98 protein-coding genes, 1 other RNA gene, 4 pseudogenes and 1 riboswitch are annotated in these 103,875 nt (G+C 72.7%); of the genes and pseudogenes, 52 read left to right on the forward strand and 51 right to left on the reverse strand.

Annotated elements, in window-relative coordinates:
- Positions 1–331: 331 nt before the first annotated feature.
- A complete protein-coding gene (locus tag PV343_RS27360) occupies positions 332–787 on the reverse strand; it encodes a hypothetical protein (RefSeq protein WP_319149643.1) in 456 nt (151 codons plus the stop codon).
- A 224-nt stretch (positions 788–1,011) separates the two neighbouring features.
- On the opposite strand from PV343_RS27360, the pseudogene PV343_RS27365 reads away from it, so the two are divergent.
- Positions 1,012–1,257 (forward strand): annotated as a pseudogene (locus PV343_RS27365) (DNA primase); the annotation flags it as partial.
- Between the two features lie 325 nt (positions 1,258–1,582).
- Positions 1,583–1,765, forward strand: coding sequence for a hypothetical protein (locus tag PV343_RS27370; protein ID WP_319149744.1), 183 nt, complete (start codon positions 1,583–1,585; stop codon positions 1,763–1,765).
- A gap of 182 nt (positions 1,766–1,947) precedes the next feature.
- Here the strand turns inward: PV343_RS27370 and glnA are convergent, their stop codons facing one another.
- A complete protein-coding gene (glnA, locus tag PV343_RS27375) occupies positions 1,948–3,309 on the reverse strand; it encodes a type I glutamate--ammonia ligase (RefSeq protein ID WP_020939652.1) in 1,362 nt (453 codons plus the stop codon).
- 341 nt (positions 3,310–3,650) lie between these two features.
- Between glnA and PV343_RS27380 the strand changes: the two genes are divergently transcribed.
- Entirely contained in the window at positions 3,651–4,835 is a 1,185-nt protein-coding gene (locus PV343_RS27380) for a globin domain-containing protein (protein ID WP_319149644.1), read from the forward strand.
- Between the two features lie 95 nt (positions 4,836–4,930).
- Here the strand turns inward: PV343_RS27380 and PV343_RS27385 are convergent, their stop codons facing one another.
- Positions 4,931–5,380, reverse strand: a complete 450-nt coding sequence (locus PV343_RS27385; protein ID WP_319149645.1) for an RrF2 family transcriptional regulator — start codon at positions 5,378–5,380, stop codon at positions 4,931–4,933.
- A 137-nt stretch (positions 5,381–5,517) separates the two neighbouring features.
- Between PV343_RS27385 and PV343_RS27390 the strand changes: the two genes are divergently transcribed.
- The 4 genes from PV343_RS27390 to PV343_RS27405 all read left to right on the forward strand — a co-directional run bounded on the left by PV343_RS27390 (position 5,518) and on the right by PV343_RS27405 (position 11,145).
- On the forward strand, positions 5,518–6,201 hold the full coding sequence (locus PV343_RS27390; RefSeq protein ID WP_319149646.1) for a DUF3105 domain-containing protein: 684 nt from the start codon (positions 5,518–5,520) through the stop codon (positions 6,199–6,201).
- On the forward strand, positions 6,198–6,827 hold the full coding sequence (locus tag PV343_RS27395) for a DUF305 domain-containing protein (protein WP_319149647.1): 630 nt from the start codon (positions 6,198–6,200) through the stop codon (positions 6,825–6,827). The genes PV343_RS27390 and PV343_RS27395 overlap by 4 nt, the downstream gene beginning before the upstream one ends.
- 225 nt (positions 6,828–7,052) lie before the next feature.
- Positions 7,053–8,996: a S53 family peptidase gene (locus tag PV343_RS27400; RefSeq protein WP_319149648.1), complete on the forward strand. Its 1,944-nt coding sequence runs from the start codon at positions 7,053–7,055 to the stop codon at positions 8,994–8,996.
- A 100-nt stretch (positions 8,997–9,096) separates the two neighbouring features.
- The gene (locus PV343_RS27405) at positions 9,097–11,145 is read left to right on the forward strand and encodes an NAD(+) synthase (RefSeq protein WP_319149649.1); all 2,049 of its coding nucleotides are present in this window, start codon (positions 9,097–9,099) and stop codon (positions 11,143–11,145) included.
- Here the strand turns inward: PV343_RS27405 and PV343_RS27410 are convergent.
- Positions 11,135–11,335: a DUF397 domain-containing protein gene (locus tag PV343_RS27410; RefSeq protein WP_319149650.1), complete on the reverse strand. Its 201-nt coding sequence runs from the start codon at positions 11,333–11,335 to the stop codon at positions 11,135–11,137. The two genes, PV343_RS27405 and PV343_RS27410, sit on opposite strands and share 11 nt — an antisense overlap.
- Positions 11,307–12,170, reverse strand: a complete 864-nt coding sequence (locus PV343_RS27415; protein WP_319149651.1) for a helix-turn-helix domain-containing protein — start codon at positions 12,168–12,170, stop codon at positions 11,307–11,309. Before PV343_RS27415 ends, PV343_RS27410 begins: the two co-directional genes overlap by 29 nt.
- Before the next feature lie 133 nt (positions 12,171–12,303).
- Between PV343_RS27415 and PV343_RS27420 the strand changes: the two genes are divergently transcribed.
- Positions 12,304–12,738, forward strand: a complete 435-nt coding sequence (locus PV343_RS27420) for an ATP-binding protein (protein WP_319149652.1) — start codon at positions 12,304–12,306, stop codon at positions 12,736–12,738.
- 9 nt (positions 12,739–12,747) lie between these two features.
- Positions 12,748–13,824: a DUF6215 domain-containing protein gene (locus PV343_RS27425; protein WP_319149653.1), complete on the forward strand. Its 1,077-nt coding sequence runs from the start codon at positions 12,748–12,750 to the stop codon at positions 13,822–13,824.
- Between the two features lie 34 nt (positions 13,825–13,858).
- Here the strand turns inward: PV343_RS27425 and PV343_RS27430 are convergent, their stop codons facing one another.
- The 4 genes from PV343_RS27430 to PV343_RS27445 form a co-directional block, all read right to left on the reverse strand.
- Positions 13,859–15,073: an MFS transporter gene (locus PV343_RS27430; protein ID WP_319149654.1), complete on the reverse strand. Its 1,215-nt coding sequence runs from the start codon at positions 15,071–15,073 to the stop codon at positions 13,859–13,861.
- A gap of 92 nt (positions 15,074–15,165) precedes the next feature.
- Positions 15,166–16,215 (reverse strand): endonuclease/exonuclease/phosphatase family protein, encoded by a 1,050-nt coding sequence (locus PV343_RS27435; RefSeq protein ID WP_319149655.1) that lies wholly within the window; start codon positions 16,213–16,215, stop codon positions 15,166–15,168.
- Positions 16,216–16,404: 189 nt separating this feature from the next.
- Positions 16,405–17,034: a TetR/AcrR family transcriptional regulator gene (locus tag PV343_RS27440; protein ID WP_319149656.1), complete on the reverse strand. Its 630-nt coding sequence runs from the start codon at positions 17,032–17,034 to the stop codon at positions 16,405–16,407.
- Between the two features lie 75 nt (positions 17,035–17,109).
- Positions 17,110–18,696, reverse strand: coding sequence for an MFS transporter (locus tag PV343_RS27445; RefSeq protein WP_319149657.1), 1,587 nt, complete (start codon positions 18,694–18,696; stop codon positions 17,110–17,112).
- Between the two features lie 200 nt (positions 18,697–18,896).
- Between PV343_RS27445 and panB the strand changes: the two genes are divergently transcribed.
- The 3 genes from panB (at position 18,897) to PV343_RS27460 (ending at position 21,785) form a co-directional block, all read left to right on the forward strand.
- On the forward strand, positions 18,897–19,763 hold the full coding sequence (gene panB / locus PV343_RS27450; RefSeq protein WP_319149658.1) for a 3-methyl-2-oxobutanoate hydroxymethyltransferase: 867 nt from the start codon (positions 18,897–18,899) through the stop codon (positions 19,761–19,763).
- 178 nt (positions 19,764–19,941) lie between these two features.
- Positions 19,942–20,967, forward strand: coding sequence for an ATP-binding cassette domain-containing protein (locus PV343_RS27455; protein ID WP_319149660.1), 1,026 nt, complete (start codon positions 19,942–19,944; stop codon positions 20,965–20,967).
- The gene (locus tag PV343_RS27460; RefSeq protein WP_319149661.1) at positions 20,964–21,785 is read left to right on the forward strand and encodes an ABC transporter permease; all 822 of its coding nucleotides are present in this window, start codon (positions 20,964–20,966) and stop codon (positions 21,783–21,785) included. Before PV343_RS27455 ends, PV343_RS27460 begins: the two co-directional genes overlap by 4 nt.
- A gap of 13 nt (positions 21,786–21,798) precedes the next feature.
- On the opposite strand, the gene PV343_RS27465 is transcribed toward PV343_RS27460, so the two are convergent.
- Together PV343_RS27465 and PV343_RS27470 are read right to left on the reverse strand one after the other, a co-directional pair.
- Positions 21,799–25,062 (reverse strand): BTAD domain-containing putative transcriptional regulator, encoded by a 3,264-nt coding sequence (locus PV343_RS27465; protein WP_319149663.1) that lies wholly within the window; start codon positions 25,060–25,062, stop codon positions 21,799–21,801.
- Positions 25,063–25,076: 14 nt separating this feature from the next.
- Complete coding sequence (locus tag PV343_RS27470) at positions 25,077–25,574, reverse strand: DUF6578 domain-containing protein (RefSeq protein ID WP_319149664.1); 498 nt, start codon at positions 25,572–25,574, stop codon at positions 25,077–25,079.
- Positions 25,575–25,682: 108 nt separating this feature from the next.
- On the opposite strand from PV343_RS27470, the gene PV343_RS27475 reads away from it, so the two are divergent.
- A complete protein-coding gene (locus tag PV343_RS27475) occupies positions 25,683–26,483 on the forward strand; it encodes a site-2 protease family protein (RefSeq protein WP_319149665.1) in 801 nt (266 codons plus the stop codon).
- Here PV343_RS27475 and PV343_RS27480 read toward each other — a convergent pair.
- The 3 genes from PV343_RS27480 to PV343_RS27490 form a co-directional block, all read right to left on the reverse strand.
- Positions 26,473–26,715, reverse strand: coding sequence for a hypothetical protein (locus PV343_RS27480; RefSeq protein WP_387949418.1), 243 nt, complete (start codon positions 26,713–26,715; stop codon positions 26,473–26,475). The genes PV343_RS27475 and PV343_RS27480 overlap by 11 nt on opposite strands.
- A gap of 4 nt (positions 26,716–26,719) precedes the next feature.
- Positions 26,720–27,433, reverse strand: a complete 714-nt coding sequence (gene npdG / locus PV343_RS27485) for an NADPH-dependent F420 reductase (protein WP_319149667.1) — start codon at positions 27,431–27,433, stop codon at positions 26,720–26,722.
- 63 nt (positions 27,434–27,496) lie between these two features.
- On the reverse strand, positions 27,497–28,570 hold the full coding sequence (locus PV343_RS27490; protein WP_319149668.1) for a sialidase family protein: 1,074 nt from the start codon (positions 28,568–28,570) through the stop codon (positions 27,497–27,499).
- 108 nt (positions 28,571–28,678) lie between these two features.
- On the opposite strand from PV343_RS27490, the gene PV343_RS27495 reads away from it, so the two are divergent.
- On the forward strand, positions 28,679–29,281 hold the full coding sequence (locus tag PV343_RS27495) for a hypothetical protein (RefSeq protein WP_319149669.1): 603 nt from the start codon (positions 28,679–28,681) through the stop codon (positions 29,279–29,281).
- A gap of 74 nt (positions 29,282–29,355) precedes the next feature.
- The gene (locus tag PV343_RS27500; protein WP_319149670.1) at positions 29,356–30,630 is read left to right on the forward strand and encodes an MFS transporter; all 1,275 of its coding nucleotides are present in this window, start codon (positions 29,356–29,358) and stop codon (positions 30,628–30,630) included.
- On the opposite strand, the gene PV343_RS27505 is transcribed toward PV343_RS27500, so the two are convergent.
- Positions 30,631–30,867: a hypothetical protein gene (locus PV343_RS27505; RefSeq protein WP_319149671.1), complete on the reverse strand. Its 237-nt coding sequence runs from the start codon at positions 30,865–30,867 to the stop codon at positions 30,631–30,633.
- Positions 30,868–30,925: 58 nt separating this feature from the next.
- Here PV343_RS27505 and map point away from each other — a divergent pair, with 58 nt between their 5' ends.
- On the forward strand, positions 30,926–31,783 hold the full coding sequence (gene map, locus PV343_RS27510; protein WP_319149672.1) for a type I methionyl aminopeptidase: 858 nt from the start codon (positions 30,926–30,928) through the stop codon (positions 31,781–31,783).
- Positions 31,784–31,934: 151 nt separating this feature from the next.
- On the forward strand, positions 31,935–32,582 hold the full coding sequence (locus PV343_RS27515; RefSeq protein ID WP_319149673.1) for a heme oxygenase (biliverdin-producing): 648 nt from the start codon (positions 31,935–31,937) through the stop codon (positions 32,580–32,582).
- Positions 32,583–32,799: 217 nt separating this feature from the next.
- Here PV343_RS27515 and PV343_RS27520 read toward each other — a convergent pair whose 3' ends face one another.
- On the reverse strand, positions 32,800–33,444 hold the full coding sequence (locus tag PV343_RS27520) for a PhzF family phenazine biosynthesis protein (RefSeq protein WP_319149674.1): 645 nt from the start codon (positions 33,442–33,444) through the stop codon (positions 32,800–32,802).
- A 118-nt stretch (positions 33,445–33,562) separates the two neighbouring features.
- Here PV343_RS27520 and efeO point away from each other — a divergent pair, with 118 nt between their 5' ends.
- From efeO to PV343_RS27540, 4 genes are all read left to right on the forward strand, one after another.
- Positions 33,563–34,699, forward strand: coding sequence for an iron uptake system protein EfeO (efeO, locus tag PV343_RS27525; protein ID WP_319149675.1), 1,137 nt, complete (start codon positions 33,563–33,565; stop codon positions 34,697–34,699).
- An 11-nt stretch (positions 34,700–34,710) separates the two neighbouring features.
- On the forward strand, positions 34,711–35,976 hold the full coding sequence (gene efeB, locus PV343_RS27530) for an iron uptake transporter deferrochelatase/peroxidase subunit (RefSeq protein WP_319149676.1): 1,266 nt from the start codon (positions 34,711–34,713) through the stop codon (positions 35,974–35,976).
- 3 nt (positions 35,977–35,979) lie between these two features.
- The gene (efeU, locus tag PV343_RS27535) at positions 35,980–36,855 is read left to right on the forward strand and encodes an iron uptake transporter permease EfeU (RefSeq protein WP_319149677.1); all 876 of its coding nucleotides are present in this window, start codon (positions 35,980–35,982) and stop codon (positions 36,853–36,855) included.
- A 99-nt stretch (positions 36,856–36,954) separates the two neighbouring features.
- Positions 36,955–37,947, forward strand: coding sequence for a hypothetical protein (locus PV343_RS27540; RefSeq protein ID WP_319149678.1), 993 nt, complete (start codon positions 36,955–36,957; stop codon positions 37,945–37,947).
- Between the two features lie 48 nt (positions 37,948–37,995).
- Here the strand turns inward: PV343_RS27540 and PV343_RS27545 are convergent, their stop codons facing one another.
- The 5 genes from PV343_RS27545 to PV343_RS27565 form a co-directional block, all read right to left on the reverse strand.
- Positions 37,996–38,733 (reverse strand): bifunctional DNA primase/polymerase, encoded by a 738-nt coding sequence (locus tag PV343_RS27545; protein WP_319149679.1) that lies wholly within the window; start codon positions 38,731–38,733, stop codon positions 37,996–37,998.
- 159 nt (positions 38,734–38,892) lie between these two features.
- The gene (locus tag PV343_RS27550; protein WP_319149680.1) at positions 38,893–39,507 is read right to left on the reverse strand and encodes a TetR/AcrR family transcriptional regulator; all 615 of its coding nucleotides are present in this window, start codon (positions 39,505–39,507) and stop codon (positions 38,893–38,895) included.
- Positions 39,508–39,533: 26 nt separating this feature from the next.
- A complete protein-coding gene (locus tag PV343_RS27555) occupies positions 39,534–40,529 on the reverse strand; it encodes a small ribosomal subunit Rsm22 family protein (RefSeq protein WP_319149681.1) in 996 nt (331 codons plus the stop codon).
- Positions 40,530–40,717: 188 nt separating this feature from the next.
- Complete coding sequence (locus PV343_RS27560; protein WP_319149682.1) at positions 40,718–41,887, reverse strand: serine hydrolase domain-containing protein; 1,170 nt, start codon at positions 41,885–41,887, stop codon at positions 40,718–40,720.
- Entirely contained in the window at positions 41,839–43,131 is a 1,293-nt protein-coding gene (locus PV343_RS27565; protein ID WP_319149683.1) for a multidrug effflux MFS transporter, read from the reverse strand. Before PV343_RS27565 ends, PV343_RS27560 begins: the two co-directional genes overlap by 49 nt.
- Before the next feature lie 85 nt (positions 43,132–43,216).
- On the opposite strand from PV343_RS27565, the gene PV343_RS27570 reads away from it, so the two are divergent.
- The 3 genes from PV343_RS27570 to PV343_RS27580 all read left to right on the forward strand — a co-directional run bounded on the left by PV343_RS27570 (position 43,217) and on the right by PV343_RS27580 (position 49,426).
- The gene (locus PV343_RS27570; protein ID WP_319149684.1) at positions 43,217–44,239 is read left to right on the forward strand and encodes a Gfo/Idh/MocA family protein; all 1,023 of its coding nucleotides are present in this window, start codon (positions 43,217–43,219) and stop codon (positions 44,237–44,239) included.
- Positions 44,240–44,421: 182 nt separating this feature from the next.
- Complete coding sequence (locus PV343_RS27575; RefSeq protein WP_319149685.1) at positions 44,422–48,594, forward strand: trypsin-like peptidase domain-containing protein; 4,173 nt, start codon at positions 44,422–44,424, stop codon at positions 48,592–48,594.
- A gap of 73 nt (positions 48,595–48,667) precedes the next feature.
- Positions 48,668–49,426, forward strand: coding sequence for an SDR family oxidoreductase (locus tag PV343_RS27580; protein WP_319149686.1), 759 nt, complete (start codon positions 48,668–48,670; stop codon positions 49,424–49,426).
- A 278-nt stretch (positions 49,427–49,704) separates the two neighbouring features.
- On the opposite strand, the gene PV343_RS27585 is transcribed toward PV343_RS27580, so the two are convergent.
- Complete coding sequence (locus tag PV343_RS27585) at positions 49,705–50,934, reverse strand: D-alanyl-D-alanine carboxypeptidase family protein (RefSeq protein ID WP_319149687.1); 1,230 nt, start codon at positions 50,932–50,934, stop codon at positions 49,705–49,707.
- 200 nt (positions 50,935–51,134) lie between these two features.
- Here PV343_RS27585 and PV343_RS27590 point away from each other — a divergent pair.
- Positions 51,135–51,338 (forward strand): annotated as a pseudogene (locus tag PV343_RS27590) (ABC transporter permease); the annotation flags it as partial.
- Between the two features lie 23 nt (positions 51,339–51,361).
- Positions 51,362–51,598 (forward strand): annotated as a pseudogene (locus tag PV343_RS27595) (ATP-binding cassette domain-containing protein); the annotation flags it as partial.
- Between the two features lie 83 nt (positions 51,599–51,681).
- On the opposite strand, the gene PV343_RS27600 reads toward PV343_RS27595, so the two are convergent.
- Positions 51,682–52,008 carry a nuclear transport factor 2 family protein gene (locus PV343_RS27600; RefSeq protein ID WP_319149689.1) on the reverse strand — a complete coding sequence of 109 codons (327 nt, stop codon included), beginning with the start codon at positions 52,006–52,008 and terminating at the stop codon, positions 51,682–51,684.
- A 128-nt stretch (positions 52,009–52,136) separates the two neighbouring features.
- On the opposite strand from PV343_RS27600, the gene PV343_RS27605 reads away from it, so the two are divergent.
- The 3 genes from PV343_RS27605 (at position 52,137) to PV343_RS27615 (ending at position 53,658) form a co-directional block, all read left to right on the forward strand.
- Positions 52,137–52,682 (forward strand): DoxX family membrane protein, encoded by a 546-nt coding sequence (locus PV343_RS27605; protein WP_319149690.1) that lies wholly within the window; start codon positions 52,137–52,139, stop codon positions 52,680–52,682.
- 76 nt (positions 52,683–52,758) lie between these two features.
- Positions 52,759–53,094: a MazG-like family protein gene (locus tag PV343_RS27610; RefSeq protein WP_319149691.1), complete on the forward strand. Its 336-nt coding sequence runs from the start codon at positions 52,759–52,761 to the stop codon at positions 53,092–53,094.
- Between the two features lie 54 nt (positions 53,095–53,148).
- Complete coding sequence (locus tag PV343_RS27615; protein ID WP_319149692.1) at positions 53,149–53,658, forward strand: hypothetical protein; 510 nt, start codon at positions 53,149–53,151, stop codon at positions 53,656–53,658.
- 58 nt (positions 53,659–53,716) lie between these two features.
- Here the strand turns inward: PV343_RS27615 and rnpB are convergent.
- The 6 genes and pseudogenes from rnpB to PV343_RS27640 all read right to left on the reverse strand — a co-directional run bounded on the left by rnpB (position 53,717) and on the right by PV343_RS27640 (position 58,434).
- Positions 53,717–54,118: RNase P RNA component class A (gene rnpB, locus PV343_RS27620), an RNA gene on the reverse strand.
- Between the two features lie 70 nt (positions 54,119–54,188).
- Positions 54,189–55,016 (reverse strand): annotated as a pseudogene (locus tag PV343_RS40455) (DMT family transporter); the annotation flags it as partial.
- 19 nt (positions 55,017–55,035) lie between these two features.
- Positions 55,036–55,860 carry an AraC family transcriptional regulator gene (locus PV343_RS27625; RefSeq protein WP_319149693.1) on the reverse strand — a complete coding sequence of 275 codons (825 nt, stop codon included), beginning with the start codon at positions 55,858–55,860 and terminating at the stop codon, positions 55,036–55,038.
- Positions 55,861–55,912: 52 nt separating this feature from the next.
- Positions 55,913–56,446, reverse strand: coding sequence for a TetR/AcrR family transcriptional regulator (locus PV343_RS27630; RefSeq protein WP_319149694.1), 534 nt, complete (start codon positions 56,444–56,446; stop codon positions 55,913–55,915).
- Positions 56,439–56,849: a DUF4260 family protein gene (locus tag PV343_RS27635; RefSeq protein WP_319149695.1), complete on the reverse strand. Its 411-nt coding sequence runs from the start codon at positions 56,847–56,849 to the stop codon at positions 56,439–56,441. Before PV343_RS27635 ends, PV343_RS27630 begins: the two co-directional genes overlap by 8 nt.
- A 148-nt stretch (positions 56,850–56,997) precedes the next feature.
- Positions 56,998–58,434 (reverse strand): RNB domain-containing ribonuclease, encoded by a 1,437-nt coding sequence (locus PV343_RS27640; RefSeq protein WP_319149697.1) that lies wholly within the window; start codon positions 58,432–58,434, stop codon positions 56,998–57,000.
- 74 nt (positions 58,435–58,508) lie between these two features.
- On the opposite strand from PV343_RS27640, the gene yaaA reads away from it, so the two are divergent.
- Positions 58,509–59,291 carry a peroxide stress protein YaaA gene (gene yaaA, locus PV343_RS27645; protein WP_319149698.1) on the forward strand — a complete coding sequence of 261 codons (783 nt, stop codon included), beginning with the start codon at positions 58,509–58,511 and terminating at the stop codon, positions 59,289–59,291.
- Between the two features lie 83 nt (positions 59,292–59,374).
- Positions 59,375–60,037, forward strand: a complete 663-nt coding sequence (locus tag PV343_RS27650; RefSeq protein WP_319149699.1) for a bifunctional 4-hydroxy-2-oxoglutarate aldolase/2-dehydro-3-deoxy-phosphogluconate aldolase — start codon at positions 59,375–59,377, stop codon at positions 60,035–60,037.
- On the opposite strand, the gene PV343_RS27655 is transcribed toward PV343_RS27650, so the two are convergent.
- Genes PV343_RS27655 through PV343_RS27665 form a run of 3 tightly spaced genes read right to left on the reverse strand, consistent with a single transcriptional unit; the run spans position 60,009 to position 63,150 of the window.
- Positions 60,009–61,541 carry a bifunctional RNase H/acid phosphatase gene (locus tag PV343_RS27655; RefSeq protein WP_319149700.1) on the reverse strand — a complete coding sequence of 511 codons (1,533 nt, stop codon included), beginning with the start codon at positions 61,539–61,541 and terminating at the stop codon, positions 60,009–60,011. The genes PV343_RS27650 and PV343_RS27655 overlap by 29 nt on opposite strands.
- A gap of 12 nt (positions 61,542–61,553) precedes the next feature.
- Complete coding sequence (locus tag PV343_RS27660; RefSeq protein WP_319149742.1) at positions 61,554–62,297, reverse strand: zinc ribbon domain-containing protein; 744 nt, start codon at positions 62,295–62,297, stop codon at positions 61,554–61,556.
- A 13-nt stretch (positions 62,298–62,310) separates the two neighbouring features.
- The gene (locus tag PV343_RS27665; RefSeq protein ID WP_319149701.1) at positions 62,311–63,150 is read right to left on the reverse strand and encodes a Nif3-like dinuclear metal center hexameric protein; all 840 of its coding nucleotides are present in this window, start codon (positions 63,148–63,150) and stop codon (positions 62,311–62,313) included.
- Between the two features lie 188 nt (positions 63,151–63,338).
- On the opposite strand from PV343_RS27665, the gene PV343_RS27670 reads away from it, so the two are divergent.
- The gene (locus PV343_RS27670) at positions 63,339–64,541 is read left to right on the forward strand and encodes a hypothetical protein (protein ID WP_319149702.1); all 1,203 of its coding nucleotides are present in this window, start codon (positions 63,339–63,341) and stop codon (positions 64,539–64,541) included.
- Between the two features lie 96 nt (positions 64,542–64,637).
- On the forward strand, positions 64,638–64,793 hold the full coding sequence (locus PV343_RS27675; protein WP_319149703.1) for a hypothetical protein: 156 nt from the start codon (positions 64,638–64,640) through the stop codon (positions 64,791–64,793).
- An 81-nt stretch (positions 64,794–64,874) separates the two neighbouring features.
- Here PV343_RS27675 and PV343_RS27680 read toward each other — a convergent pair whose 3' ends face one another.
- Genes PV343_RS27680 through PV343_RS27690 form a run of 3 tightly spaced genes read right to left on the reverse strand, consistent with a single transcriptional unit; the run spans position 64,875 to position 67,803 of the window.
- Positions 64,875–65,813 (reverse strand): 3-oxoacyl-ACP reductase, encoded by a 939-nt coding sequence (locus tag PV343_RS27680; RefSeq protein ID WP_319149704.1) that lies wholly within the window; start codon positions 65,811–65,813, stop codon positions 64,875–64,877.
- Between the two features lie 8 nt (positions 65,814–65,821).
- On the reverse strand, positions 65,822–66,898 hold the full coding sequence (locus PV343_RS27685) for a Zn-dependent alcohol dehydrogenase (protein WP_319149706.1): 1,077 nt from the start codon (positions 66,896–66,898) through the stop codon (positions 65,822–65,824).
- Between the two features lie 29 nt (positions 66,899–66,927).
- Positions 66,928–67,803: a MaoC/PaaZ C-terminal domain-containing protein gene (locus PV343_RS27690; protein WP_319149707.1), complete on the reverse strand. Its 876-nt coding sequence runs from the start codon at positions 67,801–67,803 to the stop codon at positions 66,928–66,930.
- A 311-nt stretch (positions 67,804–68,114) separates the two neighbouring features.
- Between PV343_RS27690 and PV343_RS27695 the strand changes: the two genes are divergently transcribed.
- Positions 68,115–69,413 (forward strand): sensor histidine kinase, encoded by a 1,299-nt coding sequence (locus PV343_RS27695; protein WP_319149708.1) that lies wholly within the window; start codon positions 68,115–68,117, stop codon positions 69,411–69,413.
- On the opposite strand, the gene PV343_RS27700 is transcribed toward PV343_RS27695, so the two are convergent.
- Complete coding sequence (locus PV343_RS27700) at positions 69,391–70,959, reverse strand: alpha-L-arabinofuranosidase B (RefSeq protein WP_415923517.1); 1,569 nt, start codon at positions 70,957–70,959, stop codon at positions 69,391–69,393. The genes PV343_RS27695 and PV343_RS27700 overlap by 23 nt on opposite strands.
- 221 nt (positions 70,960–71,180) lie before the next feature.
- On the opposite strand from PV343_RS27700, the gene PV343_RS27705 reads away from it, so the two are divergent.
- A complete protein-coding gene (locus PV343_RS27705) occupies positions 71,181–71,792 on the forward strand; it encodes a response regulator transcription factor (protein WP_319149710.1) in 612 nt (203 codons plus the stop codon).
- A gap of 16 nt (positions 71,793–71,808) precedes the next feature.
- On the opposite strand, the gene PV343_RS27710 is transcribed toward PV343_RS27705, so the two are convergent.
- The 4 genes from PV343_RS27710 to PV343_RS27725 form a co-directional block, all read right to left on the reverse strand.
- Positions 71,809–72,630, reverse strand: coding sequence for a hypothetical protein (locus PV343_RS27710; RefSeq protein ID WP_319149711.1), 822 nt, complete (start codon positions 72,628–72,630; stop codon positions 71,809–71,811).
- Positions 72,630–73,169 carry a SigE family RNA polymerase sigma factor gene (locus tag PV343_RS27715; RefSeq protein ID WP_319149712.1) on the reverse strand — a complete coding sequence of 180 codons (540 nt, stop codon included), beginning with the start codon at positions 73,167–73,169 and terminating at the stop codon, positions 72,630–72,632. Before PV343_RS27715 ends, PV343_RS27710 begins: the two co-directional genes overlap by 1 nt.
- Before the next feature lie 51 nt (positions 73,170–73,220).
- Positions 73,221–74,654: an MFS transporter gene (locus tag PV343_RS27720; protein WP_319149713.1), complete on the reverse strand. Its 1,434-nt coding sequence runs from the start codon at positions 74,652–74,654 to the stop codon at positions 73,221–73,223.
- A 93-nt stretch (positions 74,655–74,747) separates the two neighbouring features.
- Positions 74,748–75,935 carry a lipid-transfer protein gene (locus PV343_RS27725; protein WP_319149714.1) on the reverse strand — a complete coding sequence of 396 codons (1,188 nt, stop codon included), beginning with the start codon at positions 75,933–75,935 and terminating at the stop codon, positions 74,748–74,750.
- A 162-nt stretch (positions 75,936–76,097) separates the two neighbouring features.
- On the opposite strand from PV343_RS27725, the gene PV343_RS27730 reads away from it, so the two are divergent.
- From PV343_RS27730 to PV343_RS27750, 5 genes are all read left to right on the forward strand, one after another.
- A complete protein-coding gene (locus PV343_RS27730) occupies positions 76,098–77,840 on the forward strand; it encodes an MFS transporter (protein ID WP_319149715.1) in 1,743 nt (580 codons plus the stop codon).
- 119 nt (positions 77,841–77,959) lie between these two features.
- A complete protein-coding gene (locus PV343_RS27735; RefSeq protein WP_319149716.1) occupies positions 77,960–78,610 on the forward strand; it encodes a class I SAM-dependent methyltransferase in 651 nt (216 codons plus the stop codon).
- Positions 78,611–78,797: 187 nt separating this feature from the next.
- Positions 78,798–79,775, forward strand: a complete 978-nt coding sequence (locus PV343_RS27740; protein WP_319149717.1) for an N-acetylmuramoyl-L-alanine amidase — start codon at positions 78,798–78,800, stop codon at positions 79,773–79,775.
- 82 nt (positions 79,776–79,857) lie between these two features.
- Positions 79,858–80,688 (forward strand): DUF5336 domain-containing protein, encoded by an 831-nt coding sequence (locus PV343_RS27745; protein ID WP_319149718.1) that lies wholly within the window; start codon positions 79,858–79,860, stop codon positions 80,686–80,688.
- Positions 80,689–80,805: 117 nt separating this feature from the next.
- Positions 80,806–81,816: an LLM class F420-dependent oxidoreductase gene (locus PV343_RS27750; protein WP_319149719.1), complete on the forward strand. Its 1,011-nt coding sequence runs from the start codon at positions 80,806–80,808 to the stop codon at positions 81,814–81,816.
- On the opposite strand, the gene PV343_RS27755 is transcribed toward PV343_RS27750, so the two are convergent.
- Entirely contained in the window at positions 81,813–82,379 is a 567-nt protein-coding gene (locus PV343_RS27755) for a hypothetical protein (RefSeq protein ID WP_319149720.1), read from the reverse strand. The two genes, PV343_RS27750 and PV343_RS27755, sit on opposite strands and share 4 nt — an antisense overlap.
- A 149-nt stretch (positions 82,380–82,528) precedes the next feature.
- Between PV343_RS27755 and PV343_RS27760 the strand changes: the two genes are divergently transcribed.
- Positions 82,529–82,819, forward strand: a complete 291-nt coding sequence (locus PV343_RS27760; RefSeq protein WP_319149721.1) for a hypothetical protein — start codon at positions 82,529–82,531, stop codon at positions 82,817–82,819.
- 31 nt (positions 82,820–82,850) lie between these two features.
- Here the strand turns inward: PV343_RS27760 and PV343_RS27765 are convergent, their stop codons facing one another.
- The 3 genes from PV343_RS27765 to PV343_RS27775 are packed head-to-tail and all read right to left on the reverse strand — an operon-like array spanning position 82,851 to position 86,091.
- Entirely contained in the window at positions 82,851–83,936 is a 1,086-nt protein-coding gene (locus PV343_RS27765; protein WP_319149722.1) for a prenyltransferase/squalene oxidase repeat-containing protein, read from the reverse strand.
- Positions 83,933–84,685: a class I SAM-dependent methyltransferase gene (locus PV343_RS27770; RefSeq protein ID WP_319149723.1), complete on the reverse strand. Its 753-nt coding sequence runs from the start codon at positions 84,683–84,685 to the stop codon at positions 83,933–83,935. Before PV343_RS27770 ends, PV343_RS27765 begins: the two co-directional genes overlap by 4 nt.
- Positions 84,679–86,091 (reverse strand): glycosyltransferase family 4 protein, encoded by a 1,413-nt coding sequence (locus PV343_RS27775; RefSeq protein WP_319149724.1) that lies wholly within the window; start codon positions 86,089–86,091, stop codon positions 84,679–84,681. Before PV343_RS27775 ends, PV343_RS27770 begins: the two co-directional genes overlap by 7 nt.
- Before the next feature lie 220 nt (positions 86,092–86,311).
- On the opposite strand from PV343_RS27775, the gene PV343_RS27780 reads away from it, so the two are divergent.
- From PV343_RS27780 to PV343_RS27805, 6 genes are all read left to right on the forward strand, one after another.
- Positions 86,312–86,944: a TetR family transcriptional regulator gene (locus PV343_RS27780; RefSeq protein WP_319149725.1), complete on the forward strand. Its 633-nt coding sequence runs from the start codon at positions 86,312–86,314 to the stop codon at positions 86,942–86,944.
- A 70-nt stretch (positions 86,945–87,014) separates the two neighbouring features.
- The gene (locus tag PV343_RS27785; protein WP_319149726.1) at positions 87,015–87,620 is read left to right on the forward strand and encodes a hypothetical protein; all 606 of its coding nucleotides are present in this window, start codon (positions 87,015–87,017) and stop codon (positions 87,618–87,620) included.
- A complete protein-coding gene (locus PV343_RS27790; protein ID WP_319149727.1) occupies positions 87,617–88,270 on the forward strand; it encodes a hypothetical protein in 654 nt (217 codons plus the stop codon). The genes PV343_RS27785 and PV343_RS27790 overlap by 4 nt, the downstream gene beginning before the upstream one ends.
- Positions 88,270–89,961, forward strand: coding sequence for a WXG100 family type VII secretion target (locus PV343_RS27795; RefSeq protein ID WP_319149728.1), 1,692 nt, complete (start codon positions 88,270–88,272; stop codon positions 89,959–89,961). Before PV343_RS27790 ends, PV343_RS27795 begins: the two co-directional genes overlap by 1 nt.
- Positions 89,962–89,971: 10 nt before the next feature.
- Positions 89,972–90,385, forward strand: a complete 414-nt coding sequence (locus PV343_RS27800; protein WP_319149729.1) for a DUF4279 domain-containing protein — start codon at positions 89,972–89,974, stop codon at positions 90,383–90,385.
- Positions 90,386–90,395: 10 nt separating this feature from the next.
- Complete coding sequence (locus PV343_RS27805) at positions 90,396–90,845, forward strand: hypothetical protein (RefSeq protein WP_319149730.1); 450 nt, start codon at positions 90,396–90,398, stop codon at positions 90,843–90,845.
- 321 nt (positions 90,846–91,166) lie between these two features.
- On the opposite strand, the gene PV343_RS27810 is transcribed toward PV343_RS27805, so the two are convergent.
- From PV343_RS27810 to PV343_RS27820, 3 genes are all read right to left on the reverse strand, one after another.
- Positions 91,167–91,400, reverse strand: a complete 234-nt coding sequence (locus tag PV343_RS27810) for a ferredoxin (protein WP_319149731.1) — start codon at positions 91,398–91,400, stop codon at positions 91,167–91,169.
- Between the two features lie 2 nt (positions 91,401–91,402).
- A complete protein-coding gene (locus PV343_RS27815; RefSeq protein WP_319149732.1) occupies positions 91,403–92,854 on the reverse strand; it encodes an aldehyde dehydrogenase in 1,452 nt (483 codons plus the stop codon).
- 82 nt (positions 92,855–92,936) lie between these two features.
- A complete protein-coding gene (locus PV343_RS27820; protein WP_319149733.1) occupies positions 92,937–93,818 on the reverse strand; it encodes a GNAT family N-acetyltransferase in 882 nt (293 codons plus the stop codon).
- Between the two features lie 156 nt (positions 93,819–93,974).
- On the opposite strand from PV343_RS27820, the gene PV343_RS27825 reads away from it, so the two are divergent.
- Complete coding sequence (locus tag PV343_RS27825) at positions 93,975–95,003, forward strand: MBL fold metallo-hydrolase (protein WP_319149734.1); 1,029 nt, start codon at positions 93,975–93,977, stop codon at positions 95,001–95,003.
- A gap of 40 nt (positions 95,004–95,043) precedes the next feature.
- A complete protein-coding gene (locus tag PV343_RS27830; RefSeq protein WP_319149735.1) occupies positions 95,044–95,487 on the forward strand; it encodes a nuclear transport factor 2 family protein in 444 nt (147 codons plus the stop codon).
- Here PV343_RS27830 and PV343_RS27835 read toward each other — a convergent pair.
- From PV343_RS27835 to PV343_RS27850, 4 genes are all read right to left on the reverse strand, one after another.
- On the reverse strand, positions 95,480–96,904 hold the full coding sequence (locus tag PV343_RS27835; RefSeq protein ID WP_319149736.1) for an FAD-dependent oxidoreductase: 1,425 nt from the start codon (positions 96,902–96,904) through the stop codon (positions 95,480–95,482). The genes PV343_RS27830 and PV343_RS27835 overlap by 8 nt on opposite strands.
- Entirely contained in the window at positions 96,897–98,741 is a 1,845-nt protein-coding gene (locus PV343_RS27840; RefSeq protein WP_319149743.1) for an MAB_1171c family putative transporter, read from the reverse strand. Before PV343_RS27840 ends, PV343_RS27835 begins: the two co-directional genes overlap by 8 nt.
- Positions 98,741–99,304, reverse strand: a complete 564-nt coding sequence (locus PV343_RS27845) for a hypothetical protein (RefSeq protein WP_319149737.1) — start codon at positions 99,302–99,304, stop codon at positions 98,741–98,743. The genes PV343_RS27840 and PV343_RS27845 overlap by 1 nt, the downstream gene beginning before the upstream one ends.
- Before the next feature lie 191 nt (positions 99,305–99,495).
- Positions 99,496–100,125 (reverse strand): XRE family transcriptional regulator, encoded by a 630-nt coding sequence (locus PV343_RS27850; protein ID WP_319149738.1) that lies wholly within the window; start codon positions 100,123–100,125, stop codon positions 99,496–99,498.
- Positions 100,126–100,374: 249 nt separating this feature from the next.
- Here PV343_RS27850 and PV343_RS27855 point away from each other — a divergent pair, with 249 nt between their 5' ends.
- The 3 genes from PV343_RS27855 to PV343_RS27865 all read left to right on the forward strand — a co-directional run bounded on the left by PV343_RS27855 (position 100,375) and on the right by PV343_RS27865 (position 103,821).
- The gene (locus PV343_RS27855; RefSeq protein WP_319149739.1) at positions 100,375–101,418 is read left to right on the forward strand and encodes a hypothetical protein; all 1,044 of its coding nucleotides are present in this window, start codon (positions 100,375–100,377) and stop codon (positions 101,416–101,418) included.
- 304 nt (positions 101,419–101,722) lie between these two features.
- A riboswitch (cobalamin riboswitch) is annotated at positions 101,723–101,794 on the forward strand.
- A 129-nt stretch (positions 101,795–101,923) separates the two neighbouring features.
- Positions 101,924–103,156 carry a prenyltransferase/squalene oxidase repeat-containing protein gene (locus PV343_RS27860; protein ID WP_319149740.1) on the forward strand — a complete coding sequence of 411 codons (1,233 nt, stop codon included), beginning with the start codon at positions 101,924–101,926 and terminating at the stop codon, positions 103,154–103,156.
- Positions 103,153–103,821: an SCO2322 family protein gene (locus PV343_RS27865; RefSeq protein ID WP_319149741.1), complete on the forward strand. Its 669-nt coding sequence runs from the start codon at positions 103,153–103,155 to the stop codon at positions 103,819–103,821. The genes PV343_RS27860 and PV343_RS27865 overlap by 4 nt, the downstream gene beginning before the upstream one ends.
- Positions 103,822–103,875 lie beyond the last annotated feature (54 nt).

The raw sequence follows: 103,875 nt of genomic DNA on the forward strand, positions 1-103,875 counted from the left end.
TTTCCATGGACGCCGGCGTGCTCCGCCCGGGAGTGCGCACCGTGCGGAGCACCGGGTACCGCTACCGGCCGGGCAGTTCGCCAAACAGCTGTCGCGTCGTGCGTCGCGTGCCGGACGCCTGACGGATCACCAGCTTCACCAGCAATTTTACCGCCGCCGACGCCGATCGGCACTTTCTCGCGGGGCGCACTCGGCGCGGGGTGCGGTGCCGTTCAGACCGGTACGGCCTGGCGGGCCCGGTGGATGACCGGGGCGTCGGCCTCGCGGCCGTTGTAGCCGAGCGCGAACATTACGCCCGCTGGATCAGGCACCACTAGCTACGTCGGACACGTCACCTGGAGGCGCGGCGGTTCAGGCGGAGCTTGTAGGCGACACGGAGCGTCACGACGCCGAAGACCAGTTGCGTGGCGAAGAGCAGGATGTACCAGCGTGGGGCGTCGAATAGGGCGCCCCACACGGCCCAAGCCAGGGCGCTCATACCGATGATGACGGTGGCGACGAATTTCCAGGACCCGGCGACCGATGGCCACTGGCCCGTTCCTTCGGCCTGTACGGTGCCGTCCTTCTTGGCAACAATGCCCTGACTTATCTGACTTCTCAGCTCTCTGACCGCTTGGACCTTTGCGTCGCCGGTGAGCTCGGGGTACTCGCGCTCGATCTGTTCCTTGGCGTCCTTGAGAGTGATCGTTCGCTTCGCCTTCAGCGCCCTGACCGCTTGGATCTTTGCGTCGCCGGTGAGCTCGGGGTGCTCGCGCTCGATCTGTTCCTTGGCGTCCTTGAGTTTCATCGTTTCCTTCCTTGGGGCGGCTGTGAATCGCCGATCGCCAGACCCATGCCGGATGCCCGCGTGATCATGGCAGCCCTCGCGTCACGCGTCCACGCATTCCCTAGTCCGCAGCTATCCCGTTCAGCCGCAAGCTCCCAGCTATGCCAAGGGCGACCCCCGTCTCGCCAAAGCCTGGGGTCGCCCTTGTCAGCCAGTACCCACCTGAGGAACTGGAGACATCCAGCATGAACCAACCGACCAACATCTGGCGAGAACGCGCCTTATGGCCGCGAGCTGAGCATCTTCGAACCGCTCTCCGTCTCACGGCCGACGGCGTGCCCGTGCTGCCGCTTCGCAAGGGCAAGGTCCCGTTCGGGAACTGTCCGGCCTGCGCTGATAGCGCCTGCGGTGGCCGGCCGAACATGAAAGCCGCGGGCCTCTGCACCTGCCCGGCCCCCTGCCACGCGTGGGCCGCCGCCGTCCAACCCCCTCGCCGTCGCCCGCCGGCTCCTACCGGACTGGGAGAACGAAGACGGACAACTCGTATGCCGCCACTGGCGCGCCTCCTGGATGTGCTGGACCGGAACCCACTGGCGCCGAGACCGATGAAGCACAGGTACGCATGGCCATGTACGAGCGCCTGGAACACGCCGCCTGCCTGGTGCCCGTCAAGGACGGCCAGACCGAGCAACGCGACTGGGCACCGACCAAGCAGAAAATCAGCAACCTGCTCGACGCGCTCGGCTCCATCACCCTCCTGCCGTCCGACGTGGACGCCCCCGCATGGGTGGACAGCGGCGGCGCGGACACCACCCGGTGGGACCCATCGTGGCCTGCGCGAACGGACTGCTGCGCATCCGCGACCGTGCCGTACGGGCGCACACCCCCGGATTCTTCAACCAGGTCTCCGTGCCGTTCGCCTACGACCCAAACGCCGCCGCCCTCCGCCGCACCAGCCGCGACTACCACCGACCCCTACGAGCCCTCGGTCTCACGTGACGAACCCAAACAGTCGATCATGCAATGACCCTGGGCTGGGTCATGCCTGCGACTACGGCGCAGTGAGCATCCGCCCCGACGGCCCAGAGACGGCCCAGAGCCAGTGAGACGGACAGGGGCCGACGGTCCACGACCGCCGACCCCTAGGGAGCATTTGGGCGGTAACCCGCCCCGGCCTGCGCCTACAGCACAGGAAGGTTCTTGCGCAGCTCGAAGGCCGTCACCTCGGACCGGTACTCCTCCCACTCCGACTTCTTGTTGCGCAGGAAGAAGTCGAAGACGTGTTCGCCCAGGGTTTCGGCGAGGAGGTCGCTGTTCTCCATGAGGGTCAGGGCCTCGCCGAGGTTCTGCGGGAGGGGCTCGATGCCCATCGCGCGGCGTTCGGCGTTGGAGAGGGCCCAGACGTCGTCCTCGGCGCCCGGCGGGAGCTCGTAGCCCTCCTCGATGCCCTTGAGGCCGGCGGCCAGCAGGACGGCGTACGCCAGGTACGGGTTGGCTCCGGTGTCCAGGGAGCGGACCTCCACGCGCGCGGAGCCGGTCTTGCCGGGCTTGTACATGGGGACGCGGACGAGGGCGCTGCGGTTGTTGTGGCCCCAGCAGATGTACGAGGGCGCCTCGCCGCCGGCGCCCGCGGTGCGCTCGGAGCCGCCCCAGATGCGCTTGTAGGAGTTGACCCACTGATTGGTGACCGCGGAGATCTCCGCCGCGTGCTTGAGCAGGCCCGCGATGAAGGAGCGGCCGACCTTGGAGAGCTGGTACTCGGCGCCGGACTCGTAGAACGCGTTCCGGTCGCCCTCGAACAGGGAGAGGTGGGTGTGCATGCCCGAGCCCGGGTGCTCGGAGAACGGCTTCGGCATGAAGGTCGCGTGCACCCCCTGCTCCAGCGCCACCTGCTTCATGACCAGGCGGAACGTCATGATGTTGTCGGCGGTCGAGAGGGCGTCGGCGTAGCGCAGGTCGATCTCCTGCTGGCCCGGGGCGCCCTCGTGGTGGGAGAACTCGACCGAGATGCCCATCGACTCCAGCATGGTGATCGCCTGGCGGCGGAAGTCCATGCCGACGTTGGTGGGGGTGTGGTCGAAGTAACCCGAGTTGTCCGCCGGGATGGGGCGGGAGCCGTCGAGGGGGCGGTCCTTCAGCAGGAAGAACTCGATCTCCGGGTGGGTGTAGAAGGTGAAGCCCAGGTCGGAGGTGCGGGCGAGGGCGCGCTTGAGGACGTAGCGCGGGTCGGCGAAGGACGGGGAGCCGTCCGGCATGAGGATGTCGCAGAACATGCGGGCGGTGCCGGGGGTCTCCGCGCGCCAGGGCAGGACCTGGAAGGTGGAGGGGTCCGGCTTGGCGATCATGTCGGACTCGTAGACGCGGGCGAAGCCCTCGATGGCGGAGCCGTCGAAGCCGATGCCCTCGTCGAAGGCCTGCTCCAGCTCGGCGGGGGCGACGGCCACGGACTTCAGGAAGCCCAGCACGTCGGTGAACCACAGGCGCACGAACCGGATGTCGCGCTCCTCCAACGTCCGGAGCACGAACTCCTGCTGCTTGTCCATCTTCCGCTTCCCCATCCTTGCTGGTCAGGCCGCCTTTGCCCGCGTGGGGCGGAACCGGGCGGTCGGGCACCCGAGCATCACACCACAACACCGTTTCACGCGCGTTGCGGACCTTGATCGCCCGGGCGTCCCCGACCTGAACGCCTCTCGTACGGCAGGTGTACTGCTCTGCCGCCCATCTTGCCTGCTGGCGGCGACATCCGTAATGGCCGCAGGGCCGCGGGAGTGCTCAGGGAGTGCTCCGGGAGTGAGGGACGACACGTCCATTTAATTTGCACCTCAGATGCAAGTTTCAATACCGTCTCGATCAGTTGAGCGATCGAACCCCTCCAGGAGCCCTCATGCTGTCCGAGCAGTCAGCAGCCACCGTCCGCGCCACCCTGCCCGCCGTCGGCGCGGCCATCGGCGAGATCACCGAGCGCTTCTACGCCCGGCTCTTCGAGGCCCACCCCGCGCTGCTGCGCGACCTGTTCAACCGCGGCAACCAGGCCGCCGGCACCCAGAAGCAGGCCCTCGCCGGCTCCATCGCGGCCTTCGCGACCTACCTGGTGAACAACCCCGAGCAGCGCCCCGACCTGATGCTGGAGCGCATCGCCCACAAGCACGCCTCGCTGGGCATCACGCCGGAGCAGTACCCGATCGTCCACGAACACCTGTTCGCCGCGATCGCCGAGATCCTCGGTGACGCGGTCACCGCCGAGGTCGCCGCCGCCTGGACCGAGGTCTACTGGCTGATGGCCAACGCCCTCATCGCCATCGAGAAGCGGCTGTACGCGCAGAGCGAGCAGCAGGGCTGGCGGGAGTGGAAGGTGGTCGAGCGGATCGACGAGACCGCCGACCTGGTCACCTTCAAGCTGCGCCCGGTGGACGAGGGCCCGGTGCCCGGCCACCGCGCCGGCCAGTACGTCTCGGTCGGTGTCACGCTCCCGGACGGCGCCCGCCAGATCCGCCAGTACAGCCTGACCGCGGCGCCCGGCTCGCCGGAGCGGCGGTTCGCCGTCAAGCGGGTGACCGGCGCCGGCGCGGTCCCCGGCGGCGAGGTCTCCGGCCACCTGCACGCACACGTGCGCGAGGGTGACGTGCTGCAGCTCTCCGCCCCCTACGGCGACCTGGTCCTGGAGGACACCGAGGCGCCGCTGCTGCTCGCCTCCGCGGGCATCGGCGTGACCCCGATGATCGCCATGCTGGAGCAGCTCGCCCTCACCGGCCACCGGGCCCCGGTGACCGTGGTGCACGCCGACCGCTCCCCCGCCGTGCACGCCCTGCGCGCCGACCACGAGGCCTACGCGGCGAAGCTGCCCGAGGGCCGGTCGGTCTTCTTCTACGAGCAGGACGCCGAGGGCGCCGGGCGGCCCGGCCTGGTCGACCTCACCGACGTCGACGTCCCGGCCGGCGCGCGCGCCTACCTGTGCGGTCCGCTGCCCTTCATGCGCGCGGTGCGCACCCAGCTGATCGACAAGGGTGTGGCTCCCGCCGACATCCACTACGAGGTCTTCGGCCCGGACCTCTGGCTGGCCAAGGGCTGACCCTGACGGACCCCGGCCCCGACGACACACGCGAGCGCCCCGCGGGACCACACCGGTCCCGCGGGGCGCCTCGCCGTCGTCCGGGTGCCCCCGGGCTAGACGGCCGCCCTGCCGATGCTCAGCAGCAGCGGCCCCGTCGGTTCCACGACGATGTCCTGGACGGTCACCGGGTCCAGGGCCGCGTAGAACGCCTCCTGGGCCTGGCGCAGGGCGCCCCGCAGGCGGCAGCCCGCGCTGAGCGGGCAGGCCGTGGCGCCCTGTCCGGTGCCCTCGCAGTCCACGACGTCGCCCTCGCCCTCGAAGGCGCGCACCACGGCGCCCACGGACGCCGTGCGGCCCTTTTCGGTCAGACTCAGGCCGCCGCCCCGGCCGCGGCGGGCGTCGACCAGACCCATGTGCTGGAGTTCGGCGACGACCTTGGCGGCGTGCGTGTAGGGCACGTCCATGTCCCCCGCGACCTGGCGTGTCGTGGGGTTGGTGTCGTCGACGACGGTGAGGCGCATCAGGATGCGCAGGGCCAGGTCGGTGGAGCGCAGCAGACGCATACCACGAGGGTAGGTAATCGGCATCCGCGGTTCAAATTATTGGGCTTCCCGCGCCCTCACTACGGGAGGGCCCGCCGCGCGCACTACGATCGACACGCCCCTTCGTCCCCTTCCCTTTCGCCAGAAGGACACGCCTCATGGGTTCCGCCAAGAACAACAGCGCGGCCGCGCGCAAGGCCCGCATCGACGAGATGCGGCGCGCCGAGCGCAGCCGCGAGCGCCGCAACCGGGTGCTCACCATCGCCGCGAGCGTGGTGGTCGTCGCCGGTCTCGTCGTCGGTGGTGTGGTGCTGGTGAACTCGCAGTCGGGCAAGAGCGACTCGGCCGCGGGCAGCGACGGCAAGGGCGGCTCGTCCGGGGACTCAGGGCACTTCACCACCGGCTCCGACGGCGTGCGGACCTGGTCGGGCAAGCTGTCGCGGACGCACGTGACGACCAAGGTGTCGTACCCGATGCACCCGCCGGTCGGCGGCAACCACAACCCGGTCTGGCTGAACTGCAACGGCGACGTCTACCCCAAGCCGGTGCAGGACGAGAACGCCGTGCACGCGCTGGAGCACGGCGCGGTCTGGGTGACGTACACCGCCAAGGCGCCGAAGGCGGACGTGGACGCGCTCGCGGCGAAGGTCAAGAAGACGCCGTACTCGCTGATGAGCCCCTACGAGAACCAGGCCGCCCCGCTGATCCTGTCGGCCTGGGGCCACCAGGTGGCCGTGAAGAGCGCGAGCGACCCGGAGGTCGACAAGTTCTTCGCCACCTACGTGCAGGGCAAGCAGACGCCCGAGCCGGGCGCCTCGTGCACGGGCGGGATGATGAAGTGAGGCGGCAGCACATCGGCTGGGTGGCCGGCGCCGCGGCCGCGGTGCTGGTCGCCGCCGGCGCGATCACGTACGCGGTCGCCGAGGAGGGCGGCTCGGGCACGCGGACGCCGGGCGCGGAGTCCGCCGACGCCGGGTTCGCCCGGGACATGGCCGTGCACCACCAGCAGGCCGTGGAGATGTCGTACATCGTGCGCGACCGCACCAAGAACGTGGAGGTGCGGCGGCTCGCCTACGACATCGCGCAGACGCAGGCCAACCAGCGCGGGATGCTGCTGGGCTGGCTCGACCTGTGGGAGCTGCCGAAGGTGTCGGCCGAGCCGCCGATGACCTGGATGGGCATGGGCGACATGGCCTCCGGCAAGGACGGCGCGCTGATGCCGGGCATGGCGACCAACACCGAGCTGAAGAAGCTGCAGTCCCTCAGCGGCAAGCAGGCCGAGATCCTCTACCTCCGGCTGATGACGGCCCATCACAAGGGCGGCATCCACATGGCCGAGGGCTGTGTCGCCAAGTGCACGGTGGGCGTGGAGAAGAGGCTCGCGCAGGGCATGGTCGACGCGCAGCAGTCGGAGATCCAGCTGATGGCCGACATGCTCAAGGAGCGGGGCGCACAACCCCGTTCGTAACCACCCCGCACGTCACCACGCCACAAGGACGAAAAGCCCAAAGCGTCACAACTGACGGTTCCTTGGGTTTCTCTTGACCTTTGCGTTCCCCTGGCATGAACGGTTCATCGCAAGAGTGGCCCCCATCGTGTGATCCATTCGCGGGCCTACGCCGCCGCGGGCCGGTGCGCGGATCCACGACGTACCAGCCACTACATGCATGCGAATCGCATCGCAGGGGGTTCTATGAGATCCAACCGCGCCACCGTGCGCGCCGGCGTGAGCATGGCAGCGGCGCTGCCCATGATCGCCGGAGCGCTCGCGCTCGGCATACCCGCGGCGCACGCCGCGGACACCCCGGCCCGTGACGCGCTGGCGGGCACCAAGCCCGCGTGGGCCACGGCCAAGGCGGACAAGGGTGCCACTGCCGACAGCGCGCGCGTCAACGCCAGGGTCTACCTGGCCGGCCGGGACAGGGCCGGACTCGCCGCCTACGCCAAGGCCGTGTCCGACCCCAGCTCGCCGCTGTACGGGAAGTACCTGAGCGCCAAGAAGGCGCAGGCCCGCTTCGGGGCCACCAAGGCGCAGGTCTCCGCGGTCAAGTCCTGGCTGAAGTCGGCCGGACTCCAGGTCACCGGGGTCACCTCGCACTACGTCGCCGTCTCCGGTGACGTCGCCGCCGTCGAGAAGGCGTTCGGCACCCAGATGCACAACTTCGCCAAGGGTTCGAAGACCTACCGCGCCCCGGCGAAGACCGCCTCGGTGCCGGCCGGTCTGCAGGGCGCCGTCCTGACCGTCACCGGCCTGGACAGCGCGCCGCACAAGTCGACCCACGACGACCAGCTGCCGCCCCCGGACGCCGTGTTCAAGAACTCCGGGCCGTTCTCCTCGTACTACGGCTCGAACATCGCGAGCACGCTGCCGGACGCGTACGGCCAGAAGATCCCGTACGCGATCAAGGGCTACACCGGCAAGCAGCTGCGCGCCGCCTACGGCGCGGGCACCTACACCGGCAAGCACGTCCGTGTCGCGATCACCGACGCGTACGCCTCGCCGACCATCGCCTTCGACGCCGGCAAGTACGCGGTGAAGAACGGTGACGCGGCCTGGAAGACCAGCCAGTTGCACCAGGTGCTGCCGAAGAACTACACGAAGACCGAGGAGTGCGGCGCGGCCGGCTGGTACGGCGAGGAGACCCTCGACGTCGAGGCCGTGCACGCCGTCGCGCCGAACGCCGACGTCACCTACGTGGGCGCCGCGTCCTGCTACGACGACGACCTGCTCGACTCGCTCAGCAAGATCGTCGACAAGCACCTGGCCGACATCGTCTCCAACTCGTGGGGCGACATCGAGGCCAACCAGACGCCGGACCTCGCGGCCGCCTACGACCAGGTCTTCCAGCTCGGCGCGGTCCAGGGCATCGGCTTCTACTTCTCCTCCGGTGACAACGGCGACGAGGTCGCCAACACCGGTACGAAGCAGGTCGACACCCCGGCCAACTCGGCGTGGGTGACCGCGGTCGGCGGCACCTCGCTGGCCGTCGGCAAGGGCGACAAGTACCAGTGGGAGACCGGCTGGGGCACCGAGAAGGCGACCCTGTCGGCCGACGGCAAGAGCTGGACGAACTTCCCCGGCGCGTACACCTCGGGCGCGGGCGGTGGCACCAGCAAGACGGTGCCGCAGCCGTACTACCAGAAGAACATCGTCCCGAAGGCGCTGGCCACGGCCAACAACGCCGCCGGCAACCGCGTCGTCCCGGACATCGCGGCCATCGCCGACCCGAACACCGGCTTCCTGGTCGGCCAGACCCAGACCTTCCCCGACGGCACCGAGCAGTACAGCGAGTACCGCATCGGCGGCACCTCGCTGGCCGCCCCGGTGATCGCGGCGGTCCAGGCCCTGGCCCAGGAGGCGGGCGGCGGCAAGGCGATCGGCTTCGCCAACCCGTCGATCTACGCCAAGTACGGCAAGAAGGGCGTCTTCCACGACGTCACGGACCAGCCGACCGGCACCGACCTGGCCGTGGCCCGGATCGACTTCGTGAACGGCTTCGACGCCGCCGACGGGCTCGCGACCTCGGTCCGCAGCCTGGGCAAGGACAGCTCGCTGTCCGCGGTGAAGGGCTACGACGACGTCACCGGCGTGGGTTCGCCCGCGAACGGCTACGTCCAGTCCTACCGCCGGCACTGATCCGCCGGACCGGTAGCCGGCTGACCCGGTAGAGGGGGGGCGTGGGGTGCTCAGCACCCCACGCCCCCTATCGCGTCTCTCTGACGATTACACTGGGCGCGTGCCTGCCTTGAACTTCTGGTCGATCTATCAGCATGGCTTCGCGCGCGTCGCCGCGTGCACGGGTCACACGGTCATCGCGGACCCGCGCGGCAACGCCGAAGCGGTCCTGCGCCACGGCCGCCGGTGCGCCGGGGAGGGAGTGGCCGTCGCCGTCTTCCCGGAGATGGGACTGTGCGGCTACTCGATCGAGGACCTGCTGCTCCAGGACGCGCTGCTCGACGAGGTCGAGCAGGCGCTCCTCGACGTGGTGACCGGCTCGGCCGACCTGCTGCCGGTCCTGGTCGTCGGGGCGCCGCTGCGCCACCGCAACCGGGTCTACAACTGCGCGGTGATCGTGCACCGCGGCCGGATCCTCGGCGTCGTGCCCAAGTCGTACCCGCCGAACTACCGCGAGTTCTACGAGCGCCGGCAGATCGGCGACGGCGCCGACGAGCGCGGCGGGTCGATCCGGGTCGGCGGCGAGTCCGTGCCGTTCGGCGTGGACCTGCTGTTCGCGGCCGAGGACGTGCCCGGGCTCGTGCTGCACGCGGAGATCTGCGAGGACATGTGGGTGCCGGTGCCGCCCAGCGCCGAGGCCGCCCTCGCCGGCGCGACCGTCCTGGTCAACCTCTCGGGCAGTCCGATCACCGTCGGGCGGGCCGAGGACCGCAAGCTGCTGTGCCGCTCGGCGTCCTCCCGCTGCCTGGCCGCGTACGTCTACGCGGCGGCCGGCCTCGGCGAGTCGACCACCGACCTGTCCTGGGACGGCCAGGCCATGATCTACGAGAACGGCGTGCTGCTCGCCGAGACCGAGCGCTTCCCGCTCGGCGACGAGTACGCGGTGGCCGACGTCGACCTCGACCTGCTGCGCCAGGAGCGGCAGCGGATGGGCACGTTCGACGACAACCGCCGTACGCACGACGCCCGGACCCGTGACTTCCGCACGGTCGCCTTCGAGCTCGACCCGCCGCTCACCGACCTGGGGCTGCGCCGCCGCCTGGAGCGCTTCCCGTTCGTGCCGGCCGACGCCGACCGGCTCGCCCTCGACTGCTACGAGGCGTACAACATCCAGGTGGCGGGCCTCCAGCAGCGTCTGGCGGCCATCGGCGGCCCCAAGGTGGTCATCGGTGTCTCCGGCGGCCTGGACTCCACCCACGCGCTGATCGTCGCCGCCCGGGCGATGGACCGCGCGGGCCGCCCGCGCAGTGACATCCTCGCCTGGACGCTGCCCGGCTTCGCCACCAGCGACCACACCAAGGACAACGCGCACAAGCTGATGCGCTCGCTCGGCGTCACCGCGGCCGAGCTGGACATCACGCCGACGGCACGGCTGATGCTGAAGGAGATGGACCACCCCTTCGCCTCCGGCGAGCCGGTGTACGACGTCACCTTCGAGAACGTGCAGGCGGGTCTGCGCACCGACTACCTCTTCCGGCTGGCCAACCAGCGCGGCGGCATCGTGCTCGGCACCGGCGACCTCTCCGAGCTGGCGCTCGGCTGGTCCACGTACGGCGTGGGCGACCAGATGAGCCACTACAACGTCAACTCGGGCGTGCCGAAGACTCTGATGCAGCACCTGATCCGCTGGGTCATCAGCAGCGGCCAGTTCGACGAGGAGACCGGCCGGACGCTCGCCGCCATCCTCGACACCGAGATCAGCCCCGAGCTGGTCCCGGGCGAGGAGATGCAGTCGACGGAGTCGAAGATCGGCCCGTACGCGCTGCACGACTTCACGCTCTTCCACGTGCTGCGCTACGGCTTCCGGCCCTCGAAGATCGCCTTCCTTGCCTGGCACGCCTGGCACGACGCGGAGGCCGGCGACTGGCCGCCGAACTTCCCCGAGGCCAAGCGGATGGCGTACGACCTCCCGGACATCCGGCGCTGGCTTGAGGTCTTCTGCCGCCGCTTCTTCGCCTTCGCGCAGTTCAAGCGCTCGGCCATGCCGAACGGGCCGAAGGTCTCGGCGGGCGGCTCCCTCTCCCCGCGCGGCGACTGGCGCGCCCCGTCCGACGGCAACGCCCGGGCCTGGCTGCGCGACCTGGCCCGCTTCGACGCGCCTACGCCCTGAGCGCGTCCACGAAGGGGGCCCAGGCGGCGGCACCGATCAGCAGGGCGGGCCCGTCCGGGACCTTGGAGTCCCGGACGGGGACGAGGCCGGGGATGTCGCGGGCGACTTCCAGGCAGTTGCCGCCGCTTTCGTTGCTGTAGCTGCTCTTGAACCAGAGAGCATCACTCAAGTCGGTCCGGGTGCATGCCATTTCGGTAATCCTCTGCCGCTGCCTTGATCATGGCGAGGGACGTGTCCGGTGACAGCGCCACGGCCCTCAGGTGATCGTAGGCCGTGCGGTACTGCTCCACGAGGGCCGGATCGTCGATGGTGTCTCCGCTGTAGGACGCTTCCGTGTAGACCAGCGGCGGGGCATCCGGGAACGTCATGGTCATGATGGAGGCGGCCATCAGGGGGTACGCCCGTTGCTTCCGCGGAACGATCTGCGGAGTGATCCTGCGCCGGTCCGCCAGGCCCACGACACGGTCGAGCTGCGCCGCCATGTCCTCGGCTTCCAGGAGCGGTTGGGTGAGCAGCGCCTCGTGCAGGATGACCCAGTACTCAGGTGTGCGGTGGTCGGCCTCGAAGAGTTCGGCACGTGCCATGCGGGCATCGACCTTCTGCTTCACCTCGCCATCGAGGGAGAGGGGAAGGCCCGCCAGGATGATGGCCCGTGCGTACGCCGGGGTCTGCAGCAGCCCGGGGAACACGGTGGGGCACCACTCCCCGATGGTCCTGGCGTGCTTCTCCGCCTCCAGGACCTTTTCGAAGTACTCGGCGTGCCCCGCGCGGCGCGCCCTGCGCACATCCTCACAGTGCCGCTCGAAGTAGCCGTCGGTGCCGAGCACCCGGTCCACGTGCCGGGCCAGGTCCATCGGCATGCGCCGCTTGCCGTGCTCGATGTCGCTGAGGTGGGACTTGCCGTAGAAGCTGCCCTCGACCAGCCGTTCCAGCGAGAGTCCCGCGGCCTCCCGCTGCCACCTCAACTCCTTGCCGTAGAAGTCGGGGACGCTGATCGAACCGTCGATGTCCTTGCGTCGGACCACGTGCTCACCGCCGTAACTCACCGTGCCGTTTCCGCCGCTCGCGTCGCGGACGCGAGGCGGCTTCCACGGTAGCGAGCGTGGCGACACTCTGTGAGGTGTCCGTAACCCACCGCGCAGAAGGCCACGGATCCCCATGCCCGACCACTCCCCCACGGCGCCCTTCGAGCTCGCGCTGCTCGCCACCCCCGAGGCGGTACCGGAACTGCGCCGCCGCCTGGGCGCGTTCGACTTCGACGTCCTGCTGTGCGTGACCGAGTTACTCACCAACGTCCTGGACCATCTCGGCGCGGGCACCCCGGTGACGGTCCGGGTCACCGGCACACCGTACGGCCGTACCCGCGTCGAGGTCACCGACCCGGACGCCCGCGCCCTCCCCGTCCTGCTGGCGGCCACCGACACCGCCGAGTCGGGCCGGGGCCTGACCCTGGTCGACGCCCTGGCCCGGCGGTGGGGCGTCGACCAGGGGCCGGACCACAAGACGGTGTGGTGCGAGCTGCCCGTCCAGGAAGTCATGAACATGCCCGGAACTGTGGCCTCCACCACGGCGGAAGCGGTCCCGACCTGGTGAGATCGCCGGGTGCTCGGTCTACTCCTCCGCTTCCTGCCCTTCTGGGTCCGTGAGCCCCTGTTCATCGTGATCGGGTCCGTCTTCGGCGTGCGCATCATGTATCTCGCCTTCCAGGACCACGACTGGAAGGCGGCCGGGATCGGCACGCTGTTCCTCGTGTTCACCGGGATACGGGTCCATACGGTGGTCAAGGCGCTCCGCGCGCGCCGAAACCCGGGCCCGCACCCGGCTCCGGCTCCCGCTTCGGCTGCCGCTGCCGCTCCGGCTCCGGCTCCGGCTCCGGCTCCGGCCCAACTCCAAGCGCAGGCCCCGGCTCCGGCCGTCGCCGGACCGCCGCCCGCCGTTGCCCCCGCTCCCGCCACACCGGAGAAGGACCACAACGCATGGGGTCAGGCCCTCGCCGCCTTCGGTGTGTTCGGCGCGCTCGCGGCCACCGTATGGCTGGGCCCGCACATGCTGCCGGCCGACGACGACACGGCGCACCCCGCCTCGTGTTCGGACTCGAAGGACTCGGAGCACGAGAAGCTGCCGAAGGCGTACGCGAGGACGCCGGGGGCCGTGACCGGTGACGAGCTGTGCGAGGCGCTGAACCGACCGGATCTCGCCCGGCTCCTCGGGACGCCCGGGGAGACCGCGACCACGGCCTACGGCAACAGCGGCACGGCTGCCCTGACCGACGGGAAGGTCGCCGAGCCGGAGGCGCAGATCGCGTTCGACACGTACACCGTGAATCTCTCGGCCAGTTACAACCACTTGTCGACCGCCCAGTACGTGCGGCTGTTCGACATCGCGGGCGACCGGGTCGAGAAGGACGTCAAGACGCTCAAGGTCCTCGGCAGGCCCGCGTTCTTCTCCTCGGACCACACGATGAAGTTCGAGATCGACTTCAGCCAGGAGCACAAGAGCGCGCCGGTCCAGCAGGGCCCCCTGGCCAGGTCGCTGTCCATCGCCCTCGACCGCAAGGACCGGGGCGGCTCCTACGACATCACCGTGTGGAGCGAGTCCGGCGCCCTCCCGCCCGACGCCGCCCTCGTCGACATCGCCGAGAAGGTCCTCCCGACGGTCGTCGAACGCGGCGCCCGCTGAGGCGTCCCGCGCGGCGGGCGAGCCCTCCCCCAGCTCAGGGGCGCAGCGCGCTCGCCTGCTCCGGCACGTGGGTGGCGATGACACGGCTCGTGTGGGCGACCTCGTGACGGCGGTCCACCGCATAGGCCGCCCCCGCCACCCCGAGCCCCAGTACCGCCAGCCCCGCCCCCGCCAGCGCGGGCGACGTCGCTCCGAAGCCCGCCGCCAGGGCGAGGCCGCCGATCCAGGCGCCGCCGGCGTTCGCCAGGTTGAAGGCCGCCTGATTGGCGGAGGAGGCGAGGGAGGGGGCCGCCGCGGCCTTCTCCATGACCATGAGCTGGAGCGGGGAGCCGGTGACGAACGCCGCCATGCCGAGGAGGGCGACGGACAGGGCCGCGCTCCACTCCGCCCGCATCAGGAGCGGGAAGAGGAGCAGGACGGCCACCAGGGAGGCGAGGCCGCCGAACAGGGTGCCGCGCAGGGAGTGGTCCGCGAGGCGGCCGCCGAGGAGGTTGCCGGCCGTCGCTCCGACGCCGAACAGCGCCAGCAGCGGCGTCACGTTCGTCTCGGCGAAGCCCGCCGCGTCCGTGAGCATCGGGGTGATGTAGCTGTAGGCGGCGAAGAGCGCGCCGAAACCGGCCACCGTGGTGCCCAGGGCCAGCCACACCGGCACCGACCGCAGCGCGGCCAGTTCGCCGCGCAGGCCGGTCGTCGGGGCGGCGACGCGGTCGTGCGGGATCAGCAGGGCGAGGGACGCTATCGCGGCCAGGCCGATCGCGCTCACGCCGAGGAAGGTCGCCCGCCAGCCCAGGTGCTGGCCCATCAGCGTGGCGACCGGGACGCCCGCGATGTTGGCGACGGTCAGGCCGAGGAACATCAGGGACACCGAGCGCGCCTTGCGCTCCGGCGCGACCATGCCGGTGGCCACCACCGCGCCCACGCCGAAGAACGCGCCGTGCGGCAGCCCGCTGAGGAAGCGGGCGGCCAGCAGGGAGTCGTAGCCCGGGGCGAACGCCGAGAGCGCGTTGCCCACGACGAACAGGGCCATCAGCCCGATCAGGACGTGGCGGCGCGACAGGCGCGCGGTGAGCGCCGCCAGCAGCGGGGCGCCGATGACGACGCCCAGCGCGTAGGCCGAGACCAGGTGTCCCGCGGTGGGGATGGAGATGTGCAGGTCGTCCGCGACGTCGGGGAGCAGCCCCATCATCACGAACTCGGTGGTACCGATGCCGAAGGCGCCGACGGCCAGGGCGAGCAGGGCCAGGGGCATGGAGTGCCTGTGCCTTTCGAGGGAGAGCGGAGTTCCGTCCAGTGTATGTTCACTGGCGGAACAAAGTCTCCCGGGCGCAGTATTCCGGCGGGTTACGAGGACGTGTCGAGCCGCACACGCGCGGCCACCGGCAGGTGGTCGCTGCCCGTGCGCGGCAGCGTCCAGGAGCTCTCCGGCTCGACGCCCCTGACCATGATCTGGTCGATGCGCGCCATCGGGAAGGACGCCGGCCAGCTGAACCCGAAGCCGCTGCCCGCCGCGCCCTGCGTGGAACGCAGCTGGGAGGTCACGGCGTTGAGCGAGCGGTCGTTCATCGTGCCGTTCAGGTCACCGAGCAGCACGACCCGCCGCAGCGTCTCGTCGGCGATCGCCTCGCCGAGCGCGTCGGCGCTCTTGTCGCGCTGCCGGGCGGTGAACCCGGCCTCCATCTTCACGCGGACCGAGGGCATGTGGGCGACGTACACCGCGAGCGGGCCCTCGGGGGTGGCGACGGTCGCGCGCATGGCGCGCTTCCAGCCGAGCTTGATGTCGACCGCCTCGACGCCGGTCATCGGGTACTTGCTCCACAGCCCGACCGTGCCGACGACCGCGTGGTACCGGTACGTCGACGCGAGCGTCCTCTCGTACACCGGGACGGCGGACGCGGGCAGTTCCTCCAGCGCCAGCAGTTCGGCCCCGGAGGAGGCGACGTCCTGGGCGGTCGTGGCCGGATCGGGGTTGTCCGCGTTCACGTTGTGGGTGGCCACCATCAGGTCGCCGCCGGTGCCCTGCTTGTCGGTGAGCAGACCGCCGAAGAGGTTCAGCCACACGATGCCGGGGAGCAGGACCGCGATCAGCGCGGTCGCCGACCTGCGCAGCACGCCGAGGACCAGCAGCACCGGGATGGCCAGCCCCAGCCAGGGCAGGAACGTCTCACTGAGACTGCCCAGGTTGCCCACCCGGTTGGGGATGTGCGAGTGCAGCAGCATCACCAGGGCGAGCAGCAGCGCGAGGACGGCCAGGACGACACCTCTGCGCCAGACGCGCGGATCGCCGCGCCAGCCGTGCAGCAGGCGCCGCACCAGGCGTCGGAGCCGCGATCCCGGTCGCTCGGGCCCCGAGCCTCCGTGGTCCGTCTCCGTCATGTACGCCTGCCGCGCCATACCGTCTGCCTCACTGCCTGCCGTGCCCACCGTCGTTCCCCCCGCGCTCTTCCGACCCTAGGGGATGATCGGCTCCGATCCCGCCGTCCCGCGACGGCCGTACGGAAGACGAGGACGAACGGGGCGGCGCCGGGGGTTCCGGTTACCCCCGACACCGCCCTGGTCTGTGACGAAACGCGCACATACGCGCTACGAGGCTGTCGAGCTGACGGGCCGTAGGCCGGCCAGGACCGTGTCGACGATCTCCTCCGCGAGGCCCTCGGGCAGGTCGGCGTCCGGGCGCATGACGGAGCGCACCAGCATGGGGCCGACGAACATGTCGTTGACCAGTTCCAGGTCGACGTCCGGCCGCAGTTCGCCGTCGCGCAGACCCCGGCGCAGCACGTCCATGCCGAGCGCGCGCCGGGGCGCTATCACGCTGGCGTGGTAGGCGGCCCAGATCCGGGGGCTGGACTTCATCTGGGCGTAGACGTTGTGCAGGATCACCGAGGAGCGGGTGGCGAGACCGCGCCGGCGCAGGGTCTCCAGCAGGACGACGAGGTCGTCGCGCATGGAGGTGCCGGGGAGTTCGGGGTCGGGGGGTTCGGCGGCGCGCACGACGTCGACGAACAGTTCCTCCTTGCCGCTCCAGCGGCGGTAGATGGTGGCCTTGCCGACGCCTGCCGTGCGGGCGACGCGCTCGATGGAGAGCTCGGCGAGGGGCACGCCCTCCTCCAGGAGCCGCATCACGCCCTCGATGATGGCTCGTTCCACGGCCTCACTGCGGGGTCGTCCCCGCACGGGCCCGTCCGGCCGCGGCCGGCTTTCGGCAAGGCTCACTCGTCCGTCCTTTCGATGCGCTGCGGGAATTGTCCCGCAGCCGCCTCCTTCCCCCGTGGAGCGGTGCCGGAGCGGTCAGTCCTTGGCGGTGACCAACTCCGGTTCCTTCTTGCCCTGCCGGTCGGCCGGCGGCTTGCCCGGCAGCCACAGGGCGGTGACCACGGCGCCGACGAGCGCGACACCCGTGCCGCACAGGGCGGTGACGTGCATGGCGTGCAGGAAGGCGTCGTTGGCGGGCGTGATCAGGCCCTGACCGCGCGCGCCGAGCTTCTCGGCGATGCCGAGGGTGGCCTCGATGGACTCGCCGGCGGTGTCGCGCAGGCCGGGCGGCAGCAGGCCGAGCTTGCCCTCGATACCGTTGCGGTAGGCGGTGGAGAGCACCGAGCCGAGCACGGCGATGCCGAGGGCGCCGCCGACCTGGCGGAAGGTGTTGCTGAGCGCGGAGGCGGAACCGGCCTTCTCCCGGGGCAGGGCCTGCATGATGACGACGGAGGTCGGCGTCATGATGTGCGCCATGCCGGTGCCCATGAGGAAGAAGATGATCTCCAGCAGCCAGATCGGCGTGTCTGCCTCGAAGGTGGCGAAGGAGGCCAGCATCGCGGCGATCAGCACCAGGCCCGCCGTGGTGGTGGCCTTGTTGCCGAACCGCTCGACCACCAGCCGGGCCCTCGGCGCGAAGATCATCTGGGCGGCGGCCAGCGGCAGCATCAGCACGCCGGACTCCAGTGGCGAGTAGCCGCGCACGCTCTGGGTGTAGAAGACGGAGAAGAAGGTGACGCCCATGAGCGCGAAGAAGACCAGCGCGATGGCCGCCATGGCCGCCGAGAAGACCTTGTTCTTGAAGTACGTGACGTCTAGCGACGGGTGGTCGCTGCGCTTCTCGTAGATGACGAACGCGGCGAGGACGGCGAGGCCCGCGATGATGGTCGCCAGCACCTTGGCGTCGGTGAAGTCGGCCAGTTCACCGCCCTTGATGATGCCGTAGACCAGCAGGACCAGGCCGACGACGGACAGCACCACGCCGACGGGGTCGAGCCGGCCCGGGTTCGGGTCGCGGGAGTCGGGCACCAGCCACACCATCAGGGCGAGCGCCACGATCACGATCGGCACGTTGACGAGGAAGACCGAGCCCCACCAGAAGTGGTCGAGCAGGGCGCCGCCGGTGATCGGGCCGATGGCGATGGCGAGGCCCACGCCGCCCGCCCAGATGCCGATGGCCTTGGGCTGCTCCTCGCGCTCGAAGACGTTCATCAGCACCGCGAGGGTGGCGGGCATCACGAAGGCGGCACCGAGGGCCATCAGGGCCCGGAAGGCGATGAGCTGGGCCGGGGAGCCGGACTCGGCGGCCAGGGCGGAGCCGAGGCCGAACACGACGAGGCCGCCGAGCAGGACCTTCTTGCGGCCGAGGCGGTCGCCGATGAGTCCGGCGGTGAACAGCAGGCCGGCGAAGACGAGCGTGTAGGAGTTGATCGCCCACTCGATCTGGCTCTGGGTGGCGCCGAGGCCGGTGGGGGCCGGGGTGGAGATGGTCTTGATGGCGACGTTCAGGATCGAGTTGTCGAGCACCACGATGAGCAGGCTCAGCATCAGCACGCCGAGGATCGCCCAGCGGCGCCGGTGCACCGCTTCCGGTATCCGGGAGGCAGGGACGGAGGTTGTCATGCGTCCGAGCCTACGGCCATTCCGATACGGAACCGTCTCGTATCTTATTTTCTTTACTCGCGCCTTACGCAACGAGGGTTTGATCGACGCGGAAGGGATCACAGGGGCTCCCCCTGGCCCCGGACGGCACGAGGTGCCACCATGGAGGCGATCCGGGGACGCCGTGAGGGCGCCTCGAGATGACTGAAGGAGCCGTTGCCATGACGCAGCTTTCGGCTGCCCAGAACAAGCCCTCCGACGGCAGCAAGGCGCTGTACGGGGGGAAGGGCACACGCCGCATCACCGTCCGCGACATCGCCCTCGCCAAGGAGCGGGGCGAGAAGTGGCCCATGCTCACCGCCTACGACGCGATGACCGCGTCCGTCTTCGACGAGGCCGGCATCCCGGTCATGCTGGTCGGCGACTCGGCGGGCAACTGCCACCTGGGGTACGAGACCACCGTGCCCGTCACGCTCGACCAGATGACCATGCTGTCGGCGGCCGTCGTCCGCGGCACCAGCCGCGCCCTGATCGTCGGCGACCTGCCCTTCGGCTCCTACCAGGAGGGGCCGGTGCAGGCGCTGCGCTCGGCGACCCGGCTGGTGAAGGAGGCCGGGGTCGGCGCGGTCAAGCTGGAGGGCGGCGAGCGGTCGCACGAGCAGATCCGGCTGCTGGTGGAGTCCGGCATCCCCGTCATGGCGCACATCGGGCTGACCCCGCAGTCGGTCAACGCGATGGGCTACCGCGTGCAGGGGCGCGGCGAGGAGGCCGCCCAGCAGCTGCTTCGCGACGCCAAGGCCGTGCAGGACGCGGGCGCCTTCGCGGTCGTGCTCGAGCTGGTGCCGGCGGAGCTGGCCGCCGAGGTGACGCGGGTGCTGCACATCCCGACGGTGGGCATCGGCGCGGGTCCCGAGACGGACGCGCAGGTCCTCGTGTGGACCGACATGCTCGGGCTGACCTCCGGCCGGGTCCCGAAGTTCGTCAAGAAGTACGCGAACCTGCGCGAGGTCATGACCGACGCGGTCAAGGAGTTCGCGCAGGACGTCGTCGGCGGGACCTTCCCGCTGGAGGAGCACTCCGTCCACTAGACCACCGCGGCAACACCCCGGCAGCCCCGCTGATCGTCCCCCGTCGGCGGGGCTGCCCCCTTTGCCCCCTTTGCCGTGCGCGCGGCCGCCGGTGCGGCGTGACCGCTGTCGGCCGGCTGTCGGTGGCTGTCGGCGGGCTGTCGGTGGTTTGTCGGCGGACCCTGGCACCGTCTTCGGCATGACGCGAATCGACGACAACCCCGCCGGCGGGCGCCCCGCCGTGACCGTACGGGGACTGGTCAAGCACTACGGCGAGACCAAGGCGCTGGACGGGGTCGACCTGGACGTGCGCGAGGGCACCGTGATGGGTGTGCTCGGGCCCAACGGGGCCGGCAAGACCACCCTCGTGCGGATCCTGTCCACCCTCATCACCCCGGACGCCGGGCAGGCCACCGTGGCCGGCTACGACGTCGTGCGCCAGCCCCGGCAGCTGCGCCGGGTGATAGGGCTGACCGGCCAGTACGCCTCCGTGGACGAGAAGCTCCCCGGCTGGGAGAACCTGTACATGATCGGCCGGCTGCTGGACCTGTCCCGCAAGGACGCCCGCACCCGCGCCGACGAGCTGCTGGAGCGGTTCTCCCTGACGGAGGCCGCCAAGCGCCCGGCGGGCACCTACTCCGGCGGTATGCGCAGGCGGCTCGACCTCGCCGCCTCGATGATCGGCCGGCCGGCCGTGCTGTACCTGGACGAGCCGACGACCGGACTCGACCCGCGGACCCGCAACGAGGTCTGGGACGAGGTCAAGGCGATGGTCGGGGACGGCGTCACCGTGCTGCTCACCACCCAGTACATGGAGGAGGCCGAGCAGCTCGCCACCGAGCTGACCGTCGTGGACCGCGGCAAGGTGATCGCCAACGGCGGCATCGAGGAGCTGAAGGCCAGGGTCGGCGGGCGCACCCTGCGCGTCCGGCCGGTGGACGCGCTCCAGCTGCGGCCGCTCGCCGCGATGCTGGACGACCTGGGCATCACCGGGCTCGCCACCACCACCGTGGACACCGAGACCGGGACCCTGCTGGTGCCGATCCTCAGCGACGAGCAGCTCACCGCCGTGGTCGGCGCCGTCACCGCGCGCGGCATCACCATCTCCTCCATCACCACCGAACTGCCCAGCCTGGACGAGGTGTTCCTGTCCCTCACCGGCCACCGTGCCAGTGCCCCGCAGGACGTCACGCCCGCCGACGACCGCCAGGAGGTCGCCGTATGAGTACCGCCACCCTGACCCCGGCCGCCGCGCAGGCGGACACGCCCATCACCCTGCGGGCCCATCTGCGGCACACCGGCGCGCTGATCCGCCGCAACCTGCTGTGGATCCGGCAGGACCCCGAGTCGATGTTCGACGCGATCCTCTTCCCGGTCATCTTCACCCTGCTGTTCGTGTACGTCTTCGGCGGCTCCATCGGGCAGTCGCTGGGCGGCGGCCAGGACCGGTACGTGCAGTACGTGATCCCGGGACTCATGGCCATGATGGGCATGAACATGGCCCAGGGCGTGGGCACCGGCTTCAACCAGGACTTCAACTCCGGTGTCATGGACCGCTTCCGCTCGCTGCCCATCGGGCGCGGCTCCGTCCTCTTCGCGAAGATCGCGGTGGAGCTGCTGCGGATGCTGTTCGCGACCTGCGTGCTGATGGTGGTCGCCGTCCTCGTGGGCTACGACGTCCACAGCTGGAGCGGGCTGCTGGCCTCCGTCGGCCTGTCGGTGGTGTTCGGCTCGGCCCTGATGTGGGTGTTCCTGACCCTCGGCGTGGTGATGAAGAACGCCCAGTCGGTGCAGGCGATGGGCTTCCTCGTGCTGATGCCGCTGCAGTTCGGCTCGTCGATCTTCGCGCCGACCGCGTCGATGCCGGGCTGGCTGCAGTCGTTCACCGACTACAACCCGCTGTCCGCGCTGGCCGACACCGCGCGCGGCCTGATGGAGGGCGGCCCGGTGGCGCACGACCTGTGGGTGACCCTGATCTGGTCGGTGGGGCTCACGGCGGTCATGGCGCCGGTCGCCATCCACAAGTTCCGTACCAAGGCCTGACACGTCGGGACGGTCAGACCAGGGCGGTGGCCTCCGCGAGGGAGAGGCCACCGCCCTCGGCGTACGCGGCGTCGAACGCCGCCCGCCCTAGCACGGCGAGGACGGCCCCCTCCGCGTGGGCGCGGGTCGCCCGCTCGACCCTCGTGTCGACATGGCCCGGGGGCAGCAGCGCGTGGGCGGTGCCCAGCAGGCGGGCGGCGTCGGCGGCGTGGCTGCCGCCGTCGGCCTCGGCGAGGGCGGCCGAGGCGATGGTCAGGTACAGGGGCTGCAGCTGCGGGGCGATGGCCAGGGACAGCGGGTCGCGGGCGCGCGCCAGCGCCTGCCGGATCTTGTCCAGGGCGTCCCCGGCACGGCCGTCGACGATGTCCACCCATGCCTCCTGGCCGAGGATGAGGGCGTCGAAGACGACGAAGTGCGCGATGCCGAACCCCTCGCGCAGCAGCCGCAGTTGCTCGCGTGCCTCCTCGACCTGGCCGGCCAGGCAGAGCTGGGCGGACAGGAAGAGGCGGGCCATCGGCAGCGCCTCGCTGTTGGTGCCGTCCGTGCGCGCGATGATCTCGCGCAGCAGGCGCTCGCCCTGCTCCGGCTCGCCCGTCTCCAGCAGCACGGCGCCCAGGCGGATGCCCAGCACCGCGGTCTGGGCGCGGGCGCCGAGGCGCTCGGCGTGCGCGACGGCCGCCCGGAAGTCGGCGGCGGCCGCCTCGTAGTCGCCCTTGCGCTCGTACGACTCGCCGCGGGCGGAGAGCGCCTCGGCGGCGCCCCAGGCGTCCCCGAGCCGCTCGAAGATCTCCAGCGCCTCGTCGGCGTCGCGGGTGGCGTCGCCCGCCCACTCGGTGCGGTTGGCGAGGATGTTGGCGCGCATCTGCAGGGTGCAGGCCAGCTCCCACTCGAACCCGGGGGTGTCCCGGCAGGTGCGGACGCAGGAGTCGAGGATGACGCGCAGCCGGTCGACGCCGCCGGTCAGCAGCTCGGCGAAGAACCAGAGCATGCCCGGGGCGCGGCAGGTCTGCGGCATGCCCGGTTCGTAGACCCGGGTGATGGCGCGCATCTTGGCCTGGGCCGGCGGGGTCTGCCAGGTCTCCAGTTCGGTGTCCATGCAGGCCAGATGGGCCAGGTGCAGTCCGCGCCGGGCCTCGTCGAGCAGTTCACCGGTGTAGGGGGGCGGGGTGTCGGTGAGGCGCTGCCACACCGGCGCGGCCCGGCGCACCGGCTCCTCGAACGGGTCGGGGCCCAGCTCCATGACTTCTCGGCACAGGTTGCGGGCCTCGACGCGCAGGTCGCGCATCTGCCAGTACCAGATCAGGCCGTGGATGATGCAGAGCGCCTCCTGCTCGTCCCGGCCCGCTATGGCGTGCCGCAGGGCGGTACGCACGTTCTCGTACTCGAGCTGGAGCCGGTCGACGGCGGCGCGCTGTCCGGGACCGCGCAGCAACGGGTCGGTGGTACGGGTGAGTTCGCGGTAGTACGTCAGGTGGGCGCGTTCGGCCTCGGTCCGGCGCCCGGTCTCGTCCAGCCGCTCGGTCGCGTACTCGGCGACGGTCTCCAGCAGGCGGTAGCGCATCTGGCCGTCGGCCGAGGGGGCGGCCACCACGAGGGACTTGTCGACCAGGGAGCCGAGCGCGTCCAGCGCGACCGGGCCGCAGACGGCCTCGGCGGCGGCCAGGTCGCAGCCGCCCGCGAACACCGAGAGCCGGCTGAGGACGTCGCGCTCGTCGGTGTCGAGCAGGTCCCAGGACCAGTCCACGACGGCGCGCAGGGTCTGCTGGCGGGGCAGCACGGTGCGGCTGCCGCTGGTGAGCAGCCGGAAGCGGTCGTCCAGCCGGTCGGCTATCTGGCGGGGCGTGAGCATGCGCAGCCGGGCGGCCGCCAGCTCGATGGCGAGGGGCAGTCCGTCGAGCCGCCGGCAGATCTCGGCGCACGCCTCGGGGTCGTCCCCGACCCGGAACCCTGGCCGGGCGGCCGCGCCCCGGTCGGCGAGCAGCCGCAGCGCGACCGGCTCGGGCAGCGGTTCCACGGGCCGCACCAGCTCGCCGGGCACACCGAGCGGTTCCCGACTGGTGGCGAGCAGGGTCAGCCCCGGACAGTGCGCCAGCAGGCGTTCGGCGAGCTGGGCGGCGGCCTCGACGACGTGCTCGCAGTTGTCCAGGATCAGCAGCATCCGGCGCCGGGCGCAGTGCTCCACCAGCCGCTCGGCCGGGTCGTCGTGCCGGTCGGCGACGGCGCGCATGCTCTCGGCGCCGGCACCGTGCAGCACGGTCTCGCGGGCACCGATCGCGGTGAGCACGGCCTGCGGCACGGCGTCCGGGTCGTCCACGGGCGCCAGCTCGGCCAGCCACACCCCGTCCCGGGCGTCGTGCCGTACGGCCTCGGCGGCCTCCTGCGAGAGCCGGGTCTTCCCGGCGCCGCCGGGACCGAGCAGGGTGACGAGGCGTGCCGTCGCGAGGTCGGCGCCGATGGCCTCGATGTCGGACTCCCGGCCGACGAAGGAGGTGAGCCGGGCGGGCAGGTTGCCCGGCCGGGGCGCGGGCTCCGGTGCCGCACGCGGCGGCTCCTCGCTGAGCAGTTCGGCGTGCAGGGCGCGCAGTTCGGGGCCGGGGTCGGAGCCGAGCCGGTCCGCGAGCAGCCGCCGCACGTCCTCGTAGCCGGCGAGCGCCTGGGCGGGCCGGCCGGCGTCGCGCAGCGCCCGCAGCCGCAGCGCCTGGAGCGGCTCGTCCAGGGGGTGGCTGTCGCAGAGCGCGGCCAGCTCGGGCAGGGTCTGCTCGGCGTGGCCGAGGGCGAGGGCGGCGGTGTGCCGGGCGCGCACGGCGTCCAGGCGGCGGGTCTCCCAGCGGGCCGCCTCGGCGGCGCGGTCGGGCAGGTCGGCCAGGGCGGGCCCGTGCCACAGGGCGAGCGCGTCGTCCAGGACGGCGGCGGCCTTGGCCGGGTCGCCGTCGGCGAGGGCGCCCAGGCCCTCGCCGGTCAGCCGGTCGAACCGGTTGAGGTCGATGTCGTCGGGCTCGGCGGCGAGCCGGTAGCCGCCGTCGGCGGAGGCGACGGCGTCCGTGCCGAGCGTCCGGCGCAGCCGGCCGACCAGCGCCTGGAGCGCGCCGGTGGCGTCGGCGGGCGTGTCGGCGCCCCAGACCTCGTCCACCAGCACGCCCGCCGGCACGGTGCGGCCGGTGCGCAGGGCGAGCACGCTCAGCAGGGCGCGCAGCCGCGCACCGCCGATCGGGACGGGCGAGCCGTCGGGGCGGAGTGCCTGGGTGGGACCGAGGAGGCGATAGCGCACGGGACCCATTCTCTCCGGTGGCGTCAGGGGCGGGCACCGGGTTCGTGCGGTGTGGCGTCGGGGACCTCCAGAGCGACGAGGACGCCGACGGCACGGCGGACCCGGAACGGGACGCGGCGCGGCGGCTGCTCCTCCTCCTCGAACGCGTTGAACCACCGGGGGCAGCTGTGGACGGGTTCCAGGGTGGGCGGGCCCGGCACCGGCTTCAGCCTGCGCCCGGTCGACCGGAAGACCAGCGTGCCGGGCGGCACGTCGGCGAGTTCCGCGGCCTCGGCGGCGCGGGGGTCGTGGTGGGCCAGGAACTCCTGGTGCACCAGGTCGATGGCCCGGACGCGGCCCACGGTCTCCCGGTCGGGGCCGCCGTGGTTCTCCACCCACGCCTCGGCGCCGTGTCCGGCGCCGCGCCGCCGGTCCTTGCCGTCGTAGGCGACCAGCTTCCAGGCCACCTCCTCGCCCACGCCGAACGGGCTGCCGCAGCATTCCATCTGCCAGTCCTCGTAGAACACCCTCATCAGTGCCATCTCCCCAGCCTCCAGGAACCGAAGGGCGGTCGCGAGACGTTTTCCCCGCGAGTCCGGTGCGGGTACGGTCGGGCTTTCCGCCCGCCACGCCCCTCAGGAGCCCGGACCATGACCACCGTCACCACCAGCCGAGGCGATCAAAGGATCAGTCCCGTCTTCCTCGGGATCCTGGCCGTCGCCGCCGTGACCGGCTGGGCCACCTGGACGGGGTTCGCCGAGCGGCCGGGGATCGCGGTGTTCCTGTTCGTGACGGCGGCCTGGATCGTCTCCCTGTGCCTGCACGAGTACGCGCACGCGCGCACCGCGCTGCACAGCGGGGACATCTCGGTCGGCGCGAAGGGCTACCTGACGCTGAACCCGCTGAAGTACACGCACGCGCTGCTGAGCATCGTGCTCCCGGTGGTGTTCATGATCATGGGCGGGATCGGCCTGCCGGGCGGCGCGGTCTTCATCGAGCGCGGCCGCATCCGGGGCCGGTGGCGGCACAGCCTGATCTCGGCGGCGGGCCCGCTGACCAACGTGGTGTTCGCGGTGGTGTGCACCGCGCCGTTCTGGCTGCACGCCCTGGACGGGGTGCCCCGCGACTTCCGGTACGCGCTGGCGTTCCTCGCGCTGCTCCAGGTGACGGCGGCGATCCTGAACTTCCTGCCGGTGCCCGGTCTCGACGGCTACGGGGTGATCGAGCCGTGGCTGTCGCACCAGGTGAAGCGGCAGGTGGAGCCGTTCGCGCCGTTCGGGCTGATGATCGTCTTCGCGCTGCTGTGGCTGCCGGCGGTGAACGGCGTGTTCTTCGACGCGATCCACTCGATCCTGCGCGGTCTGGGGATCGACGAGGTCCAGACGTACTGCGGGTACGACCTGTTCCGGTTCTGGCGGGAGAACGACCCGGGCTGCTCGATCATCCCGTGACGGACTTGCCGCCCGCGGCGGCGTCCCGGGCGCGCTTGACGTAGTACCAGGTCATGTTGGACGTCAGCCCCGCGAGCAGCACCCAGACGATGCCCAGCAAGCTGCCCTGCACGAACGAGACGACGGCCGCGGCGGTGGCCAGGAGGCAGACGATCAGGGTGTAGAGGGCGATGCGGGGCATGACGGGGGGCTCCTGTCGGGGGACACTGCTGAGGTCACCAGTGTCCCCCATGGACTCACACGTCGGTGACCCGGAGCCCGGCGTGTGCCTTGTAGCGGCGGTTCACGGAGATCAGGTTCGCGACCAGCGACTCGACCTGGTGGGCGTTGCGCAACCGGCCGGCGAAGATGCCGCGCATGCCGGGGATGCGCCCGGCCAGCGCCTGGACGATCTCAACGTCGGCGCGGGCCTCGCCCAGCACCATGACGTCGGTGTCGATCTCCTCGATCTCCGGGTCCTGCAGCAGCACGGCCGACAGGTGGTGGAAGGCGGCGGTGACCCGGGAGTCCGGCAGCAGGGCGGCGGCCTGCTCGGCGGCGCTGCCCTCCTCCGGCTTGAGCGCGTAGGCGCCCTGCTTGTCGAAGCCGAGCGGGTTCACGCAGTCGACGACGAGCTTCCCGGCCAGTTCCTCGCGCAGCGACTCGAGGGTCTTGCCGTGGCCCTCCCACGGCACGGCGACGATCACGATGTCGCTGCGGCGCGCGGTCTCCGCGTTGTCGGCGCCCTCGACGCCGTCCCCCAGCTCCTCGGCGGTGGCCCGGGCACGCTCCGCGGCCCGCGAGCCGATGATCACCTTCTGGCCGGCCCGGGCGAGCCGGTGGGCGAGGCCCTTGCCCTGCGGCCCTGTGCCGCCGAGCACGCCGACGACCAGCCCGGAGACGTCGGGCAGGTCCCAGGGGTCCTTGGCGGGGGCCTTCGCGGGAGTCTGTGCGCTGTCGGTAGAGGTCATGGGCCGACTCTACGTCCGCGGGGCGGGCGGCACCGGGCGTCCGCGGGGGCGGACGGCCGCGGTTCAGGTGAGCCGCGTCACGGGGAGGCGACGGAAGGTGATGGTCTCGTAGGCGCTGAAGTCCCCTGTCTCATAGAGGAGTCCGACCGTGTCCCGGTCGACGCGGACCAGGTCGGAGTAGGCGGCGGGCAGTCCGTCGACGGTGTGGGCGGTGCGCCAGGTGGTGCCGCCGTCGATGGAGGCGCGGACGGTCATCAGGGCGCGCGCCGCGGGGTCTCCCGGGCCGGAGAAGAGCAGCAGGTCGGGGTCGCGGAGCTGCAGCACGGCAGCCTCGCAGACCGGGGCGGCGAGGCCGGCCTGCGGGCGGAACGGTTTCACGAGGGTCCTGCCGCCGTCCCGGGAGTGGGCGTCGGCGCGGTTGCCGGGGGACGGGGAGTCGTTGCGGGTGTTGAGGTAGACGCGGCCGTCGGGGAGTTCGGCGGCGGTGGTCTCGTTGACGTTGACGTAGCCGTCGGTGTTCTCGTCGAGGTAGCCGAGGTACCAGTTCGCGCCGCGGTCGTCGCTGAGCAGGCAGTGGCCGCTGTTGTAGCGGGCCTCGGCGCCGGTGTCGGTGCCGGTGGGCGGCAGGGTGTGGTTGCCGGGGACCAGGACGCGGCCGGAGGTGAGCTGGAGGGCGTGGCCGGGGGTGGTGGCGTACCAGCGCCAGCCGGGCCGCTTCACCTGGTGGGTGATCTCCCGGGGCGGGGACCAGGTCAGTCCGTCGTCGTCGCTGTGCCGCAGCCACACCCGGCGGCCGTCGGCGTCCGTGACCCGGCCGCGCAGGATGGCGTCCTCGGTGGCGGCGGCCGCCGCCCGGACGTGCACGAGCAGGATGCGGCCGGTGTCCAGGACGACGGGGGCGGGGTTGCCCGCGAGGTTCTTCCCGTTGCTCGCGGCGACCTGGAGCGGTCCCCAGGTGCGGCCGCCGTCCGTGGACCGCTTCAGCACGATGTCGATGTGCCCGTGGTCGGCGGCGGAGCCGGCCCGGCCCTCGCAGAAGGCGAGCAGGGTGCCCGCGCGGCTCGCGACGACGGCGGGGATGCGGAAGCTCGCGTATCCCTCGTGGCCCGCGCGGAAGGGGACGCTCACATCGGTCATCGGACGGCTCCTCGGTGGACGGCGACGGTCCGTCACCCCTCCCCGGGTCGGGCGAATTCGGGGTGAACTCCACGTCACGACTGCCCGGTTGCGGCAGTATGCGGTCGCATGGACGCCGTACGGGTCGCGCTGCTGCGCGAGGTGCTCGCCGGGACCGAGTGGCTGGGGGCCACCCGGCGGTTCGCGGGGACGCTGCGCGGGTCCGTGGTGGCGCACGGCGGCGGGCTGCTGCTGGTGGGCACGCCCGCGTACGAGCCCTGGCACCTGGCCGCGCACCTGGTGGACGAGGCGGCCTGGTCGGGCACGCCCGAGCTGGCGCCGACGCTGGTACGGCACCACGCGCGTCCCTCCGACCCCGCGCACCTGGCCGTCGGCCCGGGCCGGATCGAGGCGGCCAGGCGCGGCGAGACCCTGCTGGTGGTCGCCCCCGAGGAGCCCGCTGAGCTGCTGGAGCGGGTGCACGGCGCGCGCCGGGCCGGGGTGACAGTGCTGGCGCTCGGCGCGGGCGGGGGCGAACTGGCGGCGATGGCCCACGACACACTGGCGGTGCCGGAGGGCGCGGAGCTGGACCTGGACAGCGTGCAGCACCTGGTGAGCGCGGCGGCGGGCGAGAACGGGGGCGGGGGCTCGCCGCGGGGCCGGCACGGCTTCCGTGACCGGCTGTCGAGGCTGGCGGAGATCCTGACGGCGCCGCCGGCCGCGCCCTGGTGACCTACCGCCGGTGACCATGCCGCCCGCCTGGAAAAGAAGTTGCCCGGCGCCGGGGCCGAGCGGACCATGCTGCGGTGCCCGCACTCCTGCCCGACCTCGCCCCCTGGAAAGCCTCCGCCGACTTCCGCAGGCTGTGGGCCTCCGGCCTGATCAGCAACTTCGGCAGCTTCCTGACCTTCGTCGCGCTGCCGGTGCAGCTGAAGGACCTGACCGGGTCGGCGGCGGCCGTGGGTGCCATCGGCGCGGTGGAACTGATCCCGCTGATCGTCTTCGGGCTGTACGGCGGCGCCCTCGCCGACGCCCTGGACAAGCGGCGGCTGATCGTGTGGACGGAGGCGGGACAGGGCCTGCTCAGCGCCGCCCTGCTGGTGAACGCGCTGCTCCCCGGGCCCGCCGTGTGGCCGCTGTACGTGGTGGCGGCGCTCTCCTCCGCGCTGGTGTCGGTCCAGCGGCCCGCGCTGGACTCGCTGCTGCCGCGGATCGTGGCCCACGAGCACCTGCCCGCCGCCGCCTCCCTGAACTCGTTCCGCTGGACCGTGGGCGGGGTGGCCGGTCCGGCGGTCGCGGGTGTGGTCGTGGCCTACGCGGGCCTGGGCTGGGCGTACGCCGCCGATCTGCTGACCTTCGCGGTGTCGCTGGCGTTCATCGTCCGCATCGCGCCCTCCCCCGCATCCCACGAGGCGGCCAGGCCGGATCTGCGGGCCGTCGTGGAGGGCGCCCGCTATGCCTGGAGCCGCAAGGAACTCCTCGGCACCTACGCGGTCGACCTCGCCGCGATGTTCCTGGCCATGCCGCTGGCCGTGCTGCCGTTCCTCGCCGACGAGCTGCACGCCGCGTGGTCGCTCGGCCTGATGTACGCGACCTTCCCGCTGGGCGCGCTGCTGGTCAGCGCAACAGCCGGCTGGACGTCGCGGGTTCACCGGCACGGCCGCATGGTGGTGCTGTCCGCCGCGCTGTGGGGCCTGGCGGTCACCGCGGCGGGTCTGGTCGGCGACGTCTGGCTGGTGCTGCTGCTCCTGACCGTGGCCGGCGCCTGCGACATGGTCAGCGGGATCTTCCGGGGCGCGATGTGGAACCAGACGATCCCCGACGAGCTGCGCGGCCGCCTCGCCGGCATCGAGCTGCTGTCCTACTCGGTGGGACCGCAGCTCGGGCAGGTCCGCTCCGGCGGGGTCGCCGCCTGGGCGGGCGTACGGATGTCCGTGTGGTCGGGTGGGGCGCTCTGCGCGGGCGCGATGGGGCTGCTCGCCCTGTGCCTGCCCGGGCTGACGGCCTACGACGCCCGGACCAACGTGCACGCGGTGCGGCTGCGCGAGCAGCGCGCCGCCACCGCGCCCACGCGGGTGTGATCAGTCCTCGCCGGCGTCCCGGCCGCCCCCCTGCGCGTCGTGCCAGCGGGGGTCGGTCTCCCACTCGAGGTTGCGCTCCTGGGCGGTCTCCATCGCGCGCTGCGCCTCCTGCGGGCTCGCGTAGGGACCGAAGCGGTCCTTGCCCGGGCAGTCCGGGCCCTCCTCGACCTTCTTGTGCTCCAGGCAGTAGTACCACTCGCCCGGTTTACCGACGGTGCGCTTCTTGAACAGGGCCATGTACAGCTCCTCTCGCCATCGACATGTTCCCCCGAGCCCGCTGGTTAGACTCGCTGACATGTCCGCCCAGTCGCTGCTCGTACCAGGGGAACTCTCCCCCACCCGCTCGGTACCCGGGAACATCCGCCGCCCCGAGTACGTCGGCAAGCCCGCGCCGGCGCCGTACACCGGTCCGGAGGTGCAGACCCCGGAGACCGTCGAGGCGATGCGCGTCGCCGGCCGCATCGCCGCGCAGGCGATGGAGGAGGCCGCGAAGATCATCGCGCCCGGTGTCACCACGGACCAGCTGGACCAGGTCGCCCACGCGTACATGTGCGACCACGGCGCCTACCCGTCCACGCTCGGCTACCGCGGCTTCCCGAAGTCGCTGTGCACCTCGGTCAACGAGGTCATCTGCCACGGCATCCCGGACTCGACGGTCCTCGACGACGGCGACATCGTCAACCTGGACGTCACGGCGTACATCGGCGGGGTGCACGGCGACAACAACGCCACCTACCTGGTGGGTGACGTCGACGAGGAGTCCCGGCTGCTCGTGGAGCGGACCCGGGAGTCGCTGAACCGGGCGATCAAGGCGGTCAGGCCGGGCCGGCAGATCAACGTCATCGGCCGGGTCATCGAGTCCTACGCCAAGCGGTTCGGCTACGGCGTCGTCCGTGACTTCACGGGTCACGGGATCAGCTCCTCGTTCCACTCCGGTCTGATCATCCCGCACTACGACAGCCCGCACGCGACGACCGTGATGCAGCCGGGGATGACCTTCACGATCGAGCCGATGCTGACGCTGGGCACCCACGAGTACGACATGTGGGACGACGGCTGGACGGTCGTGACCAAGGACCGCAGGCGGACGGCCCAGTTCGAGCACACGCTGGTCGTGACGGAGACCGGGGCGGAGATCCTCACCCTGCCGTGACGGCCCGCCGGCGTGCCGGCCGCCCGTCCTCCTGAAGCCCGCCCCGGCGCCCGGGGCGGGCTTCCCGCACATCCGGAGCGGGCTCCGGATGTTTTTCCGACACCCTGTCGGTAAAGTTACCGACAGCAGGTCGGCAAACCGGGGAGAGTCCATGGAGTCGTTCTCGACCGTGATCCGCACGGCGTCCCACGAGCAGCACGTGGAGGCGGAGACCTCGACGTTCATGAGCGACCTGCTCGGCGGCCGGCTCGGCGTGGCCGCGTTCGCCCGCTACACCGAGCAGCTGTGGTTCGTCTACGAGGCCCTGGAGAGCACCGCCGGGCGGCTGGCGGCGGACCCGGTGGCCGGGCCCTTCCTCCGGCCGGAGCTGCTGCGACTGCCCGCGCTGGAGCGGGACCTGGCGCACCTGCGGGGTCCGGGGTGGCGCTCCACACTGTCCGCCCTGCCCGCGACCCGGGCGTACGCCGACCGGGTCCGGGAGTGCGCCGAGGACTGGCCCGGCGGGTACGTCGCCCACCACTACACCCGCTACCTGGGCGACCTCTCCGGCGGCCAGGTCGTCCGGGACCGCGCGGAGCGCACCTGGGGTTTCGCGCGCAAGGGTGACGGCGTCCGCTTCTACGTCTTCGAGGACATCGCCAACCCGGCCGCGTTCAAGCGCGGGTACCGCGAACTGCTGGACGCCGTCGAGGCGGACGAGCTGGAGCGGCAGCGGATCGTGGCGGAGTGCCGTCGGGCGTTCGAGCTGAACACCGGGGTCTTCCGGGCCCTGGGCGCGGAGTTCCCGCTGAGCGCCTAGGGCCTGTTGCGAAAGTGGCCTCGTCGCCCGAAGGGCGGCCGGGCGGCGTCCGGTGCGTGCTCTCGGCGTACCGCCCGGAAGTCCTCGTACCGGGCGTACTCGGGCTTTCGGGCGGTGCGGCGAGAGTGCGTGCCTGGCGTCGCACGGCAGAGGACCACTTTCGCAACAGGCCCTAGGCCGGACGCCGCCTGCGTCGTGGGGCAGGCGGGACTTTGCGCTAGCGCTCCAGGAGGACCCGGCCGCCGATCTCCACCCAGCCGTGCGGCTGCGGCGCGGTCAGGATCTGCGAGCCCCTGCCCTGCGTGATGTTCAGGGCGCGGCCCAGCCGGTCGGTCAGGAGCAGCGCCGCGGCGCCGGTCGCCTCGTCCTCCTCGATCCCGTCGTCGCGGCCGGGGAAGGCCCGGGCGCGGACCCGGCCGGCCGCCTCGTCCTCCCAGGCCCAGGCGTAGACCCACTCGCCGGGCGGCGGGACGGTCAGGGCGTCGACCTCGGCGGCACTCGCGAACTGGCGCAGGGTGCGCGGCGGGACCCACTCCGCGCGGGCTTCGATCCAGCTGAACTCGCCGTCGAGGCGGACGCCGACCTCCCCGGCGGGCGTGACCAGTTCGGGCACGTCCAGCAGCCAGGCCGCGCCCACGCAGGGGTGACCGGCGAAGGGCAGGCGCAGGGTGGGCGTGTAGATGTCGATCACTCCGCGCTCGGGGTCGTCCACGAACACGGTCTCGCTGAACCCGAGCTTCGCTGCGAGCTCCTGCCGGTCGTCCCGCCCGGGCAGCACCGAGCCCTCCCGCACGACACCGAGTTCATTGCCGTAGCCGCCGTTGGGCGCGCAGAAGACGCGGAGTACGTCGTAATCAGTCACTCCGGAATTGAAACACCGCCCCCGGTGAGAGCTGAATCACGACCCCGCCGGGCAGTACTGAGGTAAGCCTCAGGTAAGTTAGGGCAGCCTCACCACACCGGATCCGCTGGGAGCCTGCATGCGAGCCGTCCGACTGACCGTCACCGCCGCCACCGCCGTGGCGGCCCTGACCGCCCTCTCGGCCTGCACCGCGAAGAGCGACGCCGCCGACGGCGACGCGATCCGGGTGACCGCGGCCGACGCCAAGTGCGAGACCTCCACCAAGTCGGTGCCGGCCGGGCAGGTCACGCTGAAGATAGAGAACAAGGGCGCGAAGGCCACCGAGGTCGAGATCCTGTTCCCGGACGACCGGATCGTCTCCGAGAAGGAGAACATCGGCCCCGGCACCAAGTACACGCTGACCGCCGAGGTGAAGGCCGGCTCGTACGAGATCGCCTGCCGCCCCGGCATGAAGGGCCACGGCGTCCGGCAGAAGCTCACCGTGACCGGCGGCGGCACCACCGCCAAGCGCGACCCGAGGCTCGACAAGGCAGTCGCCGACTACCGCCAGTACGCGCAGGACCAGGCCGACCAGACGCTGCCGCTCGTCGAGACCTTCGTGAAGGCCGTCAAGGACGGCGACCTGGAGGCCGCCAAGAAGGCGTACGCGCCCTCGCGCCTCGGCTGGGAGCGCACCGAGCCGGTCGCCGAGTCCTTCGGCGACATCGACCCCAAGGTCGACGTCCGCGAGGACGGCCTGGAGGACGGCCAGAAGTGGACCGGCTGGCACCGCCTGGAGAAGGCCCTGTGGGCCGACAAGAAGATCGGCGCCGAGGAGAAGACCCTCGCCGACCAGCTGGTCGGCGACCTGAAGGACTGGCAGAAGCGGGTCGGCAAGGCCGAGATCACCCCCTCCTCCATGGCCAACGGCGCCAAGGAGCTGCTCGACGAGGTCGCCACCGGCAAGGTCACCGGTGAGGAGGAGCGCTACTCGCACACCGACCTGGTCGACTTCAAGGGCAACGTCGAGGGCGCGCAGAAGGCGTACGAGCTGCTCAAGCCGGTCGCGACGAAGAACGACCCGGCGCTGGCCAAGGAGCTGGACAAGCAGTTCGCCGCGCTCGGCACGCTGCTCGACAAGTACCGCTCCGACAAGAACTCCTACGACTTCGTCTCCTACGACAAGCTCACCAAGGACCAGACCAAGGAGCTGCTGGACGCGGTCAACGCCCTCGCGGAGCCGCTGTCCAAGCTCGCCGCCGCGGTCGTGAAGTAGGAGGGACAGGCATGACCGAGACCCAGGACACCGCCGGCTCCCCGTCCCGCCGTGCGCTGATCGGCTGGGGCGGTGCCGGGCTCGCGCTCGGTGCCGTCGCGGCCGGCGGTGCCGTGGCCGCGACCCGGGCCGGCGACGACGCGGACCCCGCCGCCGCCGAGGCGGGCGGCGCCGTCGCGTTCCACGGCGCCCACCAGGCGGGCATCGCCACCCCGGTCCAGGACCGGCTGCACTTCGCCGCGTTCGACGTGAAGACCGACGACCGCGCCGAGTTCGTGCGGATGCTGAAGGACTGGACGGCCGCCGCCCGCCGGATGACCGCCGGTCACGCGGTCGGTGAGGGCGCGTTCGGCGGACTGGCCGAGGCACCGCCGGACGACACCGGCGAGGCCCTGGGTCTCAAGCCCTCCCGGCTGACGCTGACGATCGGGTTCGGACCGTCCCTGTTCGAGCGGTTCGACCTGGCCGGCAAGCGGCCCGAGGCCCTCGTCGACCTGCCCAAGTTCGCGGGCGACAACCTGGACCGGGCCCGCACCGGCGGCGACCTGTGCATCCAGGCCTGCGCGGACGACCCCCAGGTCGCCGTGCACGCCATCCGCAACCTGGCCCGCATCGGCTTCGGCAAGGTCGCCATCCGCTGGTCCCAGCTCGGCTTCGGCAAGACCTCCTCCACCACCCCGGACGCCCAGACGCCCCGCAACCTGATGGGCTTCAAGGACGGCACCCGCAACATCGCGGGCACCGAGACGGACCGGCTGAAGAAGTTCGTGTGGGTCGGCGACGGCGACGGCGGCAAGGACGAGTCCTGGATGACCGGCGGGTCCTACCTGGTCGCCCGCCGCATCCGGATGAACATCGAGACCTGGGACCGCACCTCGCTGCAGGAGCAGGAGGACGTCTTCGGCCGGGACAAGGGCGAGGGCGCCCCGGTCGGCAAGGCCAAGGAGCACGACAAGCCGTTCCTGAAGGCGATGAAGCCCGACGCGCACGTGCGGCTCGCGCACCCCGACTCCAACAACGGGATCACGATCCTGCGCCGGGGCTACTCCTTCACGGACGGCACGGACGGCCTCGGCCGCCTCGACGCGGGCCTGTTCTTCCTGGCCTATCAGCGCGACGTCCGCAAGGGGTTCATCCCGCTGCAGCGGCAGCTGTCGTCGAAAGACGCGCTCAACGAGTACATCCAGCACGTGGGTTCGGCTGTCTTCGCCGTCCCGCCCGGCGTCCGGGACAAGGACGACTGGTGGGGGCGGACGCTGTTCTCCGAGGAGGCGTAGCCCGTGTTCTCCAACTACCTGATCGGCCTGCGCGAGGGCCTGGAAGCCAGCCTCGTCGTCTGCATCCTGATCGCCTACCTGGTCAAGACCGGCCGCAGGGACGCCCTGAAGCCGATCTGGATCGGCATCGCCATCGCCGTCGCCATCGCCATGGGCTTCGGCTGCGCCCTGGAGTTCGGCTCCCAGGAGCTGACGTTCGAGGCGCAGGAGGCGCTCGGCGGCTCGCTGTCCGTCATCGCCGTCGGCCTGGTGACCTGGATGGTGTTCTGGATGCGGCGCACCGCCCGGCACCTGAGGTCCGAACTGCACGGCAAGCTGGACGCGGCCCTCGCCATGGGCACCGGCGCGCTGGTCGCCACCGCGTTCCTGGCCGTCGGCCGGGAGGGCCTGGAGACCGCCCTGTTCGTGTGGGCCTCGGTGCACGCCGCCTCCGACGGCACCCCGCGCCCGCTGCTCGGCGTGGCCCTCGGCCTGGCCACGGCGGTCCTGCTCGGCTGGCTGTTCTACCGCGGCGCCCTGAAGATCAACCTGGCCAAGTTCTTCACCTGGACCGGCGGGATGCTGGTGGTGGTCGCGGCGGGCGTGCTGGCGTACGGCTTCCACGACCTCCAGGAGGCCAACTGGATCCCGGGCATCGCCGACCTGGCCTTCGACATCAGCGGCACGATCCCGCCGGACAGCTGGTACGGCACCCTCCTCAAGGGCGTCTTCAACTTCCAGCCCGACCCGACCGTCGTGCAGCTGGCGGTGTGGGCCCTCTACCTGGTGCCGACCCTGGCCGTCTTCCTGGCCACGCCCGAGTTCCTGGCCCGCCTCAAGGGCGGCGGGCGGAGCGCGGCCGCTCCGGCGGCCGAGGAGCGGGTCCCGGCCGCCGAGTGACGGCGGGGGTGGACGGTACCGAGTGCGTGAACCGGCCACCCGCGCGTGTCCCCGTCCCGGTAGGGTTCGCCTCCGGAAAGGGGAGGGTGAAGGCACTTCATGAGCAGGGATCGCGGTCGTCGTGGGCTTCGCAGGCGTGACCGGAACGCACTCATAGCGGCCTCGCTGACCGCTTTGTCGATGACGGCGAGCGGATGCGTGGTGGTGCACGGGGAACGCGAGGTGCTGCCTGCCACCACCCGCGCCGAGGCCGCCAAGGCGCTCGTCCGGTTCACGGACGCCTACAACAAGGCCGACAAGGCCTACGACCGCTCCCTGGACGCGGGGCAGGTCACCGGCGCCCTCGCCGACATCGACGGGGCCCGGCTGAAGGCCGGGCACGTCAACAACCCCTCCGGCAACCCCCGCCACACGCCGCTGGAGCTGACGGACGCGCACTTCACGATCCCCGCGAAGGCCGGCTGGCCCCGCTGGTTCGTCGCGGACGCCAAGGGCAACGTGGGGGGCAACGCCCGCTGGCTGATGGTGTTCACCCGCCACGGGCTCGACGAGCAGTGGAAGGCCGCGTATCTGACGCTGGTGGCGCCCGGCGCCGTACCGGAGTTCAGGAAGGACGCGGACGGGTTCGCCGAGACCGTCCCCGCGGACGCCCCGGGCCTCGCCGTGCTGCCCGCCGGTCTGAGCAGGGCCTACGCGCGCTATCTGCAGGACGGCGGGAAGACCTTCGCGGACGGGCGGAGCACCAGCGCTCTGCGCGCGGACCGCGCGAAGCGGGCGAAGAAGCCGGGCCTGGTGCGGCAGTACATCGACGAGCCGCTGAGCCGCGGCGACTACGCGCCGCTCGCGCTGCGCACGGCGGACGGCGGGGCGCTGGTGTTCTTCACCACGCACCACTTCGAGAAGCAGACCGCCGCCGCGGGCACCTCCGTGCCGGTCCCGAACAAGGACGTGCGGGCCCTGACCAAGGGCGAGGTCAAGCAGTCGCTGACGCTGGAGATCGTCTCCAACGAGGCCGCCCTCGTCCCGGCGGGCAGCGGCCCGGTGTCGATCCTGGGCCAGGTGCGGGGGCTGACGGCCGCGCAGGGCGAGTAGGCCCGCCCGGGACCTCGACCACCGCTTGCGGGGTGCCGCCCGCGCGGCTCAGTGCCGCAGGGGCCAGGCGGCGTCCGCCCGGCCGGTGTCTGTGCCGACGTGCCGGGCGCAGGCGTCCGTGAGCGCCTCCAGCAGGCTCAGCGGGTCGGGCAGCGGCTGCTCCGGGCCGCGCACCCAGTGCACCCCGCGGTCCTCGCCCGGCAGCCGGGCCGGCGGTACGAGGACGTAGGAGCCGCGGCAGTGCCAGCGAAGCCCCGGGTGCTCGTCCATGGTCTCGGGGTGGCAGTCCAGCGCGCAGGGCCACCACTCGTCCTCGTCCTCGGGGGTGCCGCGGGTGAGGGTGAAGAACAGCATGCGGCCGTCGTCGCTCTCGGCGACCGGGCCGACCTCGACGCCGGCCCCGAGCAGCCGGTCGAGCGCCTCGCGGCCGGCCTCCAGGGGCACGTCCAGGACGTCGTGCGTCATGCCGGTGGCGGTGATGAAGTTGGCCTCCGGCTGGTGCCGGGCCCAGCGCTCGATCTGCGCGCGGTCCGTCGTGGACTGGGTCTGCCAGGCGAACGACACCGGGTGCCGGGCCGGGGTCGGGCAGCCGACGCGGTCGCAGGAGCAGCCGTAGCCGGGGCCGGGGTGCGCGGCGGGGGCCAGGGGCAGCCCGGCCGCGGCGACGGAGAGCAGCAGGGCCTCGCGGCCGCCGGTGTCGGCGGCGGTCTCCTTCGGGCGGCGCCCGAGCAGCCACTGGGAGAGTCTGCCCTGCCGGCCGGACCGGCCGCCGAACGTCGCGCTCATCTACCCCTCGCCTCGCCGTGGTCGCCTCGCTGTGGTGCGGCCAGCATGCCCTATCGTCCCACCTTCCCCTGCTTCGGGGTGCCTGTGGGGCAATCCGGGCGATGCGGGCGAGACGTGCCTCACAGACGTGCGTCACGGACCGGGCGGCCCGGGCGACGGTCAGCGCGGGGCGATGCCGTGCAGCGCGTAGTCGACCAGCGTGTCCGTGTAGTCGTAGGAGATCGGGCCGGTGCGCTGCAGCCACCGCTGGGCGAGCGGGGAGACGAACAGCTCCAGCGCGATGCGCGGATCGACGTCGGCGCGCACCGCCCCGGTGGCCTGCGCGGAGCGCAGCCGGCCCACGTAGAGCTGGAGCTGGGGTTCGAGGAGCTTGGTGACGAACTCGCGGCCGACCTGCTCGTTGACCAGGCCCTCGGCGGCCAGGGAGCGGGCGGGCACCTCGAAGCGCGGGTCGAGGAGTTCGTCGACCGTGGCCCGCAGCACCGCCTTGAGGTCGGCGGCGAGGTCGCCCGTGTCGGGGACGGCGGACGCCTCCTGCCCGGCCGCCCGCGCCATCTGCTCGCCGAGGTCGAGGAAGGCCTCCAGCAGGACGTCCGCCTTGGACCCCCACCACCGGTAGATGGTCTGCTTGCCGACCCCGGCCCTGGCGGCGATCCCCTCGACGGTGGTCCTGGGGTACCCGGCCTCGGCGACCAGGGCGAGGGCGGCGGCGTAGATCGCCCGCCGGGACTTCTCGCTGCGGCGGGTGGCGTCGGGGGCGGGCTTCTTGACCATGGGGGTGACGCTAACAAGCGCGCCGGTCAGGCGGACGCGTCCGGCGGCGGCCAGGGGTCGCCCCAGTCCGCGTCCCGGGCGGCCCGGTAGAGGGCGCCGTGACGCTTGGTGACCGTCGTACGGCTCAGGCGCTCGTCGGTCTCGCACAGGTCGAGGAGCACCTGGCCCTTGCGGATCTGCGGGCGCCGCACGACACGGGCGGATGCCGGTGCCACGGGCAGCCGGGTGGCGGCGACGTAGCTGAACTTCTCGTCCTCGTAGGCCAGGGAGCCGCCCTTGACCTGGCGGTGCAGGGAGGAGCGGCTGACCCGGGCGGAGAAGTGGCACCAGTCGGTGCCGGGGACGATGGGGCAGGCGGCGCTGTGCGGGCAGGGGGCGGCGACCCGGAACCCGGCCCCGACCAGCCGGTCGCGGGCCTCGATGACCCGCGCGTAGCCCGCGGGGGTGCCGGCCTCCACGATCACGACCGACCGGGCGGCCGCCGCGGCGGCGTCGACGAGGGCGGCGCGGTCGGCCTCGGCGAGTTCGTTGAGGACGTACGACACCGTCACGAGGTCGGTGGGTTCCAGGGTGAGCTCGGTGCCGATCCGGGCCCGCTGCCAGCGGGCGCGGCTCAGGTCCGGGTTGGCGGCGGCGATCTCCCGGCCGAGGGCGAGCGCGGGCTCGGCCCAGTCCAGCACGGTGACGTCGCGTTCGCCGGGCCAGGTCTCCGTGACGGCCCAGGTGGCGGCGCCGGTGCCGCCGCCGACGTCGACATGCCCGGCGGGCGTCCACCCGGGCACGGCCTGTGCGAACGCCTCCAGCGCGGAGCGGACCGCCTCGAAGGTGGCCGGCATGCGGTAGGCGGCGTAGGCGGCGACGTCGGCGCGGTCGCGGAGGATCGGGGCGTGGGTGGGGGTGTCGCCCCGGTACTTGGCGATCAGCCGTTCCACGGCTCCGGCGGCCTGGCTGGGCGGAAGACCGGCGAGCAGTTCCGCGAGGGTGCCGCGGAGGGCTTCGGCCGGCGAGGCGGGGGCGTTCACCTGGCGATTGTATGGCTGGGGACACCGCCCTTTGGACCGCTCCGTCCCGGGGCGGCTCCGGCCCCCCGGCCCCCTCCGACCCGGGGCCACTCCGCCCCCCGACCGCCCCGTCCCGGGCGGCCCTGGCCCACGAGCCCCGCAATCCTGCCGCCGGGCCCGCACCCCGGTCGCCGTTCTCCGGTGAGGGCTCAGACGACCGCTCGTGCCAGGTAGGTGGCGAGTGCGGCCCTCGGGCGGCTGTCGGGGGCCCGGCGACGGGGGTGGACCGTGTTGGCGAGCAGGACCAGGAAGGTGTCCGTCGCCGGGTCCAGGACCAGTGAGGTGCCGGTGAAGCCGGTGTGCCCCGCCGCGCCCCGGCCCGCGAGTTCGCCCATGAACCACGGCTGGTCCACGGCGAAGCCCAGGCCCGGCGGGGTCAGCAGGAGTTCCACGAAGTCGGGGCCGAGGACGCGGGCGGGCCCGTACCCGCCGCCGGCCAGCAGGGTGCGGGCGAAGACCGCGAGGTCGTGCGCGGTGGAGAAGAGGCCCGCGTGGCCCGCCACGCCGCCGAGCGCCCAGGCGTTCTCGTCGTGGACCTGGCCGCGCAGCATCCCCCGGTCCGCCTTGGCCCACGGCCGCCGCTGGTCCTCGGTGGCCGCGGCGCCGGGGCAGGGTCCGAAGGTGGTGGCCGTCATGCCGAGCGGGCGGGTGATGCCGTCCGCGATGAGCACGTCGAGGCTGCGGCCGGTGATCCGCTCCAGCACGAACTGGAGCAGCAGCATGTTCAGGTCCGAGTAGAGGTGGGTGCCGGGCGCGGCGACGGGTGCCTCGGCGCGCAGCAGGGCGAGCCTGGCGGTGTCGTCCGGACAGTCGTACAGCGGGAGTTCGGGGCGCAGCCCGGAGGTGTGGGTGAGCAACTGCCGCACGGTGATGCCGTGTTCGGCGGCCGCGGTGAACTCCGGCAGGTACGCGCCGACGCGGGCGTCCATGCCGAGGGTGCCGCGCTCGATCTGCTGCACGGCGGCGACGGACGTGAACAGCTTGGTGAGGGAGGCCAGGTCGAAGGGGGTGTCGACGGTGACCGGCACCCGGTCGGCGGGCGGCAGTTCCACGCCGGTGCCGGTGACGGGGTCGTAGCGGGCGTGGCGCACGGCCCAGCCGGACGCCTCGGCGACGGCGATCACCGGGCCGCGCCCGGCCAGCACGACGGCACCGGCGGCCCAGGGGCGCGCTCCGGCGGTGAGGGCGTGCACCTCCTCGGCCAGGTGGCGGAGTTGGACGGGGTCGAGCCCGGCGCGCTCGGGTGTGCCGGCGCGCAGTCGCGGTGCGCTCAGTTCTGGTCCCCCTCCGAATCCGCACGTGTGTTCCAAGGACGGCACATTCCCACGAAGCAGGCCGCGGCGACCAGTGCGCCCGCCAGTTGGACGATCGCCATGGGCACGGCGGTGTGCTCTCCGGCGACGCCGACGAGCGGGGAGGCGATCGCTCCGACGAGGAAGGAGGCGGTGCCGAGCAGCGCGGAGGCGGAACCGGCGGCCTGCCGGGTGCGCAGCAGGGCCAGTGACTGGGCGTTGGGCAGGGTGATGCCCATCGCGGACATCAGCACGAACAGGGCGGCCGCGACCGGGGCGAGCCCGACGTCGCCGAACGCGCCGCAGGCCATCAGCAGCAGGGCGGTCGCGGCGAGCACGATCACCGCGAGGCCGGTGCCGAGCACCTTGTCCAGGCTGACCCGGCCCACCAGCACCTTGCCGTTGACCTGCCCCGCGATCACCAGGCCGACCGAGTTCAGACCGAAGAGCAGGCTGAAGGTCTGCGGGGAGGCGCCGTAGATCTCCTGGACGACGAACGGGGAGGCGCTGATGTAGGCGAACAGCGCGGCGAAGGCGAAGCCGCCGGCCAGCAGGTAGCCGGTGAAGGGGAGGTCGGCGAGCAGGCCGCGCATGGCGCGCAGGGCCTCGCCCACTCCCCCGCCGTGCCGCCGGGCGGGCGGCAGCGTCTCGGGCAGCCGCAGCCAGACGACGACGGCGAGCGCGGCGCCGACGACGGTGAGGACGGCGAACACGCCCCGCCAGTCCGTCACCCTGAGGATCTGTCCGCCGATGAGCGGGGCCACGATCGGCGCGGTCCCGGATATCAGCATCAGGGTGGAGAAGAAGCGGGCCATGGCGACGCCGTCGTACAGGTCGCGTACGACGGCCCGCGCGATGACGATGCCGGCCGCGCCCGCGAGGCCCTGCGCCAGCCGGAGGGCGACCAGTGCCTCGACGTTCGGGGCCACCGCGCACAGGGCGGTGGCGAGGAGGTAGAGCGCGAGGCCGGCCAGCAGCGGGCGGCGGCGGCCCCAGCGGTCGCTCATCGGCCCGACGACGAGCTGCCCGAGCGCCATGCCGGCCAGGCAGGCGGTGAGGGTGAGCTGCACCGTCGCGGCGGGGGCGTGCAGCGTGCGGGTGACCTCCGGCAGGGACGGGAGGTACATGTCCATCGCGAGCGGGGGTGTGGCGGTGAGGCCGCCGAGCACCAGGGTGACGAGCAGGCCGGTGCGCCGGGCGGCGGCCGGGGCCGGTGCGGTGGTGGGCTGCTGCCCCGTCTCCGGTGCCGGTGCCGCCGCGTGCTCGGGCATGGGTCCCTCCCTCTCGTACTGACCGGCACCTATGCTCTCAGCTCGTACACACTGCCGAGGCACACACGGACGAGGGCGGGGCGGGATGGCGGAGCAGAGCGTGCGGTGGGGGATCCTGGCGACGGGCGGCATCGCGGCGGCCTTCGCGGCGGATCTGGTGGATCTGCCGGACGCGGAGATCGTGGCGGTCGGCTCGCGCAGCCGGGAGTCGGCGGAGGCGTTCGCCGAGCGGTTCGGGGTGACGCGTGCCTACGGCGACTGGGAGTCGCTGGCCGCGGACGCGGACATCGATGTCGTGTACGTGGCGACCCCGCACGCGGCGCACCGGACGGCGGCCGGGCTGTGCCTCACGGCCGGGCGGAACGTGCTGTGCGAGAAGGCGTTCACGCTGAACCTGCGCGAGGCCGAGGAACTGGTGGCGCTGGCCAAGGAGCACGACCGCTTCCTGATGGAGGCGATGTGGATGTACTGCAACCCGCTGGTCCGGCGGCTGACGGCGCTGGTGCGGGACGGGGCGATCGGCGAGGTGCGCTCGGTGCAGGCCGACTTCGGGCTGGCCGGGCCGTTCCCGCCGGCGCACCGGCTGCGGGACCCCGCGCTGGGCGGCGGCGCGCTGCTGGACCTCGGGGTGTACCCGGTCTCCTTCGCGCAGCTCCTGCTGGGCGAGCCGGACGAGGTGGTGGCGCGGGCGGTGCTCTCGCGGGAGGGCGTCGACCTCCAGACGGGCGCCCTGCTGTCCTGGGAGAGCGGGGCGCTGGCCTCGGTGCACTGCTCCATCGTGGGCGGTACGGCGGTCACCGCGTCGGTCACCGGCTCGCGCGGCCGGATCGACGTCCCCGCGGGCTTCTTCCACCCCGACCGCTTCGTGCTGCACCGCGACGGGCGTGAGCCCGAGGAGTTCACCGCCGCACCGGAGGACGGCCCGCGCACCAGCCTGCGGCACGAGGCGCGGGAGGTCATGCGGGCGCTGCGCGCGGGCGAGAAGGAGTCACCGCTCGTGCCGCTGGCGGGCAGCCTCGCGGTGATGCGCACGCTGGACACGATCCGCGACCGGATCGGGGTGCGGTACCCGGGGGACGACGCGGTGACCGCCGCCGCGGTCGTCTGAGAAATTGGTCCGTCAACTTCTCCTCGGTGAATGAACGTTCTACATAAAATCCCCCTATATCACGATTGCGATTAGCACGAAAAGGCGAGAAACTGATGGTCAGTCGGCGATGAGTCCATCTACCGCTGTCACCTGAGAGACACCATCCCTGCCCTCGCGCCGGGAGTAAGCGGGTCGTTCCCATGGACGTCGGTGTCAGGGGCGAGGCCCTCGCCCCCCTGTCGGAACTGCTGAGCGCCGTGGCCCAGGTCCTGGACTCCGGTGAACGGGTCGCCGGTGCCGGTTTCCTGGTCACGGAGGACGTGCTGGTGACGTGCGCGCACGTGGTGGAGGCCGCCGGCTCCGGGCCCGGAGAGCACGTGTCGCTGCGCTTCCCCCACGTGGAGGGGGTGCACTCGATGCGGGGCCTGGTCCTGGCCGAAGGGTGGCGGGACCCCGAGGACGAGGACGTGGCCGTGATCCGGCTGCGCGGCGCCCCGGCCGGGGCGCGACCGCTGCCCCTGGGTTCCACCGGCGGCTGCCGGGGCCACCGGGTACGCTCGTTCGGATTTCCCGCCCAGGCCCCGACGGGTGGCCACTTCGGTTACGGCCAGGCCGGCGACCTGCTGCCGGGCAAGGGCAGGGCCGGCCATCTGCAACTGACGGGGGCGAACGACCTGACCACGGGCTTCAGCGGTGGCCCGGTCGTGGACGAGGTCACCGGCCTGGTGGTAGGCATGCTGACCGAGATCGCCGCCCCCGACGCCTATGAACGGGGCCAGGGCATCGCCTACGTCATCCCCACCCGCACCCTGCGCGAGATCTGGCCGGAGCTGACCGTCCGCGACGTGTGCCCCTATCGGGGGCTGGAGCCGTTCACCGCGGAACACGCCCAGTGGTACGAGGGCCGCAAGGACGCGGTGCGCCAGGTGCTGACGAACCTGCAGCAACACCGCGTGACCCTGCTCCTCGGCCCTTCCGGCTCGGGCAAGTCCTCGCTCGTGCAGGCCGGAATCGTGCCCCAGCTGGCCGCGGGCGCGCTCCCGGGGAGCGACAGGTGGCTGCCGGTGCTGACCCGCCCCCGGAAGGACCTGCTGGCCGAACTGGAACGCGCGGGGCTGCCCGGGGCCTCCGAGGACGGGATCGCGGAGGCCGTCACCCGCAGGCTGGCGGCCGAACCCGACGCGGAACGCGTCGTGCTGATCATCGACCAGTTCGAGGAACTCCTCACGCTGCCCTCCACGCGCGGGGACGTGGACCGGCGCCTGGCCGCGACGGACCGGATCACCACGGCGGTCAAGTCGCATGCCAAGCTCACGGTGATCCTGGTCATGCGCGACGACTTCTACCCTCACCAGGCGGCCCTGGCACCCAAGTTGCTGGAAGCCGCGGTGCCCGGTCTGCTCAACATCCCCCGCACCCTCGACGAGCAGGACCTGCGCGACATCATCACCCGGCCTGCCGAGGCGGCGGGCGCGTGCCTGGAGCACGGACTGCCCGAGCAGATCATCGCCGACGTGCTGGCCATCACCCCGGAGCTGGCCGCCAGCCGGCGGGCCCCGGTCACCGTGCTGCCGCTGCTCGAACTGGCGCTGAGTCAACTCTGGCAGCGCCGCGACGAGGGGTATCTGACCCACGATGCCTACCGGCGCGTCGGCGGAGTCACCGGCAGCCTGACCACCTGGTGCGACACCGCCCTCGAACAGCTCACCCCCGGGCAACGCCCGGTGGCCCAGCGCATCCTGACCTCGCTGGTTCGCCCGGCCGACCCCGACCACCACATACCCGCCATCCGCAAGCAGGTCTCCCTCCGGTCACTCCGCGGTCTCGCGGCCGACCCCGACGGCACGTCCGGTGACGGCGACTTCGACGAGGTGCTGGCCACGCTCGTCCGGCATCGCATCATCACCACCTACGCGCCCGAGGCCTCCGACCTCTCCCGGACGAGCACGGCGGAGCCCGTCGCGGAGCTGATCCACGACGCCCTGATCCGGGACTGGGACACCCTGCGCGACTGGGTGGCCCAGGACCACCGGTTCCACGAGTGGTTCGAACGCACCCGCCACCAGTGCGCCCGCTGGGCCCGGAGCGGTGATCCCGGTGACCTCCTCCGGGGGACCGCCCTCGCCGAGGGCCTCGACTGGCTCCAGCAGCGTCGCCTGCCGGACGACGTCACCGCCTTCATCACCGCCGGTAAGGACCACCAGCAGGCCGCCATCCGGCGCAGCAGGCGCCTCAACTCCGTCCTCGCCACCCTGCTCGTCCTCGTACTCCTCGTCTCGGGCGGTGTCCTCTGGCAGTGGCGGACGGCGGTCGCCCAGCGGCAGGCGGCGCTGTCCCGGCAGTTGGCGACCCAGTCCACCTCGCTCATCGCCACACAGCCCGACGCCGCCTCTCTCCTGGCGGTCGCGGCCTACCGGGCGAGCCCGACCCGGGAAGCGGCCGAGAGCCTGGCGAACGCGGCGGCCCTGCCGCTGAGGCAGCGGCTGACCGGCCACAACGGCCCGGTGCAGGCGCTGGCGCTCAGCCCGGACGGCCGCACCCTCGCCACCGGGAGCACGGACAGGACCGCGCGACTGTGGGACACGGCCACCGGCCGGCTGCGCGCCACCTTGAAAGGCCACCACGACCTCGTCAACACGGTGGCGTTCAGCCCGGACGGCCGTACGCTCGCCACCGGCAGCGACGACCAGACCGTACGGCTCTGGGACACGGCCACCGGACGGACCCGCAGGTCCTTCATCGCCGACAACTCCTACGTACAGTCCGTGACGTTCAGTCCGGACGGGCGCCTTCTGGCGACGGGCGGCGGCGACGGCGAGGTCGGAGTGTGGGACCCGGCCACCGGAGACCCGCTCGCCTACCTGAAAGGCCATGGCGACTCGATCCAGTCGGTGGCGTTCAGCCCGGACGGCCGCACGCTCGCCTCCGGCAGCAGGGACAGGACGGTGCGGTTGTGGGACCCGGCCGCCGGTACCGGGCGGGTGCTCAAGGGCCACACCGATGGTGTGGAGGCTGTGGCGTTCAGCCCGGACGGCCGTACACTCGCCTCCGGCAGCGACGACCAGACCGTACGGCTCTGGGACACGGCCACCGGTGCGACCAGCGCCACCCTGAGCGACCACACCGCCTTCGTCGACACACTGGCCTTCAGCCCGGACGGCCGCACCCTCGCCTCCGGCAGCGGTGACAACACCATCCGGTTGTGGGACGTGGCCACGGGTACCGACCGCATCACGATCAAAGGCCACACCGACACCGTCGACGCACTGGCCTTCAGCCGGGACGGCCGCATGCTCGCCAGCGGCAGCACCGACCGGACGGTGCGGATGTGGAACATGGTCACGGGCACGGTCCGGGCCACCCTGACCGGGCCCACCGAGAGCGTGGACGCCGTCGCGTTCCGTCCGGACGGCCGGATGCTGGCCTCCGGCGGTGCCGACAAGAAGGTGGACCTGTGGGACACGGCGACGGGCAGAAAGCGCGCCACCTTGCAGGGCCACTCCCGAAAGGTGGAGGCGACGGCGTTCAGCCCGGACGGCCGCACCCTCGCCAGCACGAGCGCCGACAACACCGTACGACTGTGGGACGTGGCGGCCGGCAAGCTGCGCCACCTGCTGCGCGGACACACCAACGAGGTGACCTCGGCGGGGTTCAGTCCTGACGGGCGCACCCTGGTCACCGGCAGCCTGGACGCCACGGTCCGGCGGTGGGACGTCGCCACCGGCCGCGAACGCCCCCACCCGATCACCTTGCCGAACGAGAGGCTCGTCGGCGTCCTCGATGTCGCGGTGAGTCCGGGCGGCCGTACGCTCGCCGTCGGCAGCACCGACGACTACGTCCGGCTCTACGACATGGAAACCGGCCATCTGCGTGCCACTCTGCAGGGTCACACCAGCCCGGTGTACCGGGTGCAGTTCAGCCCGGACGGCCGCACCCTCGCGTCCGGCAGCGACGACAACAGCGTCGTGTTGTGGGACGTGGCGTCGGCGACGGTCCGGACCACCCTCAACGGTCACACCGACACCGTGTACTCGGTGGCGTTCAGCCCGGACGGCCGTACACTCGCCTCCGCCAGTGCCGACGGCACCGTGCGGCTGTGGAACACGGCCACCGGAAGGACGGTGGGCATCCTCAGCAGTCATAACGGCGCCGTGGATTCCGAAGCCTTCAGCCCCGACGGCCGCACCCTCGTCACCGGCAACGACGACCACACGGTGCGCCTCTGGCAGGTCGCCCTCCCCCGGCCCGACACGTGGACGCAGCGGATCTGCCGCGCCGTCGGGCGCGACCTGACCCGGCAGGAGCGCTCGCAGTACCACCTGGGCGGCTCGCTCGGCCACATCTGCTCGTCCGGCCTTCAGGGTCACGCCTGAGAGTGCCTTGAGGTTGCCCGTATGGCGGACACCTGATTCCGCATGGCGGACTTCGAGCCTACGCTGCGGTGCCATGACTGACAGGCAATCGAAGATCGCGGTGGTGACCGGCGCCGGCTCCGGCATCGGGCGGGCCGTCGCCGTGGAGCTGTCGCGCGGTGGCTGGTCCGTGGCGCTGGCCGGCCGGCGGATGGAGACGCTGGAGGAGACGGCGGGGCTGGTGCCCGAGGGGCCCTCGCTCGCCGTGCGCACCGACGTGTCCCGCCCCGAGGAGGTCACGGCGCTGTTCGCGGCGACGGTGGAGCTGTTCGGGCGGGTCGACCTGCTGTTCAACAACGCCGGCACGTTCGGTCCCGGTGGGGTGCCGGTCGAGGAGCTGCCCTACGACGCCTGGCGGCACGTGGTGGACACCAACCTCAACGGGGCGTTCCTGTGCGCGCAGGCGGCGTACCGGCAGATGAAGGAGCAGTCCCCGCAGGGCGGCCGGATCATCAACAACGGCTCGATCTCCGCGCACACGCCCCGCCCGATGTCGGTGGCCTACACCGCGACCAAGCACGCGCTGACCGGCCTGACCAAGTCGCTGTCGCTGGACGGGCGGCCGTACCGGATCGCGGTCGGGCAGATCGACATCGGCAACGCGGCCACCGACATGACGGCCCGTATGGCGACCGGTGCGCTCCAGGCCGACGGGGAGGTCGTGCCCGAGCCGGTGATGGACGTGGCCGACGTGGCGCGCACCGTGCGGCACATGGCCGAGCTGCCTCTTGAGGCGAACGTGCAGTTCGCGACGGTGCTGGCGACGGCGATGCCGTACGTCGGGCGGGGCTGAGGGCGGGGCCGGGACCCGGCTCGGCCCGGACCTCTCCCCGGCTTCACGCCTCACACAAACGGAATTTGAAAGTCCGCACTATTGCGGCCGGTCGACCGCATATGCTCAACTTTCCTCCACAAGAGCTTCACACTTGGGGCGCGGGGGTTCCGAAGCCATACCCAGGGGGGAAGACGGCGGCCGTTCCACCGGACCGGAGTTGGGGGTGGACCTCGCGTGGGACCGCGAGGTGCGCACCGGTCGGTGGAACGGCCGCCGCCGCATTCCTGCCCGGCGGTTCAGCGCCGGTGCCGTCCTCCGGACTCACGCTCCGGCTCGGTCTCCGCCTCCGGCACGCCCGCGTCGTCGCCCGCGGTCGCGGCCGCCGGCCTCGCCCGGAGCTTGCGGCGCAGCGCCCACGCACCCGCGCCCAGCAGCGCCGCCGTCCCGGCGCCGCCCTCCACCAGCCGCAACGCCGAAGGACCCTTCGACGCCGTGCCGGGAGCGCCGGCCGCGGGCTTGGCCGCCTTGCCCGGGGGCGCCGGGGTGGCGCTCGCGCCGCCCTCGCTGAGCGGGGTCACCAGCGCGCCCACCGCCTGGGCCGAACGCCCGTGCCCGAAGCCCCAGTCGAGCAGCGCCGCGGTCTGCTCGTACACCGCGTTGCTGCCGGCCACCGGATGCATCACGGTGACCAGCAGGGTGCGTCCGCCGCGGGTGGCCGCACCGGTGAAGGTGTTGCCGGCGTGGCTGGTGTAACCGTTCTTCACACCGATCAGGCCGTCGTACGTGCCCAGCCCCCAGGCCCCCGTGAGCAGGCGGTCGGTGTTCTGGATCTGGAAGGTCTTCTTGCCACCCGCCGGGAAGTCGGCGATCCGCGTGCCGCAGTACTCGCGGAAGTCGGGGTCCTTCAGGCCGTGCCGGGCGAACAGCGTGAGGTCGTACGCCGAGGAGAGCTGCCCCTTGTGGTCGAAGCCGTCGGGGCTGACCACATGGGTGTCCAGGGCCTGCAGGTCCTCGGCCCTGGCCTGCATCTCCGCGACCGTCTTCGCGACACCGCCGTTCATGTGCGCGAGCACGTGCACGGCGTCGTTGCCGGAGCGCAGGAACACGCCCTGCCAGAGCTGCTCCACGGTGTAGGTGATGCCGGGCTTGATGCCTACGAGGCTGGAGCCGGCCGGGATGTCGGCGAGGTCCGCGTCGGTGACCCGGTGCCGTGCGGTCCGTTCGAACTTGGCCAGCACGGTGTCCGCGAACAGCATCTTCAGGGTGGACGCGGGCGCCAGCCGCCGGTGGGCGTTGAACGAGGCGAGCACCTCGCCGCTCTCGCAGTCGGCGACCAGCCACGAGCGGGCGTCGAGCTTCTTGGGCAGTCCGGTGGCACCGCGCACCTGGACGCCGGTTCGGGCCAGCCGTTCACCGCCGACGACGGCGGGTTCGGCGGCGGCGGCCGGGGCGGCCGCGGACAGGGGAAGGGCGGCGGCCGTCAGTCCGAGGACGGCACGTCGGCTGAGCCGGGAACAATCACGCACCCCGGGACCGTACACCGCACCCAACAGGGGATTCCTGGCAGGACGCCCTCAATGGCATGGGAATTTGCTGTCTTATGAAATTTTGGTCGCCCACCTCTTTTTCTCAGCTCTGACACATCTTTTACTCAGTCCGCCTCAAAGGTTCCTCCCTAGCTTGTGGCCGCGCCCACATCGGGCGCCGACAACCTCCGAGGAACGGGATGTTCGGCATCTGTCTCAGGCGCGAGCTGAGCCGCCGCAAGAAGGCCGCTCTGGTCGTCGCGATGGGTCTGGCGCTCGGAATCGCGCTGGTCATCACCGTCAACTCGGTGTCGGCCGGCATGACGCAGGCGCAGGACAAGGCCCTGAAGTCGCTCTACGGCCTCGGCACCGACATGACGGTCACCAAGGCCAGGTCGGCGCCCAGGGCAAGGAGACGGTCGAGGCGCTGCGCGGCGTCGACCTCACCATCGCGGACGGCGACCAGCTCGTCATCCAGGGCCCGACGGGCGGCGGCAAGTCCACACTGCTCCAGATGATCGGCGGTCTCGACCGGCCGACGTCCGGCGCCGTCGAACTGGACGGCGTCGACCTCGCCACCCTCGGCGAGGCCCGGCTGACCCGGCTGCGCGCCGAGAAGATCGGCATCATCTTCCAGTCGTTCAACCTCATCCCGACGCTGACCGAGAGTTGAGGCGCGCACGAGCACAAGCCCCGGGGCGGCGCCGGTACGCGGCCGGTGTGCGGCCGGCGGGGGCGGGCCGCGGGTCAGGCCTGGCCGGTCTCGAAGCGGGAGATCCGCCCGTCGTCCTCGACGGTGAAGGACCACCGGGTGCGCATCTCGCCCCAGGTGTCGTTGCGGTAGCGGGCGAGGAGGTTGCGGCCGCCGTTGGACTCGTTGTCGACCTCGAGGTGCCCGTGGGTGGAGAAGATCTCCTGGTCGATCCAGTCGGCGAGATCCCGGTCGGAGCCGTCGTCGGCCATGGTCGCGCCGGGCGCGAGGAGAGACAGGAACCCCTCCCGGTCATGGGAGTTGACGGCGTTGACGAAGGCCCGGACGGACGGATCGCGGAGCTTGGCTGGCTGAATCGTCATGGCGTCAGGCTCACACCGCTCCCCCGGACCCGCCACCCGAACGCCATCCAGGGCGGGCCCGGCGGTGTGGGAGCTGCGACGGTGGAGACACGAGAGCGATCCGTCCGCCTGCCTGCTGGGGAGTCACCGTGACCTGTTACGACCGACGCGATCTGGGCCTGCTGCTGCTCCGGCTGGGGACGGGCGGGGTGCTCGCGGCGCACGGCGCGCAGAAGCTGTTCGGCTGGTTCGGCGGACACGGTCTGGAGGGCACCGGCCAGTTCATGGAGTCCGTCGGCTACGCGCCGGGCAAGGCGAGCGCGACGGCGGCGGGCCTCGCGGAGGCGGGCGGCGGCACCCTGCTGGCCCTGGGCCTCGCGACCCCGGCGGCCGGGGCGGCGGCGGCCGGCGCGATGGCCGGGGCCGCGGCGGTCCACATGCCCAACGGCTTCTTCGCGCAGGAGGGCGGCTACGAGCACGCGGCGAGCCTGGGCCTGGCCGCCGCGGGCCTCGCGGTGACCGGGCCGGGCCGGCTGTCCCTGGACCACGCCATCGGCCACGTCTTCGACCGCGGATGGATGGTGCCGGCCGCCCTGGGCGTGGCCGCCGCGGGCACGGCCCTGGTGGTGGGCGCACGGACGCGCCGGGTGCGACGCAAGACGGAGGGCGAGCAGGAGGCCCTGTTCGAGGAGTAGACGCCCGCGGCGCCGGGCCGCACAGGCGGCGAGGAACAGGCGCCGGGACTGCCGCCGGCGTGGCAGGCTGCGGGGCATGACCGCTCAGCAGCCCGCACCCCTGTGGCCGACGATCGACGCACTCTGGTCCCGCCTGGAGGCGACACGCGCGCACGCGGGCCCGGAAGGCGTCCTGCTGCGCATCCTCAAGCTTTCCGAGGAGGTCGGCGAGGTCGCCGAGGCGGTGATCGGCGCCACCGGCCAGAACCCGCGCAAGGGCGTCACCCACACCTGGGAGGACGTCCAGTCCGAACTGTGCGACGTGGCGATCACGGCCCTGGTGGCCCTGCGCACCCTGACCCCCGACGCCGACGAGGTCTTCGACTCCCACCTGACCCGCGTACGGGACCGGCCCCTGACGCCGGGTGCGTAGCGATGTCCTAGCGTGTACCCCGTTGGGTGGCCGGACTTTCATGGGGGTGGCCGGATGGGCCTTTTCGACGTGTTCACCGGCACCAGGCGCCCGGAGGACGGCGTCGCACCGCGCTCCGTCGAGGAGGTCCGGGCCGCGCTGCTCGACGTCAGCGGGCCGGACACGCCCTACGTGGTGCGCAACGGTGCCCTTGAGAAGGCCGATCTCGTCGCGGAGTGGCGTGTCCGGGATCCGGCCTGGCACACCTTCTTCGCCCGGACCCAGGTGAGCCGGACCATCCAGGTCAAGATGCGTCTGGTCCCGGAGCGTCGTGAGGTCCGCGCCCTCGACCGCGCGTGGGACGTCACCTGGGTCGGAGACAGGCCCAGGCTGGTGCTGTCGGCGGAGCGGTCCCGCGGGCAGGTGCGGACGGTTTCCCGGCGCTGGACGGTCGAGCGAGGGACCGACGGCCGCCTCCGGACGACGGAGGAGTTTCTCTTCGATTCCGCGGAGCTGAAGACGCCCCTCCAGGAGGCGGTCCTCGGCGCGGGGTGGACGTGGCGCGGGGTGCTGTTCGGCCTCTGACCTCCCGGCCGGACGCCGCAAGGCCCCGCACTTGTCTTCCTGTTCAGGGCCCGGAGGGCAGACGAGTCGGGCTGTACGCCGGGTTCTGTTCCGAGGGATCCTCGCGGGGCCCTCGGCGACGGCCATCCATCTAGGGCCGGTGTTGCCACCGGCCTCGTGCGGTCTACCCGCGGACTCGGGCGGGCAGCCCTCGAACGTCCGCGCAGGAGCACCGGGGTGCTCCCTTTTGACCTTGCTCCAGGTGGGGTTTACCTAGCTGCCCAGGTCACCCTGGGCACTGGTGGTCTCTTACACCACCGTTTCACCCTTACCGAGGACCGAGATCCCCGGCGGTCTGCTTTCTGTGGCACTGTCCCGCGGGTCACCCCGGGTGGCCGTTAGCCACCACCCTGCCCTGTGGAGCCCGGACGTTCCTCGGGAAGCCCCCTGAGGGACTTCACGCGGCCGTCCGCCCGGCTCGTCTGCCGTGTCGACCATGGTACCGGGCGTGCGGGACGGCGGGGACCGGCGGCGGCCGTCGCCAGCACCGAGCCCGCCAGGATCAGCGTGAAGGCCGCCAGGATCCCCGCGGTCAGCGGCTCGTGCAGGAACAGGGCGCCCGCCGCGACCGCCACCGCCGGGTTGACGTAGGTGAAGACCGTGGCCCGGGTCGGGCCGGCCTCCTTGATCAGCTCCAGGAAGGCCACGAAGGCGAGCGCCGTGCAGACGACGCCCAGGCCGGCGAGGGCGGCCAGGACCTGCGCCGAGGGCATCCGGGCCGGCCAGGTCGCCGCCGCCGCGGGGGCGTAGACGAGGGCCGCCACGGCCAGGCAGGGGGCGGTGAGGTGGAGCGAGGGGACGTCCTTCAGGTAGCGCGCCGCGATCAGCGGGGCCGTCGCGTAGCCCACGACCGTCAGCAGCACCTCTGCCAGCGAGCGCGCGTCGCCCCCGGTGAGGTGCGGCACCGTCAGCACGCCGACGCCGGCGAGGCCCAGCACCAGGCCGGACAGCCGCCGTACGCCCAGCCGTTCGGTGTGGCCGAAGAAGCGGGCCAGCGCCACCCCGACGATCGGGACGCCCGCGATCAGCAGCCCCGCGGTGGAGCTGGACAGATGACGCTCGGCGTCCGTCAGCGTGAACCACGGCCCGACGATCTCGACGCACGCGAAGGCCAGCAGGGGCAGCCAGTGCGCCCGGACGGTCCGGACCAGACCGGCCTGGCGCAGCGCGAAGGGCAGCAGCAGGGCCGCGCCCAGGGCACAGCGGGTGAACACCACCATGGACGGGGACAGGTCGTCCACCGCCACCTTGATCATCAGATAGGGGATGCCCCAGACCACTCCCATCAGGGAGAACAGGAACCAGCCGCGTGCAGTCATACCGCGAGTCTCGGCCGGTTCAGGCCCGGCCGTCTTGAACGCTGTTGCGGTACGCCGCCGGGGTCACCCCGAGCACGCGCCGGAACCAGCGGGTCAGGTGCGCCTGGTCCGCGAAGCCGACCAGCGCGGCCGCCTCGGCGGGGCGCAGCCCCGCGTCCAGGAGTCCCCGGGCCCGGTGCACCCGGTGCTGGGCGAGCCAGGCGTACGGCGGTATCCCGACTTTCGTACGGAAGGCGCGCAGTAGCTGGTAGCGGGACAGGCCGAGGTCGGCCGCGAGGTCGGCGAGGGAGGGCGGCTCCAGCAGCTCGTCGGCGAGGCGGTCCTGGACCGCGCGGGCGACGTGGTGCGCGCCGGGGACGCTGCCGGGTGCCGGGCGGGCGGTGGAGTGGCGCCGGGCCAGGGCCGCGAGCAGCCAGGGGATGCGGGACTCCGCCTCCAGGGGGTCGGGGCGGGCGCCCAGGTCGGTGTGGGTGCGCAGGAGGGCGGCGGCCAGCTCGGGGTCGTCGATCAGCGGTTCGGGGAAGTGCGGAAGGCCGCCGAGGGTGCCGTCGGCGACGAGGGCGGGGTCGGCGTACAGAGCGCGGTAGGCGTAGCCGTCGGTGGCGTTGCCGGGCCCGCCGGTGTGCATCTCGCCGGGGGCCAGCACGACGATGGAGCCGGGCCCGGTGCGGATGTGGCCGCCGCGGTAGTCGATGACCTCGGAGCCGCCGACGCAGACGCCGATCGTGAACTCGTCGTGCGCGTGCGGGGCGTAGACGTGGGTGTCGAAGCGAGCGGTGAGGAGGTCCAGGCGCGGGCCGCACCGCCCGAGCCGGGCCCTCGTCCACAAGGCCTGTTCCGCCATCCGGCGCCCCTCTCCCGTGGCGTTCCCTTCCCGGACCCCGTCGCCGATACGGTCAGGGTGTCCCCACGGGGTGGAACGCTCTCAGGCCCCTTTTCCATGCCGTGTCCAGGTCGGCGTCTTCCGGGAACCGGCCGTGGATCTCCAGGATCACCATGCCGTGGGCGAAGGCCCAGACCGCGCGGGCCTGGTCCAGGTCGCCGGCGCAGGCCCGCAGCAGCGGCAGCGCGGCCCGGTCCTCCAGGCCCGCGGGGAGTTCGGCGCGCGGGAGGGGCTGTTCCGTGGCGAGGCGGTACAGGTGGGGGTGGGCGAGGGCGTAGGCGCGGTAGGCCCCGGCCAGGGCTTCGAGGGAGCCCGGGGTGCGGGCCTCGGCTGCTTCCAGGGCCTCGGCGGACTCCGTCAGCATCTGCGCCGTCAGCTCGACCTCGACGGCGTGCTTGTCGGGGAAGTGCTTGTACAGGGACGGCGCCCTGATGCCGAGGCGGTCGGCGAGGGTCCGCATGGTGAGCCGGTCGGGCCCGGACTCCTCCAGGATGTCCCGGGCGGCCCCGGCGATCTCCCGGGCTCGCGGGGTGAGGCGGTCAGCCACGCTGGAAGCCCTCCTTGGTGCGCAGTCCGTAGCCGAAGGCGCGGTCGTACGAGATGTGGGCGATCCAGCCGCACAGCGCGGCGAACGCGGGGACCCAGCTCATGGGGGTGACGGTGTAGAGCACGATCAGCGTCAGCGGGACCAGGGCGCGGTGCGCCGCGTTGTAGTAGGGCACCGCGCGGGGCGCGAGCCGGCCCTTCGTCATGTGGGGCGCTTCGTCCAGGGCGACCAGGAAGGCCAGGTCCGGCAGGACGAAGAAGAGCAGGGCGAGGGCCCCCGCGAGCCAGCCGTGGTTGACGGCCTCCAGGACGGCGAAGGCCGACCAGAACAGGCCGCCGGCGAACCATGCCGTGCGGCGCAGGATCGTGCGGACCGGGGTCGTACCGGCGGTCGGACCGGTCATGGCTGCCTCCAGGCGCGTGCTGTCCGGTGCTGTCCCCGTGAAGGGGCTAACGATGTTAGCCACGACGGTACGGCTAACAGCGTTAGCCGTCAAGGAGGGGGCAGCCGTCCGTGGGGTGAGCGCCCTCGGTCGGGCTGGGCGGGCGCGCTCAGGCGGGCGCGAACAGGATCTTCGCGGTGCCCGGGTCGGCCTGGGTGAGCCGGACCCGCAGCCGTTCGCCGAGCGGCAGGTGGTCGCCCTCGATCCGGCCGATGACGGCCGGGGTGACGAGCTGGACGGTGCCCACGGTCGGCCGGTGGTCGGCGAGCTCGATCACGCAGCCGTCGAAGACGTCCCCGACCCGGTCCTTCAGCAGCGCGGCCTCGACGATGTCGACGCTCTCCCGTTCCACCGTGCCCGCGAGCCGCGAGCCCTCGGCCATCCGCCGGGGCAGCGCGTCGAGCGCGGCCGGGACCCAGGCCGGCGCCTCGCGGCCGGCGGCGGCCGCCAGGCACAGTTCCAAGGCGTAGCGGTCGGCGAGGCGGCGCAGCGGGGCGGTGCAGTGCGCGTAGGGGGCGGCGACGGCGGCGTGGGTGGTGATCGCGGGCAGCTCGCCGTCCCGGAAGACCGTGTACCCGGCGCCGCGCAGCAGGGTCGTGCACTCCTGGAGGAAGGCCGCGTGGTCCGGCCGGTGCGGGTCGAGACCGCGGATCAGCGCCGCGTACGACACGTGGTGCGGCCAGTCGATGCGCAGGGCGACCGCGGTGCGCCGCAGCCGGGCCACGGCGCCGTCGGGGGCGGCGGGCAGGGTGCGCAGGATGCCGGTGCCCGCGGCCAGCATCAGGTCGGCCGCGGCCATGCCGGTGAGCAGGGAGAGCTGGGCGTTCCAGTCCTCGGCGGGCAGCGGGGCGCGGAAGCCGGGCGAGTAGGTGTGGTCCCGCTCGGTGACGATCTGTTCGGGCACGCCGAGCGAGATGCCGCCGCGCTCCGCCTCCAGGCGCTGCCGCGCCCGCCCGATCTCCTGGAGCAGGGCGACCGGCTCCTCGGCGGTCCCCCCGTCGATGAGCCGCTGCACGCCCGCGTAGTCGAGCCCGGCCCGGCTGCGGACCAGGGCGCGGCGCACGTCGACGGCGACGGTACGGCCGTCGGCGTCGAGGTCGGCCGTCCACAGCACGGCCGGCCGGGTCCGGTCCGGCAGCAGGCTCGCGGCGTCCTCGCCGAGCACGGCGGGGTGCAGCGGGACCTTCCCGTCGGGGAAGTAGAGGGTGTTCACCCGCCGGTGCGTCTCCGCGTCCAGCGCGCCGCCGGGGGTGACGAAGGCGGCCACGTCGGCGATGGCGTATCGGACCCGGTAGCCGGTGCCCCGGCGGGACAGGTGGGCCGCCTGGTCGAGGTCCGCGGCGCCGGGCGGGTCCACCGTGAAGAACGGGATGTCCGTGGCGTCGGCGTACGACGGCGGGAGTGCGGCCTTCGCCGCGTGCTCGGCCTCCTGAAGGACCTCCGGCGGGAAGTCCCGCGACAGGCCGAGGCCGGTGCGCAGTGCGGCGAGGGCCGCCCGGAGAGGGGCCTCGGGGGCGCCGGTCACACGGAGCTTGCGGCGGGGCATGTGTCGAGCGTAGGGCGCGGGCGCCCCGGCAGCACCCCGTACCCTGGCGCAGAGCCGATGAGAAGGAGTACGTGGTGCTGGTCCTGCTGCCGCCGTCGGAAGGCAAGGCGAACTCGGGCCGCGGCGCCCCGCTGAAGCTGGACTCGCTGTCCCTGCCGGGGCTGACCGGCGCGCGGGAGGCCGTCCTCGGGGAGCTGGTGGAGCTGTGCGCCGCCGACGAGGAGAAGGCGCGCGAGGTGCTCGGGCTGAGCGAGGGGCTGCGCGGCGAGGTCGCGAAGAACGCGGGGCTGCGCACCGCCGGGGCCCGTCCCGCCGGCGAGATCTACACCGGTGTGCTGTACGACGCCCTGAGCCTGGCCTCGCTGGACGCGGCGGCGAAGCGGCGCGCGGCGCGCTCGCTGCTGGTCTTCTCCGGGCTGTGGGGCGCGGTGCGGGTGACCGACAGGATCCCCTCCTACCGCTGCTCGATGGGCGTACGGCTGCCGGGCCTCGGCGCGCTGGCCGGGCACTGGCGGGCACCGATGGACGAGGTGCTGCCCGAGGCGGCCGGTGACGGCCTGGTGCTCGACCTGCGCTCGGCCGCCTACGCGGCCGCGTGGAAGCCGAAGGGCGAGGTGGCCGGGCGCACCGCGACGGTGCGGGTGCTGCACGCGCCGACGCGCAAGGTCGTCAGCCACTTCAACAAGGCCACGAAGGGCCGGATCGTGCGCGGTCTGCTGTCCGCCGGGATCGCGCCGAAGGACCCGGCCGCGCTGGTGGAGGCGCTGCGGGAGCTCGGGTACGAGGTGGAGGCGCAGGCGCCGGGCAGGGCGGGGCGGCCGTGGGCGCTGGACGTGCTGGTGGAGGAGATCCACTGAGCCGGCGCTGACCGGGAGGTCTCACGTTGCAACATACGCAACGCCCTTTGCGCATGTTGCCGCTCGTGGGCACGATGTGGGGCATGACCTCACCGCTGCCCTCGTCCTCGGCTGCCTCCGTGCTGGATCTGGCGCCCGTCGTGCCCGTCGTGGCGCTCTCCGACGCCGCCGACGCCGTACCGCTGGCGCGCGCGCTGGTGGCCGGCGGGCTGCCCGCCGTCGAGGTGACGCTGCGGACGCCCGGCGCGCCCGACGCGATCCGGGCGATCGCCGGGGAGGTGCCGGACGCGGTGGTCGGCGCGGGCACCGTCATCACCCCGGAGCAGGTGAGCGCGTGCGTGGCGGCCGGGGCGCGGTTCCTGGTCAGCCCCGGCTGGACGGACGCGCTGCTCGCCGCGATGCGGGCGTCCGGGCTGCCGTTCCTGCCGGGGGTGTCGACCACCTCGGAGGTGGTGGCGCTGCTGGAGCGCGGGGTGCGCGAGATGAAGTTCTTCCCGGCGCAGGCGGCGGGCGGCACGGCGTATCTGAGGTCGCTGGCCGGGCCGTTGCCGCAGGCCCGTTTCTGCCCGACGGGCGGGATCGGTCCGGAGATCGCCCCGGAGTACCTCTCGCTGCCCAACGTCGGCTGCGTGGGCGGGAGCTGGATGGTCCCGGCGGACGCGGTGGCCGCCGGGGACTGGGACCGGATCGAGCGGCTGGCGCGGGCCGCCGCCGGGCTCAGGGACGCAGGTGGGACGTGTCGTTGAACAGCCGGACGCTCGCGTTGCCGTCCGCGTAGTACGCCACCGCCGACAGCGAGGCGGCCGACAGCTCCATGCGGAACAGCGCCTGGTCCGGGGCGCCGAGGGCGAGCCGCACGAAGGTCTTGATCGGGGTGACGTGGGTGACCAGCAGGACCGTGCGGCCCGCGTAGGCCGCGACCAGCTTCTCCCGGGTGGCCTCGATCCGGACGGCGGTCTCGGTGAAGCTCTCGCCGCCGCCGGTGGGGCGGGCCGCCGGGTCGGCGAGCCAGGCGTTCAGGTCGTCCGGGTGCCGGTCGCGGACCTCGCCGAAGGTCAGGCCCTCCCAGGCGCCGAAGTCCGTCTCCCGCAGCCCGTCGTCGACCGCCACGTCGAGGCCGAGGCGGGCGGCGACGATGCCCGCGGTCTCCCGGGTCCGGGCGAGCGGGGAGGCGACGATCGCCTGGACGGTCCCGCGCCGGGCGAGCGCCTCGGCGACCCGCCGGGCCTGCTCCCGCCCGGCGTCCGAGAGGGAGGGGTCGGTACCGCCACTGCCGGAGAACCGCTTCTGCGGGGTCAGCGGCGTCTCCCCGTGCCGCAACAGCACGAAGGTGGCGGGGGCACCCATGTCGGGAGCGGCACTCCAGCCGGGGGTGGAGGGCTGCTTCCGCTCGCCGGGGGCGGCGCGTCCTTCACCGCGCCCTGCGGCGCCTGCCGCGCGGCCCGTGACCGCGGGATGCTCCGCGCTGCGCACGGTTGCGGGGCGTCCCCCGCTGGGCGCTGCTACCGACAGCGCCTCGCCGCCCGTGACCGCGGAGCGCGACTCGCCGCCCGCGGCCGCGGTGCGCTCTTCGCCGCTCGCGTCTGCCGAGCGTGCCTCGCTGCCCGGGGCGGTCGGACGCACCGCATCGCCCCCGGCTTCGGCGCGCGCCTCAGCGGCGGCGACCACCGAGTCCGCCCCGGCACCCCCGCCCGCGCCCGCCGCCGGCGACTCCGTAGGCCGGGACTTCGCCAGCGCCGCCCGGGCACGGGCCGCGCCCGCCGTCGCGTCTCCGGGTGGGCCGGCCGGCTCCGGTGGGGTGTCCAGGGCGGCGCGGGAGGCCGACGGGGACCACTGGCCGCCCTTGGCACCCGCGTCCATCGCCTCGTTGGCCAGCCGGTCGGCGTGCTTGTTGCGTTCGCGCGGGATCCACTCGTAGGTGACCTGGCCGGGCGCGAAGACGCCACGGGCCTCGGCCGCCAGCGGCTTCATGTCGGGGTGCTTGATCTTCCAGCGGCCCGACATCTGCTCGACGACCAGCTTGGAGTCCATGCGGACGTGGACCCGCGCGCCGGGGTCGAGCGCGTGCGCGGCGCGCAGTCCGGCCAGCAGCCCCCGGTACTCGGCCACGTTGTTGGTGGCGACGCCGATGTACTCGGCCGCCTCCGCCAGCGTCTCCCCCGTCGCCGCGTCGGCCACCAGCGCGCCGTAGCCCGCGGGCCCTGGGTTGCCCCGCGACCCGCCGTCGGCCTCGACGATGAACTCCCGCACCGCGCCGGCTCCCTACAGCCCCGACTCGGCCGTGCGCACCAGGATGCGGCGGCAGTTCTCGCAGCGGACCACCGTGTCCGGGGCCGCCGAGCGGACCTCGTTCAGCTCGGTGATCGCCAGCTCCTGGCGGCAGCCCTGGCAGGTGCGGGCGTACAGCTTCGCCGCGCCGATGCCACCCTGCTGCTCGCGCAGCTTGTCGTACAGCTTGAGCAGGTCGGCGGGCACGGAGGCGGCGATGACCTCGCGCTCCTTGGTCACCGAGGCGACCTCGCCGTCGATCTCGCCGAACGCGGCGCCCCGGCGGCCGGTCGCGTCGTCGATCCTGGACTGGACGGAGCCGACCCGCTCGGTCAGCTCCGCGACCCGCTCCTGCGCGGCCTCGCGGCGCTCCATGACCTCGAGGACGACGTCCTCCAGGTCGCCCTGCCGCTTGGCGAGGGAGGCGATCTCGTGCTGCAGGTTGGACAGGTCCTTGGGCGAGGTGACGGCGCCGGAGTCCAGGCGCTGCTGGTCGCGGGCGGCACGCTGGCGCACCTGGTCCACGTCCTGCTCGGCCTTGGTCTGCTCGCGGGCGGTGTCGCTCTCCTCGGTCTGCGCGGCCACCAGCAGGTCGCGCAGCTGGGTGAGGTCCTTGTTCAGCGAGTCGATCTCGGCGTGCTCGGGCAGGGACCTGCGCCGGTGCGCGAGCTGCTGCAGGCGGACGTCGAGGGCCTGGACGTCGAGGAGTCGGATCTGGTCGGCGGACGCGGCGTTCAGTTGGGGGCTCCCGTTAGTTCGTGGTGGCGGTGGACGCCGCGTGGGCGGTCCAGGGGTCGGTGACCGTCTTGGAGACATGGACCCTGAGGTCCCAGCCGTGGCGGTCGGAGATCTCGTCGAGCTGGGCTGCGGCCAGCTCGCACCAGGGCCACTCGGTGGCCCAGTGCGCCGCGTCGAGCAGCGCGAGGGGACTGTGGGCGACGGCCTCGCTCGCCGGGTGGTGGCGCAGGTCGGCGGTGAGGAAGGCGTCGACGCCGGCCGCGCGGACCTGGTCGAAGAGGCTGTCGCCGGAGCCGCCGCTGACGGCGACCGTGCGGACGACGGCCTCGGGGTCGCCGGCCACCCGGATGCCCTGTGCGGTGGCGGGCAGCCGCTCGGCGGCGCGGGCGGCCAGCTCCCGCACGGTGACCGGGTGGTCGAGTTCGCAGACCCGGCCGAGTCCCCGGCAGCCCGCCGGGTCGGTCGGGTCCGGCACGAGCGGCGCCACGACCCGCAGGCCGAGCGCGCCGGCGAGGGCGTCCGAGACGCCGGGGTCGGCGGTGTCGGCGTTGGTGTGGGCGACGTGCAGCGCGATGTCGTTCTTGATCAGGGTGTGCACGACCCGGCCCTTGAAGTGCGTCGCCGCGACCGTGGTCGTCCCGCGCAGGTAGAGCGGGTGGTGGGTGACCAGCAGGTCGGCGCCGAGCTTCACCGCCTCGTCGACGATCTCCTGGACGGGATCGACGGCGAACAGGACCCGGGTGACCTCCTGGTCGGGGTCGCCCACGACCGTGCCGACCGCGTCCCAGGACTCGGCCCGCTCGGCGGGCCACAGGGTCTCCAGCGCGGCGATGACTTCAGACAGACGGGGCACGGGGAAAAGGCTACCTGGCCGTTCTGCCCGGATGTACCGCATCGGCCTCGTTCGGATCCGGTCAGCACAGACGCCCCGGTTCCCTCAGCAGAATCGCTTCTGCGCCACCCGTATGTGTGAAGCCGGGGTCGGCCGCTCCCCCGTCCGCGCGCACGAAAACTAGCTTCGTCGCCGGAGGTGACCGAACGATGACGGCCTGTGCGATCGAACCCCCCTCCACCGGCGAGGAAGGCGGTGCGCCGGGGACGGGGTGCGCCATCACGGCGGACGGCGCGTACGCCGCCCGTCTCGCGCTGGACGGCGACTGCTGGTTCCCGGAGCGCTGGACCCTGGACGGCCCCGAGCCCTACGCGGTGGCGCTGCCCGGCAACCAGCCGGAGGAGCCCGGCACCCAGGTGCAGCCGATGGCGGACGGGCGGGTGCTGATCCACCGTCCGGTGGAGCGGCGGCACACCTTCTCGCTGCTGTACCCGACCGGCCCGGGCACCGGCGAGCTGCCGCTGGGCGCGGTGGAGTGCCCCGAGCCCGGCACCCGGCTCACCCTGCTGCCGCCGGCCCCGGGCGGCGCCCTGGCGTACGCGCTCGCCGTCGGCCCGCGTTCGACGATGGTGTGGCTGGTGGCGGGCGGGGCCTTCGGGCCCGAGCGGCTGGCCGAGGTCCCGGGGCGCTGTTCCGGCGGGGTCTGGCTGGACCGCGCCGGGCGGCTGCTGGCGCTGGACCGGGAGCTCGGCGGGCGCACCAAGACGGTGGCGGTCGACCTCGGGCGGGGCGGCGAGATCTCGCCGCTGCTGCAGATCACGGAGGCCAGTGACGACCGGCTGCTGCTCGCCGACCCGGACAGCGGACTGCTGCTGATCTCCTCGGACGCGCCCTCCCCGGGGCAGGAACGATTGGGCTGGGGGGTCATGGGCAGCACGCTGCCGGTGCGCTTCCCCGAGTGCCTGCGGCTGGCCGACTCCTCGGTGAAGCCGTTCGCCATCCAGCCGGAACAGGTGCTGACGCCGGAGCACTGTGCGGTGGCGCTGCGCGTCGACGGTCCGCTCGGGACCTGGGTCGGCAGCTGGCGGCCCGCCGAGCGGCGGGTGCGACCGCTGGCCGCGCCCGAGGGGTGGCTGGCCGGGGCCGGGCTGTGGACGCGGGACGGGGTGCTGCGGCTGCCGTACGCCACGCCGGAGGTCCCGTGCGGCGTGGCGGAGCTGGTGGTGCCACGGGCGGAGCGCGCGGACGCGGCGCCGGGGGACACCGCCCCGGACGGGCCGGTGCGGGACGGCATGGTCGCGGGGACGCCCGCGGTGTTCCGGCGGACGGCCGAACCGGAGCCCGAGGAACCGGCGGTGGCCCGTCCCGTGCCCTTGCAACAGGCCCCCCTGGGACGTCTTGTAACGAAGTAGTGCCGGTTGGCGTGTGCGCCTGGAGTCGGCCCGTGGTGGGCCGGTTACACTCGCCCGGCTGTACGAAAGATCATGTTGACGGGGTGAATACTTCCGATGAGCGACACCAGCACGACGCAAAAGCTGTCTGCCGACTCTCAGGACGCCGGGCACGGCCGGCACCGGGGCCCGAACGCGGCTCAGGACAGTGAGACGGCTCCGCACGGCCGGCACCGCAAGCCGGTCCAGGAGACCGCCGAGGCGGCCGCCTGACGGAACACGGAACAGCGAGAACGAGAGGGGCTCCCCGTCGCCGACGGGGAGCCCCTCTCCCTTTTCGTCCCGCCCTCGCGTTCAGCGGCGGCCGAGGCCCAGCACCTCCGCCGCGGCGAAGGTCTCCCCCGGCGGCCGGTCCGCGTAGTGCGGGGTGAGCAGCGCGTCCAGCTCGTCGTACGTGAACGTCTCCTGCTTGCTGTCGAACTGCGCCCGTACGCGCGGGCGTTCCACGACGGCGACCATGCCGCCGTGGACGACGAGCAGCTGGCCGTTGACCCGGGCGGCGGCGGGTGAGGCCAGGTAGCCGACGAGCGGGGCGACGTGCTCGGGGGCGAGCGGGTCGAGGCCCTCGTCGGGCGGCCGCAGGCCGGCGAAGACGTCCTCGGTCATCCGGGTGCGGGCGCGCGGGCAGATGGCGTTGGCGGTGACGCCGTACTTGGCCAGGGCGAGCGCGGTGGAGGTGGTGAGGCCGACGATCCCGCCCTTGGCCGCCGCGTAGTTGGGCTGTCCGGCGGAGCCGGCCAGGAACGCCTCCGAGGAGGTGTTCACGATCCGCCCGTACACCGGGCCCCCGGCCGCCTTGGACCGCTCCCGCCAGTGCGCGGCGGCGAAGTGGGTGGTGTTGAAGTGGCCCTTGAGGTGGACCCGGATCACCGAGTCCCACTCGTCCTCGGTCATGGAGAAGACCATGCGGTCGCGCAGGATGCCCGCGTTGTTGACCAGGATGTCCAGGCCGCCGAACTCGGCGAGCGCCCGGCCGACGAGTTCGCGCGCCTGCCCGAAGTCGGAGACGTCGCCGGTGTGCGCGACCGCCCGGCCGCCCGCCTCGCGTATCTCGGCCGCGGTCCGCTCGGCGGGTGCGGCGGAGGCCTCACCGGAGCCGTCGCGGCCGGGCTGCCCGTAGTCGTTGACGACGACGGCCGCGCCGAGCCGGGCGAGTTCCAGGGCCTCGGCCCGGCCGAGCCCGCGCCCGGCCCCGGTGACCACGGCGGACCGTCCGTCCAGTGGCAGTGACATGGCCGGCCTCAGATCTCGATGCAGGTGCGCAGGGCCGTTCCCGAGCGCATCTGGTCCAGTGCCTCGTTGATCTCCGCCAGCGGCACCCGATGGGTGATCAGGCCGGCCAGGTCGATGCGGCCGGCCCGCCACAGGGCGATGGCCCGCTCGTAGGAGCGCAGCACGTCCCCGCCGCCGTACAGGGACGGCAGGATCCGCTTCTCGTCGAAGAACAGCTCGAACATGTTGAGCTGCAGGAAGTCGTCCATGGCGCCCGCGCCGACGACGACCAGGGTGCCGCCGCGCCGGGTGTTCTCGTAGGCGGTGCGGGCGGTGGCGGACCTGCCCACGACCTCGAAGACGTAGTCGAAGCCCTCGCCGGCGGTGACCTCCTGCCGGGCACCGGGCAGTTCGTCCGGGGAGACGGCCCTGGTCGCGCCGAACCGCAGGGCGGCCTCGCGCCGGGAGGCGACCGGGTCGACGGCGACGATCTCGGCGGCGCCCTTGAGCCGCGCGCCCTGCACCGCGGAGATGCCGACGCCTCCGCAGCCGATGACGGCGACCGACGAACCGGCCTGCACGTCGGCGGTGTTGAGGGCGGCGCCGAGTCCGGTGGTGACCCCGCAGCCGATCAGCGCGGCGATGTCGAAGGGCACGTCGTCGGGGATCGGCACCGCGCAGCCGGCGTCGACGACGACCTCCTCGGCGAAGGTGCCGGTGCCGGCGAAGCCGAAGACGTCGCCGCCGGGGCGCCTGAAGTTGGGGGTGCCCGCGTTCATGAAGCCGGCCAGGCACAGTTCGGTCTGGCCGCGCCGGCAGGCCGGGCAGCCCCCGCAGGCGGGCAGCCAGCACAGGACGACCCGGTCTCCGGGCTTCAGGTGGCTGACGTTCTCGCCGACCTCGATGATCTCGCCGGCGCCCTCGTGGCCGGGCACGAACGGGGCCGGCTGCGGCAGCACCCCGCTCATCGCGGACAGGTCCGAGTGGCACAGCCCGGTGGCCCGCACCCGGACCCGGACCCTGCCGGGGCCGGATCCGACCGCCTCGACGTCGTCGAACACCTCCAGCTTGTCCTGGCCGATCTCGTGCAGTACGGCTGCGCGCATGGTGCGGCTCCCCTCGGAGGCGGGCGGTGTCAGGAGTGGCGGACGATGGTGTCGGCGAGGACGGGCGCGTCGTCCCGCTCCACGGCGCTCACAGCCACCCGCACGCTCCCCTCCTGCCGCCACATGCGGATGCGCAGGGTCTCGCCCGGGTACATCACGCCGGCGAAGCGGGTCGTGTAGCCGCGGACCCGGGTCACGTCGCCGCCGAGCAGCGTGTCGACGACGGCCTTGAGGGTGATGCCGTACGTGCACAGGCCGTGCAGGATGGGCCGGTCGAACCCGGCGCGCTTCGCGAACTCGGGGTCGGCGTGCAGCGGGTTCCAGTCGCCGGACAGGCGGTAGAGCAGCGCCTGGTCGGCGCGGACCGGGCGTTCGACGGTCCTGTCGGGTGCGCCGGCGGGCGGGTCGAGGCGGTTGGCGGGGCCGCGGTCGCCGCCCCAGCCGCCCTCGCCGCGGACGAAGATCTGCGAGTCGTTGGTCCACAACGGGCCGTCGGTGTCGGCGACCTCGGTGCGCAGGACCAGGATGGCGGCCGTGCCCTTGTCGTACACGGCGGCGAGCCGGTGGGTGGCGGTGGCCGTGCCCTGGGCCGGGACGGGGCGGTGGATCTCCAGTGTCTGCCCGCCGTGCAGGACCTTGGCCAGCTCGACCTCCACGCCGGGCATGGACAGTCCGCCGATGACGCCCGGCGCACCGGCTCCGGCGACGGTGGCGAAGCTCGGCAGGACGTGCAGCCGGGACTCCAGCAGGTAGCGCAGCTCGTCGGGGTCGGTGGCGGGGCTGTCGCGGTCCGGGTCGGCGCCGGCGCCGATGCCGAGGTGGTAGAGCTGGACGTCCTTCGTGGTCCAGCTGATCCCGTCGGTCCGGGGTCCGGCGGCGAGGGCCTTGACGGCGTCGATGGGCATGGGGCTCCTGACGGGTCTCAAGACCTCGGTGCGGACGTCCGCACCGTCGGCCGCACCGAGGTCGTCCACGGGCGGATCTAGAACGCGTTCCAGTCCGGCGCCCTCTGTATAGCCGAGCGCCCGGTACTTGTGAAGCCTCCTGACACTGTGTCAGATCGACGGTTGTGACATTTGTACCGCCCAGGTCCGTACATCCGCGCCTTCCCGGAGGCGGCCCGGGTTCCTACCGTCGTAGGCAGGGCACAGCACCGGGCGCGGACCCGCTCCCGGTGCGATCATCATGCTGACCAACTGATCGGGGGAACAGGGACATGACGTGGTGGCTCGGAGTGAAGTGCCAGGTGACGGCCTGGCAGGCGGCGCGGGCGCAGTGGAAGGCGGACCACGAGCGCTTCAGGACGGCGCAGCGGACCGCCCGGAAAACGGGCCGGGTCCCCGACGTCGACCACCCAGGGCCGCCGCCCACCGGCTTCGCCCTGCTGCCCTGGCTGCTGATGGGCATGGGGTCCTTCTCCAACCTGCTGCAGGGCCGCACCGCCAACCCCTGGATCGGCGGCCTCGGCCTGCTCGTCTTCAACTCGCTGTACATCTACGTCACCTTCCGCTCCTTCCACCGGGACAAGCGCCAGGCGGTGTCCACACGGGTGGCGCTGGGGCTGATGGGCCTGCTCACCACGGGTCTCGCACTCGGGTACGGCGGCAACTGGCTGATGTTCTTCCCGCTGCTGGGCCTGGCGGCCGGCGCCGCCCTGCGGGGCCCGTGGCTGGGCCGCACGGGGCTGCTGCTCGCGCTGTACGCGGCCGGTGTCTCCGCCGTCCGGGACGGCTGGGGGGACGCGACGAACATCGGGTACGCGACCTTCCTGTCGAGCATGGTGACCGCGGCGATCCTCGGGCTCTCCGAGGCCGTGCGGGAGCTGCGGAGCGCCCGCGAGGAGCTGGCCCGGCGGGCGGTGGAGAAGGAGCGGCTGCGCTTCTCCCGCGATCTGCACGACCTGCTCGGGCACACCCTGTCGGTGATCGTGGTGAAGTCGGAGGCGGCCCGGCGGCTGGCCCCGCGGGACATGGACAGGGCCCTCGCGCAGATCGGTGACATCGAGTCGGTGGGCCGGCAGGCGCTCACCGAGATCCGCGAGGCGGTGACCGGCTACCGCGAGGGGAGTCTGGCCACCGAGCTGACCCGGGCCCGCTCGGCGCTGTCCGCGGCGAGCATCCGGCCGGTGGTGCGCCAGTCCGGGGCGCCGCTGGAGCCGCAGACCGAGGCGCTGCTGAGCTGGGTGGTGCGGGAGGCGGTCACCAACGTCGTCCGGCACAGCGCCGCCGGCCGCTGCGAGATCACCGTGGAGAGCACGGCCGAGCGGGCCCGGCTCACCGTCACGGACGACGGCACCGGTGCCGCCGCCGGCCGGGCCGCCGCGTGCCCCGCCGGAGGCATCGGCGGTACCGGTCTGACGGGTCTGACCGAGCGCCTGGCGGCGGCGGGCGGCTCGCTGCGGGCCGGCCCGTCGCCGCGCGGCGGCTTCACGGTCACCGCCGAACTCCCGGTGGAGCCGGCGGCGCTCGCGGCCGTGGGGGCGGCTGCCGCGGTTACGGCGCCCAGGGCGGGCTGACCACCCAGCTCACGTCGTCGCTCCATGAGGCGGCGCTGTCGAAGGCGTTGGCACCCCCGTCGCTCGCCGCGTAGACGCCCAGGTCGTAGTGGCGCAGGTAGCGGGCCGGGTAGTTGTACGACACGAACGAGGTGCCGGTGCCGCTCTTGCCGGCGACCGGGCAGAAGGTGGCGTCGGCGCGGAACTGGCTCGTGCCGTTCATGGGCTGCCGGTGGATCCGGTAGTTGTAATGGCGCAGGAAGTCACCGGGGTAGTTCCGCGACTCGAAGGAGACGCAGGAGGCGTCGGCGAGCCCCCGGCGCACGATCCAGGTCGCGTCGTTCCGGTCGAGCGCGGAACTCCCGGACATCACCGGGGAGATGACACCGGCGTCGGCCTGGTGGCGCAGGTAGTCGGTGGTGCAGCAGGGGGTGGTCGCGCGCAGCGAGATCTCCGATCCGGGGCTGAGGGTGCCGGTGCTGCCGGTCGGGCCGCCGTACCCGGCGGAGACGATGTCGGCCTGGACGGCGTCGTCGGCCGCGTCCGTCGGTATCCCGGAGGTCATCACGCCCTCGAAGAAGGAGCCGATGGAGCCGTTGCTGTTGTCGCCTCCGGTACCGAGGACGATCGCGCCCTCCTGGTGCATGGGCGAGTAGCCGCCGGCGGTCGGCTCACCGCCGGAATAGGTGGTCGTCAGTCCGCCGGATTGCGCGTTGCCGTATTTCAGCGCGAAATGGTTCTGCCCGTTGTTCTTCAGCAGGGCGGTCACGAAGGGCATCGGTCCGGTGCCGGTGTTCGAGGTGTTCCTGCTGTACCCGGCGTCGGACTGGAACAGGCCGTTCTCCAGGTCGGCCTGGACCCAGGGCCCCTGCCCGTAGCAGGGCGCGAACCAGCACTCGGTGCCGAAGTTGATGGCGTCCATGTGCCCGTTCCCGGTGTCCTTGTTGTTCGTCTCGGCGTTGCCGTAGTCGAAGCAGCAGGCACCGTTGACGTGGGTGCCGGAGGTGACCATGTACATCCCCTCGGCCTGCCCGTTCACGGCCACGCCGGAGGTGGAGTTGTCCCGGTAGCCCATGCCTGCGGAGATCTCCAGACCGTAGACCTGGTGCCCGCCGACGGTCACCGGCAGGGCGTCGGCGGGCGCCCCGACGTCGGCCCCGCCGGCTCCGCCCGCACCCTCCACGGTGAGGTGGTTGTGGCGGGCCGACTGGTCGTAGATCTCGGTGATGATGCAGGTCGTACCGGCGCAGAAGGAATCCTGGGCGGCCGCGTTCGCGTAGCCGCCGGTGGTCAGCACGCCGATGTTCGCGCTCGCGCCGTCGGAGGCCCGCTTCACCTGGTAGAGCGAGCCGCCGTAGGAGGAGTACAGGGCGCGGACGAGGCTGTGCGCGGCCACGCACGGCGTGCCGGCGGCCGCGTAGACGTCGCAGGGCCGTGAGCTCGCGGCGGCGGCCCGCGGGGCGCCGGTGCCGAGGACGAGCGCGGCGACCGACGCGCACACCGCGAACACCGCGAGCACGGACAGGGCGGCGCTCTCGATCCGCCGTGGGACGGAGCGCGGGAGAATGGGGAACACGTGCACCTCTTCGGTCTCTCGTGGGGGTCGGCGCGGACCCGGTCGGTATACCGAACGTCGTTCGATCGAAATACCGAACCTTTTCCGCGCCGAAATACCGAACAAATACCGGAAATGCAGAGGTGATTGTTTGCGCGTCACCGGGAATCGTCAACCCCGCGGACCGAAGCGGTGACGGGTCCTGGATTCACTTCCGCGGCTACGCTGGGGTCGTGAAGAACATCCGAGTCCTGCTCGCCGAGGACCAGGGCATGATGCGCGGTGCCCTCGCGCTGCTGCTCGGTATGGAGGACGACATCGAGGTGGTCGCCCAGGTGTCGTCCGGCGACGCGATCGTGGCGGCGGCGCTGCTGCACCGGCCGGACGTGGCTCTGCTGGACATCGAACTGCCGGGCATCAGCGGCCTGGACGCGGCGGCGGAGCTGCGCGAGCAGGCGCCGGACTGCCGGGTGCTGATCCTGACCACCTTCGGCCGGCCCGGCTATCTGCGCCGGGCCATGGAGGCCGGGGCGGCCGGATTCCTGGTCAAGGACGGGCCGGTGGAGGAACTCGCCCAGGCCGTCCGGCGCGTGCTCACCGGGGAGACCGTGGTCGACCCGGCGCTGGCCGCCGCCGCGCTCGGCGCCGGGCCGAACCCGCTGACGGCCCGGGAACGCGAGGTGCTGCAGGCGTCGGCGGACGGGGCGACGGTCGCGGACGTCGCCGGCCGGCTCCACCTGTCCGAGTCGACGGTCCGCAACTACCTGTCCTCCGCCATCGGCAAGACGGGCACCCGCAACCGGGCGGAGGCGGTCCGGGAGGCCAGGCAGCAGGGATGGCTGTGACCTCCCGGCGCGTCCGCTACTTCGTCACCTCCGCCGACGCGTAGGACGTCCCCTCCGGGGCGACGCAGGTGAACCAGTTCGCCCCCCGGAAGCCGGCCACCGTGCGGATCGCCGAGCCCGTGTCGTGGGCGGAGAAGCCCTCGGCCGGCTCGGCCACGGCCGTCGTGCCGTCCTTCCAGTGGCAGGTGACCTGCCGTGCGGTCTTCGCGACCATGCCGATCACCAGGCGGCCGGAGCTCTCGCCTCCGGTGCCCAGCCGGGTCGCGCCGGCCTCCAGGTCCGTGCCCCTGAACCGCTCGAACTTCTCGACCGAGTTGAACATCACCTGCTGCGGACGGTCCGTGTCGCCCCAGCCGCGCATCGCGAAGTACGAGGTCTTGCCGATCAGGTCGGCGGGCCTGCGGGCCTCGGCCGGCTCGATGCCACGCTCGGCCATGGCGTCGAACTGGCGGTCCGCCTCGCGCTCGTCGCGCGGCGCTCCCCACACGTCGACGAAGGCGGTCCACCGCTTGCCCCGGTAGGTGCCCCGCGCGATCTCGGTCCCCTGCGGGTCGTACACGTGCCGCGCCGCGGCCGAGGCGGGCGGCTTCGCCACGTCCGTCCCCCGGTCGGCACGGCCACCGCCCGGCAGCCCGGTCACGGCCAGGGTGCCCGTGGACCCGGCCAGCACCAGCGCCGTGGCCGCCGTCACCGCCCAGCGCCTGGCCCTGCGCCGCCGGCCGCCGCGCAGCACCGCCTGCACCGGAGCCGTGCCGATCTCGACCCGGTCCGCGGCGTCCGCGAGCAGGAGGGCGATGTCCGACGGTGTCATCTCGTGGTTCTCCCGGTCCGCGCCCATCACTTCCGCCCTCCGTGCGTCACCGTCTCGGCCAGTCCCGGCAGGGCGCGCAGTTTCGCGATGCCCTTGGCCGCGTTGCTCTTCACCGTGCCGACCGAGCAGCCCATCGCCTCGGCCGTCTGGGTCTCCGTCAGGTCCTCCCAGTAGCGCAGGACCACCGCTTCCCGCTGCCGCGCGGGGAGTCGGGCGAGCGCCTCCAGCAGCGCGTCCCGGTCGTCGGCCTGCGCCATCCGGTCGCCGGTGTCGGCCACTTCACGCACCAGACCCGAGTCGTCCTTCGGGGCCAGGAACTCCTTGAGCCGCCTTCTGTGCCTGCGCGCGTGCGCGTTGATCATCACGCGGCGTACGTAGGCCTCCGGATCGTCCGCCGAGCCGACCCGGCGCCAGGCCACGTAGACCCGTTCGAGCGTCGACTGGACCAGGTCCTCGGCGGCGTGCCGCTCCCCCGTGAGCAGGAACGCCGTACGCATCAGCCGCGGCCAGCGGCCGGTCATGAAGCTCTGGAACTCCGCGTCCCGAGCCGACTTACGATCCCCCATGGGCACCTCCTAGACATCAGGAGGAGTCCACGGACCGCCCGGACCGTTGCCTCATCCCGCGGAACGCGCCGAAGTCCTCCGCGGCAGCCACACCAGCATGAGCAGCGCCCCGCCCAGCAGCAGGGCCGCGCTGGTGCGGAAGGCGAGCGCGTAGCCGTCGGTCAGGGCACCGGGCCCGTGTCCGCTGCCGGTGCCGGCCGCCGCGACGGTCGACATCACGGCGAGGCCCAGCGAACCGCCCATGGTGCGGGAGGTGTTGATCAGGCCCGACACCAGTCCGGCCTCGCCCGGGGCCGCGCCCGAGGTGGCCAGCGCGGCCAGCGGGGTCCCGGCCAGGCCCGCGCCCAGCATCATCAGCATGCCGGGAATCATGATTCCGGTGACGTACGCCCCGTGCGCGGTCATCGTCGACTGCCAGGCGAAGCCCGCCGCGGCGACCAGGGTGCCCAGGGTCGCCACCGTGCGGGCCCCGGCCGAGCGCATCAGGCGGGGGGCCACCTTGGAGCCGACGACCACCGACAGCGAGCTGGGCACCAGGGCGAGGCCGGCCTCCAGCGGCGAGTAGCCGAGCACGTTCTGCGCGTACAGCGTCATGAAGTACCACATGCAGAACATGGCGGAGCCGGAGACGAACATGGCCGCGTTCGCCGAGGCCACCGAGCGCAGCCTGAGCAGTCCGAGCGGCATCAGCGGCGCCGCGGTGCGGGCCTCGACCAGCAGGAAGCAGCCGATGAGGGCCAGTCCGGCCGACAGCGGCAGCAGCGTGGCCGCGGCCGTCCAGCCCCGCGCCTCGGTCTGCACGATGCCGTAGGCGAGGATCGCGAGTCCCGCCGTCACCAGCAGGGCGCCCGGCAGGTCGAGGCGCCGCCGGTCCCCGGCGCGGCTCTCGGCCAGCCACAGCGCGGAGCCGGCGAGCACCACGGCGCCCACCGGCACGTTGATCAGCAGCACCCACCGCCAGGAGAGCGCGTCCACCAGCACCCCGCCGACCAGTCCGCCCGCCGCCCCGCCGCCGGCGCCGACCGCGGTCCAGGTCGCTATCGCGCGGGCACGGGCGGCCCCTTCGGGGACGGCGGCCGTCAGCAGGGTCAGCGTCGAGGGGGCGAGCACGGCCGCGCCCAGCCCCTGCACGGCCCGCGCCAGCAGCAACTGCCAGCCGTCCTCGGCGAGTCCGCCGCCCAGCGAAGCGAGGGTGAACAGGCCGAGCCCGACGAGGAACATCCGCTTGCGGCCGTAGAGGTCGCCGGCCCGGCCGCCGAGCAGCATGAAGCCGGCGAAGGCGATGGCGTAGGCGTTCACCACCCACTGCAGGCCGTCGGCGCTCAGCCCGAGGTCCGTCCGCATCGACGGCAGGGCCACGTTGACCACGGACACGTCGAGCACGACCAGGAACTGCCCGGCGCAGGCCAGCGCCACCACCAGCCAGGTCGGGGGCGTCACCGGGCGGCGGAAGGTGCGGCGGGAGACATCGGCGGCTTCGAGCATGGGTGTCATGCTCTCAACCCGGCCGTGCCCCTTGCATCGGCTTTTCGGACCAGCGGGTCCTGGTCCGCACGACCTAAGCCGCCCGCCGGAGCGCTACGCCGCCCGCAGGAGCGTGACGACCGCCGCGCCACCCAGCCCGATGTTGTGCGCGAGCCCCACCCGGGCGCCGGGCACCTGCCGCTCCCCCGCCTCGCCGCGCAGCTGCCAGACCAGTTCGGCGGTCTGGGCGAGGCCGGTGGCGCCCAGCGGATGGCCCTTGGAGATCAGCCCGCCCGACGGGTTCACCACCCAGCGGCCCCCGTAGGTGGTCGCCCCGGACTCCACCAGCGCTCCGGACTCGCCGGTCGGGCACATGCCGAGCGCTTCGTAGGTGAGCAGTTCGTTGACGGAGAAGCAGTCGTGCAGCTCCACGACGTCCACGTCGTCGATGCCGAGCCCGGCCCGCTCGTACGCCTGCCGGGCCGCCTCGCGGGACATCGGCTGCCCGACGACGTCGATGCAGGACCCGAACGCGAAGGACTCCACGGTGTCCGTGGCCATGGCCTGCGCGACGATCTCGGTCAGGCCGCTCAGGCCCCGCTCCTCGGCGAACCGCTCCGAGACCACCACGGCCGCCGCCGCGCCGTCCGAGGTCGGTGAGCACTGGAGCCTGGTCAGCGGCCGGTGCACGGTGCGCGCGGCGAGGATCTCGTCGACGTCGTGGGCGTCCCGGAACTGGGCGTAGGGGTTGTGGACGGAGTGGCGGTGGTTCTTGGCGGCGACCGCGGCGAGCTGCGCCTCGGTGGTGCCGTACCGGTCCATGTGCTCGCGGGCCGCGCCGCCGAAGATCTGCGCGGTCGGCGGGGTGGCCCCGAAGCCGTGCCGGGCGGCCATGATCCCGTAGTGGCGGGCCACCGGTGAGGTGGCGAAGTCGCCTCCGTCGGCGCCCGCGCCGAGCGCGCCCTTGCGCATCTTCTCGAAGCCCAGCGCCAGGACGCAGTCGCAGGCGCCGCCCTCGACGAGCTGGCGGGCCAGCATCAGCGCGGTGGCGCCGGTCGCGCAGTTGTTGTTGACGTTGTAGACGGGAACGCCGGTCAGGCCGAGTTCGTAGGCGGCGCGCTGGCCGGCGGTCGAGGGCTGGAAGCAGTAGCCGACAGGAACCTGTTCCACGTCGGTGTAGGAGATCCCGGCGTCGGCGAGCGCGGCCTCGCCCGCCTCCCGCACCATGTCCCAGTACTGCCATTCCCTGGTCTCGGGCTTTTCGAAGCGGGTCATCCCGACCCCGGCGACATAGGCCTTCATGGCGGGCCAGAGTAGAACGTGTTCCACCAACAGGCCAGCCCCTGACGTGAGGTCAGAAACCCATGAGCGGGTCAAGGATTCATTAGAGGCCCGAAGCAACGGAATAGTTGCCTGTGCATACGAGGTTTACCGGGCACGTATGTCCACGGGAGGCCTCACTCAATGACGCACACGACGACCGACCAGCCCGACCGGAGGGCCGGCGGAGCCGTGGTCCCGGTGCTCGCCTTCGCGGGCATCGTGGTCGCGGTGATGCAGACCCTGCTCGTGCCGGTCATCAAGGACCTGCCGCAGCTCCTGGACACCGCTCCCAGCAACGCCACCTGGGTCCTCACCTCCACCCTGCTGTCCGGCGCCGTCGCCACCCCCATCATGGGCCGCCTCGGCGACCTCTACGGAAAGCGGCGGCTGCTGGTCCTGAGCCTCGCCGTGATGGTGGTCGGCGCCCTGGTCAGCGCCCTCACCAGCGAGCTCCTCACGATGATCGTGGGCCGTACCCTGCAGGGCTTCGCCATGGGCGCCATCCCGCTGGGCATCGGCCTGATGCGCGACATGCTGCCGCGCGAGCGGCTCGGCTCCGCCATGGCCCTGATGAGCTCCTCGATCGGCGTCGGTGGCGGCCTCGCGCTGCCCGCCGCGGCCCTCGTCGCCCAGCACAGCGACTGGCACGCGCTCTTCTACGGCGCGGCCGGTCTCGGCGCCATAGCCATCGCCCTGACCCTCCTCGTGGTGCCCGAGTCGCCGATGCGCGCCCGCGGCACCTTCGACCTGCCCGGCGCGCTCGGCCTGTCCGCCGGACTGGTCCTGCTCCTGCTGCCGATCACCAAGGGCAGCGACTGGGGCTGGTCCTCCGGCACGACGCTCGGCCTGTTCGCCGCCTCCGTCGCCGTGTTCCTCCTGTGGGGCGCCTACGAACTGCGCGTCCAGGCTCCCCTGGTCGACCTGCGCACCACCGCCCGCCCGGCGGTGCTGTTCACCAACCTCGCCTCGATCATGGTCGGCGTCAGCTTCTACGTCGTCTCGCTGGTCCTCCCCCAGCTCCTCCAGCTGCCGGAGGCCACCGGCTACGGCCTCGGCCGGTCCATGGTCGTCGCCGGCCTGTGCGTCGCGCCGCTGGGCCTGACGATGATGTTCACGGCGCCGGTGTACGCCCGCCTGTCGGCCCGCTACGGCCCCAAGGTCACTTTGATCACCGGCCTGCTGGTCATCGGCCTCGGCTACGGCGGCGGCCTCGGCCTGATGGACGCGGCCTGGCAGACCATCGTCACCTCCGTCGTGCTCGGCGCCGGCATCGGCCTCGCCTACTCCTCGCTGCCCGCCCTGATCATCGGCGCCGTCCCGGCCTCCGAGACCGGCGCGGCCAACGGCCTCAACACCCTGATGCGGTCGATCGGCACCTCCGTCTCCAGCGCCGTCATCGGCATGGTGCTGGCCAACACCGCGCACCACGCCGGCGCGGTCGCCGTCCCGACCATGCACGGCTTCCGCGTCTCCTTCCTGATCGCCACCGCCGCCGTCGCGGTCGGCCTGGTGTTCGCGCTCCTGCTGCCCAGGACGCCGCGCCCCGCCGCGCACACCCAGCTGCGCGCCAGCAGCGAGGAGGACGCGGCGCTGGAGCGCGCCGAGCAGGCGCTGCGGGGCTTCCGGGGCCGGGTGCTGGACGCCGGGGGCAGCCCGGTCGCCCGCGCCAAGGTCACCCTGATCGACCGCCGGGGACGGCAGGCGGGGGCGACGCTCTCCGACGCGGACGGCGGCTACGCCCTCACCGTGCCGGCCGGCGGACCGTACGTGCTCGCCGCGAAGGCCACCGGGCACGGGCCGCTCGCCTCCGCCGCCACCCACCACGGCGAGGAACGGGCCGTCCAGCTCGACCTCTCCCTGCCGGGCGAGACGGTGACCGCCTAACGCGCTCCCGCCTCCCGGCACCCACCTCGCAGGCACCCCCTGTCGCCCCGGCGGCAGGGGGTGCGGCAGCATAGGCGCCCCGGAAGTACCCGGAAAGCCGTACGACCGAAAGGCGCCCCATGCCCGCCGCACCCAAGCCCGAGATCCTGGCCGCGTTCGAGGCGGCGAAGGGCTTCATGCCCGTGGACGAGGGCCTGGCGCTGTACGCGGCCGCCGTCGAGGCCGGCCGGCTCGGCCTCCCCCTCCTGGAGGTCGGCACCTACTGCGGACGCTCGACGGTCCTGCTCGCCGACGCGGCCCGCGCGGCCGGGGTCACCGCGCTCACCGTCGACCACCACCGGGGCAGCGAGGAGCAGCAGCCGGGCTGGGACTACCACGACCCCGGCACGGTCGACCCGGAGCTCGGCCTGATGGACACGCTGCCCACCTTCCGCCGGACCCTGCACCGGGCGGGCCTGGAGGACCACGTGGTGGCCCTCGTCGGCCGATCCCCGCAGATCGCCGCCCTCTGGAACGCGCCGCTCGGCCTCGTCTTCGTCGACGGCGGCCACACCGACGAGCACGCGAACGCCGACTACGAGGGCTGGGCCCCGCACGTCGCCGACGGCGGACTGCTCGTCATCCACGACGTGTTCCCGCACCCGGAGGACGAGTTCACCGGCCAGGCCCCGTACCGGGTCTACCTCCGGGCCCTGGAGTCGGGCGCGTTCACGGAAGTCTCCGTGACCGGATCGTTGCGGGTGCTGCGGCGGACCGGGACGGGCGTCTGACCCAGACTCGCCGTGATCGCCGGGGCTCTACCTGGTGGTGCTCGGCATCGCCGGGTGGCTGATCGTGCGCGGTCTCTGAGGCCGCTCCGGGATCGGGCGGCCCGGGGACGTCGGCCGTACCGGCCGCGCCACCCGTTGGGACCTGTCGGTCATGTGAAGGCCCTGGACGGCCGCTAGGGTGGCAGGCGTGTCGTACGTAGGCCCGGACTTCGATCCCCCGCAGCCGCGCCGGCCCCGGCGCGGACCACTGACCGTCGCGCTCGCCGCGCTGGTGCCCGGCGCGCTGCTCGGCTGGCTGGTGTACGAGGCGGTGGGCGGCTCGGGCGGCTCCTCGGGCGCCGTGAGCACCGCCTCGGCGTCCACCTCCGCCGGCTCCCCCACCGGCTCGTCGACGCCGTCGGCCGCCGAGCCAGGCACGGGTACGCCCACCGCCGACGCCAAGCGGCCGGACCCGAAGCGCACCACCACCGCCCCGGCCGCGTCCGGCGCCCTGCGCGGCAAGGTGGTCGTCATCGACCCCGGCCACAACCCCGGCAACTTCCGGCACACGGCCGAGATCAACCGCCAGGTGGACATCGGCACCAACAAGAAGGAGTGCGACACCACCGGCACGTCCACCAACTCGGGCTACTCCGAGGCCCGGTTCACCCTGGACGTGGCCCACCGCCTGCGCACGATCCTGGAACAGCAGGGCGCCACCGTGAAGTTGACGCACGACGGGGACTCCCCGCCCTGGGGCCCCTGCGTCGACGAGCGCGCCCGGATCGGCAACACGGCGCACGCGGACGCCGCCATCTCCCTCCACGCCGACGGCTCGGCCGAGGGCCACCGCGGTTTCCACGTCATCCTCCCGGCGGCCGTGCACGCGGGCGCCGCCGACACCCGGCCCATCGCCGCCGCCTCGCGCGACCTGGGCGAGCGGGTGGCGGGCAAGTTCGTCCGCGTCACGGGCGAACCCCCCTCCAACTACGTGGGCGACGGTACCGGTCTCGTCACACGTCAGGACCTGGGCGGTCTCAATCTGTCAACGGTTCCCAAGGTCTTCATCGAGTGCGGCAACATGCGCGATAGCAAGGACGCGGCACTCCTCACCAGTGGCACCTGGCGGCAGAAGGCGGCGCAGGGGATCTCCGAGGGAATCGTGAGTTTCCTGCGCGAGTCGTGACGACGGGCGCAACCGGGCGGACAGGCCGATCTTGCGGACGATAGTGTCTACCGACGTCGAGACGACCTACGAAGGACCTGAAGTGAATATCCGCTCCCTCACTAGAGGCGACGGCGTGGTGATCGGAGCAGCGGTGTTGCTGTTCATCGCGTCGTTCCTCGACAACTACTCGTACGACGGGGCAGACGGCCTCGACCTGCCGAACCTGTGGGCGAGCGGACCTGTCCTGCTCAGCGTCGTCCTCGCGGGGATCATCGGCGCTGCGCTGATCGTCGTCTCCCGTGCCCTGCCCGAGCCGCGCAAGGTCGTGGGTCTTGACCTCGGGCAGTTCGGTGTCGCCTTCGCGGTGTTCGCCGCGTGGAGCGCGCTGGGCAACGTCATCGACCCGACGGGCGGCGCGAACAACGTCACCGGCTCCAACGACGGCCCGAACGCGGGCACGGGCCTGATCATCGCCCTCATCGCCACCCTCGTCATGGCCGGTGCCGCCATCGCGACGCCGCTCGTGCCGGCCCTGCAGGCCGCTCTCGTCCCGGCTCCCAAGCCGGCCGCCCCGCAGCCCTACGGCGCCCAGCCGCCGGGTGGTTACGGTTACCCGGGCGCGCAGCCGCAGCCGGGGCAGCCGTACGGCGCGCAGCCGCAGCCGGGCCAGCCGTTCGGGCAGCAGCCGGCGCCGCAGCAGGCCGCCGCCCCGGCGCCGCAGCAGGGCGGCGGGGACTTCTCGCCGTTCTGGTTCGCCGTGCCGGTCGCCCGGCCGCTGTTCGCCGAGGACGGTTCGCCGAACCCGATCGCGGAACTGGCGCCTGGCACCTGGTACTTGGCGGTGGAGCAGCGGGGCGGCGCACTGGTGGCGCAGACGCAGGACGGCCGCCGCGGTGTGCTCCAGGACACCTCCGGGATCCAGCGCGGCTGACACCGAGCGCCCCGCGCCGGTACTTCCGCGCACGGCCCCTCGCCCTTCCGGGCGGGGGGCCGTTGCCGTACAGTCGCCTCCCGGCATATTGCTGACGATCCGTCAGGAGGCAGGCGCATGCGGCTCGGTCTCGCTCTCGGCTACTGGGGCCGCGGTCCGGACGCCGGTCATGTGCCGCTGGCCCGCGAGGCGGAGCGGCTCGGGTACCACTCGGTGTGGACGGCCGAGTCCTGGGGTTCGGACTGCTTCACCGCCCTGACCTGGATCGCCGCGCGGACCTCGACGATCCGGCTGGGCACGGCGGTTGCCCAGATGGCGGCCCGTTCGCCGACCGCGACCGCCATGCACGCGCTCACCCTGGACCACCTCTCCGGCGGGCGGGTGCTGCTCGGGCTCGGTCTGTCCGGGCCGCAGGTGGTGGAGGGCTGGTACGGCCGTCCGTTCCCGAAGTCGCCGCTGACCGCGACCCGGGAGTACGTGGACGTGGTGCGGCAGGTGCTCCGGCGCGAGGCGCCGGTGGTGTCCGACGGCCGGTTCCATCCGCTGCCGTACCGGGGCCCGGACGGCACCGGTCTGGGCAGGCCGCTGAAGCCGATCACCCACCCGCTGCGCGGCGACCTGCCCGTGCTGCTCGGCGCGGAGGGCCCGAAGAACGTCGCGCAGACGGTCCGGATCGCCGACGGCTGGCTGCCGTTGTACTGGTCGCCGAGCCGGCCAGAGGTGTACGGGGAGGCGGTGCGTGAGCTGCCCGAGGGTTTCACGGTGGCACCGATGGCCCGGGTGAGGGTGTGCGACGACGTGGCCGAGGGCCTGCTCCCGGTGAAGGCCATGCTCGGCTTCTACATCGGCGGGATGGGGCACGCGGCCCGCAACTTCCACGCCGACCTCATGGCCCGCATGGGGTACGAGGAGCAGGCCCGGCGGATCCAGGAACTGTTCCTCGCCGGGCGCCGGGAGGAGGCGCTGCTGGCCGTGCCGGACGCGTTCGCCGACGAGATCTCGCTGGTCGGCCCCCGTCAACGGATAGCGGAGCGGCTGGAGTTGTGGCGCAAGGGTCCGGTGACGGACCTGCTTGCCCTGTCACCGGACCCGCACACCCTGAGGGTGCTGGCGGAGCTGAACTCCTAACCGGCGGAGAGCTGGGACGAGGACGGCACCTGGTCCTTCACCGGGGCCCCGGCGCTCTTGCCTGCGTCCTTGACCTTGTTGATGATGTCGTCGAAGGTGCCGGCCGCGTCCGCGTCGCCGCCGCGCAGCTTGGCCGGCAGGCTCTTGAGCCCCTCGATGCCGGCGGTGAGCGGGGCGAGGGCCTTGGTGAGCGCCGGGTCGCCCTGGGCGTTGCGCTGGGCGGCCTTGAGCCGGTTGTAGACGAAGGCGCCGGCCAGACCGGCCTTCACCAGGGACACCTTGCGCCCCTTGGCGCCCTTCTTGAACTTGCCGGCCTTCCAGGGCTTGACGATCCACTGGTACGTCGCGCCCGCCGCGAGGCCCGCGTTGGCCACGAAGCGGGTCTTGGCGAACTTCTGCCGCTCGGCCGACGTGGTCGGGCTGGGCGTGGCCGCGTCGACGGCCGCGACGTCCGCGGTGTCCTTCGTCCTGGTCTTCTCGCTGTTTCCGCAGGCGGTGGAGCCGGCCAGCAGCGCGCAGCACAGGGTGAGCGCCACGCACAGGCGCCGTATCGGTACGGGCACGGGGTCCTCCGGACGTGTCTCCCCGAGCGGCTGTTTCCTCCGGCAGCCTCCCCCGGAGGGCAGGGGCGCGCCACCCAGGGGACGCCGTCGGGGTGGTGGGCCTTGTCCCGGCCTTGTTTCACGGCCGCGGAAGCGGCAATCCGAAGGGCATGTCTGGATATCGCAACGGAGCGAATCAGGCCGGGACGGTCGTCGCCGTCGTCGCCGACGTCATGGCCTTCATCCTCGGCCTGTGGATTCTGATGTACCTGCTGGACGCCAACCGGGCCAACAGCCTGGTGCAGTTCGTCCATGACGCCGCCGCCTGGCTGGCCGGCTGGTCCCACGACCTCTTCACGTTCGACGAGGCCTGGGCCCGGGTGGTCGCCGGATACGGCCTCGCCGCCGTGGTGTACCTGTTCGTGGGGCACGCCATCGCCAACCGCATGCACCGGCACTGACGTCCGGTCGCCGGACCCCGGCGCGGGCCGCCTAGGGCAACAGGCCCTGGCGGCAGCAGTCGGGGTCCAGGCCGGACGGCAGGTGCTCCCCGCCGAACACCGCGCAGGTGGCGTCGTGGCCGCCGAGGGCGGCGACGGCGAGCAGCAGGGAGCCCGCCGTCCAGGTCGTGAGTTCCTGCGGCCAGACGGCGCCGTCGTCGAAGACGTACCCCGTCCAGTACAGGCCCGTCGCCGGGTCGCGCAGGTGCTGGATGGACTGGAGGATCTCCAGGGAGCGGTCGGACTCGCCGATGGCCCACAGAGCCAGGGCGAGTTCGCTGGACTCGCCGCCGGTCACCCACGGGTTGGGGACGACGCAGCGCACGCCGAGACCGGGGACGACGAAGCGGTCCCAGTCCGCCTCGATGCGGGACTTGGCCTCCGCTCCGGTCAGCGCGCCGCCGAGGACCGGGTAGTACCAGTCCATCGAGTAGCGGTCCTTGTCCAGGAAGCGCTCGGGGTGGCGGCGGATCGCGTGGCGCAGCGCACCGACCGCCAACTCCCAGTCCGGCTGCGGTTCTTCGCGCTCCTCGGCGATGGCGAGGGCGCAGCGCAGCGCGTGGTGGACGGAGGAGCTGCCGGTGAGCAGCGCGTCGGCGGTGGGTGTGCCGTCGTCGTCGCGGCGCCAGCCGATCTGGCCGCCGGGCTGCTGCAACCGCAGCACCCACTCCATGGCGGCCTGGACGGTGGGCCACATGCGGTCCAGGAACGTGTCGTCGCCGGTGGACAGGTAGTGGTGCCAGACGCCCACCGCTATGTAGGCGACGAAGTTGGACTCGCGGGCGCGGTCGGTGACGTCGTCGTGGGCGCCGTCGGCGTAGGCGGCGTACCAGGAGCCGTCGGGGTTCTGGTGGGTGGCGAGCCAGGTGTAGGCCCGTTCGGCCGCCTCGTGCTCGCCGGCCGCGTCCAGGGCCATGGCGGCCTCGGTGTGGTCCCACGGGTCGAGGTGGTGGCCGCGGAACCAGGGGATGGCGCCGTCCTCCCGCTGCACGGCGAGGATGCCGCGGACGGTCGCGGCAGCCTGCTCGGCGGTGAGGACCCCGGGCAGGACCAGGTGTTCCGTCCGGGGCGTCGTCACTTGGCGGCCGCCCCGTCGTTGTCGGCGAGGCGGGGCAGGTGGGGCTTGGTCGCGTAGACCACGAAGCTCTTGCCGATGAGCGGGTTGAGCGCCTGTTCGGCGACCCGGGTGGCCAGCGGCTTCTTCATGATGTCCCAGACCAGCAGCTTGTGGTACGCGCGGACGGGCAGCGCCTTGTCGTTGTCGACGCCGAACGCGCACTTGAGCCACCAGTACGGCGAGTGCAGGGCGTGCGCGTGGTGGCTGCCGTACGGCTTGAGGCCTGCCTCGCGGATCTTGCCGACCAGTTCGTCGGCCTTGTAGATGCGGATGTGGCCGCCCTCGACCTCGTGGTAGGCGTCGGACAGGGCCCAGCAGACCTTCTCGGGGCCGTAGCGGGGCACGGTGACGGCGATGCGGCCGCCCGGCTTGAGGACGCGCACCATCTCGGCGAGCACGCCCTTGTCGTCGGGGATGTGCTCCATGACCTCGGAGATGATGACGACGTCGAAGGACTCGTCGGGGAAGGGCAGGGCGAGGGCGTCGCCCTCCATCGCGGTCGCACTCGCTCCGGCCGGGGCCTCGCCCGCCTCCGCCATGGCCGCGAACCACTTGGCGACCTCGCGGATCTCCTCGGCGTTCTGGTCGAGCGCCACGACCTGCGCGCCGCGCCGGTAGCACTCGAAGGCGTGCCGGCCGGCGCCGCAGCCGAGGTCCAGGACGCGGTCGCCCGGGGCGAGCGGGAACCGGGAGAAGTCGACGGTCAGCACGTGGCCCTGCTTTCGCGGTCGGAGGTGTCGCGGTCGGAGGCGGGTGGTTCTTCGGGTACGGCCGCCTGCGCGACGGGCGGGCGCGCGGGAACGGACGGGGTGCCCGGGTGGTGGGCGACGGCGTCACGGTAGCGGGCCACGGTCCCCTCGGCGGCACGGGCCCAGGTGAACCGGTCCAGGACGCGGGCCCGCCCGGCGGTGCCGAGCCGGGTGCGCAGCTCCGGGTCGCCGAGCAGCCGGCCGAGGGCGGCGGCGAGCGCGCCCGGGTCGCCGGGCGGCACGGCCAGGCAGGTCTCGCCGTCGCGGCCGGCGACCTCGGGGATGGCTCCGCCGGTGGTGGCGACCAGCGGAGTGCCGGTGGCCATGGCCTCGGCGGCGGGCAGCGAGAAGCCCTCGTAGAGCGAGGGCACGCAGGCGACCTCGGCGGAGCGGATCAGGTCGACCAGTTCGGCGTCGGAGATGCCCTTGACGAACTCGACGGCGCCTTCGAGGCCGTAGCGCTCGACGGCCTGGGCGACCGGGCCCTCGGTGGGGCGCTTGCCGACGACGACGAGGTGGGCGGCGGGGTGTTCGGTGCGCACCTTGGCGAGGGCCTCGACGAGGAAGACCAGGCCCTTGAGGGGCACGTCGGCGCTCGACGTGGTGACGATGCGGCCGGGGACCTCGGGGACGGCCGCATTCGGCGCGAACAGGTCGGTGTCGGCGCCGATGTGGACGACGTGGACGCGGTCGTCGCGGACGCCGAGGTGGTCCACGATCTCCTGGCGGGAGCTGCCGGAGACGGTGAGCACCGAGGGCAGGCGGCGGGCGACGCGCTTCTGCATGCGGGTGAAGGCGTACCAGCGGCGCACGGACAGCCGGCGCTGACGGCCTTCGGCGGCGTCCAGCTCCAGTTGCCGGTCGACGGTGATGGGGTGGTGGATGGTGGTGACCAGGGGGGCGCCGATGTCGCCGAGCAGGCCGTAGCCGAGCGTCTGGTTGTCGTGGACGACGTCGAACTCGCCCGCGCGGGCGCGCAGATGGCGGCGGGCGCGCAGGGAGAAGGTCAGCGGTTCGGGGAAGCCGCCGGTCCACATGGTGGCCACCTCGAGGGCGTCGATCCAGTCCCGGAACTCGTCCCGCTTGGGCGTGCGGAAGGGGTCGGGCTGGCGGTAGAGGTCGAGGCTGGGCAGCTCGGTCAGGCTCAGGCCGTCGTAGCCCTCGTCGAGGACGGGGTAGGGCTGGGAGCCGATGACCTCGACGCGGTGGCCGAGGCGGGCCAGCTCGCGGGAGAGGTGCCGTACGTAGACGCCCTGGCCGCCGCAGAACGGGTTCCCTTTATAGGTGAGGAGCGCGATCCTGAGCGGTCGCTCGCCGTCCGCCGCGAGGTCCGGTCGGGGACCCGCCTGACTGGCCTCAGCGGTCACTCCGGGCCCCCTTCTGCCTGCACTGTCCCGCGAGACTACGTCGGGACGCTAATCTAGAACAAGTTACAGACTTGATCGTTCAAGAGGCTCTGAATCTACCGGCAGGTAAGGGCCCTGTGAGCAGTGGATCAGGTGATTCACGCCACGGCACGGACCCCCGCCGTGCAGGATGATCACATGCCCTACCGAAGCCCTCACCGACCGTCACGGAGCGGGACCCATGCCTGCGGAATCCAAGCTGGAAGCGAGTAGCGCCCGGCCCCCTTCGGCGCCGCTGACCGAGCGCCAGGAGGCCCGCCGCCGCCGGATCCTGCACGCGAGCGCGCAGCTTGCCAGCCGGGGCGGTTTCGACGCGGTGCAGATGCGCGAGGTCGCCGAGTCCTCGCAGGTGGCCCTCGGCACGCTGTACCGCTACTTCCCGTCCAAGGTGCACCTGCTGGTCGCCACCATGCAGGACCAGCTGGAGCACATGCACGGCACGCTGCGGAAGAAGCCGCCGGCGGGAGACACGGCGGCCGAGCGGGTCGCGGAGACCCTGATGCGGGCCTTCCGCGCGCTGCAGCGCGAGCCGCACCTGGCCGACGCGATGGTCCGCGCCCTCACCTTCGCCGACCGCAGCGTCTCCCCCGAGGTCGACCAGGTCTCCCGGCAGACGACGGCGATCATCCTGGACGCGGTGGGCCTGGAGCACCCCACCCCCGAGCAGCTCTCCGCCGTCCGGGTGATCGAGCACACCTGGCACTCGGCGCTGATCACCTGGCTCTCGGGCCGCGCCTCGATCGCGCAGGTGAAGATCGACATTGAGACGGTGTGCCGGCTGATCGACCTGACGGAGCCGGGGACGTCACGCTGAGGGGCGGCTGTGACAAGGGCGTGACAGGGGTGGGTTGTTCCCTGTCGCCGCGATGGTGATGATGGATCGCATGTCTGAACACGGGGGCGGGGCGGACGAGGCAGCGCGCAACGACTTTCCCAGGTCTCGGTTGTACGACTACGCGGAGATGACGGCGCCTCCGCGAGAGCGGGCGGCGGACCGGTCGCAGCAGACGGCCGACGGCTCCGCGGAAAGCTTGCGGGAGGAGGCCGGCGGCTCCGCCGGCTCCTCGCCGGAGCACGTCTCCGCGGACGGAAGCGAAGCGGAGGCGCAGGCGCGCAGACGGGAGTTCGCGGCCCTGCTCGACGAGTTCCGTCACACCCCCGTCCTGGTGCCGCTCGGCGACGGGCCGGGTCCGGTCGAGGAGCGGGGGATGCTGACCGCGGATTGGAACGGTATCCGCTTCATCCTGGCGTTCTCGGACGAGCGGGCGCTCGCCCGTTACGCCCGGGAGCGGGGCGCCTTCGCGCGGGAGTGGACGTATCAGACGGTGCTCGGGGCGCGGCTGCTGGATGTGGCGGTGCCGGCCGCGGGGGTGCCGTGCGGGGTGGCGCTGGACTGTGCGGACGGGCCGGACGGGATGGTGTTCCCGCCGGTGCGGGGCATCGTGCCCGACGAGGCGGCGCTGGACTTCGAGGCGGGGGACGAGGCATGAGCGACGGTGGCAAGGACCTGAAGGCGGACGGGCTCGCACTGGTCGCGAAGGGCCTGACCGAGGCCCTGGGTGAGTTGAAGGAACTCGGCATGGTGGGTGAGGCGGGGGCCGGGCGCGGCTTCTCCGACATCGCGCTGTCCGGTCTGGAGCTCGGCCATGAGGGGCTGACGGGTGACTTCAAGTCGTTCTGCGAGCGCTGGGAGTGGGGGGTGCGGTCGCTGGTCGCCGAGGGCAACGGGTTCGCTGTGAAGACGGGGTTGTCGGCGGGCACGTATTACGAGACCGAGCACTACGTGGAGGGTTCCTTCAAGGTGGTCGCCAACTCGGCCGTCGGCAATCCGTACGCCTCCGAGGAGGACGTGGAGAAGATGGGCTGGGGCGACATCGCCACGTCCGGGGTCTACGGCGGGAACGTGGACTACAGCAAGGAGTCCTTCGACCAGGCGATGGCCAACAGCGGGCAGGCGTGGAAGGACGCGGGCCGGGACGTGATGACCTCCCACACCCTCGGGCCCATGGGTGTCAACCCCGAGAACCTGCACGACGCGTTCGGTGTCTCGGACCAGGAGTACGACCAGTACCTGGACGACACCTTCGGGCCCTCTCCCGAGGCCCGCGCCAAGGCCGCCGGGCAGGGCGGGGAGGGCTGATGGGGCTCGGAGACCTCACCAACTCGCTGCTGGGCGAGGGCGAGCACCTCTGGGACGCGGGCAAGAAGAAGCTCGGCGAGGGCGTCGACTGGACCACGGACAAGCTCGGCGAGGGCCTGGACTACGTCGGTGCGCACGACTGGGCCGACAGTGTGGAGGACTGGGGCGACGAGGTCGCCTCGGACCTGGGTGCCACCCCGGGCGAGCAGCAGCTCGGCCAGACCGAGGAGCCGGACGAGCTCGTCCACGGCCACCCGGACAGGATCCGGGAGAGCGCCAAGCACCTGAGGGACTTCCACGGCGCCTTCGACAAGGTGAGCACGGGGCTGAAGAAGGTCGACTCCTCCGGCTGGCAGGGCCAGGGCGGCGACGCGTTCCGGGAGAAGTTCGGCGTGCACCCCACCAAGTGGGCGCAGGCCGCCGAGGCCTGTGACACGGCCGCGGGGGCGCTGGAGGCGTACGCGGGCACCGTGAAGTGGGCGCAAGCGCAGGCCAAGGAGGCCGTCGAGCTCTACAAGAAGGGCGTGCAGGCGTCCAAGGACGCGGCGGACGCGTACAACAAGAAGGTCGACGCCTACAACGCCAAGGTCAAGGCGAACGAGGACCCGGGGCCCAAGCCGGAGCCGTTCCACGACCCGGGCAAGGCCGACATCAAGGCGGCCGCCGAGAAGCTCGCCGAGGCCCGTAAGCAGCGCAACACCGCCGCCTCCGAGGCACAGGGAAAGGTGAAGGCGGCCCTCGCCCACGCCCCCGCCGAGCCGCCGCCGCTTCAGCGCCTGGGCAACGACCTCACGGACGGCTACCAGGCCGTCAACACCGAACTCACCCACGTGGTCGGCGGCGCGCTCAAGGGCACGGCCGGACTGCTGAACTTCGTCCGCGGCCTGAACCCCACCGACCCGTACAACCTGACCCATCCGGCCGCCTACGTGCAGAACGTCAACATGACACTGGCCGGCCTGGTCTCCACCGCCTCCCACCCGGAACGGGTCGTCCAGGCGGCCGTGGACGGGTTCAAGAAGGACCCCTCGGAGTTCGTCGGCCGCCTCATACCGGAGCTGGTCGGCACCAAGGGCGCGGGGCTCGCCCGCGGCGGACTGCGGCTCGGGCTGCGGACGGCCGCGAAGGAGGGGCTCGAGGGGGGCGTCGAGAACGCGGCCCGCAGGTCCGTGCGCGACGGCCTCGAAGGACCCCGGGGAGCCGGGGACCCCATGCCCGAGCGTGCCGACGTCATGCAGGCGCTGCGCGACTCGAACCCGCAGATCGTGAACAAGAAATGGCCGGACACCGACGGCCGCTACTACGCGGACCGGGTGCTCGCCGGTGGCCGGGCCGACGGGGAGCAGGTCTTCGCCGGTCACGGTTACATCGAATCCGGAGCCGGGGAAACGGTCGTTCCCGAGGGGACCCACATCTCCTTCTACGTGGAGCACGGGGACGCGCTGCCCGGACTCAACGGCCTGACCGTCGAGCGGGGCGTGTATCCGGCGAACGGCTACGTGGAGACGTTCGGGCCGGGCGAGAGGATTCCGAACTACACGCTGGCGCCTCCCGCATCGTCGGGCGGCGGCGGATTCAGCGTGTTCGAGAATTCCACGACCGTCGGTCAAAGAACGCAGCTGGGCGAGCTGCTGAAGCCCGGCATGGGAAATGTTCACTGGGCAGCTTGCCGTGAGATAATCGAGCCGTGAGGAGCCCAACATGGATGTAGCAGAAAAGCGCCACTGGGTGTTGACGGAGGTGTCGCTCGTCATCAGGGGAAGAGATCTCCGCCCTGAAGAGATCACCCCCTTCCTTGATGTCGAGCCCACTGGCGTACGCAACCCGGGACCCAGTAAATGGGACCGCCCGGGTGAGGTCGATGGACAGTGGAAGATCAGCTGCAACGAGCGCACCAGCCGGGACTTTCACGAGCAGCTGGACAGCATCCTTTCCATCGCGGAACGGAAGCGGATTGAGCTCGGACAACTGGCCGAACAGGGATATGAGGTGACCGTCAGCCTGTTCGGATTTTCCGGAAACGATTCGACTCTTGCTCTTGAGCCGGAAGAAATCAAGCGAATCGCACGCCTCGGATTCCCACTCAGAGTCGCAGCCAGCATGAGCGAACGCTAAGAGAGCAATCATGGAAATGAAGCCTGTGAACAAATCGAAATCTTGGGCCGAGCTGACTACGTCCCTGGTGGTATCGGGTCGGGAAGTGGATGATGCTTCACTGCTCCTCGAGTTTCAGCTCGCCGACAGTGAGGATTTCTCTTCGTGTGAAGGCGCGGGAGTCTATTCCGGCCCCGGCTGGGCCACGCTCACCATTGACGAGCGACACTCGAGAAGCGCCGACGAACAGGCCGCGCGGCTCATCCGGTTCCTGGGCCCTCGCAAGCCGGCGCTCGACGCGCTGAAGAAGGCGGGGAAATCGGTGAAGATCGACATGTCGGGCATTGCCGAGTCCGGATCGGGACTCTGCGTCTCGCCGAAGGTTCTCGCGGATCTTGCGGAGCTGGAGATCCCTCTCACCTTTACGACGGTCCGGGCATCCGGGGAGGACGAAGAGGACCCCCTCGCCTGGCTCGGCTGACCCCTCGGAAGGCCGACTGCGCCGGCGCGAACGCGAAGCACCCGGCGTCCTCGAACATGACGAGACCTACGAGACGGGTTCCCTTCGCCGGTATGGTCCGGATCAGGTGATGGGGGTCGCCCTCCGGCCCGACTGCTGCCTTCCGGCCTCTCAGCCCTACCGTGACAGTCGGCACCGGCGGATGCGTGGTACGTGGTGCGTCGCGCCGAAGTCGGCCGCTGCGGTCGGACTCCCTCACTCGCCTCGTAGGCTGCTTTCAGGATAAGCCCGGATAGGTGTGACGGAACCGCCCAAATGAGAACTTTTTCCAGCACGGGGCCGCTACTCCTCGGGCGGGAACACCGGCTCCCCGCTGACCGCCAGGGTGAGCGTGATCGCCTCCACCGGGCAGCTCTCGGCCGCCGCCAGCAACTGCTCGCCCGCGTCGGCGTCCGGTTCGACGGCGTGGGACTGGCGGGCCGTGTCGAGGCGGAAGCCGTCCGGGGCGTGGTGGAGGCACTGGGCCGAGCCGATGCACACCGACCGGTCGACCTCGACGTGCCAGCGGTCGCCCATCCCTACGCCCCCGCCGGCAGGTGGATCATCTTGTGCTCCAGGTACTCGCCGTACCCCTCGGGGCCGAACTCCCGGCCCAGGCCCGAGTTCTTGTAGCCGCCGAACGGGCCCAGCATGTCGAGGCTGAAGGTGTTGACGGAGTAGGTGCCGGTGCGCACCTGGCGGGCGATCTCGACGCCGCGCTCGACATCCGCCGTCCACACGCTGCCGGACAGGCCGTAGTCGGAGTCGTTGGCGATCTTCACGGCCTCGGTCTCGTCGCCGTACGGGACCAGGCAGATGACCGGGCCGAAGATCTCCTCGCGGGCGATCCGCATGGAGTTGTGGACGTCGCCGAAGAGGGTGGGCTCGACGTACCAGCCCTGGTCCAGGCCCGGCGGGCGGCCGCCGCCGGTGAGGATCTTGGCGCCCTCCTCCTGGCCGATGCGGATGTAGTCGAGGTTGCGGCGCTGCTGTCGGCGGGCCACCAGCGGGCCGACCTGGGTGGCCGGGTCCAGCGGGTCGCCGACCTTGAGCGCGCCCGCGGCCTGCGCGAAGGCGTCCGCGAACTCGTCGTAGCGGGCGCGGGGAACGAGGATCCGGGTCTGGGCGACGCACGCCTGCCCGTTGTTCATCCAGGCCGCGGGGACGATCCCCGAGACGGCCGTCCGGAGGTCGGCGTCCGGCAGCACGACCGCCGCCGACTTGCCGCCCAGCTCCAGCGTGACCCGGGTGAGGTTGCGGGCGGCCACCTCCATCACCCGCCGGCCCGCCGCGACCGAGCCGGTGAACGAGACCTTGTCGATGCCGGGGTGACCGACCAGGTACTCGCTGACCTCTCGGTCGGCGGGCAGGATCGACAGGACGCCCTCCGGCAGCCCCGCCTCGCGCGCGATCTCGCCGAGGAGGTAGGCGTCCAGCGGGGACTCCGGGGACGGCTTGAGCACGACCGCACAGCCGGCCAGCAGCGCGGGGGCGAGCTTGGCGGCCGCGACGAACTGCGGGACGTTCCAGGGGACTACGGCGGCGACCACGCCGACCGGCTCGCGCCGCACGAGGATCGGGCCGAGCACACCGTCGCGGCGCTCCTCGTACGAGAAGCTCTGCGCGACCCTGATCGCCGAGTCCCACACCATCATCGCGCCGAGCGCCTGGGCGAGGACGCTCCATGAGTACGGGGAGCCGTTCTCCGAGGAGATCACCCGGGCGATCTCCTCGTGCCGGGCGGCGATCCCGTCCTTGATCCGGGTGACGACCCCGATCCGCTCCGCCGGCGAGGCGCGCGGCCAGTCCCCCTCGTCGAAGGCGCGGCGGGCGACGGCCACGGCCCGGTCGACGTCCTCCCGCGAGGCGTGCGGCACCCGTCCGATGACCTCCTCGGTGTGCGGCGAGACCACCTCGATGACGTCCTTGCCCAGGGGATCGGCCAACTCCCCGCCGATGAAAAGCTGTCCGTGCTCCACGAGCTCCGCCATGGCCGACCGCCTCCCGACGCACCGCCTGTTTCTGACGCTGTATCAGAAACTGATACCAGTTCCCGTCGCGGGAGACCAGACATCAGAGGTCGAGCTGGTACTCGAACGTCGTGCGGGTCGGCGCATAGCCGAGCGCGTCGTTGATGCGCATCATGTGCGGGTTGCTGTCGGCGGTGTCGGTCAGCAGGCCGCCGAGGCCGGGGTGCCGTTCGAGGGCGTGCCGGACGGAGGCGGCCTTCATCCAACGGCCGAGGTCGTGGCCGCGGTGCCGGGGCAGGACGCCGGTGCCGTAGTGCTGGCCGTCACCCTGGCCGTCACCGGGAACCACCAGTTCGGTGAACCCGGCGATGGAGCCGTCCGACTCGTCGACGGCGGCGACGGTGTGCAGCAGCTCGCCCCGCCTCTGCACGGCCACGGCGGCGGCCCTGACCTGTTCCAGGTCCCAGACCACCGTGCCGAAGTCGGTACCGCCCATCGGCATGTCGTCCATGGCGTGACGCGACTCGACGAACGTCTCGGCGAGGTCGTCGGGGACCGTGCCCTCCCAGGAGATCAGCCGGTAGCCCGGATGCGGCTCCTCGACGATCGCGGTGAGAGCCGTGAGGTCCGCCGCGGCCGACGGGAGCCGGGTGAAGACGAGGGTCAGGACCCGGTGGAAGCCCCGGGCCGACAGGAACCCGTCGCCGGGAGAGCCGGCCTCGGCCTGGCCGATGACACAGCGCCGGCCGTCCTCACGAGCGGTGGCCACGGCCGCCTCCAGCAGCCGGGAGCCCGTGCCCCGCCGCCGCTCGGCCGGGTGGACCCGCAGCTCCAGCTCGGCGAGATGCTCCTGCCCGGTCTTGGCGAAGAGGCGCAGGAACGCCGATCCGACGGGAACTCCGTCGGCGTCGGAGGCCAGCCACACCAGGCGACGGGAGGACGGTCCCGCGTCGGGGTCGGTCAGCGGGGTGATACGCAGTGTCAAGGTGCCTCCATCGGCATGGTTGATCGGCGGCCCGGAGAACGTAGTCGCTGCGGCGGGGACCCGGCAAAGGGTTAAAGGGGTCATCTGACGGACAATCAGTTCCGGTTATAGTGGGCCACGGTCATGGACTGCGGGCGGTGGGGCGGAGGTCCGGAGATGGCGGAGGCGTTCGATCACGGTGGGGGTGTGCGGTCCGTCCGGGTGCCGATCCCGGACAATCCGCTCGGGCACACGCTGGTGTACGTCGTGGACACCGACCGAGGGCCGGTCCTGGTGGACACGGGCTGGGACGATCCGGCCGCCTGGGACGCGCTCGCGGCCGGGCTGACGGCCTGCGGGACGTCCGTCGGCGAGGTGGTCGGCGTCGTCGTCACGCATCACCATCCGGACCATCACGGGCTTTCGGGGCAGGTCCGCGAGGTCTCCGGCGCGTGGGTGGCGATGCACGCGGCGGACGCGGCGATCGTGCGCAGGGCCCGGGAGACGCGGCCGGAGCGCTGGTACGCGTACATGGCGGCCAAGCTGACGGCTGCCGGGGCGCCCGCGGAGCACGTCGCCCCGCTGCGCGCGGCCCGGGGCCGCCGGACCCTGCCCGGTCTCTCGCCCGCCCTGCCCGACCGCGAGATCGTCCCCGGCGAACTCCTCGACCTGCCGGGCCGCCGGCTGCGCGCGATCTGGACCCCGGGCCACACGCCAGGGCACGTCTGCCTGCACCTGGAGGAGGAGCACCCCGCTCATCTCCCCGGCCGGGGACGGCTGTTCAGCGGTGACCACCTGCTGCCGGAGATCACCCCGCACATCGGCCTGTACGAGGACCCGGACGACGCCACGGTCACCGATCCGCTCGGTGACTACCTGGACTCCCTGGAGCGGGTGGGGCGGCTCGCCCCCGCCGAGGTGCTCCCTGCCCACCAGCACGTCTTCACCGACGCCTCCGGCCGCGTACGGGAGTTGCTCGCCCACCACGAGGAACGCCTCACCGGCCTGCTCGCCCTCCTCCGCGAACCGCTCACCCCCTGGCAGCTCGCCGAGCGCATGGAGTGGAACCGCCCCTGGTCCGAAATCCCCTACGGATCGAGGAACATCGCGGTCTCCGAGGCCGAAGCCCATCTGCGCCGCCTGGTGAAACTGGGGCGGGCGGAACCGGTGACGGGGAGCGAGCCGGTGGCGTACGTGGCGGTGTAACCGGATCGCGGCCAGGACGAGGGGCCTGTTGGATGACCCCATGGACCCTTGGGAGCAACTCCTCGGCGAACGCGCCTGCGAGCGCCTGATCCTCGACTTCGTCCACCGGCTCGATCTCGGCGAACCGTCCTCCGTGGCCGGCCTGTTCACCGAGGACGGCAGCTGGGCGTGGCCGGCGGGCGAGCGCCTGGTCGAGGGCCGGGAGGCGCTGGGTGAGTACTTCGGCTCCCGCCCGGCCGACCGGCTCTCGCGCCGCCTGATGTCCAACGTCCTCGTCACCGTGACGTCCCCGGACACGGCCACCGCCGTCTCGTACTTCTCGACCTACCGCGTCGACGGCCACGAGGGCGGCTTCGTCCCCGCGGAACCGCCCGTCCAGGTGGGCCACTACGAGGACGCCTTCCGGCGGACCGACGGCCGATGGCTGCTGCAGACCCGCGTCCTGCACCTGGCGTTCGCGGGCCCGACGCCGAAGGTCAGCTGAGCCCGGCCGCCTCGCGTTCCGCGGTGCTGAGCGGGGGGCCGGACAGCGGGCCCTTGCGGGGGCCGAAGCAGATGTTCCAGAGCATGTCGGGGGCGAACAGGCGGGTCGGCGGTGTGCGCAGGCTCATCACGTCCAGCAGGCCGCGCAGCGCGCGCGGGTTCTCCGAGCCCGCGGCCACCGCCCTGTCGACGTAGGCGGTGAGCAGCCGCTCGACGGCGGTCGGTGGCTGGGGCGCGGCCCCCGGGTAGGAGGCGTCCTGGCCCACCGCGAGGTTCCAGGCGTTGCCGACCGGCCGGGCCACCGCGCGCTGGATGCGGCGGGCGGTGCCGGCGGCGGTCGGGCCGTGCCGGTCGAGGACCCGGCCGAGGGCCCGCACGCTCTGCGCGGCGACGGAGAGGCCGTGTCCGTAGACGGGGTTGTAGCCGGCAACGGCGTCCCCGATGACCGCGAAGCCGTCCGGCCAGGTCTCGGCGTTCTCGTAGTAGCGGCGGCGGTTGGCCGTGCTGTGGGTGGTGACCGGGTCGGTGAGGGGCGTGGCGCGGGCGAGGAGACGGCCGATGATCGGGTCCTTGAGACCGGTGCGCGCGAACTCCTCGAACCGCTCGGGGTCTGCGGTCGGCCGGCCGCCCCGGGTGCCGGAGAGCGTGACCAGCCAGCGGTCGCCCTCTATGGGTACGACGACTCCGCCCCGGCCGGGCGCGTCGCGCGGGTCCGCCTGGACGTTCACCACCGGGTAGCGCAGGGCGGCCGTGCCCTCGGGGGCGGCGTAGATCCGGCTGGCGTACGCGACACCGGCGTCGACGACCCGTTCCTCGACGGGGGCGTGGCCCAGTTCCCGCAGCCAGTGGTGCGTCTGGGAGGCGCGGCCGCTCGCGTCGATCACCAGGTCGGCGGGGAGGTCGCCGTGGCGGCCGTCGTGACGGTCGTCGGACGCCGCGCACATCCGGACGCCCGTCACCCGGCCCTGGTGGGCGGTGAGGCCGGCGACCCTGGTGCCGTCGCGCAGCGTGACACGGCGCCGGGCCAGCACGTCGGTCCGGATCACCGCGTCCAGCAGGTCCCGGCTGCACACGATCATGTGGTGCCGTGAGCCGGTGAACCGCCGGAACCACTGACCGGAGGGCGCCTTGCTCACCAGGTCCGTCATCACGTCGATCAGCCCGGCCCCCCTGCCGACCAGTTCCCCGGTGACGCCCGGCAGCAGCTCCTCCAGGGCGGCGACCCCGCCGGACCACAACAGGTGGGCGTGGCGGGCCTGGGGCAGCCCCTTGCGCGGCTCGGGACCCTGCGGCAGCCGGTCGGCCTCGACGACGGTGACCTCGTGGAAGCGGCTGGCGAGCACGGAGGCGGCGAGCATCCCGGCCGTGCTGCCGCCGATGACGACGGCGGTACGGCGGGCGGTGCGTGTGTCAGGCATGTGTGGTGAGACCTTCTCTGACGACCGCCTCCCGGCGGAACGTATCGACCATCGACGAGTGGACCCGCAGGGCGCGCGCGATGCACTCCAGCTCACCGTCGGACACATCGGCGAGGCCCCGCACGGGCGCGACGCGATCGACGGTCGCGGGGTGCGGGCCGGGGCCCGGCATCGGAGCCGCCCGGCCTGCGGCGAGCGGCTCCGCGACGGCTGCGGACCTCGCGCAACCCGCGCCCAGCGGCCCCGCGCCACCCACCCGAACCGGCTCCGCGGGGCCCCCGGACCCCGGCTCCCCGCCGGCTCCGGACCCCGGCTCCCCGCCGGCTCCGGGCCGCGGCTCCCCGACCGCTCGTGGCACCCGCTCCGGCCCGCCTCCGGCGGCCGGCTCCCCCGGCGCTCCGGGCACGGGTCCCAGCGCGCCTCCGGCGGCCAGCTCACCGCCTCCGCCGGGCGCACGTTCCAGCCCGCCTCCGGCGACCGGCTCCGCGAGGCACCCGGCGACCTCCTCCGCCGGGCCCTCGGGGGGCGCCCCCGCGTCGCCCTCACCACCTGCCCCCGTCCGGCATCCGGCAGCCGCCCCCACGCAACCCGTGGCCGACGGCCCCGCGCCCAGCGCTTCCCCGCCGCCCACACTGACCCGCTCCGCCAGGCCCCCGGGCCCCGGCTCCGCCCACCCCCGCCCAACGGGCCCCCGCCCTGAGGGCACCGGGCCGGATGGCACCGGGCCGGTCGGTGGCGTGGGATCTGCTTCCCCGTTCGGGGTGGCACGGAGGCCGGGCCGCTCAAGGCCCGGTAAGCGGAGGGCTTCCCTCGCGGTCAGGATGTCCACCGCTGCCGCGATGCCGCGGGCGGCCGTGTCGGAGTAACCGGCCGCCGTCGCCGCGTGGTGGGTGCGGTCGCGGCGGGACTGGCTGAGGTGGGGGCTGAGTTTGAGCAGGCCGTCGTTGATGGTGGCGCGGCGCAGCTCCAGGCGGAGGGCGGCACCGCTGACCCGGCCGGTCGCCGGGGCGGCGGGGGCCGTGACGGTGAGCATGGCCTGCCACAGGGGCTTGAGCCGCCGGTGGGTGCGGACCAGGCGCCGGCGCTCCTCGACGACCGGTCCGGCCTGTCCGGCGATGAAGCCGACGGCGACCAGTACCGCCTCGCCGATGGCGAACGGCGGGGCCGCGTAGGTCGACAGCCAGTCCCAGTCGCGGCCGCCGAACCGGGCGCCGATCGCGGCGAGTTTGGCGATGTCGAAGAGGAGCCCGAGCGCGTACGCGATCTGGAGGCAGACCACGGCCCGCCGCAGCCAGGTGTCCTCGACCTCCTTGAACCAGGCCCACAGGATGCCCGCCGCGACCAGCGCGGAGGCCAGGTGCGCGACCAGGTACAGCAGCACGAACTCGCGCATCCAGGGTGTGTCGGCGTAGTAGGTGTCGAGGTCCCGCAGCCGCTCGACGTGGTGGTCGCCGAGCAGGAAGGTCGTCCACAGGCCGAGGACGATGGCGCCGTAGACCAGCCAGACCGTGCGGGTGCGCCGGCGGCGGACCGCGGACGGCGGCTCGCGCCAGGTGATGATCAGCCACAGGCAGGCCCCGCAGTAGGCCGCGAGCAGGGAGTACACCCACAGCCCGGCGAAGTTGGGGACCCCCGTGAGCTGGTTGATGCGGTGCAGGTTGGCCGGCGGCAGCGAGGCGAAGACGACCGCGCCGATCGCGAGCAGCAGGGTGGTGGCCCGCAGGATCGGGTCCTGCCAGGCACGCCGCAGCAGCGGCAGCTTGATCAGGAAGGCCACCGCGAGCAGCGCGGCGGGGACGGCGTAGGCGGTGAACGAGCCGCACGGGTCCCAGCGCATCACGGCCCGCCGATGTTGCCCAGCGAGGACGACAGCCGACCGGTGAGGGTTTCCTGCGTGGTGCGTCCGGCGGCCGCGCCCGGGCCGACGACCCGGCGGAACTTGGCCGCGAGCCGCAGCCCGCACTCCTCGGCCTCCCACTCCGCCTCGGCCGCCGCCGTCGCGGGCGACCGGGTGGCCAGGGCGACCACCTGCGCCCAGGGGACGTCCTCGTCGGCGCGGGCCAGCAGCCGGCGCGCGGCCGCGGGCATCCCGGGCCGGTAGTGGACGTCCAGCGTCTGGTAGTGGATGTGGCCGATCTCGTGCCCCGTGATGACGAACTTGTGCTCGTCCGGGGCGCGTTCCTCGACCACGACGACGTACTCCTCGTCCATGGCGAAGGTGACCCCGGAGACGTCGAGACCCGGCGGGAAGCCGACGAACTTCAGGCGGACCGGGCGGTCGAGCTGCGGACCGAGCGTGGCGCAGACCGCGTGCAGGAACGCCTCCGGCCGGGTGGGCGGGGTCAGGGTCCGGGCGGTGTCGCGGACGAGCCGGTCGAGGAACCGCTTCGGCGACCTCACGGGTCTGCGGGATCTCGGCGATCTGTCGGGGCGCATGCGTCGTCCTTGCGGTCGTCGTCCTTGCGGTCGAGGTCGGCGGGCGTGCGGGCGAACCATAGGACCAGGAAGACGGGAATGGCATGTTCCCCGGGCGGGAACGATCGTTTACGGCCAGTGCCGGACCGGGCACGCGCCGGAGCCCCGGGCGGGCGTCACACCCGCCCGGCGCCTCGCAGGTCGGCGGGCTCCCTGACCGCCCCGCGCTCCCCGGACCGCTCCGAGGCGATGATCATCTCGGCCAGGTCGGCGAGCGTGGCGAGCTGGCGGGCGTTCATCTGCGGGGCGCGGGCGGCCAGTCGCACCAGCCCGCTCTCCCGCAGCCGCAGCAGCGGGTCGGCCTCCGCCTCCAGGCTCTGCAGCACCGGCTGCAACGCCTCGTACAGCGCTTCCTGTTCGTCCGCGGTGAAGAAGCCGGCCGGCAGACCGAAGAACCGGCGCAGCCGGTCGGTGTGTTCCAGGCCCGGCATGCCGCTCTTGCGCCACTCGCTCAGCCACTGCCTGCTGGTGCCGGCGATGCGGGCCAGCTCGTCCAGCGAGTACCGCTTGCCGTCCGCCCTGCGCCGCGTCTCCCGGATGAAGTCCAGCCGCTGGCGCACCCGTTGGGACAGGCACGCCTCGGGCGCCCGGCCGCCCGAGAGCAGTTCGACGACGACGCCGACGGGGATGCCGGTGCGGTGCGAGAGGCCGGCCACGTCCAGCGCCTCCGGCAGCCGGCCTGGCCGACCGGTCAGTTCCCCGAGCCGGTCCAGCACGTCGGCCAGCGGGGCGTAGGCGTCACTCACCGAGGTCCCCCCTGGGCGCGTCGTCCGTTCCGTGGCTGAGCTGACGCGAGGCTACCCGGTCACCCGGGTGCCGACCAGACATGGCAGGGGCGGCTGCCCAAAGAGGCAGCAATCGTTGACAGTTGAGGGTGCGTTGGGTGAGTATCGGGACACGGAGAGCAAGATCGACCCGCCCCGGGTGCTGCCTATGGGGGAGCAGCATCCGGGGCGTTCCTCTGTCCGCCTTCTCCCCACGAAGGTGAGGTTCCGATGCCGCAGTCCGTCCTCCTGCTCGGAACCGGCCGCCGGGCCGCGTACGACGCGTACCCGCTGGCCCGGATCGCGGCCGCCCACCCGGTGGTGCTGGTGGGCATCGACCCGCCCGGCTGGACCCGCCCCTACCTGGCGGGCCACCTGGCGGCGGACCCGCGCCAGGAGGCCGCGGCGGCGGCGGTCGCGCGGTACGCGGCCCGGCACCGGTTCCGCGGGGTGCTGACCTGGTCGGCGGAGCACCTGGTGGGCGCCGCGCGCATCGCCGACCGACTGGCGCTGCCCGGCGTCCCGTACGCGACGGCCGCGGCCTGCGCCGACCCCGTCGCCCTGGCGGCGCTGCTGGCCCGTCACCGGGTCGCGCCGGCCGGTCCGGAGGACACGGAGGGGCTGCTGGTCTCCGCCGAGGCCGTGGTCCTGGACGACGAGGTGCGCATCGCCGCGCTCACCCGGACGACCCCGGGTCCGCCGCCCGCCCGGCAGCCGCTGCGGCATTCCGTGCACGCCCACGACGCCCTGCTGCACAACCCGTTCCTGCGGCAGACGGTGGAGCGGACCGTGCGCGCGCTGGGCCTCGCCCACACGGTGGTCCACGTCGGCCTGCGGCTGACCGAACGGGGGCCCCGCGTCACGGACGTCGTCCCGCACCTGCCCGGTGACCTGATCCCGCTGCTGGTGGAACGGGCCACCGGCGTCGATCTCGCACGGGCCGCCGCGGCCCTGGCCACGGGGCGGCCCCCGGACGTGACGCCGACCCGGCAGCGGGCGGCCGCGATCCAGTTCGCCTACCCGGCCACGACCGGCCTGCTGACCCACCTCCACCTGGACCCGGCCGCCCGGTACGAGCCGTGCGCCGAGCGGATGGTGCTCACCCGGCGGCCGGGCGACGCGGTCACGGCGGCCGCGCACGCGGGCCCGGCCGACCGGCTCGCGCACTGGGTGGCGGAGGGCGACGACCCGGCGCGGTGCGAACACGCGCTGCGCGAGATGGCCCACTACCTGAGCGCGGCCGTCACCCCGACGACCCGGCCGCACGCGGCCTGACGCACCTCCGCACCCCCGACCGCATGCGACCTGACGCCCCTCCACACCCCTGGCCGCGCGCGGCCCGACCCACCTCCACACCCCCCAGCCGCCCATGAACTGCCCACCTCCGTACCCCCGGCCGCCAGCGGCCCGACCCACCTCCACACCTCCGGCCGCCCGCGGCCCGACCCACCTCCACACCTCCGGCCACCGCCCGTCCTCGGCGCGTGACCCCGGTCACGGTCGCGCTGTGCCCACAGCCACCTCTCGGGCCCGGTTCGGCGGCCGGTAAAGTGGCGGCGTCGTCATCACACCCGTACGGGGGGAAGCCGGTGCAATTCCGGCGCTGACCCGCAACCGTGAACCGTCCCCCGGGCGGTGAGCCGGACTGCCCCGGGCGGGACGTTGACCGGCTCGCGTGCGCGACGGCCCGTCGCGCACGGCACCGTCGAGGTTCACGGAGCCGAGCCGCCCGGGGTGGTCCCGCGCGCTGCCGGTTCCCGCAGAGAGGCAGTCGCCGACCATGAACGTCCGCCGCAGTGCCGCGGCTCTCGCCGCCCTGGGTGTGCTGGCCGCAGCCGCGCCCGCCACGGCCGCCGATTCGTCCCCGTCCGCCCCTCCGAAGGTGACCGTGCCCGCCGGTCTGTACGGCAGGACGGACCCGACCTACGACGGTGTCTGGCGCCAGTCGCTGGCGCTGCTCGCGCAGCGGACCGTCGGCTACCGGCCGGCCGCCTCGGCCGTCGACTGGCTGACCGGACAGCAGTGCGCCGAGGGCGGCTTCGCCGCGTTCCGGGCCGACACCGCCAAGCCCTGCGGCGGCAAGGGCGGCGCCCAGCCCGACACCAACAGCACGGCCGCCGCCGTCCAGGCGCTGCAGGCGCTCGGCGGTCACGACAGCGAGATACGCAAGGCCCTGGTCTGGCTGTCGTCGCAGCAGAACAAGGACGGCGGCTGGGGCTACACTCCCGGCTCCCCGAGCGACACCAACTCCACCGGTGTCGTCGCCGGCGCCTTCGCCGGGGCCGGCCAGGACCCCGCCAAGCTGCGCCTCGGCGGCAAGAGCCCCTACGACCTGCTGGCCAAGTGGTCGCTGCCGTGCGACGGCGACGCGGCCGGAGCGCTCCCCTACCAGCCGGACAAGAAGGGCAAGCTGACGGCCAACGCGGACGCGACGGCCGCCGCCGTGCTCGGCGCGCTCGGCAAGGGGCTCGCGGCCAAGGCCGGCACGGCCCCCGCGCAGGGGTACGTCTGCGCCAACTCCGACAAGCCGCTCACCCCCGAGGAAGTGGCGAACAACGCCTCCGCCTACCTGGCGGACGCCCTGTACGACGACGGCCACCTGAAGTCGGCGCTGCCCGGCGCCAAGGACCAGCCCGACTACGGCAACACGGCGGACGCGGTCGTCGCGCTCGCCGCGGACGGCTGGGGCCGTTCGGCGAAGAAGCCGTACACCTGGCTGGAGAAGAACGCGGCGAAGTGGGCGGCGCAGAGCGGCCCGGCCGCCTACGCCGAACTGGTCTTCGCCGCCCACGCGATGGGCGACGACCCGCGCGACTTCGGCGGCACGGACCTGGTGCGGGCGCTCAACGCGACGGGTCCGGCCCCGCAGGCCGCGAGCCCGGCGCACGCCGAGACGAAGTCCGCCGAGGACGACTCGCACACGGGCGTCTGGTGGATCGTCGGCGTCGGCCTGGTCGCGGGCATCGGCATCGGGTTCCTGCTCAGCGGCCGGAAGAAGAAGGCGCGGTCGTGACCGCCGTCCGCCGTGCCGCCGCCCTGCTGGCCGCCGTGCTCGTCGTGGTGACCGGCGCGGCCCAGGCGCATGCCGCGGGGTACCGCTACTGGTCGTTCTGGGAGCGGGACGGGGCCCGGTGGACGTACGCCACCCAGGGCCCGGCGACCGCGCGCCCCGAGGACGGCGGTGTGCAGGGCTTCCGGTTCGCGGTGAGCGAGGACTCCGCGGACGCGAGCCGGCCGCGCGGTGCGGCGGACTTCGCCACCATCTGCGCGGGCACCCCGGCCCGTCCGGGCCACAAACGCGTCGCGCTGGTCCTCGACTTCGGCACCCCGGCGGACGCGCCGTCCGGTGAGACGCCGCCGGCCCGCCGCACGGCGTGCGCCCGGGTGTCCGACGACGCCACGGCGGCCGACGCCCTGGCGGCGGTCGCCAAGCCGCTGCGCTACGACGCCAACGCCCTGCTGTGCGCGATCGCCGGCTACCCGCACAAGGGCTGCGGGGAGCAGGTGTCGGCGGGGAAGGCACCGGCGGCCGGCGCCGGTGCGAAGTCCGGCACGGACACCGGCGGCACGTCCGGTTCGGACGGCGGTCCCTCGCTGGGCCTGCCGATCGGCGCGGCGGTCGTCGCGCTGCTCGCGGGGGCGGCGGTCTGGCAGGCGCGGCGGCGCGGGAATGCGTAACGGCGCCGGTGACCGCGCGCGGCCCGCGGCCGGTCGCGCGGTCCGCGGCACCGC

The sequence above is a fragment of the Streptomyces sp. WI03-4A genome (assembly GCF_033792105.1).
Taxonomy (GTDB): Bacteria; Actinomycetota; Actinomycetes; order Streptomycetales; family Streptomycetaceae; genus Streptomyces; species Streptomyces collinus_A.

What these genes read in the sequence shown, in the direction of transcription:
- PV343_RS27810 (WP_319149731.1), bottom strand. Translation starts at nt 91,400, where the DNA reads ATGGGCGACCGCTGGCACGTCGAGGTCGACCGGTCGGTGTGCATCGGC.
- PV343_RS27795 (WP_319149728.1), top strand. Translation starts at nt 88,270, where the DNA reads ATGGGGCTCGGAGACCTCACCAACTCGCTGCTGGGCGAGGGCGAGCAC.
- PV343_RS27735 (WP_319149716.1), top strand. Translation starts at nt 77,960, where the DNA reads ATGCCCGCCGCACCCAAGCCCGAGATCCTGGCCGCGTTCGAGGCGGCG.
- PV343_RS27805 (WP_319149730.1), top strand. Translation starts at nt 90,396, where the DNA reads ATGGAAATGAAGCCTGTGAACAAATCGAAATCTTGGGCCGAGCTGACT.
- npdG (WP_319149667.1), bottom strand. Translation starts at nt 27,433, where the DNA reads ATGACCTCTACCGACAGCGCACAGACTCCCGCGAAGGCCCCCGCCAAG.
- PV343_RS27720 (WP_319149713.1), bottom strand. Translation starts at nt 74,654, where the DNA reads ATGCTCGAAGCCGCCGATGTCTCCCGCCGCACCTTCCGCCGCCCGGTG.
- PV343_RS27680 (WP_319149704.1), bottom strand. Translation starts at nt 65,813, where the DNA reads ATGTCACTGCCACTGGACGGACGGTCCGCCGTGGTCACCGGGGCCGGG.
- PV343_RS27455 (WP_319149660.1), top strand. Translation starts at nt 19,942, where the DNA reads ATGACGCGAATCGACGACAACCCCGCCGGCGGGCGCCCCGCCGTGACC.
- PV343_RS27635 (WP_319149695.1), bottom strand. Translation starts at nt 56,849, where the DNA reads ATGACCGGTCCGACCGCCGGTACGACCCCGGTCCGCACGATCCTGCGC.
- PV343_RS27430 (WP_319149654.1), bottom strand. Translation starts at nt 15,073, where the DNA reads ATGCCCCTGGCCCTGCTCGCCCTGGCCGTCGGCGCCTTCGGCATCGGT.
- PV343_RS27785 (WP_319149726.1), top strand. Translation starts at nt 87,015, where the DNA reads ATGTCTGAACACGGGGGCGGGGCGGACGAGGCAGCGCGCAACGACTTT.
- PV343_RS27550 (WP_319149680.1), bottom strand. Translation starts at nt 39,507, where the DNA reads ATGGTCAAGAAGCCCGCCCCCGACGCCACCCGCCGCAGCGAGAAGTCC.
- PV343_RS27475 (WP_319149665.1), top strand. Translation starts at nt 25,683, where the DNA reads ATGACCACCGTCACCACCAGCCGAGGCGATCAAAGGATCAGTCCCGTC.
- PV343_RS27815 (WP_319149732.1), bottom strand. Translation starts at nt 92,854, where the DNA reads ATGGCGGAGCTCGTGGAGCACGGACAGCTTTTCATCGGCGGGGAGTTG.
- map (WP_319149672.1), top strand. Translation starts at nt 30,926, where the DNA reads ATGTCCGCCCAGTCGCTGCTCGTACCAGGGGAACTCTCCCCCACCCGC.
- PV343_RS27480 (WP_387949418.1), bottom strand. Translation starts at nt 26,715, where the DNA reads ATGGGGGACACTGGTGACCTCAGCAGTGTCCCCCGACAGGAGCCCCCC.
- PV343_RS27790 (WP_319149727.1), top strand. Translation starts at nt 87,617, where the DNA reads ATGAGCGACGGTGGCAAGGACCTGAAGGCGGACGGGCTCGCACTGGTC.
- PV343_RS27695 (WP_319149708.1), top strand. Translation starts at nt 68,115, where the DNA reads ATGACGTGGTGGCTCGGAGTGAAGTGCCAGGTGACGGCCTGGCAGGCG.
- PV343_RS27625 (WP_319149693.1), bottom strand. Translation starts at nt 55,860, where the DNA reads ATGGCGGAACAGGCCTTGTGGACGAGGGCCCGGCTCGGGCGGTGCGGC.
- PV343_RS27410 (WP_319149650.1), bottom strand. Translation starts at nt 11,335, where the DNA reads ATGGCATGCACCCGGACCGACTTGAGTGATGCTCTCTGGTTCAAGAGC.
- PV343_RS27540 (WP_319149678.1), top strand. Translation starts at nt 36,955, where the DNA reads ATGAGCAGGGATCGCGGTCGTCGTGGGCTTCGCAGGCGTGACCGGAAC.
- PV343_RS27800 (WP_319149729.1), top strand. Translation starts at nt 89,972, where the DNA reads ATGGATGTAGCAGAAAAGCGCCACTGGGTGTTGACGGAGGTGTCGCTC.
- PV343_RS27420 (WP_319149652.1), top strand. Translation starts at nt 12,304, where the DNA reads ATGCCCGACCACTCCCCCACGGCGCCCTTCGAGCTCGCGCTGCTCGCC.
- PV343_RS27385 (WP_319149645.1), bottom strand. Translation starts at nt 5,380, where the DNA reads ATGCGTCTGCTGCGCTCCACCGACCTGGCCCTGCGCATCCTGATGCGC.
- PV343_RS27505 (WP_319149671.1), bottom strand. Translation starts at nt 30,867, where the DNA reads ATGGCCCTGTTCAAGAAGCGCACCGTCGGTAAACCGGGCGAGTGGTAC.
- PV343_RS27610 (WP_319149691.1), top strand. Translation starts at nt 52,759, where the DNA reads ATGACCGCTCAGCAGCCCGCACCCCTGTGGCCGACGATCGACGCACTC.
- PV343_RS27600 (WP_319149689.1), bottom strand. Translation starts at nt 52,008, where the DNA reads ATGACGATTCAGCCAGCCAAGCTCCGCGATCCGTCCGTCCGGGCCTTC.
- PV343_RS27690 (WP_319149707.1), bottom strand. Translation starts at nt 67,803, where the DNA reads ATGCCCATCGACGCCGTCAAGGCCCTCGCCGCCGGACCCCGGACCGAC.
- PV343_RS27575 (WP_319149685.1), top strand. Translation starts at nt 44,422, where the DNA reads ATGGACGTCGGTGTCAGGGGCGAGGCCCTCGCCCCCCTGTCGGAACTG.
- PV343_RS27855 (WP_319149739.1), top strand. Translation starts at nt 100,375, where the DNA reads ATGCCGCAGTCCGTCCTCCTGCTCGGAACCGGCCGCCGGGCCGCGTAC.
- PV343_RS27825 (WP_319149734.1), top strand. Translation starts at nt 93,975, where the DNA reads ATGGCGGAGGCGTTCGATCACGGTGGGGGTGTGCGGTCCGTCCGGGTG.
- panB (WP_319149658.1), top strand. Translation starts at nt 18,897, where the DNA reads ATGACGCAGCTTTCGGCTGCCCAGAACAAGCCCTCCGACGGCAGCAAG.
- efeB (WP_319149676.1), top strand. Translation starts at nt 34,711, where the DNA reads ATGACCGAGACCCAGGACACCGCCGGCTCCCCGTCCCGCCGTGCGCTG.
- PV343_RS27725 (WP_319149714.1), bottom strand. Translation starts at nt 75,935, where the DNA reads ATGAAGGCCTATGTCGCCGGGGTCGGGATGACCCGCTTCGAAAAGCCC.
- PV343_RS27390 (WP_319149646.1), top strand. Translation starts at nt 5,518, where the DNA reads ATGGGTTCCGCCAAGAACAACAGCGCGGCCGCGCGCAAGGCCCGCATC.
- PV343_RS27840 (WP_319149743.1), bottom strand. Translation starts at nt 98,741, where the DNA reads ATGCGCTGGGACCCGTGCGGCTCGTTCACCGCCTACGCCGTCCCCGCC.
- PV343_RS27465 (WP_319149663.1), bottom strand. Translation starts at nt 25,062, where the DNA reads ATGGGTCCCGTGCGCTATCGCCTCCTCGGTCCCACCCAGGCACTCCGC.
- glnA (WP_020939652.1), bottom strand. Translation starts at nt 3,309, where the DNA reads ATGGACAAGCAGCAGGAGTTCGTGCTCCGGACGTTGGAGGAGCGCGAC.
- PV343_RS27580 (WP_319149686.1), top strand. Translation starts at nt 48,668, where the DNA reads ATGACTGACAGGCAATCGAAGATCGCGGTGGTGACCGGCGCCGGCTCC.
- PV343_RS27760 (WP_319149721.1), top strand. Translation starts at nt 82,529, where the DNA reads ATGTCTGGATATCGCAACGGAGCGAATCAGGCCGGGACGGTCGTCGCC.
- PV343_RS27835 (WP_319149736.1), bottom strand. Translation starts at nt 96,904, where the DNA reads ATGCCTGACACACGCACCGCCCGCCGTACCGCCGTCGTCATCGGCGGC.
- PV343_RS27730 (WP_319149715.1), top strand. Translation starts at nt 76,098, where the DNA reads ATGACGCACACGACGACCGACCAGCCCGACCGGAGGGCCGGCGGAGCC.
- PV343_RS27445 (WP_319149657.1), bottom strand. Translation starts at nt 18,696, where the DNA reads ATGACAACCTCCGTCCCTGCCTCCCGGATACCGGAAGCGGTGCACCGG.
- PV343_RS27460 (WP_319149661.1), top strand. Translation starts at nt 20,964, where the DNA reads ATGAGTACCGCCACCCTGACCCCGGCCGCCGCGCAGGCGGACACGCCC.
- efeO (WP_319149675.1), top strand. Translation starts at nt 33,563, where the DNA reads ATGCGAGCCGTCCGACTGACCGTCACCGCCGCCACCGCCGTGGCGGCC.
- PV343_RS27400 (WP_319149648.1), top strand. Translation starts at nt 7,053, where the DNA reads ATGAGATCCAACCGCGCCACCGTGCGCGCCGGCGTGAGCATGGCAGCG.
- PV343_RS27615 (WP_319149692.1), top strand. Translation starts at nt 53,149, where the DNA reads ATGGGCCTTTTCGACGTGTTCACCGGCACCAGGCGCCCGGAGGACGGC.
- PV343_RS27495 (WP_319149669.1), top strand. Translation starts at nt 28,679, where the DNA reads ATGGACGCCGTACGGGTCGCGCTGCTGCGCGAGGTGCTCGCCGGGACC.
- PV343_RS27360 (WP_319149643.1), bottom strand. Translation starts at nt 787, where the DNA reads ATGAAACTCAAGGACGCCAAGGAACAGATCGAGCGCGAGCACCCCGAG.
- PV343_RS27715 (WP_319149712.1), bottom strand. Translation starts at nt 73,169, where the DNA reads ATGGGGGATCGTAAGTCGGCTCGGGACGCGGAGTTCCAGAGCTTCATG.
- PV343_RS27750 (WP_319149719.1), top strand. Translation starts at nt 80,806, where the DNA reads ATGCGGCTCGGTCTCGCTCTCGGCTACTGGGGCCGCGGTCCGGACGCC.
- PV343_RS27545 (WP_319149679.1), bottom strand. Translation starts at nt 38,733, where the DNA reads ATGAGCGCGACGTTCGGCGGCCGGTCCGGCCGGCAGGGCAGACTCTCC.
- PV343_RS27830 (WP_319149735.1), top strand. Translation starts at nt 95,044, where the DNA reads ATGGACCCTTGGGAGCAACTCCTCGGCGAACGCGCCTGCGAGCGCCTG.
- PV343_RS27435 (WP_319149655.1), bottom strand. Translation starts at nt 16,215, where the DNA reads ATGGCGCGGCAGGCGTACATGACGGAGACGGACCACGGAGGCTCGGGG.
- PV343_RS27685 (WP_319149706.1), bottom strand. Translation starts at nt 66,898, where the DNA reads ATGCGCGCAGCCGTACTGCACGAGATCGGCCAGGACAAGCTGGAGGTG.
- PV343_RS27470 (WP_319149664.1), bottom strand. Translation starts at nt 25,574, where the DNA reads ATGGCACTGATGAGGGTGTTCTACGAGGACTGGCAGATGGAATGCTGC.
- PV343_RS27490 (WP_319149668.1), bottom strand. Translation starts at nt 28,570, where the DNA reads ATGACCGATGTGAGCGTCCCCTTCCGCGCGGGCCACGAGGGATACGCG.
- PV343_RS27670 (WP_319149702.1), top strand. Translation starts at nt 63,339, where the DNA reads ATGACGGCCTGTGCGATCGAACCCCCCTCCACCGGCGAGGAAGGCGGT.
- PV343_RS27380 (WP_319149644.1), top strand. Translation starts at nt 3,651, where the DNA reads ATGCTGTCCGAGCAGTCAGCAGCCACCGTCCGCGCCACCCTGCCCGCC.
- PV343_RS27570 (WP_319149684.1), top strand. Translation starts at nt 43,217, where the DNA reads ATGGCGGAGCAGAGCGTGCGGTGGGGGATCCTGGCGACGGGCGGCATC.
- PV343_RS27650 (WP_319149699.1), top strand. Translation starts at nt 59,375, where the DNA reads ATGACCTCACCGCTGCCCTCGTCCTCGGCTGCCTCCGTGCTGGATCTG.
- PV343_RS27640 (WP_319149697.1), bottom strand. Translation starts at nt 58,434, where the DNA reads ATGCCCCGCCGCAAGCTCCGTGTGACCGGCGCCCCCGAGGCCCCTCTC.
- PV343_RS27565 (WP_319149683.1), bottom strand. Translation starts at nt 43,131, where the DNA reads ATGCCCGAGCACGCGGCGGCACCGGCACCGGAGACGGGGCAGCAGCCC.
- PV343_RS27710 (WP_319149711.1), bottom strand. Translation starts at nt 72,630, where the DNA reads ATGGGCGCGGACCGGGAGAACCACGAGATGACACCGTCGGACATCGCC.
- PV343_RS27780 (WP_319149725.1), top strand. Translation starts at nt 86,312, where the DNA reads ATGCCTGCGGAATCCAAGCTGGAAGCGAGTAGCGCCCGGCCCCCTTCG.
- PV343_RS27860 (WP_319149740.1), top strand. Translation starts at nt 101,924, where the DNA reads ATGAACGTCCGCCGCAGTGCCGCGGCTCTCGCCGCCCTGGGTGTGCTG.
- PV343_RS27675 (WP_319149703.1), top strand. Translation starts at nt 64,638, where the DNA reads ATGAGCGACACCAGCACGACGCAAAAGCTGTCTGCCGACTCTCAGGAC.
- PV343_RS27515 (WP_319149673.1), top strand. Translation starts at nt 31,935, where the DNA reads ATGGAGTCGTTCTCGACCGTGATCCGCACGGCGTCCCACGAGCAGCAC.